This window comes from Acidipropionibacterium thoenii DSM 20276, assembly GCF_000423445.1.
GTDB lineage: Bacteria > Actinomycetota > Actinomycetes > Propionibacteriales > Propionibacteriaceae > Acidipropionibacterium > Acidipropionibacterium thoenii.
Genome location: NZ_KE384018.1, coordinates 1 through 115343, shown reverse-complemented (window position 1 = coordinate 115343; position 115343 = coordinate 1). Strand labels below are relative to the sequence as shown.

General features: G+C 68.9%; 99 protein-coding genes and 3 pseudogenes. 50 read left to right on the top strand and 52 right to left on the bottom strand.

Annotated elements, in window-relative coordinates:
- Window positions 1-174 precede the first annotated feature (174 nt).
- The 11 genes from hydA to G554_RS0109885 all read right to left on the bottom strand — a co-directional run bounded on the left by hydA (window position 175) and on the right by G554_RS0109885 (window position 15838).
- Window positions 175-1593 carry a dihydropyrimidinase gene (gene hydA, locus G554_RS0109940; RefSeq protein ID WP_027587769.1) on the bottom strand — a complete coding sequence of 473 codons (1419 nt, stop codon included), beginning with the start codon at window positions 1591-1593 and terminating at the stop codon, window positions 175-177.
- A 9-nt stretch (window positions 1594-1602) separates the two neighbouring features.
- Entirely contained in the window at window positions 1603-2451 is an 849-nt protein-coding gene (locus G554_RS0109935; RefSeq protein ID WP_027587768.1) for a nitrilase-related carbon-nitrogen hydrolase, read from the bottom strand.
- A gap of 93 nt (window positions 2452-2544) precedes the next feature.
- Window positions 2545-4161 carry an NCS1 family nucleobase:cation symporter-1 gene (locus G554_RS15790; RefSeq protein WP_071162185.1) on the bottom strand — a complete coding sequence of 539 codons (1617 nt, stop codon included), beginning with the start codon at window positions 4159-4161 and terminating at the stop codon, window positions 2545-2547.
- Between the two features lie 111 nt (window positions 4162-4272).
- A complete protein-coding gene (gene preA, locus G554_RS0109925; protein ID WP_027587767.1) occupies window positions 4273-5652 on the bottom strand; it encodes an NAD-dependent dihydropyrimidine dehydrogenase subunit PreA in 1380 nt (459 codons plus the stop codon).
- A gap of 1 nt (window position 5653) precedes the next feature.
- Window positions 5654-6979 (bottom strand): NAD(P)-dependent oxidoreductase, encoded by a 1326-nt coding sequence (locus tag G554_RS0109920; RefSeq protein WP_211220461.1) that lies wholly within the window; start codon window positions 6977-6979, stop codon window positions 5654-5656.
- A gap of 391 nt (window positions 6980-7370) precedes the next feature.
- Complete coding sequence (locus G554_RS0109910) at window positions 7371-8786, bottom strand: aspartate aminotransferase family protein (protein WP_027587765.1); 1416 nt, start codon at window positions 8784-8786, stop codon at window positions 7371-7373.
- A 224-nt stretch (window positions 8787-9010) separates the two neighbouring features.
- Complete coding sequence (locus tag G554_RS18435; RefSeq protein ID WP_084648460.1) at window positions 9011-10849, bottom strand: dipeptide ABC transporter ATP-binding protein; 1839 nt, start codon at window positions 10847-10849, stop codon at window positions 9011-9013.
- On the bottom strand, window positions 10846-11742 hold the full coding sequence (locus tag G554_RS0109900) for an ABC transporter permease (protein ID WP_027587763.1): 897 nt from the start codon (window positions 11740-11742) through the stop codon (window positions 10846-10848). The genes G554_RS18435 and G554_RS0109900 overlap by 4 nt, the downstream gene beginning before the upstream one ends.
- A complete protein-coding gene (locus G554_RS0109895; protein ID WP_027587762.1) occupies window positions 11739-12686 on the bottom strand; it encodes an ABC transporter permease in 948 nt (315 codons plus the stop codon). The genes G554_RS0109900 and G554_RS0109895 overlap by 4 nt, the downstream gene beginning before the upstream one ends.
- 87 nt (window positions 12687-12773) lie before the next feature.
- Window positions 12774-14306, bottom strand: a complete 1533-nt coding sequence (locus G554_RS0109890) for an ABC transporter substrate-binding protein (protein ID WP_051232857.1) — start codon at window positions 14304-14306, stop codon at window positions 12774-12776.
- 68 nt (window positions 14307-14374) lie between these two features.
- The gene (locus G554_RS0109885; RefSeq protein ID WP_051232855.1) at window positions 14375-15838 is read right to left on the bottom strand and encodes an amidase; all 1464 of its coding nucleotides are present in this window, start codon (window positions 15836-15838) and stop codon (window positions 14375-14377) included.
- A gap of 288 nt (window positions 15839-16126) precedes the next feature.
- Here G554_RS0109885 and G554_RS0109880 point away from each other — a divergent pair, with 288 nt between their 5' ends.
- From G554_RS0109880 to G554_RS18590, 4 genes and pseudogenes are all read left to right on the top strand, one after another.
- Window positions 16127-16915, top strand: a complete 789-nt coding sequence (locus G554_RS0109880) for an SDR family oxidoreductase (protein WP_051232853.1) — start codon at window positions 16127-16129, stop codon at window positions 16913-16915.
- A gap of 60 nt (window positions 16916-16975) precedes the next feature.
- Window positions 16976-17203 (top strand): annotated as a pseudogene (locus G554_RS18710) (GntR family transcriptional regulator); the annotation flags it as partial.
- A 388-nt stretch (window positions 17204-17591) separates the two neighbouring features.
- Window positions 17592-18356 (top strand): aminotransferase class I/II-fold pyridoxal phosphate-dependent enzyme, encoded by a 765-nt coding sequence (locus tag G554_RS18145; RefSeq protein ID WP_211220460.1) that lies wholly within the window; start codon window positions 17592-17594, stop codon window positions 18354-18356.
- A 167-nt stretch (window positions 18357-18523) separates the two neighbouring features.
- Window positions 18524-19836: pseudogene (locus G554_RS18590) on the top strand (MFS transporter).
- Between the two features lie 32 nt (window positions 19837-19868).
- On the opposite strand, the gene G554_RS0109865 reads toward G554_RS18590, so the two are convergent.
- The 4 genes from G554_RS0109865 to G554_RS0109850 all read right to left on the bottom strand — a co-directional run bounded on the left by G554_RS0109865 (window position 19869) and on the right by G554_RS0109850 (window position 24309).
- On the bottom strand, window positions 19869-20867 hold the full coding sequence (locus tag G554_RS0109865; RefSeq protein ID WP_027587758.1) for an asparaginase: 999 nt from the start codon (window positions 20865-20867) through the stop codon (window positions 19869-19871).
- Window positions 20868-20880: 13 nt separating this feature from the next.
- Complete coding sequence (locus G554_RS15775; protein WP_036925474.1) at window positions 20881-22347, bottom strand: amino acid permease; 1467 nt, start codon at window positions 22345-22347, stop codon at window positions 20881-20883.
- Between the two features lie 134 nt (window positions 22348-22481).
- The gene (purQ, locus tag G554_RS0109855) at window positions 22482-23159 is read right to left on the bottom strand and encodes a phosphoribosylformylglycinamidine synthase subunit PurQ (protein ID WP_027587757.1); all 678 of its coding nucleotides are present in this window, start codon (window positions 23157-23159) and stop codon (window positions 22482-22484) included.
- 1 nt (window position 23160) lies between these two features.
- Window positions 23161-24309, bottom strand: coding sequence for a phosphoribosylaminoimidazolesuccinocarboxamide synthase (locus G554_RS0109850; protein WP_027587756.1), 1149 nt, complete (start codon window positions 24307-24309; stop codon window positions 23161-23163).
- A 164-nt stretch (window positions 24310-24473) separates the two neighbouring features.
- On the opposite strand from G554_RS0109850, the gene ahpC reads away from it, so the two are divergent.
- The 3 genes from ahpC to G554_RS0109835 all read left to right on the top strand — a co-directional run bounded on the left by ahpC (window position 24474) and on the right by G554_RS0109835 (window position 27748).
- Window positions 24474-25037 (top strand): alkyl hydroperoxide reductase subunit C, encoded by a 564-nt coding sequence (ahpC, locus tag G554_RS0109845; protein ID WP_027587755.1) that lies wholly within the window; start codon window positions 24474-24476, stop codon window positions 25035-25037.
- Window positions 25038-25189: 152 nt separating this feature from the next.
- On the top strand, window positions 25190-26794 hold the full coding sequence (ahpF, locus tag G554_RS0109840; protein ID WP_027587754.1) for an alkyl hydroperoxide reductase subunit F: 1605 nt from the start codon (window positions 25190-25192) through the stop codon (window positions 26792-26794).
- A gap of 18 nt (window positions 26795-26812) precedes the next feature.
- Entirely contained in the window at window positions 26813-27748 is a 936-nt protein-coding gene (locus tag G554_RS0109835) for a hydrogen peroxide-inducible genes activator (RefSeq protein ID WP_027587753.1), read from the top strand.
- 74 nt (window positions 27749-27822) lie between these two features.
- Here G554_RS0109835 and purB read toward each other — a convergent pair whose 3' ends face one another.
- Window positions 27823-29256, bottom strand: a complete 1434-nt coding sequence (gene purB, locus G554_RS0109830; RefSeq protein ID WP_027587752.1) for an adenylosuccinate lyase — start codon at window positions 29254-29256, stop codon at window positions 27823-27825.
- A gap of 55 nt (window positions 29257-29311) precedes the next feature.
- Window positions 29312-30637: a phosphoribosylamine--glycine ligase gene (gene purD, locus G554_RS0109825; RefSeq protein ID WP_027587751.1), complete on the bottom strand. Its 1326-nt coding sequence runs from the start codon at window positions 30635-30637 to the stop codon at window positions 29312-29314.
- A gap of 105 nt (window positions 30638-30742) precedes the next feature.
- On the opposite strand from purD, the gene G554_RS15770 reads away from it, so the two are divergent.
- On the top strand, window positions 30743-31669 hold the full coding sequence (locus G554_RS15770) for a DMT family transporter (RefSeq protein ID WP_071162190.1): 927 nt from the start codon (window positions 30743-30745) through the stop codon (window positions 31667-31669).
- Between the two features lie 149 nt (window positions 31670-31818).
- Here the strand turns inward: G554_RS15770 and G554_RS0109815 are convergent, their stop codons facing one another.
- From G554_RS0109815 to G554_RS15760, 4 genes and pseudogenes are all read right to left on the bottom strand, one after another.
- Window positions 31819-33105, bottom strand: coding sequence for an adenylosuccinate synthase (locus tag G554_RS0109815; RefSeq protein WP_027587750.1), 1287 nt, complete (start codon window positions 33103-33105; stop codon window positions 31819-31821).
- Between the two features lie 132 nt (window positions 33106-33237).
- Window positions 33238-34113, bottom strand: a complete 876-nt coding sequence (locus G554_RS15765; protein ID WP_036925351.1) for a GNAT family N-acetyltransferase — start codon at window positions 34111-34113, stop codon at window positions 33238-33240.
- A gap of 72 nt (window positions 34114-34185) precedes the next feature.
- The gene (locus G554_RS0109805) at window positions 34186-34767 is read right to left on the bottom strand and encodes a DUF3151 family protein (RefSeq protein WP_245570023.1); all 582 of its coding nucleotides are present in this window, start codon (window positions 34765-34767) and stop codon (window positions 34186-34188) included.
- A 53-nt stretch (window positions 34768-34820) separates the two neighbouring features.
- A pseudogene (locus G554_RS15760) lies at window positions 34821-36024 on the bottom strand (MFS transporter).
- 211 nt (window positions 36025-36235) lie between these two features.
- Between G554_RS15760 and typA the strand changes: the two are divergent.
- The 4 genes from typA (at window position 36236) to G554_RS0109775 (ending at window position 41413) form a co-directional block, all read left to right on the top strand.
- Complete coding sequence (gene typA / locus G554_RS0109795; RefSeq protein ID WP_027587748.1) at window positions 36236-38098, top strand: translational GTPase TypA; 1863 nt, start codon at window positions 36236-36238, stop codon at window positions 38096-38098.
- 208 nt (window positions 38099-38306) lie between these two features.
- Window positions 38307-39407 carry a L,D-transpeptidase family protein gene (locus G554_RS18420; RefSeq protein WP_245570022.1) on the top strand — a complete coding sequence of 367 codons (1101 nt, stop codon included), beginning with the start codon at window positions 38307-38309 and terminating at the stop codon, window positions 39405-39407.
- Window positions 39408-40329: 922 nt separating this feature from the next.
- Window positions 40330-40683, top strand: a complete 354-nt coding sequence (locus G554_RS18705) for a L,D-transpeptidase (protein WP_027587747.1) — start codon at window positions 40330-40332, stop codon at window positions 40681-40683.
- 184 nt (window positions 40684-40867) lie between these two features.
- Entirely contained in the window at window positions 40868-41413 is a 546-nt protein-coding gene (locus G554_RS0109775; RefSeq protein WP_027587746.1) for an isochorismatase family protein, read from the top strand.
- A 10-nt stretch (window positions 41414-41423) separates the two neighbouring features.
- Here the strand turns inward: G554_RS0109775 and G554_RS0109770 are convergent, their stop codons facing one another.
- From G554_RS0109770 to G554_RS0109760, 3 genes are read right to left on the bottom strand one after another with little or no spacing between them, the layout of a single operon-like run.
- Entirely contained in the window at window positions 41424-42836 is a 1413-nt protein-coding gene (locus G554_RS0109770; RefSeq protein ID WP_036925349.1) for a sugar transferase, read from the bottom strand.
- A gap of 29 nt (window positions 42837-42865) precedes the next feature.
- Window positions 42866-43822, bottom strand: a complete 957-nt coding sequence (ygfZ, locus tag G554_RS0109765) for a CAF17-like 4Fe-4S cluster assembly/insertion protein YgfZ (protein WP_027587744.1) — start codon at window positions 43820-43822, stop codon at window positions 42866-42868.
- Window positions 43819-44316, bottom strand: coding sequence for a nitrobindin family protein (locus G554_RS0109760; protein WP_027587743.1), 498 nt, complete (start codon window positions 44314-44316; stop codon window positions 43819-43821). The genes ygfZ and G554_RS0109760 overlap by 4 nt, the downstream gene beginning before the upstream one ends.
- Before the next feature lie 457 nt (window positions 44317-44773).
- On the opposite strand from G554_RS0109760, the gene G554_RS17940 reads away from it, so the two are divergent.
- From G554_RS17940 to G554_RS0109735, 4 genes are all read left to right on the top strand, one after another.
- Window positions 44774-44929, top strand: a complete 156-nt coding sequence (locus G554_RS17940; protein ID WP_169337793.1) for a hypothetical protein — start codon at window positions 44774-44776, stop codon at window positions 44927-44929.
- A 49-nt stretch (window positions 44930-44978) separates the two neighbouring features.
- Window positions 44979-45416, top strand: a complete 438-nt coding sequence (gene dtd / locus G554_RS0109745) for a D-aminoacyl-tRNA deacylase (RefSeq protein WP_027587742.1) — start codon at window positions 44979-44981, stop codon at window positions 45414-45416.
- A gap of 99 nt (window positions 45417-45515) precedes the next feature.
- The gene (locus G554_RS0109740) at window positions 45516-46928 is read left to right on the top strand and encodes an MFS transporter (RefSeq protein ID WP_027587741.1); all 1413 of its coding nucleotides are present in this window, start codon (window positions 45516-45518) and stop codon (window positions 46926-46928) included.
- Window positions 46929-47013: 85 nt separating this feature from the next.
- On the top strand, window positions 47014-48069 hold the full coding sequence (locus tag G554_RS0109735; protein WP_027587740.1) for an LLM class flavin-dependent oxidoreductase: 1056 nt from the start codon (window positions 47014-47016) through the stop codon (window positions 48067-48069).
- A 14-nt stretch (window positions 48070-48083) separates the two neighbouring features.
- Here the strand turns inward: G554_RS0109735 and G554_RS0109730 are convergent, their stop codons facing one another.
- Complete coding sequence (locus tag G554_RS0109730; protein WP_154654256.1) at window positions 48084-48530, bottom strand: hypothetical protein; 447 nt, start codon at window positions 48528-48530, stop codon at window positions 48084-48086.
- 239 nt (window positions 48531-48769) lie between these two features.
- On the opposite strand from G554_RS0109730, the gene G554_RS0109725 reads away from it, so the two are divergent.
- The 7 genes from G554_RS0109725 (at window position 48770) to pstB (ending at window position 56852) form a co-directional block, all read left to right on the top strand.
- Window positions 48770-49423, top strand: coding sequence for a winged helix-turn-helix transcriptional regulator (locus tag G554_RS0109725; RefSeq protein ID WP_051232844.1), 654 nt, complete (start codon window positions 48770-48772; stop codon window positions 49421-49423).
- A gap of 148 nt (window positions 49424-49571) precedes the next feature.
- On the top strand, window positions 49572-51689 hold the full coding sequence (locus G554_RS15750) for an RNA degradosome polyphosphate kinase (RefSeq protein WP_036925347.1): 2118 nt from the start codon (window positions 49572-49574) through the stop codon (window positions 51687-51689).
- A complete protein-coding gene (locus G554_RS0109715) occupies window positions 51686-52597 on the top strand; it encodes an NUDIX hydrolase (RefSeq protein ID WP_027587737.1) in 912 nt (303 codons plus the stop codon). Before G554_RS15750 ends, G554_RS0109715 begins: the two co-directional genes overlap by 4 nt.
- Before the next feature lie 201 nt (window positions 52598-52798).
- Complete coding sequence (pstS, locus tag G554_RS0109710; protein ID WP_036925460.1) at window positions 52799-53965, top strand: phosphate ABC transporter substrate-binding protein PstS; 1167 nt, start codon at window positions 52799-52801, stop codon at window positions 53963-53965.
- 96 nt (window positions 53966-54061) lie between these two features.
- Window positions 54062-55126 carry a phosphate ABC transporter permease subunit PstC gene (gene pstC, locus G554_RS0109705; RefSeq protein WP_027587735.1) on the top strand — a complete coding sequence of 355 codons (1065 nt, stop codon included), beginning with the start codon at window positions 54062-54064 and terminating at the stop codon, window positions 55124-55126.
- The gene (gene pstA, locus G554_RS0109700; RefSeq protein WP_027587734.1) at window positions 55123-56028 is read left to right on the top strand and encodes a phosphate ABC transporter permease PstA; all 906 of its coding nucleotides are present in this window, start codon (window positions 55123-55125) and stop codon (window positions 56026-56028) included. The genes pstC and pstA overlap by 4 nt, the downstream gene beginning before the upstream one ends.
- Window positions 56029-56075: 47 nt before the next feature.
- Window positions 56076-56852, top strand: a complete 777-nt coding sequence (pstB, locus tag G554_RS0109695) for a phosphate ABC transporter ATP-binding protein PstB (RefSeq protein WP_027587733.1) — start codon at window positions 56076-56078, stop codon at window positions 56850-56852.
- A 219-nt stretch (window positions 56853-57071) separates the two neighbouring features.
- On the opposite strand, the gene G554_RS0109690 is transcribed toward pstB, so the two are convergent.
- Window positions 57072-57317, bottom strand: coding sequence for a type B 50S ribosomal protein L31 (locus G554_RS0109690; protein WP_027587732.1), 246 nt, complete (start codon window positions 57315-57317; stop codon window positions 57072-57074).
- A gap of 132 nt (window positions 57318-57449) precedes the next feature.
- Between G554_RS0109690 and rpmG the strand changes: the two genes are divergently transcribed.
- The 3 genes from rpmG to rpmF are packed head-to-tail and all read left to right on the top strand — an operon-like array spanning window position 57450 to window position 58100.
- Window positions 57450-57620 (top strand): 50S ribosomal protein L33, encoded by a 171-nt coding sequence (gene rpmG / locus G554_RS0109680; RefSeq protein WP_027587731.1) that lies wholly within the window; start codon window positions 57450-57452, stop codon window positions 57618-57620.
- On the top strand, window positions 57620-57925 hold the full coding sequence (gene rpsN, locus G554_RS0109675; protein WP_027587730.1) for a 30S ribosomal protein S14: 306 nt from the start codon (window positions 57620-57622) through the stop codon (window positions 57923-57925). The genes rpmG and rpsN overlap by 1 nt, the downstream gene beginning before the upstream one ends.
- Before the next feature lie 4 nt (window positions 57926-57929).
- On the top strand, window positions 57930-58100 hold the full coding sequence (rpmF, locus tag G554_RS0109670; protein WP_027587729.1) for a 50S ribosomal protein L32: 171 nt from the start codon (window positions 57930-57932) through the stop codon (window positions 58098-58100).
- 117 nt (window positions 58101-58217) lie between these two features.
- Here rpmF and G554_RS0109665 read toward each other — a convergent pair whose 3' ends face one another.
- Window positions 58218-59948 (bottom strand): ABC transporter ATP-binding protein, encoded by a 1731-nt coding sequence (locus tag G554_RS0109665; RefSeq protein ID WP_027587728.1) that lies wholly within the window; start codon window positions 59946-59948, stop codon window positions 58218-58220.
- Window positions 59945-61681, bottom strand: coding sequence for an ABC transporter ATP-binding protein/permease (locus tag G554_RS15745; RefSeq protein WP_051232842.1), 1737 nt, complete (start codon window positions 61679-61681; stop codon window positions 59945-59947). Before G554_RS15745 ends, G554_RS0109665 begins: the two co-directional genes overlap by 4 nt.
- 215 nt (window positions 61682-61896) lie before the next feature.
- On the opposite strand from G554_RS15745, the gene rpmB reads away from it, so the two are divergent.
- Together rpmB and G554_RS0109650 are read left to right on the top strand one after the other, a co-directional pair.
- Window positions 61897-62136: a 50S ribosomal protein L28 gene (gene rpmB, locus G554_RS0109655; protein WP_027587727.1), complete on the top strand. Its 240-nt coding sequence runs from the start codon at window positions 61897-61899 to the stop codon at window positions 62134-62136.
- Window positions 62137-62310: 174 nt separating this feature from the next.
- A complete protein-coding gene (locus G554_RS0109650) occupies window positions 62311-64455 on the top strand; it encodes a DUF5107 domain-containing protein (RefSeq protein WP_027587726.1) in 2145 nt (714 codons plus the stop codon).
- A 6-nt stretch (window positions 64456-64461) separates the two neighbouring features.
- Here G554_RS0109650 and G554_RS0109645 read toward each other — a convergent pair whose 3' ends face one another.
- From G554_RS0109645 to G554_RS0109630, 4 genes are all read right to left on the bottom strand, one after another.
- The gene (locus tag G554_RS0109645; RefSeq protein WP_245570021.1) at window positions 64462-65073 is read right to left on the bottom strand and encodes a response regulator; all 612 of its coding nucleotides are present in this window, start codon (window positions 65071-65073) and stop codon (window positions 64462-64464) included.
- Window positions 65074-65084: 11 nt separating this feature from the next.
- Window positions 65085-65858 carry a sensor histidine kinase gene (locus tag G554_RS17875; RefSeq protein WP_161626488.1) on the bottom strand — a complete coding sequence of 258 codons (774 nt, stop codon included), beginning with the start codon at window positions 65856-65858 and terminating at the stop codon, window positions 65085-65087.
- A 418-nt stretch (window positions 65859-66276) separates the two neighbouring features.
- Window positions 66277-67839, bottom strand: a complete 1563-nt coding sequence (locus G554_RS15740; protein WP_051232840.1) for an MFS transporter — start codon at window positions 67837-67839, stop codon at window positions 66277-66279.
- 209 nt (window positions 67840-68048) lie between these two features.
- On the bottom strand, window positions 68049-68240 hold the full coding sequence (locus G554_RS0109630) for a hypothetical protein (protein ID WP_027587723.1): 192 nt from the start codon (window positions 68238-68240) through the stop codon (window positions 68049-68051).
- A gap of 239 nt (window positions 68241-68479) precedes the next feature.
- Between G554_RS0109630 and G554_RS0109625 the strand changes: the two genes are divergently transcribed.
- Genes G554_RS0109625 through G554_RS0109605 form a run of 5 tightly spaced genes read left to right on the top strand, consistent with a single transcriptional unit; the run spans window position 68480 to window position 73539 of the window.
- Window positions 68480-69589: an iron-siderophore ABC transporter substrate-binding protein gene (locus G554_RS0109625; protein ID WP_154654254.1), complete on the top strand. Its 1110-nt coding sequence runs from the start codon at window positions 68480-68482 to the stop codon at window positions 69587-69589.
- A 5-nt stretch (window positions 69590-69594) separates the two neighbouring features.
- On the top strand, window positions 69595-70656 hold the full coding sequence (locus G554_RS15735; RefSeq protein WP_245570020.1) for a FecCD family ABC transporter permease: 1062 nt from the start codon (window positions 69595-69597) through the stop codon (window positions 70654-70656).
- Window positions 70656-71729 (top strand): FecCD family ABC transporter permease, encoded by a 1074-nt coding sequence (locus G554_RS15730; protein ID WP_051232838.1) that lies wholly within the window; start codon window positions 70656-70658, stop codon window positions 71727-71729. The genes G554_RS15735 and G554_RS15730 overlap by 1 nt, the downstream gene beginning before the upstream one ends.
- On the top strand, window positions 71726-72565 hold the full coding sequence (locus G554_RS0109610; protein ID WP_027587721.1) for an ABC transporter ATP-binding protein: 840 nt from the start codon (window positions 71726-71728) through the stop codon (window positions 72563-72565). Before G554_RS15730 ends, G554_RS0109610 begins: the two co-directional genes overlap by 4 nt.
- Window positions 72562-73539: a siderophore-interacting protein gene (locus G554_RS0109605; RefSeq protein WP_027587720.1), complete on the top strand. Its 978-nt coding sequence runs from the start codon at window positions 72562-72564 to the stop codon at window positions 73537-73539. Before G554_RS0109610 ends, G554_RS0109605 begins: the two co-directional genes overlap by 4 nt.
- A gap of 33 nt (window positions 73540-73572) precedes the next feature.
- Here G554_RS0109605 and G554_RS0109600 read toward each other — a convergent pair whose 3' ends face one another.
- Complete coding sequence (locus G554_RS0109600; RefSeq protein WP_027587719.1) at window positions 73573-74979, bottom strand: mycothione reductase; 1407 nt, start codon at window positions 74977-74979, stop codon at window positions 73573-73575.
- Between the two features lie 105 nt (window positions 74980-75084).
- On the opposite strand from G554_RS0109600, the gene G554_RS17715 reads away from it, so the two are divergent.
- The 4 genes from G554_RS17715 (at window position 75085) to G554_RS0109580 (ending at window position 81872) form a co-directional block, all read left to right on the top strand.
- Window positions 75085-75843: a DUF5134 domain-containing protein gene (locus G554_RS17715; protein WP_036925345.1), complete on the top strand. Its 759-nt coding sequence runs from the start codon at window positions 75085-75087 to the stop codon at window positions 75841-75843.
- 341 nt (window positions 75844-76184) lie between these two features.
- Window positions 76185-78200, top strand: a complete 2016-nt coding sequence (gene ilvD, locus G554_RS15720) for a dihydroxy-acid dehydratase (protein WP_084648454.1) — start codon at window positions 76185-76187, stop codon at window positions 78198-78200.
- A gap of 125 nt (window positions 78201-78325) precedes the next feature.
- Complete coding sequence (ilvA, locus tag G554_RS0109585; RefSeq protein ID WP_027587717.1) at window positions 78326-79843, top strand: threonine ammonia-lyase, biosynthetic; 1518 nt, start codon at window positions 78326-78328, stop codon at window positions 79841-79843.
- A gap of 43 nt (window positions 79844-79886) precedes the next feature.
- On the top strand, window positions 79887-81872 hold the full coding sequence (locus G554_RS0109580; RefSeq protein WP_027587716.1) for a cation:proton antiporter: 1986 nt from the start codon (window positions 79887-79889) through the stop codon (window positions 81870-81872).
- A 47-nt stretch (window positions 81873-81919) separates the two neighbouring features.
- On the opposite strand, the gene G554_RS0109575 is transcribed toward G554_RS0109580, so the two are convergent.
- A complete protein-coding gene (locus G554_RS0109575; RefSeq protein WP_036925344.1) occupies window positions 81920-83704 on the bottom strand; it encodes a glycerol-3-phosphate dehydrogenase/oxidase in 1785 nt (594 codons plus the stop codon).
- A gap of 198 nt (window positions 83705-83902) precedes the next feature.
- On the opposite strand from G554_RS0109575, the gene G554_RS0109570 reads away from it, so the two are divergent.
- Complete coding sequence (locus G554_RS0109570; protein ID WP_051232835.1) at window positions 83903-84709, top strand: SDR family NAD(P)-dependent oxidoreductase; 807 nt, start codon at window positions 83903-83905, stop codon at window positions 84707-84709.
- A gap of 16 nt (window positions 84710-84725) precedes the next feature.
- Here the strand turns inward: G554_RS0109570 and G554_RS16805 are convergent, their stop codons facing one another.
- From G554_RS16805 to G554_RS15700, 14 genes are all read right to left on the bottom strand, one after another.
- Window positions 84726-86246, bottom strand: a complete 1521-nt coding sequence (locus G554_RS16805) for a GerMN domain-containing protein (protein ID WP_027587713.1) — start codon at window positions 86244-86246, stop codon at window positions 84726-84728.
- Window positions 86247-86292: 46 nt separating this feature from the next.
- Window positions 86293-87300: a c-type cytochrome biogenesis protein CcsB gene (gene ccsB / locus G554_RS0109560; protein WP_027587712.1), complete on the bottom strand. Its 1008-nt coding sequence runs from the start codon at window positions 87298-87300 to the stop codon at window positions 86293-86295.
- A complete protein-coding gene (resB, locus tag G554_RS15710) occupies window positions 87297-88901 on the bottom strand; it encodes a cytochrome c biogenesis protein ResB (protein ID WP_071162188.1) in 1605 nt (534 codons plus the stop codon). Before resB ends, ccsB begins: the two co-directional genes overlap by 4 nt.
- Before the next feature lie 101 nt (window positions 88902-89002).
- Window positions 89003-89719 carry a cytochrome c biogenesis CcdA family protein gene (locus G554_RS0109550; protein ID WP_027587711.1) on the bottom strand — a complete coding sequence of 239 codons (717 nt, stop codon included), beginning with the start codon at window positions 89717-89719 and terminating at the stop codon, window positions 89003-89005.
- A gap of 74 nt (window positions 89720-89793) precedes the next feature.
- On the bottom strand, window positions 89794-90378 hold the full coding sequence (locus G554_RS0109545) for a TlpA family protein disulfide reductase (RefSeq protein ID WP_027587710.1): 585 nt from the start codon (window positions 90376-90378) through the stop codon (window positions 89794-89796).
- Window positions 90378-91097 carry a histidine phosphatase family protein gene (locus G554_RS15705; protein WP_051232831.1) on the bottom strand — a complete coding sequence of 240 codons (720 nt, stop codon included), beginning with the start codon at window positions 91095-91097 and terminating at the stop codon, window positions 90378-90380. The genes G554_RS0109545 and G554_RS15705 overlap by 1 nt, the downstream gene beginning before the upstream one ends.
- Before the next feature lie 94 nt (window positions 91098-91191).
- A complete protein-coding gene (locus G554_RS0109535; protein WP_051232830.1) occupies window positions 91192-92829 on the bottom strand; it encodes a bifunctional uroporphyrinogen-III C-methyltransferase/uroporphyrinogen-III synthase in 1638 nt (545 codons plus the stop codon).
- A gap of 282 nt (window positions 92830-93111) precedes the next feature.
- Window positions 93112-93477 (bottom strand): glutaredoxin family protein, encoded by a 366-nt coding sequence (locus tag G554_RS18530; protein WP_281167962.1) that lies wholly within the window; start codon window positions 93475-93477, stop codon window positions 93112-93114.
- 49 nt (window positions 93478-93526) lie between these two features.
- Entirely contained in the window at window positions 93527-93628 is a 102-nt protein-coding gene (locus G554_RS17330) for a 30S ribosomal protein bS22 (protein ID WP_002550589.1), read from the bottom strand.
- Window positions 93629-93843: 215 nt separating this feature from the next.
- The gene (gene proC, locus G554_RS0109520) at window positions 93844-94668 is read right to left on the bottom strand and encodes a pyrroline-5-carboxylate reductase (RefSeq protein WP_027587707.1); all 825 of its coding nucleotides are present in this window, start codon (window positions 94666-94668) and stop codon (window positions 93844-93846) included.
- The gene (locus G554_RS0109515) at window positions 94665-95717 is read right to left on the bottom strand and encodes an aspartate-semialdehyde dehydrogenase (RefSeq protein ID WP_027587706.1); all 1053 of its coding nucleotides are present in this window, start codon (window positions 95715-95717) and stop codon (window positions 94665-94667) included. The genes proC and G554_RS0109515 overlap by 4 nt, the downstream gene beginning before the upstream one ends.
- A gap of 48 nt (window positions 95718-95765) precedes the next feature.
- Window positions 95766-96509, bottom strand: a complete 744-nt coding sequence (locus G554_RS0109510; protein WP_027587705.1) for a CPBP family intramembrane glutamic endopeptidase — start codon at window positions 96507-96509, stop codon at window positions 95766-95768.
- A 41-nt stretch (window positions 96510-96550) separates the two neighbouring features.
- Window positions 96551-97492, bottom strand: a complete 942-nt coding sequence (locus G554_RS0109505; RefSeq protein ID WP_051232829.1) for a proline dehydrogenase family protein — start codon at window positions 97490-97492, stop codon at window positions 96551-96553.
- Between the two features lies 1 nt (window position 97493).
- The gene (locus tag G554_RS15700; protein WP_051232982.1) at window positions 97494-98333 is read right to left on the bottom strand and encodes a sugar phosphate isomerase/epimerase family protein; all 840 of its coding nucleotides are present in this window, start codon (window positions 98331-98333) and stop codon (window positions 97494-97496) included.
- Window positions 98334-98553: 220 nt separating this feature from the next.
- Between G554_RS15700 and G554_RS0109495 the strand changes: the two genes are divergently transcribed.
- The 5 genes from G554_RS0109495 (at window position 98554) to G554_RS0109475 (ending at window position 102898) form a co-directional block, all read left to right on the top strand.
- Window positions 98554-99192 carry a VOC family protein gene (locus tag G554_RS0109495; RefSeq protein ID WP_027587703.1) on the top strand — a complete coding sequence of 213 codons (639 nt, stop codon included), beginning with the start codon at window positions 98554-98556 and terminating at the stop codon, window positions 99190-99192.
- 87 nt (window positions 99193-99279) lie between these two features.
- The gene (gene radA, locus G554_RS0109490) at window positions 99280-100722 is read left to right on the top strand and encodes a DNA repair protein RadA (RefSeq protein WP_027587702.1); all 1443 of its coding nucleotides are present in this window, start codon (window positions 99280-99282) and stop codon (window positions 100720-100722) included.
- A 25-nt stretch (window positions 100723-100747) separates the two neighbouring features.
- Complete coding sequence (disA, locus tag G554_RS0109485; protein WP_084648452.1) at window positions 100748-101911, top strand: DNA integrity scanning diadenylate cyclase DisA; 1164 nt, start codon at window positions 100748-100750, stop codon at window positions 101909-101911.
- Between the two features lie 113 nt (window positions 101912-102024).
- Window positions 102025-102669 (top strand): hypothetical protein, encoded by a 645-nt coding sequence (locus G554_RS0109480; RefSeq protein ID WP_027587700.1) that lies wholly within the window; start codon window positions 102025-102027, stop codon window positions 102667-102669.
- Between the two features lies 1 nt (window position 102670).
- A complete protein-coding gene (locus G554_RS0109475) occupies window positions 102671-102898 on the top strand; it encodes a helix-turn-helix domain-containing protein (protein ID WP_027587699.1) in 228 nt (75 codons plus the stop codon).
- Window positions 102899-102933: 35 nt separating this feature from the next.
- Here the strand turns inward: G554_RS0109475 and G554_RS0109470 are convergent, their stop codons facing one another.
- The 3 genes from G554_RS0109470 to G554_RS15695 form a co-directional block, all read right to left on the bottom strand.
- The gene (locus G554_RS0109470) at window positions 102934-103635 is read right to left on the bottom strand and encodes a hypothetical protein (RefSeq protein WP_036925342.1); all 702 of its coding nucleotides are present in this window, start codon (window positions 103633-103635) and stop codon (window positions 102934-102936) included.
- A 69-nt stretch (window positions 103636-103704) separates the two neighbouring features.
- Window positions 103705-105714, bottom strand: a complete 2010-nt coding sequence (gene hemQ, locus G554_RS0109465; protein WP_027587697.1) for a hydrogen peroxide-dependent heme synthase — start codon at window positions 105712-105714, stop codon at window positions 103705-103707.
- A gap of 98 nt (window positions 105715-105812) precedes the next feature.
- The gene (locus tag G554_RS15695; protein ID WP_051232977.1) at window positions 105813-107207 is read right to left on the bottom strand and encodes a glutamyl-tRNA reductase; all 1395 of its coding nucleotides are present in this window, start codon (window positions 107205-107207) and stop codon (window positions 105813-105815) included.
- A gap of 85 nt (window positions 107208-107292) precedes the next feature.
- On the opposite strand from G554_RS15695, the gene hemE reads away from it, so the two are divergent.
- The 7 genes from hemE (at window position 107293) to G554_RS0109425 (ending at window position 115027) form a co-directional block, all read left to right on the top strand.
- Window positions 107293-108357 (top strand): uroporphyrinogen decarboxylase, encoded by a 1065-nt coding sequence (gene hemE, locus G554_RS0109455; protein WP_027587696.1) that lies wholly within the window; start codon window positions 107293-107295, stop codon window positions 108355-108357.
- Window positions 108358-108382: 25 nt separating this feature from the next.
- Window positions 108383-109798, top strand: a complete 1416-nt coding sequence (locus G554_RS0109450) for a protoporphyrinogen/coproporphyrinogen oxidase (protein ID WP_036925338.1) — start codon at window positions 108383-108385, stop codon at window positions 109796-109798.
- Between the two features lie 157 nt (window positions 109799-109955).
- Complete coding sequence (gene hemC / locus G554_RS0109445) at window positions 109956-110999, top strand: hydroxymethylbilane synthase (protein WP_051232822.1); 1044 nt, start codon at window positions 109956-109958, stop codon at window positions 110997-110999.
- Entirely contained in the window at window positions 110996-111757 is a 762-nt protein-coding gene (locus G554_RS0109440; RefSeq protein ID WP_027587693.1) for a uroporphyrinogen-III synthase, read from the top strand. The genes hemC and G554_RS0109440 overlap by 4 nt, the downstream gene beginning before the upstream one ends.
- Entirely contained in the window at window positions 111754-112764 is a 1011-nt protein-coding gene (gene hemB, locus G554_RS0109435; protein ID WP_084648451.1) for a porphobilinogen synthase, read from the top strand. The genes G554_RS0109440 and hemB overlap by 4 nt, the downstream gene beginning before the upstream one ends.
- Window positions 112765-112789: 25 nt before the next feature.
- Entirely contained in the window at window positions 112790-114106 is a 1317-nt protein-coding gene (gene hemL, locus G554_RS0109430) for a glutamate-1-semialdehyde 2,1-aminomutase (RefSeq protein ID WP_027587691.1), read from the top strand.
- Window positions 114107-114256: 150 nt separating this feature from the next.
- Entirely contained in the window at window positions 114257-115027 is a 771-nt protein-coding gene (locus tag G554_RS0109425; protein ID WP_036925426.1) for an HhH-GPD family protein, read from the top strand.
- 53 nt (window positions 115028-115080) lie between these two features.
- On the opposite strand, the gene G554_RS17710 is transcribed toward G554_RS0109425, so the two are convergent.
- The gene (locus tag G554_RS17710; RefSeq protein WP_211220457.1) at window positions 115081-115221 is read right to left on the bottom strand and encodes a hypothetical protein; all 141 of its coding nucleotides are present in this window, start codon (window positions 115219-115221) and stop codon (window positions 115081-115083) included.
- Window positions 115222-115343: the final 122 nt, after the last annotated feature.

Sequence of the window (115343 nt, the reverse complement as noted above, 5' to 3'; positions counted from 1 at the left end):
GGGCTGGGCTGGATCGTCGCCCTGCCCCGTTGCCCCGGTGCTGAGCCTACGGCTCCGCTGCACAGCTCACTCGGGAGGGGCTGGCGGGCACGGCGAGGGCCGGGGCTTCCACCCCGACCCTCGCCGCCACCACCTCCACCGGTCGACCGCGACGCCGCCGGTGCCACGGGCGACTCAGCCGATCATCTGGCTCGGCTTGCAGGCGACGAACTCGCCGTCTCCCTTGGTGCCGACGTAGCCGGTCTCGTCGACCACCACCTTGCCGCGGCTCAGCACGGTGTCCACGTGGCCGTCGATGTGCCAGCCCTCGAAGTTGGAGTAGTCGAGATTCATGTGGTGGGTGTCGTTGATCCCGATGGTCGTGGTGCCATTGGGGTCGTAGACCACCACATCGCCGTCGGCTCCGGGGGTGATGACCCCCTTCCTGCCGTAGAGCCCGAAGATCCGGGCCGGTCCTGTGCTGGTGATGTCGACGAACCTCTCCAGGCTGATCCTGCCGTTGACGGTGCCCTGGTACATCAGGTCCATCCGGTGCTCGACCAGACCCATCCCATTGGGGATCTTGCGGAAGTCGTTGGCTCCCATCTGCTTCTGCTTCATGCAGAAGGGGCAGTGGTCGGTGGCCACCACGGACAGCGCATCGGTCCGAAGGGCCATCCACAGATCCTCCTGATGGCCCTCCTCCTTCGAGCGCAGCGGCGGGCTGCAGACGTACTTGGCGCCCTCGAAGCCGGGAGCCCCGAGCTGCTCCTCCAGGGACTGATAGAGGTACTGCGGGCAGGATTCGCCGAACACCAGGTGGCCATCGGCACGGGCGGCCTGCACCTGACGCATCGCCTGCTTGGCGGTGACGTGCACGATGTAGACCGGGCTGTGGGCCACCCGGCTCAACATGATGGTGCGGTGAGTGGCCTCCTCCTCCATCTCCCAGGGCCGGGCGATGCCGTGGTAGTACGGCGAGGTCTTGCCCTCCTTGACCAGCTGCTCGGCGATGACGTCGATGACCGGGCCGTTCTCGGCGTGCATCATCGGCAGCAGGCCCTCCTCGGCGGCGACCTGCATGGCGCGGAAGATCTGGTCGTCGGTGCTGTAGAACACCCCCGGGTACGCGGTGAACATCTTGAAGCTGGTGACCCCCTCGGCCGCCAGCGACCTCAGGTCGATCAGCGATTGCTCGTTGATGTCCCCGAGGATCTGGTGAAAGGCGTAGTCGATCGCGCATTCACCGGCGGCCTTCTGGTGCCACTGCTCGATGGCGTCCTTGACCGACCCGCCCTTGTTCTGGACCGCGAAGTCGATGATGGTGGTGGTCCCGCCCCATGCCGCGGCCCGGGTGCCGGTCTCGAAGGTGTCGCTGGCGAAGGTGCCGCCGAAGGGCATCTCCATGTGGGTGTGGGCGTCGATCCCGCCGGGGATGACGTACTTCCCGGTGGCGTCGACGACCGTGTCGGCCCGCTCCGTCAGGTCGGCCGCGAGGCTGGTGTCGGCGGGATCGAGCACCGCGGCGATGGTCTGGCCGTCGATCAGGACGTCCTGCTTGCTGCGTCCGGTGGAGCTGACGACGGTTCCGCCCTTGATGAGTGTGATAGCCATGATGCCGCCTCAGCCCGCCACGATCGGGGAGTAGAGATCGGGACGACGGTCCCGGTAGAACTGCCAGTCACGGCGGGTGTCCTCGATCATGTCCAGGTCCAGGTCGCGCACCAGCATCTCCTCGGTGTCGGTGGAACCGACCTCACCGACATAGTTGCCGCGCGGGTCGGCCACGAAGGAGCTGCCGTAGAAGTCGACCGCCTCCTCGCCGAACTCGTCGGACTCCAAGCCGACCCGGTTGGGCACCAGCACGAAGTAGCCGTTGGCACCGGCGGCGGCGCACTGCTCCAGCTCCCACAGCCGGTTCGACAGGCCCGGGGCCGAGGCGTTCGGGTTGAAGACGATCTCCGCTCCGGCCAGTCCCAGGCATCTCCAGCTCTCCGGGAAGTGACGGTCGTAACAGATACAGACGCCGACCTTGCCGACGGCGGTGTTCCACACCTTGAAGCCGGTGTTGCCGGGGCGGAAGTAGAACTTCTCCCAGAAGGCGTTCACGTGCGGGATCTGGGACTTGCGGTACTTGCCGAGAATCGAACCGTCGGCGTCGATGACGACTGCGGTGTTGTAGTACACCCCGGTCATCTCCTCCTCGTAGATCGGAAGGATGATGACCATGTGGTACTTCCTGGCCAGTTCGCAGAAGGTGTCAGTGGTCGGGCCGGGGATCGACTCGGCGTAGTCGTAGTACTTCTTGTCCTGGACGATGCCGAAGTAGGGCCCGAAGAACAGTTCTTGGAAGCAGATCACCTGGACGCCCTCGGCGGCGGCCTTCTCGACGTAGGAGACATGCTTGTCGATCATCGACTGCTTGTCACCGGTCCAGGTGCACTGGGTGATCGCTGCTTTCACTACAGACATTGTTCGAGATTCCTTATCTGTTGCGGTACAAAACTCTCGGGGCAGGTCCTGGGGCGGCCGCTTCCCAGCGGCCGCCTGCCAGGGTGTGGACGATCAGGCCACGGTGTCGGGGACATTCCTCGGGCCGACCGGCTCGGGGACCGTCAGCCTGGACTCATCGAGCAGCGAGTCCTTCAGATGGGCCGGCGGGAAGATCTTGTTGAAGGCCACCTGCAGGACGATCGCGGCGATGATGCCGATCAGCCATCCGAAATCGGCCAGCGGCTTGAGGAAGGGGATCAGGCCGTCGACCGGGAAGGGGCCGCTCTTGACACCCTTGGCGTCGACCCCGGAGTAGGACCCTCCGATGGCCAGCAGCGCAGACACCACGAGGGTGACCACTCCGCGCCAGTTCCAGCCACCGGTGAACCAGTACGCGCCGTCCTTGCGGGAGGAGTACAGGTCGGGAACCACCAGGAACTTCTGGCGCACGATCCAGTAGTCGCCGATGAGGATGCCGGCGATCGGTCCGAGGATGCCGCCGTAGAAGCCCAACCAGGTGAAGATGTACATGTCCGGGTTGGCAATCAGGCGCCAGGGCTGGATGAGGACACCGATGATGATGGCCACGATGGCTCCGCGCTTGAAGGTGATGTACTTCGGAAGCGCATTGGCGAAGTCGTAGGCCGGGCTCACCAGGTTGGCAGCGATGTTGACCGACAGCGAGGCCACCAGAACGGTGAACAGCGCGACCAGGATGCCGATCGGGTTCTCGATCTTGGCGGTCAGCTCGATGGGATCCCAGATCGCGGTGCCCCAGACCCGCTCACCGGCGGCGGTGACCAGCACCGACAGCAGAGCGAACAGCGTCATGGTGGTGGGAAGGCCGAGCGCCTGGCCCTTGATCTGAGCCTTCTGGGAACCGCCGAAACGGGTGAAGTCCGAGATGTTGAGGCTCAGGGTGGCCCAGAACCCGATCATGCCCATCAGGGAGGGGAAGAAGACCTTCCAGAAGGCGGCACCGTGCAGGGTGCCGGGCTCGCTGAGGATGCTGCCGAAGCCGCCGGCCTTGACGGTGATCCAGATCAGCAGTGCCAGCGCGGCGGCGATGACGACCGGGGCGGCCCAGTTCTCGAACCTCCGCACCGCCTCCATCCCGTGCAGGATGATGAAGACCTCCAGGGCCAGGAAGACCGCGAAGGAGAACCACATCGTCCACGGGTGGCCGCCGACGGCCGCGGCGTTGACCCACCAGTTGCCGATCAGCTTGCCGGCCAGCAGGTAGATGCCGGAGCCGCCGATCCAGGTGTTGATGCCGAACCAGGCACAGGCGACCAGGGCCCTCAGGATGGCCGGAAGGTTGGCCCCGCGGACACCGAAGGAGGACCTCACGAAGACCGGGAAGGGGATGCCGTACTTGGTGCCGGCATGGCCATTGAGCAGGATCGGGATGAGCACGATGATGTTGGCGACCACGATGGTCAGCACCGACTGCTTCCAGTCCATCCCGATGGCCACCAGACCGGAGGCCAGCGTCCAGGAGGGGATGTTGTGGGCCATGCCGACCCACAGCGCGGTGAAGTTGTAGGTGCCCCAGGTTCGCTTCTCGATCGGGACCGGGTCGAGGTCGCGATTGGCGAGGGTGGAGTCGGCCAGGGTGCTGACGTCGTCGACGGAAACGCGTCCGTCCTCATGTATCAGCTGGCCGTAGCCTTGTCTTGTGACGCTCATGACTGAGCCTTTCTGGGAGGGTCTGGGGTCGCCTTCTGGGAATGAAGGCATTGATGCCGATGGAATCCGAATGTCAACAGCTGTCAATGTGATGGGAATGGCAAGGGAATGCTAGTGAATATGAATTCCCACCTCGTCCCGGTAGGCATCCATGGCCAGCCAGTTGTCGGTCACTTCCGGCCGCTCGGCGGTGATCTGCTGCCAGGTCACCGGAGCTCGGCCGGAGTCTCGGGTCTGCATCGTGATGCAGTCATCGACGGGGCAGACGTTGGCGCACAGCGCGCATCCGACACAATCGGCCTCCCGGACCTGCGGGAGGGGCCGACCCAGCCGGCTCGCGGCACCACTGACGGACTCGTCGATGCCGGCCCGCACCACCTCGCCATCGGGAGTCACCAGGTCGATGCACTGGTGAGCGGTGTCCTCGCAGGCCTCCCAGCACAGATTGCACGTGATGCACCTCGCCGGGTCGATGTGGGCCACCGCCTTGTAGGACAGATCCAGGTCGTTGTAGGTGCCCAGCCCCGCCAGGGCCCTGCCGCGGAAGTCCTCGATGGTGGCGAAGCCGTGCTCATCCATCCAGTTCGACAGTCCGGAGATCAGGTCACCGACGATCCGGAAGCCGTAGTGCATCGCCGCGGTGCAGACCTGCACCGAGGAGGCGCCCAGACAGAGGAACTCCGCGGCGTCCTGCCAGCTCTGCACTCCGCCGATGCCGCTGATCGGCCTGCCGAAGCCGGCGATCCTGGGATCGGTCATCAGCTCCGAGAGCATGTACAACGCGATCGGGCGCACCGCGGGGCCGGCATAGCCACCGTGACTGGCGCGACCGCCGACATCGGGCAGCACATGGACGGTGTCCAGGTCGACCGAGGCGATCGAGTTGATGGTGTTGATCAGGCTGAGCGCATCGGCACCGGCCTGCAGGGCCGCCAGCGCCGGCTCCTTGATGTCGGTGACATTGGGGGTGAGCTTGGAGATCACCGGAAGACTGGTGCACTCGCGCACCCAAGCGGTGTTCTGGCCGCACAGTTCGGGGACCTGGCCGACGGCCGCACCCATGCCCCGCTCAGACATCCCCTGGGGGCATCCGAAGTTGAGCTCGATCCCGTCGGCGCCGGTCTGCTCGATGGCGTCGACGATCTCACGCCAGGCCTTCGGGCTGGCGTCGACCATCGCCGAGACCCAGACCGCCCGGTCGGGCCACTCCTTCTTGACCTCGGCGATCTCCTTGAGACTGATGTCCAGGCTGCGGTCGGAGACCAGCTCGATGTTGTTGATCCCGACCAGCTGGCGGCCCTCGTGCCGCAGCGATCCGTAGCGGTTGGAGATGTTGAGCACCGGGGCGCCGATGGTCTTCCACACCACACCTCCCCAGCCGGCCTCGAAGGCCTTGTTGATCTGGTAGGCCGAGTTGGTGGGCGGTGCGGAGGCCAGCCAGAACGGGTTGGGCGCGCTGACCCCGCAGAAGGTCGATGTCAGATCAGCCATCTCAGGCTCCCTTCCGGCCGGTGACGCCCATCAGGGCCCGGTCAATGCAACGGGCGGCGAGTGTGCCGTCCTGGACGGCCATCACGGTGCTGGCCTGGCCCACCGAGCGCACCGCGTCGCCGGCGGCCCAGACACCTGGGATCGAGGTCGCGTAGTCGGCGTCGACGGCGATGAACCCGCGACTGGTGGCCATCTCGAGATCACCCATCGAGTCCTGGGGCCTGCCCTGACCATTGGCCTTGATCACGGCATCGCAGCCGATCACGAAGTCCGAGCCGGGCACCGTGGCGAAGGAGGCACGACCGGACAGGTCGGTCGGCCCCAGCGCGGTGCGCAGGCATCTCACACCGGTGACCACGCCCTGGTCGGCCACCACCCCGACCGGCTGGGAGAGGTAGCTGAAGGTGATCCCCTCGGCCAGCGCGAACTGGCGCTCGGCCGGGTAGCAGGGCGCCTGCTGCTCGCCGCGCCGGTAGACGATCACGGTCCGGGAGCCGAACCGCTGGGCGATGGTGGCCGCGTCGATGGCGGTGTTCCCGGCCCCGATCACCGCCACCCGGCCGAACCGGGGAAGGGAGTCGGGATCCAGCTTGGCGGTGGCGATGTAGTCCAGTCCGTCGAGGGCCAGTTCCTCATGGTCCAGCCCGAGCGGCGTGGTGGCGCCCAGCCCGGTGGCCAGCAGCACGGCGTCGAACTCGGCGCTGGCGTCGATCAGCTCCGCATGCGAGCTCAGCGGGTGACCGGTGAGGATCTCGACCCCGCTTCGGGCGACCTCGTCCACCTCGTGCTGGGCGATCTGCAAGGGTTCGCGGATCGGCAGGATGCCGTAGGTCGACAACCCGCCGGCCCGCTGGCGGGACTCCCAGATCACCACCCGATGTCCCTCCCGCCGCAGCTCGGCGGCAGCGCTCAGTCCCGCCGGGCCGGATCCGACGATGAGGACCTTTCTGCCGGTGTCGGGGCCCGGCTCGATGATCGGCAGACCGCTGGCGCTGAAGGTGTCGGTGGCGTACCTCTGCAGGCGTCCGATCTGGATCGGGTCCTCGGTGTCGTTGAGCACGCAGGCGCCCTCGCACAGCTCCTCGACCGGACAGACCCGAGCACAGCTGGCCCCCAGCACATTGGCATCCAGGATCGTCTGGGCCGCGCCCCGGTCGTCATGGTTGGAGATCCGCCGGATGAAAGTGGGGATCTCGATATGGGTGGGGCAGGCCTGCTGGCACGGGGCGGCATAGCAGTAGAGGCATCGCTGAGCCTCGATGACGGCCTGCGGGGTGGTCATGGCCGATCCGAGCTCCGGCAGCTCGGGAGGATTGCGGACAGTCACAGTGCACCCTCCGGGGCGACCGCATCATGGCGGTCACAGAGCCGTCCCGACATGCCGTCGTCGGCATCGGTGGGTGCGTCGCGCGGGCCTCTGAGAGAGATACTCAGGACGGCCCAGTCCTGATCAAGGCCTCGATTTTGGCGTTCGATCCGACTGCTCATCGTGGATGACATTCATGCCTTCTCTCATTGACAGCCCTGCTGCCACACATAACTCTCGCCGGTATTGAGATCCTCTGCTACACACTGTCGGAGTTGAATATTTCCGCTCGGTTACCAGACGTCCACGCCCTTGTGACAGATCGGCCGGAGGACCCACCGGAGACGGCGAGGGCCGGGGCCTGTGGAGCCCCGGCCCTCGCCGGTGGAGCGGTGGGATGGTGTGGGCGGTGCTACTTGGCGGCCTCCTCGGCGAGCGCCGTGCCGAGGATCTCGATCCCGCGAGAGGCCTCGTCGGCAGTGATGACGCAGGGCGGGACGACGTGGATCCGGTTGTCGTGGACCGGCAGGATGAGCCCCAGCTCCTGGCAGCGGGCCGAGATCGCGGCCAGCCGCGATCCGTCCAGCCGCTGCCTGGTGGACTTGTCGGCGACCAGTTCGACGGCCCAGAACACGCCGGTGCCGCGCACCTCCCCGACCAGCGGGTTGGAGGCCAGCGCGCCGAGCCCGGGCCCCAGGACCTTCTCACCGATCCGGTCGGCATTCTCGACGATCCCCTCGTCCTCCATCGCGGTGATGGTGGCGACGATCGCCGCCATCGCCAGCGGGTGACCGGAGTAGGTCAGGCCGCCGGGGAAGACCCGGTCGTCGAAGGAGTGAGCGATCCTCGAGCTGAGGATGATCCCGCCGGCCGGCACATATCCGGAGTTGACCCCCTTGGCGAAGGTGATGAGGTCGGGGACGACGTCCTGCTTCTGGAAGGCGAACCAGGAACCGGTGCGGCCGAAACCGGCCATCACCTCGTCGCAGATCATCACGATGCCGTACTTGTCGGCGATCCTGCGGACGCCGGCCAGATAGCCGGGCGGGGGAACCATGATGCCGGCGGTGCCGGGCACCGACTCCAGCAGGATTCCGGCAATCGTCTCGGGGCCCTCGGCGATCACGGTGTGCTCCAGGTGCTCCAGGGCTCGCTCGCACTCCTGCTCGGGGGTGGTGGCCCAGAACTCCGAGCGGTAGAGATAGGGGCCGAAGACGTGGACGTGCCCACGGGCGAACTCGTTGGGGATCCGCCGCCAGTCACCGGTGGCCACGATCGCCGCACCGGTGTTGCCGTGGTAGGAGCGGTACCGGGAGATGATCTTGTCGCGGCCGGTGTAGAGCCGGGCCAGCCGCATCGCGTTCTCATTGGCATCGGCTCCGGCATTGGTGAAGAAGACCTTCTCGAATCCCTCCGGGGCATGCTCCAGGATCTTGCCGGCGGCCTCGGCGCGCTGCTTGTTGGATGTCGAGGGGGCGATCATGGTGATCACCTCGGCCTGCTTGCGGATCGCGGCGATCACGCGGGGATGCTGGTAGCCGATGTTGACGTTGATGAGCTGGCTGGAGAAGTCGATCCAGCTGTTACCGGCGTAGTCCCACAGCCTGGCTCCCGAGCCGCCCGCCACCGAGAAGGAGGGCAGGTGGGCCTGGGCGCTCCAGGAGTGGAAGACCCGGGAGTGATCGGCCTCGATCACCGCGGCGTCCAGATCGGCACCGCTCAGGTCATGGCCGACCGCAGCCGCACCGCAGTCCTCCTCCCAGCCGACGATCCGCTCGGCCGGGGTCTCGTTGCTGATTTCGGTCTCGCTGCTCATCGTGGTGGACATCGATGCCTTCTTCCGGTTCTGTCCTGCGTGGGTCCGACTGACGCCGCGGCGCCGGGATGACCAGCACACCGGCATGGTCTGCGCTTCGCCGTTCTGGGAGGTGAGGGCCTGGTGCGGTCCCGCTCCCGACATTCATTACTGTCGGTTCTGAATATTTCTGCACCGTTACCGTCCACACACACCTGGGTGACGCCGTGGACCCGGCCGGGCGGCACCGGACCCGGTCAGGCCACCTGGAGGGTGGGCACCGCCCGGATCAGGGAGGCCGTGTAGGGGTGCTGCGGGGAGTCGTAGACCTCATCGGTGGGGCCGCACTCGATGATCCGGCCGGCCTTCATCACCGCCACCGTGTCGCAGACGTGGCGCACCACGTGCAGGTCATGGGAGACGAACAGCAGGGTGAGACCGTAGGCATCGACCAGGTCGGAGAGCAGGTTGAGGACCTGGGCCCGGACCGAGACATCCAGGGCCGAGACCGCCTCATCGGCCACCAGGATGCGCGGCGAGTTGACCAGCGCCCGGGCGATCGCGATCCGCTGTCGCTGACCCCCGGAGAACTCGTGGGGATAGCGGTCCACCGCGTCGGCGGGCAGGTCGACGTCCAGCAGGATCTTCTGGGCCCGTTCGCGGCGTTCCGACCGGGGCACCCCGATCAGCGACTCGGTGACGATGTCCTCGACGCGCATCCTCGGGTCGAGTGAACCCATCGGATCCTGGAAGACGATCTGCACCTCCTGACGCAGCCATCTCAGGTTGCGCTCGCGCTGGCCGACCACCTCCCGACCGCCGATCTGGACCGACCCGCTGCCGTCCCGCTCCAATCCGGTGAGCATCCGCAGCAGGGTGGACTTGCCGCACCCCGACTCCCCCACGATCCCGAAGTGCTGGCCCTCGCGCACGTCGAAGGAGACGCCGCGCAGCGCGGGGACCTTGGTCGGACCCTTGAGACCGCGTCCCGGCCGCAGATACGTCCTGGTGAGCTCGGTGACCTGCACCATGGCCGGCGCCAGTCCCGAGCTGGCCGGAGCCCGGTTGAACACGATGGTGCCCTGGTGGCCATCGGGAAGGCTCTCGTGAATCCTGAAAGGAGTCCGCTCGGGCCGGTCCGCCGGATCTCTCGGCGCGGCCTCGCCCTCGCTGCCTGGCTGCGGGTCGACCACCGGCCCGGCAGTGAGGTCGGCCAGTGTCACCAGCCGCCCGGTGCTCGGGTTGACCTCCAGACCGGAGGCCGCCAGCAGGGCCTTGGTGTAGGGGTGCTGCGGGTCGGAGAAGACCCGGTCTATCGGGCCCTGCTCAACCAGCTCGCCGTGGCGCATGATGAGCACCCGCTCACAGATCTCGGCGACGATCGCCAGGTCGTGGGTGATGAACAACAGGCTGGACCCCGCCTCACGCACCTGGCGACGCATCAGCTCCAGCACCTGGGCCTGGACGGTGACGTCCAGGGCGGTGGTCGGCTCGTCGGCGAACAGCAGGTCGGGGGTGTTGGCCATCGCCATCGCCAGCATCACCCGCTGGCGCTGGCCCCCCGACAGCTGATGGGGAAAGGCCTGGGCGGCACGACCCGGATCGGGGATCCCGACGCTGTCGAGCAGTTCGACGGCCCGTGCGGAGGAGGACTGATGGGACTGTCCGTGACCGTGGATGTCGATGACCTCGGCGACCTGACGGCCCACCCTCTGCAGCGGGTTGAGGGCGGTCATCGGCTCCTGGAAGACCATCGACATCCGCGATCCGCGCAGCGGCGCGAGGGCGGCCTCCGGCATCTCCAGGAGATTCTCCTCGATCCCGGCCAGCCGGATCGATCCGCCGGTCGACAGGTTGTCGGGCAGCAGCCCCATCGCCGACAGGCAGGTGATCGACTTGCCCGAGCCGGACTCCCCGATCAGCCCGACCCGCTCGCCGCCGTTGATGGTGAGGTTCAGCCCGTGCAGGATCTCGGTGTGGGCGGTGCCGACCCGCAGGTCGCGAACGGTCAGCACCGGCGTCGGCTGTGAGCCGCCCGGATCGATTCGAGTGTCCGGCTCGAGTGGGGCTCCTGAGGGATTGCCGCTGAGGGTCATCGCCGCTCCTTCATCCGGGGGTCGAGTTGGTCGCGCAGCCCGTCTCCGAGCAGGTTGAAGGCCAGCACCGTCCAGGCGATCGCGACACCTGGCCACAGGATCAGGGTGGGCCGGTTGTAGATGTAGGCCTGCGCCTCCTGAAGCATCCGGCCCCAGGACGGCGTCGGTGCCGGGGTGCCCAGCCCCAGGAAGGACAGCGCCGCCTCGCTGAGTACCGCCAGCGCGAAGGTGACAGTGGCCTGGACGATGACGATGCTGCGGATATTGGGGACGACGTGGTGGATCGCGGTGAACAGCGGGCCGCGCCCGGCGGCCCTGGCCGCCACCGCGTACTCCCGGCTCATCACCTGGATGGTGCCCGATCGGGTCACCCGGGCGAATCCAGGGGCGAAGCCGATCCCCAGGGCGAGCATCGCACTCCAGGTGCTGGCCCCGAAGACAGCTGCGAAGACAACGGCCAGCAGCAGCGGCGGGAAGGCCTGGACGATGTCGTTCCAGCGCATGCACCACTGGCCGGGACGGCCCGCCATGCCGGCCAGGATCCCCCACGGCACGCCGAGCAGCAGGGCGATGAGCACGGCCACCACACCGACCAGCAGCGGGATCCGGGATCCGACGATGAGCTGGCTGGTGACGTCCCTGCCCAGCCCGTCGGTGCCCAGCCAGTGGGCGGCCGAGCCGGCCTGGAGCCGATCGATCGGGTCGGTCGCGACCGGGCTCATCGGCGTCCAGAGGAAGGAGACGATGCAGATCAGCACCACCACGCCCACCATCACCGCACCGGTGATGAGCATCGCATTGAGCCTGCCGCCCCGGCGCGCCGGAGCGGTGGCCGCAGCCGCTGCCGGCGGCCGCGCGGTCGACGTCGGCTCGGAGGAGGTCGGGGCACTCATCGGGCACTCCTCAGACGTGGGTCGATGATGGTGTAGGCGAGGTCGACCAGCAGATTGATCAGCAGCACCATGAAGACGATGACCATCACGACCGCCTGCACCTCGGCCATGTCACGGTTGGCCACCGATTGCAGCAGCAGCGAGCCCAGCCCCGGGATGACGAAGACGGTCTCGATGACCACCGCACCGACCAGCAGTCCGGAGAACTCGACGCCGGTCACCGTCACCACCGGGATCAGGGCGTTGCGCAGACCGTGACGCCACAGCGCCCTGCCCGAGGTGAGGCCCTTGGCCCGTGCGGTCCGCATGAAGTCGTCGCGCTGGATGTCGAGCACCGCCGAACGGGTGTAGCGGCTGAGGATGGCACCGCGGACGATCCCCAGCGCCAGTGCCGGGAGTATCAGATGGGCCAGGAATCCACCGGGGCTGATCGCCGGGGCGACCCATCCGGAGGCCGGGGCCACCCCCCACCTCACCGCGAGGACCACCACCAGCAGCAGGGCCATCAGGAAGTTGGGGATGGAGATACCGATCTGGGAGAGGGCGGACAGCACCACCCCGTCGGCCCTGCCCTGACGCATCGCCGACATGGTGCCGAGTGGGATGGCGATGATGACGGCCACCAGCATGCCGGCCACCACCAGCAGCAGGGAGACCTGGAGGGCGTTCATCACCTCGGGGGTCACCGACTGGCGGGTGACGAATGAGGTGCCCAGATCACCGTGCAGCAGCCCACCGAGCCATAACAGGTATCTCAGCGGTACCGGCCGGTTGAGGCCGAGCCGCTGCTGCAGGGCGTCGACCTCGGCCTGGCTGGCGTCGGTGCCCAGCTGGGCGCGGGCCGGGTCGCCGGGCACCACGCTGAGCAGCAGGAACACCAGTATCGAGGCGACGAAGGCGGTCAGGATGAAGATCCCGATCCGCCTCAGCAGATTGACTGCCATCTGAACTCCTGTCGTTGGGGGCACGCATCAGGGCCACCGGCCGGTCCGGGGACGGGGTCGCGACCCCGTACCCGGACCGGGATCGGCTCAGCTGGCCGAGACCCCGGCGAGGTTGATGCCGACCCCCATGTAATTCTTCGAGAACCCGCTGACCCCCTTGCGGGTGATGACGATGTTCGGCGGGTTGTACAGCCAGTTGCCGGGCGCATCGGTGACGATCTGGGCGACCGCCTTCTTGGTGTCATCGACGAAGGCCGCATCGTCCTTGGCCGCAGCGGCGTCGGCGAAGAGCTTCTGGACAGCCGCGTTGTCGTAGGACCAGTAGTACTTCGGGTTCGCGTAATTGGTGACCGAGCGGGGCTCGACGTGGTTGGTCACCGTCAGGTCGAACTGGTGCTGGGTCAGCGTCTTGTCCAGCCAGACGGCCGGGAACTCCTGGGGCACCAGCTTGACGGTGAAGCCGATGGCGTTGAGCTGCTGCTGGGCGACCTGGGCGACGGCCTGGGCGTAGGGCCGCACCGGCACGGTGAAGTTGACGTTGAGATCGGTGACGCCGGACTCGGCGACCAGCTGCTTGGCCTTCGCGGCGTCGAAGGGATATTTGTCGGCGTAGTCGACGAAGTACGGATCGGTCGGCACCGCCGGTCCGCCGAGGACGGTGCCGTAGCCGCTGGCGGCGGCGGCCAGCACAGCCTTGCGGTCAACCCCGTACATCACGGCCTGGCGCAGCTTGGGATTGCTGAACAGCCCCTTCATGGTGTTCATCGACATCACCACGACACCCTGGGTGGTGCCCTTGGTGACCTCGAACCTGGAGTCGCTCTGGAAGGAGGCGACCTGGTCGAGCGCCTCGGCCTGGTAGAGGGCGTCCACCCCGCCCGAGCGCAGCGCATTGGCGGCGGCGGTGGCGTCGGCGAAGTAGTCGAACTCGGCGGTCCTCACCAGTGCCTTGGTACCCCAGTAGGAGTCGTTGCGGTCGAGGATCATCTTGGAGTTTCGGGCGTAGGAGCCGAAGGTGAAGGGCCCGGTGCCCACCGGCTTGGTCGACAGCGCCGAGATCGCTCCCTTGTCGAACATCGCACCGAGCGGGCCGGCCAACCAGAACAGGGCGGAGAAGTCGGCCTGCTTGAGGACGACCTTCGCCTCGCTGGCCGAGACGACGTCGACATGGTCGATGGCGGCCAGATTGCCGGGTGTGTTGGCCGTCCACTTGGGGATCCGTTCCAGGGAGAACTTCACGACCTCGGCGTCGAACGTGGTGCCGTTGTGGAAGGTGACCCCCTCCTGGAGGGTGAAGTCGTAGCTCAACCCGTCGTCACTGATCTTCCACGACTTGGCCAGCAGTGGCTTGATGGAACCGTCATCGGCCAGCTGGACCAGACCCTCGTAGACATTGCCGACCAGGGCCTGGATGATGGCGGCACCGGCGGTGGTGGTGAAGTCGAGGCTCTGGGGTATCGCCGCGAAGCCCACCTTCAGGGTCGCGGTGGAGGACCCGCCGGCCGAGCCGGAGGTCGAGCTGTTGGAGGTCGGAGCGCCGGCGCTGCAGGCCGACAGGGAGACTGCAGCTGCACCCAGACCGACCAGTCCGAGGAAATGTCTGCGAGATGTGAGTTGCATGGGGTGTTTCCTTTCCTGAGGGCTGTGCCCTGTCGGACGTACCGCTGATGGCCTTCGGCCGGTGGGACCTAGTCGGTGGGAGTGGAGGAGGAACCGGCGGCATCCTCCCAGATTCGTGGCCAGGGGCGTTGGGCGGCGGCCGGCCGGTTGGCCTCGTAGAAGGAGGCGGCCGACAGCGCCAGGACATCCTGGTAGCGGGCCGCAGCCACCTGCAGGCCGATCGGGCGCCCGTCGCGGGTGTATCCGCAGTTGACCGAGACGGCGGGCTGACCGGACATGTTGTAGACCACGCAGAATCCGATGTGGCTCATCGGGTCGTGGACGTCATTGGAAGGCATCGGCCACTCCGCCGGATAGGTCGGTCCTGGCGAGACCGGGGACAGGATGATGTCATAGGGGTGCGTCACCGCGATGGTACGACGGGCCATCCTGAGCTGCTCGTCGGCACTGTGGACGGCCTGCGGACCGTCGATCCCCGCCCCCGCCCGGCACCACTCGGAGATGAAGGGCAGCATCAGCTTGCGCCGTTCGGGATCCATCTTCCGGTAGTCGTTCCAGTGGCCGATCCGCCAGAACAGGTCGATGAGAGTGATCTCTCCCGGCTCCAGGTAGGGGGCGATCTCCTCGACGACGGCCCCGGCCGCCTCGAAGAGGCCGGCTGCCGCCGCGACGGCGTCTCTCACCTCGGGGTCGACCTCGGCGCCGTCGCCGACGTCCAGGACCAGACCGATCCGGGCTCCCCTGGGGTCGAAGGGGGCGGCGGTGGTCCACGGCAGATCCTGGGCCGGCAGGCTGTAGGGGTCCCGGTAGTCCGGACCGGTGCACGATGTCATCACCAGCGAGAAGTCGGCGACATGACGACCGAGTGGGCCGATGTGGCGGCCGAAGTAGGGCGGATCGACGGGGATCCTGCCAAAGGTCGGCTTGAAACCGGCACAACCGTTCCAGGAGGCCGGCAGCCGCACCGAGCCCCCGATGTCGCTGCCGAAGTTGAATGGGGCGTACCCGGCGGTCGCCGCGGCACCCCCTCCGGCGGTCGATCCTCCGGGGTTCCAGGCGGCATTCTGCGCATTGACCGCCATCGGGTGGAGGGTCGACAGCCCGGACGACAGCATCCCCAGCTCCGGCATCACGGTGCGCCCCAGGATCGGCACCCCGGCGGCCAGCAGCTTGTCGACCAGAGGCGAGTTCTGCTGGGCCGCAACCGGGTCGACGGCGGCCGAGCCCCACTGGTTCGGATCCCCGGTGACCTGCTGGTTCTCCTTGATGGTGGCCGGCACCCCATCGACCGGGGAGATCGGCGTCCCGTCACGGTACCGCCGCTCGGAGGCCCTCGCGGCTGCCAGCGCCCGGTCGGGATAGAGCCTCTCCATGGCGTGCAGGGTGGGGTCGGCATCCTCGATCAGGGCCAACCCGTCCTGGACCACCTCGACCGGGCTGAGCGACCCGTCGCGGTAGCCGGCCACCAGATCGACAGCACTCATCCCGCTCAGCTCGCCCGCCTGGGTACTCACCGTGCCAGTTCCACTCATCGGCTCCCCTACTCCCACTCTGCCGTCCTGGAGATGCCGGGGAGGACCAGATCCACCGGCATCCTTTTTCGTTACCCTCGTGGTTGAAAATTTCTGAAGGGTTTCCGTGCGAGCGCGTCCGCGTAACAGATCCGGCACTGTGTACCGCCCTTGACAGTCCATGGAAACATCGAGGAAATATTCAACACCGACAGTAATGAAGCGTGCGGGACCTCACTGATGTCGGCCCGGAGCCGGCTCCGGCCTGCCGCACGAGCCCGAGCAGATGGACCTGGAGAAGGAGTGCCGATGTCGGCAGAATCACTCACCGATGACGCCGTGCGGCGTCGCGTTCTGGTCACCGGAGGATCCTCCGGTATCGGAGCGGCCACCGTTCGCCGGCTGGCCGCCGACGGGTTCGCCGTGATCGCAGCGGCCCGCCGGACGGACCGGCTCGAGGAGCTCGCCTCCGAGACCGGGTGCGAGGCCTACCAGCTCGACGTCACCTCCGACGAGGAGGTCGCCGCCCTGGTCGAGCTCCTGGGCCGGACCGGCGGGCTGGACGCGGTGGTCAACAATGCCGGCGGGGCACTGGGCCTGGACAAGGTGGAGGACGCCGATCTGGAGGGCTGGCTGAGAATGTACCAGCTCAACGTGCTGGGCACCCTCAGGGTCACCAAGGCGGTGCTGCCGCTGCTGCGCGCGGCCGGACAGAAGGGCACCGGAGGAGACATTCTGGTGGTCACCTCCACCGCCGCCCACGCTCCCTACGAGGGTGGCGCCGGGTACACCGGGGTCAAGCACGCCGAGCGGATGCTCACCACCACTCTTCGCTGGGAGATCGTCGGGGAGCCGATCCGGGTGATCGAGATCTCACCGGGAAATGTCGAGACCGACTTCTCGATGGTGCGCTTCGACGGGGACGCCGAGCGGGCCGCGGCGGTCTACGCCGGCTACCAGCCGCTGCTGGCCGAGGACATCGCCGATGTCATCTCGTATGCGCTGACCCGCCCCCAGCATGTCAACCTCGACCTGGTCATCGTCCGCCCCCGCGACCAGGCCAGCAACACCAAGATCGCCAGGAGAGCCACGATCTGAACCCTGCGGGCGGGTCCGGGAGTCGCCCTCCGGACCCGCCCCCCGGCGATAGCATGCGGCATGGTTCAAATCTCGGTTGAACAGATCACGGGGGCCGCCGATGGCACGGCCCCCGCGCAGATCGCGGCCGGCGTCGCCCGGCTGGTCTACCAGGGCACCATCGGTGCCGGGGACCGGATGCCGGTCATCCAGAAGGTCGCCGAGAACCTCTCCGTCAGTGCCGGCACCGTGGCCTCCGCGTGGAAGATCCTGGCCGGTCTGGGACTGCTGGAATCACGCGGACGGGCCGGCACCGTCGTTCTGCCGCCTCCCAACAACTGGCTGCCGCCGCGCTATCGCGGGGAGTCCGACCCGGCCGCGGTGGTCTCCCTCAATCTGTCGGAGGGGACCCCCGATCCCAATCTACTGCCCGACATCAGCGAGGCTCTCCAGGCGGTCTCCAGAGACAACCCCACGCTCCATGTCGACTCCTACTTCAGCCCTCCACTGCTCCCGGAGCTGGAGCACCTGCTCACCGAGGACTGGCCCTACCGGCCGCAGCGGATCACCGTGGTCAATGGTGCGATGGACGCCTTGTTCCGCACCCTGGTGGTGACCACCCATTTCGGCGACAAGGTGGCGGTGGAGAGCCCGGGCTACCCCCCCCCTCTTCGACACCCTGGATGCCCTGGGCCTGGTGGCCGTCCCGCTGGACATGGACTCCTCGGGAGTCACCCCCGACTCCTTGCACAGTGCTCTGAGGAACCGGGTGCGCGCCGTCGTCATCCAACCCCGGGCCCAGAACCCCACCGGGGTCTCGATGCGGACCACCCGGATCCGCGCATTGGCCCAGACCATCAAGGAGGCGCCTGGCAGCAGCCACCCGGTGGTCATCGAGGACGACCACTCCGGGCCGATCACCCAGGCGAGATCGGTCAGCCTCGGCAGCTACCTGCCGGACGACGTCGTCTACATCCGCTCCTACTCGAAGACCCACGGGCCCGATCTGAGGGTCGCGGCGGTCTCCGGGCCGGCCCGGATCATCGACGCCGTGGTGGCCCGTCGGTTGCTGGGCCCGGGGTGGACCAGTCACCTCCTCCAGGTGCTGCTGGCCCATCTGCTCACCGACCCCGGTTCCCAGGCCCAGGTGGGCCGGGCCGCCGCCGAGTACCGGCGTCGCCGTATCGCGCTGGCCGCCAGCCTGTCGGAGCACGGCGTGAGGGTGCTGCCCGGCGACGGGCTGACCATGTGGATCCCGGTAGGTGACGAGGCGACCGCCGCCAACCAGCTGCTGGCCGCCGGGATCCGGGTCTCGGTGGGCAGCCAGTTCATGCTCGCCGAGCGGTCCGGTGGTGCCGGGCAGCCCGGGCCCGGCCATATCCGGGTGAGCCTGGGAGCGCTGCGCGGGGTCCACATCGACGACATCGCCGCGGTCCTGGCCGCCGGTGCCCTGGCCGAGTGATGCCAGCTGGCTGCGCGGTGCCGGCTCTGCGTGCCAGCCGGGTGCCGGCAGCGGCGCTGCACCCTCTTGCAGCCTCCCGGCAGCCGATCTGAACACCGGCTCGCCATCGCGGCCCCGCCGACCGGGCAGGATTAGGCTCGTCCCTCGTGTCCGCCCCCCGATCTGTGATGCCAGAAGCGTCGACTCGAAGTTGGATCGTTCTGGGAGCCGCCGCTCTCGCCTATATGTTCGCGGTGCTGCAGCGCAGCTCGCTGGGCGTGATGGGGCTGACCGCCTCCACCCACTTCCACGCCTCGGCCGGCATCGTGGCCACCTTCATGGTGCTGCAGCTGGCGGTCTACGCGGTGGCCCAGCTGCCGGCCGGGATGCTCCTCGACCGGGTGGGGCCCCGCCTGGTGATCACCCTGGGAGCGGTCCTGATGACGATCGGACAGCTGCTGATCGCCGTCTCGGACCAGATCCCGATGGCCATCCTGGCCCGCGTCCTGGTGGGTGCCGGGGATGCCTGCACCTTCGGTGCGGCCATCAGGCTCCTGCCGGTGTGGTTCCCACCGAGACAGGTGCCGATGCTGACCCAGATCACCGCGCTGCTGGGCCAGGTCGGACAGATCGGCTCGACCGTCGGGCTGGTCGCCCTGGTGGAGAACCGGGGATGGCGCACCACCTGCCTGGTGGCGGCCGGCATCGCCGCGGTGGGCATCGTCACCAGCGCGGTGCTGCTGCGCGACGCCCCGGCCGGGGCCACCGGTCAGCGTTCCACCATCCCGCTGCGGGAGATGCCGCAGGATCTCCTCGAGGTGATCAGGCATCCTGCCACCGGCGTCGCCTCTGGTGCCACTGGTCCACCAACTTCGCCGGGATCGTCTACTCGATGATGTGGGGGATGCCCTATCTCACCCGCGCCGAGGGCCGCTCGACGGCTGCCGCATCCACTCTGATGACCTGCTACGTGCTGGCCTCGGCGATGTCAGGACCGATCGCCGCCCGGCTCACCAGACAGAACCCGCTCAACCGCGCCAGCCTGGTGGTGCTCATGGTGAGCCTGTCGGTCGCGCCGTGGATCGCGGTGCTGCTGTGGCCGGGGCGGGCACCGCTGTGGCTGCTGATGGTGCTCTCGGTGTGCCTGGGACTGTCGATCCCCGGTGGATCGGTGGGGATCGACGTGCTGCGCACCGAGCACCAGCCGCACCGGCTGGGGGCCGCCACCGGAATCGCCATCATGGGCGGGTTCACCGCGGCTCTGATCCTCATCCAGGCGATCGGCGTGCTGCTGGACTGGCTGTGCCCCGGCGGGGCCTACACCTTGACGGGCTTCCGCTGGGCGATGAGCAGCCAGCTGGTCCTCTTCGCCGTCGGGATCGTCGGCATCCTGGACTGCCGACGTCGGCTGCGGCGCAGAATGACCGCCGAGGGCATCGAGCTGCCGCCCTGGCACGACGTCATCACCCGCCAGAGCGCCCGACTGGACCAGCAGGGCTGAGCCGCGGCCGGTGATCCGCGACCCATCCGGGCTCAGCTCCTGACGGTGAGCTCCCCGGCGATGCTGGTGCCCATCCAGCGGGCCACCTGCTCGGCGTCCAGGCCTTGGGAGAGCAGGAACACCAGCTTGGCGTAGACCGCCTCCAGGGTCATGTCCGCCGATCCGATCGCCCCTGCCCGGGCCAGCTGCCAGCCGGCCTCGTAGTGTCCCAGCAGCACATCGGCCTGGTGGCACTGGGAGGTGACCACCACCGGCACTCCGGCGGAGATGGTTCCGGCGATCACGTCGACCAGTCCGGGCTCGTCGCTCGGCGCGTTGCCCACCCCGAAGGCCCTCAGCACCACGGCCTCCGGACGGGGATCCAGCATCGCGGCCAGCCGGTCGGCGGTGATCCCCGGGGCGAGGTCCAGCACCGCGACGTCGCACCGGCGGTAGGCCTCAGGGCCCTCCCAGCCGCATCCGCGCGGACCGGGAGCGGTCCACTGCCAGGGGGCCCCGGTCCGCGCCAGCTCGGGAACGCTCGGGGAGCCGAAACCCTGGAAGGCCCACGATGAGGTCTTGGTGACCCGGGTGCCCCGCAGCAGCTTGTGGCCGAAGAAGATCGCCACCCCGAAGGACCGCCCGGCCATCGCTGCCCGTAGCGCCCCGGTGACATTGGGGGCGGCGTCGGTGCCCACCACTCCCAGCGGGTACTGGGCGCCGGTGAGCACCACCGGCTTGTCGAACCCGGTGAGTGCGTAGGACAGTGCCGCCGCGGCATAGGCCATCGTGTCGGTGCCGTGCAGGACGACGAAGGCGTCGGCGTCCTCGCGCCGCGCCCACAGCTCATCGACGATGTGCTGCCAGTCCTCGGGGGTCGCGTTGGCCGAGTCGATGAGGTGCTCGAAGGTCACCAGCTCGACCCCCCGATCGAGCTCGGTGCCGCTCAGGAGCCGGCGCAGCCAGCCCTCCAGATCAGCCCCGGGGGCCAGCCCCTGCGGGGTGTCGACCATCCCCAGGGTGCCACCGGTGTACAGGATCTCCACCCTCATCCGACTCTCCTCCTCATTCCTGCTTCTGGGGCTCCTGGCCGGCCTGGTCGGTCGCGTCGGAGTCCAGGATGTTGTCGAGCAGGTCCCCCTTGATGCGATTGCGCACTGCGAACCAGCCGATCACCAGGAGTGCGACGACGCCCAGGAACATGTAGATCGTGGGGCGACCCACCTTCGGGTCGAACCACATCGACACGATCACCACCAGCAGGAAGACGATGGCCACGATATTGGTGACCGGGGCCCCGCGCAGCCGGAAGTCGGGGCGCTCGACGTCTCCCCGCCTGGCCCGGCGGACGAAGATCACGTGGGAGGCCAGGATCGAGATCCAGGTGCCCGCGATGCCGATACCGGCCAGGTTCATCACGATGTCGAAGGCGCCGCTGGGGTAGACGTAGTTGATGAGGACGCCGATCAGTCCCAGCGAGGCGGTGATGACGATGCCCCCGGCCGGAACCTGGTGCCTGTTCAACCTGGCCGCCATCCTCGGGGCCTCCCCGGCCACAGCCATCGACCGCAGCGTGCGGCCGGTGGCGTAGAGACCGGCATTGAGGGAGGACAGCGCCGCGGTCAGCACCACCACCTGCATGATGTCGCCGGCATAGGGCACCCCGATCCGGGCGAAGAAGGTGACGAAGGGGGACTCATCGCCGGAGTACGCGGTCCATGGCAGCACCAGGGTCATCAGGACCACCGAGCCGACGTAGAACACGAAGATCCGCAGAATCATCGAGTTCACCGCCTTGGGCAGGATCTTGCGGGCCTCGGCGGCCTCGCCGGCGGCCACGCCGACCATCTCGGTGCCGCCGAAGGCGAAGATGACGCCCAGCGACAGGGTGAGCAGCGGGGCGACGCCCATCGGGAAGAACCCGCCGTGCTGGGTGAGGTTGGAGAGCCCGGCGTGGTCGTTACCGACCGCGTGACCGGTGATGATGGCCCAGATGGCCACCGCCATGAAGACCACGATGGCCGTCACCTTGATCGCGGCGAACCAGAACTCCGCCTCACCGAAGTACTTCACCGAGAACATGTTGAGGGTGAAGACCAGCACCAGGGCGATCATCGCCAGGAGCCACTGGGGCATAGGCTGGAAGAAGGTCCAGAAGTGCAGGTAGAGGGCGACGGCTGTGATGTCGGCCATCACCGAGGTCGCCCAGTCGAGGAAGAACAGCCAGCCGGTGATGTAGGCACCCTTCTCCCCCATGAACTCACGGGCGTAGGAGACGAAGGCTCCCGAGGAGGGCCGGTGGATGGACAGCTCGCCGAGCGCCCGGACCATGATGAAGGCGAACAACCCGCAGATCGCGTAGGCGATGGCCAGTGCCGGCCCGCCGTTCGCCAGCCGGCCGCCGGCACCCAGGAACAGCCCGGTACCGATCGAACCGCCGATCGCGATCATCCTGATGTGGCGGGTCTTGAGACCCTTCTGGTACCCCTCGTCGGCCTTGTCGACGACCCGGGTGTCCTCTTCCGAATTCACGGGGTAAGTATGGCCCCGCCGCACCGCTGCCCCGACCACCATTGGCCGCGGGCGCCGGCGTGTGCTGTCAGGGCGCCCTCACACCTTCCACATCATGAGACACGTCCCGGTGGGCGACAGACCGGCCCGACCTCTCAGACCTGGACGCTGAGGAATCGACGTACCGAGGAGAGGAATCCCAGACCGTCGGTGCTGCCGCCGGTCAACCCCTCGACAGCGTGTTCGGGGTGGGGCATCAGGCCGACGACATTTCCGGTCTCGTTGGTGACCCCGGCGATGTCGTGCTCGGATCCGTTGGGGTTGTGGAGGTAGCGGAAGACCACCTGGTTGTTGGCCTCGATGGCCGCCAGCGTCGCGGCATCGGCGACGTAGTTCCCCTCGCCGTGCTTGGCGGGGATCCGGATCGCCTGCCGGGGGGCGAAGTCGCAGGTCCACACCGTGTCGATGCTCTCGACGACCAGCTCCTGGACCGAGCACTTGAATCGCTGCTGCTCATTGCGCATCAGGGTGCCCGGCAGCAGCCGTGCCTCGCACAACACCTGGAAGCCGTTGCAGATCCCCAGCACCGGCAGGCCCTTGCCGGCCGCGGCCCGCACCGAGGTCATCACCGGCGACAGCGCCGCGATGGCACCGGCACGCAGGTAGTCGCCGTAGGAGAAGCCACCGGGAAGGATGACGGCGTCGACCCCCTTGAGGTCGGCCGAGGCGTGCCACAGCTGCACCGGCTCGCCGCCTCCCAGCCGGATCGCGCGGACGGCGTCCTGATCATCGAGGGTGCCCGGGAAGGTGACCACACCGATCCGTGGGGCCATCTCAGCGCTCCACGTGGATGTCATAGGACTCGATGACGGTATTGGCCAGCATCTCGTCGGCGATCTGCCTGATCTCCTCGAGCCGGTCCTCGACTCCCTCACCGGTGATCTCGAAACGCTTACCCTGCCGGACCGTCAGCCCCTCGTGAGACCGCCGTCCCAGGGCGCCGGTGATGGCCTTCCCCTGCGGGTCGAGGATCTCGGGCTTCGGCATGACGTCCACCACAACACGTGCCATGGGCGTGATCCTATCGGCATCGGTGGCCGCGGCGCCCAACGGGTCGTCGAGGCCGGTCATCGCGGTCCAGGCCTCCAGGTAGCGGTCCCGGGTGGCGGCCACGATCTCGGCCGGCAGTGCCGGGGGCTGCTGGTCGCCGTGCCGGTCCCAGCCGGACTCCTGGGTCAGCCAGTCACGGACGAACTGCTTGTCGTAGGAGGGATTGGCACCACCGGGGGCCCACTGGTCGGCGTCCCAGAATCGGGAGGAGTCGGGGGTGAGGACCTCATCGCCCAGCACGATGGTGCCGTCGGCGCGGGCCCCGAACTCGACCTTGGTGTCGGCCAGGATGATGCCGTGGTCACGGGCGATCTGCTCGGCACGGGAGTAGATCGCCAGGGACAGCCGCCGCAGCTCGCCAGCCACCTGGGGGCCGACGATGGTGACCAGGGTGTCGAAGTCGATGTTCTCGTCGTGCTCGCCGTACTCGGCCTTGGTGGCCGGGGTGAAGATCGGCTCGGGAAGCCGCGAGCCGTCCTGGAGACCCTCCGGAAGCGGGATGCCGCACACCTGGCCGTGGTCCTGGTACTCGGCCCATCCCGACCCGGTGAGATATCCGCGCACCACGCACTCCACGGGGAACATGGAGAGCTCCTCGACGACCATCGCCCGGCCCGCGACCGCCTCGGGGACATCGGTGGAGATGAGGTGGTTGGGGACGATGTCGCCCAACTGGTCGAACCACCACAGCGAGATACCGGTGAGCACCTTGCCCTTGTCGGGGATGTCGGGGGACAGGATGTGGTCGTAGGCGCTGATCCGATCGGTGGCGACCATCAGCAGCCGTCCTGGCTGATCGGGCAGCCGGTAGATGCGACGCACCTTGCCCTCGCTGAGCAGTGGAAGCCCGAGATCATCGGTGGAGCTGGCCATGCGGTCATTCTGTCACGGCCCACGCCACCGTTGTCCGAGGTGGACAGCGGCCTCGCCAAGCCAGGGGCCGGGGTCGCATCTCGATACGCGACCTCTATTGGTCCGACCATTCGTGATAGTCTGCGTCTATCAGTTGTCGAGAACACCAACCAAGAAGGTCACTGATGAGTCTGATCAACACCAAGATCCTCCCCTTCCAGGAGCACGCCTACCGGAACGGTGAGTTCATCGACGTCTCGGAGGCCGACGTGGCCGGCAAGTGGGCCATCTTCTTCTTCTACCCGGGCGACTTCACCTTCGTGTGCCCCACCGAGCTGGGCGATCTGGCCGACCACTACGACGAGCTGCAGAAGCTCGGCGTCGAGGTGTTCTCGGTCTCCACCGACTCGCACTTCGTCCACAAGGCCTGGCACACCGAGTCCGACACCGTGAGCAAGGTCCAGTACACGATGATCGGTGACCCGAGCCTGCAGCTCACCCGCAACTTCGACGTCGAGAGGGTGGGCGCCGGCCAAGCCGACCGGGCCACCTTCCTGGTCGACCCGCAGGGAGTCATCCAGTTCTACGAGCTGACCGCCGAGGGGATCGGCCGCAATGCCGAGGAGCTGGTCCGCAAGGTCAAGGCCGCCCAGTACATCGCCGCCCATCCCGGCGAGGTCTGCCCGGCCAAGTGGGAGGAGGGCGATGACACCCTCGCCCCGTCCATCGACCTCGTCGGCATGATCTGATCCACCCGCTCACCTGAGACACACCCCACGAGCCCCCGGCAGGGACCCGACCTGCCGGGGGCCGTGCTGTTTCCCAGGCAGCATCCCCCACCTCCCACGGCCGCCCCGGCGGCCGGCTCAGCCCCTCTCTTCCCACTCGAAGGAGAAATCCCATGCTGGAACCCGCACTCGTCCAACAGCTCAAGACCTACCTGGCGATGACCACCGAGGACGTCGTCCTGGTCCCCTCCCCCGCCAGCGATCCGGCCACCGACCCCGCCACCGCCAGGAAGTCCGCCCAGATGATGGAGCTCCTCGGCGAGATCGCCGCTGCCGGCCAGCGGGTCACCGTCGCCGACCCGGTGGCCGATGACCGCACCCCCTCCTTCGCCATCACCCGCCCCGGCACCGAGATCTCGGTGCGCTTCGCGGGCCTGCCGATGGGTCACGAGTTCAACTCCCTGGTGCTGGCCCTGCTGCAGGTCGGCGGGGTCCCGGTCAAGGCCGACGCCGCCCTGCTGGACGCCGTCCGCGGCCTGTCCGGCGACCACGAGTTCACCACCTACATGTCGCTGACCTGCCAGAACTGCCCCACCGTGGTCCAGGCCCTCAACGCCATGAGCATCACCAACCCCCGCATCAGGCACACCGCCGTGGAGGGCGGAGCGTTCGCCGACGAGGTCAAGGCCAAGGGCATCCAGTCGGTGCCCGCCATCTACCTGGACGGCAAGGAGTGGGGTTCGGGGCGGATGACGATGGCCGACATCCTCGCGAAGCTGGACTCCTCGGCCGCCGAGCAGGCCGCCGAGGACCTGTCCCAGCGCGATCCCTACGACGTCCTGGTGGTGGGCTCGGGCCCGGCCGGAGCTGCCGCCGCCGTCTACGCGGCTCGCAAGGGGATCCGCACCGCGATGGTCGGCGAGCGGATCGGTGGCCAGGTGCTCGACACCGAGTCCATCGAGAACCTCATCTCGGTGCCCCACACCACCGGCCCCCAGCTCGGTGCCGCGCTGGGCGCCCACGTCGCCGACTACCAGATCGATGCGATCGAGGGTCAGCATGCCGCCGAGCTCATCGAGGCCGGTGCCGACGGCCTGACCGGCGTCCGCTTCAATGGCGGCGAGCTGCGCGCCAAGGCCGTGGTGCTGGCCACCGGCGCCCGCTGGCGTCAGCTCGGGGTGCCCGGCGAGCAGGAGTACAAGACCAAGGGGGTCACCTACTGCCCGCACTGCGACGGACCGCTGTTCAAGGGTCAGGACGTCGCTGTGGTCGGCGGCGGCAACTCCGGCATCGAGGCGGCCATCGACCTGGCCGGTGTCACCCGGCATGTCACCGTCTTCGAGTTCATGGACTCCCTCAAGGCCGACGCCGTGCTGCTGGCGACCCTGGAGTCGCTGCCCAATGTCGATGTCATCACCTCGGCCCAGTCGACCCAGGTGATCGGTGACGGCTCGCACGTCACCGGCCTGGAGTACCGCGACCGCAACTCCGGGGAGCTGCGCACCGTGCCGGTGCGCGGGATCTTCGTCCAGATCGGTCTGCTGCCCAATACCGAGTGGCTGGAGGGGGCGGTCAACCTCACCAAGCGCGGGGAGATCGTCGTCAACACCCGCGGCGCCACCTCGGTGCCCGGCGTCTTCGCCGCCGGCGACTGCACCACCCAGCCCTACAAGCAGATCATCATCTCGATGGGATCGGGTGCCACCGCGGCACTGGGCGCCTTCGATCACATCATCCGTACCGCCGGGGCCGCCAGGACCCTGGCGAATGCCTCCTGAGCGCGGTTGACTGGAGTCATGAACCTGCGATGGGTGGAGTACCTGGTCGCGCTGGCCGATGAGCGTCATTTCGGTCGGGCCGCGGCCAGGTGCGGGGTCAGCCAGCCGACCCTCTCGGCGCAGCTGCGCCGTTTCGAGGAGGAGCTCGGCGGCCCCCTGGTGCTGCGCGGTCCGCGGATCGAGCTCACCGAGCTGGGGCGTCGGGTGATCGGCCCGGCGCGTCAGATGCTGTCCCTCGCCGAGGACATCAGCTGGGCCGGGCGCGACCAGGAGGGGCCGGTCACCGGGGAGGTACGGGTCGGGATCTTCCCGACCCTGGCCGCCTACCTGCTGCCCCACCTCATCGCCGGCCTGGAGCATGACGCACCAGGGGTGAGCCTGTCGGTGGTCGAGGAGAAGTCCGCCACCCTGCTGCGGCTGCTGGACGCCGGCGAGCTCGACATCGCCCTGCTGGCCTCGGCGGTACCCGCCGGGCTGAGCAGCGTGCCGGTGTTCCGCGAGGAGTTCCTGCTGGCCACCCCGGCTGATGACCCGCTGGGGCGTGCAGCCGGGCCGCTCGATCCGGCTGAGCTGCGCGGCACGGATCTGATCCTGATGTCGGAGGGCCACTGCCTGCGCGACCAGGTGCTCGAGGTGTGCGCGGACTCGGGTTCCGGTGTCCGCAAGGACATCCGGCCCGGGTCGGTGGCGACCCTCTCCCAGCTGGTGGCCGCGGGTTCGGGACGCACTCTGATGCCCCGGATGGCGGTGAGTCCGCCGATGGCCCCCGATCCCCGGATCGCGCTGCGCGAGTTCACCGAGCCCCGACCCCATCGCGACGTGGTGGTGTGCGGGCGGGCCCCGGTGCTGGAGCGGCGTGCCGTCAAAGCGCTGATCGGAGTGCTGCGAGATCTGCCCGGCGGCCTGGTCGAGCCCCTTGGGGCCGAGCCCTCCCTCGAAGCCGTCAGCCTGTGAGCCGACGAGTCCGCCTCACGAAGGACTGGATGTGACGGCCCCGTGAGGCAGAAGCCCTCATTCGGCTGAACGGGTCAGAGCACCTGACCCGGCAGGTAGCGGGCCGCCTCGGGATGGGTGGCCACGATCGTCTCCACCTGTCCCACCAGGGCGGCGACCTGGTCGCGGGCCGCCCCGGTCAGCTCGATCGGGGAGGTCACCAGATCGGCCAACTCGGAAGAACTCAGCGGGATCCGGTCGTCGGCGGCCAACCGGTCGAACAGGTCGTTGCGGGTGCTTCCGGTCTCGCGCATCTGAAGGGCCAGCGAGACGGCGTTCTCCTTGATCGCCTCGTGGGCGTCCTCGCGGCCCACCCCGGCGCGCACGCAGGCCATCAGCACCTTCGTGGTGGTGAGGAAGGGCAGATAGCGCTGGAGCTCGGCCTCGATGACGGCCGGGAAGGCCCCGAAGTCGGTGAGGATGGTGAGGAAGGTCTCGAACATCCCATCGGTGGCGTAGAAAGCATCGGGCAGCGCGACCCGGCGGACCACCGAACAGGAGACATCTCCCTCGTTCCACTGCACCCCGGCCAGCCCGGTGGCCATCGTGAGGTAGCCGCGCAGCACCACCAGGAAGCCGTTCACCCGCTCGCAGGAACGCGCATTCATCTTGTGGGGCATCGCCGAGGAGCCCACCTGACCCGGCTTGAAACCCTCGGTGACCAGCTCGTTACCGGCCATCAGCCGAATCGCGGTGGCCAGGTCGGAGGGCCCGCAGGCCACCTGCACCAGGGCCGAGATGACGTCGAAGTCCAGTGACCGGGGGTAGATCTGGCCGGTCGAGGTGAGCACGTGGTTGAACCCCAGGTGCTCGGCGATGGCCGACTCAAGGGTGGCGAGCTTGGCGGCGTCGCCCCCGAGCAGGTCGAGCATGTCCTGGGAGGTGCCCATCGGCCCTTTGATGCCGCGAGCCGGGTAGCGCTGGATGAGTTCCTCCACCCGCCGGTAGGCCACCAGCATTTCGTCGATGATGGTGGCGAACCGCTTGCCCAGGGTGGTGACCTGGGCGGCGACGTTGTGCGAGCGCCCGGCGATCGGCTGGTCGGAGTACTGCGCAGCCAGCCGGGCCAGCTGGGCCAGGGCGGCGACCATCCGGTCGCGGATCAGGTTCAGCGAGACCAGCACCTGGTGCTGCTCGATGTTCTCGGTGAGGTCCCGGCTGGTCATCCCCTTGTGGATGTGCTCGTGGCCGGCCAGCGCGTTGAACTCCTCGATCCGGGCCTTGACATCGTGTCGGGTGATCCGCTCGCGGGCGGCGATGGACTCCAGGTCGACCCGGTCGACCACCTTGCGGTAGTCATCGAGCACCTGCTCGGGATCGTCTCCGCCCAGTGGCACGCCCAGTGCGATCTGCTCGGCCAGCACCGCGATCCACAGCCGCCGTTCGGCCCTGATCTTGTTCTCCGGGGACCAGATCTCGCGCATCTGGGCCGAGGCGTAACGGTTGGCGAGGACATTGGGCACGCTCACGGGCGCTCTCCTGAGGGGTTGAGGGAAACTGGCGACGTCGTTCGGCGGGCCGGGTCTACTCGGACTGCGCCGGGTCGGACGGCGAGGGAGAGGTGGGCTCCGACATCGCGGTGAAGGCCTCCTCCTCGGCGGCGGTCAGGGCGATGTCATCGCGATGGAAGCCGCCTGGCAGCTCGATGCGCGACAGTCGGGTGTAGGCGGCCTGCCGGGCCCCGGTCAGCGTCTCGCCGTGGCCCAGAGCCACCAGCACCCGCCCGCCGGCCGAGACCAGCCGACCTTCGGGGTCCAGCGCGGTGCCGGCATGGATGACGTCGGGATCGGGGCCACCGTCTGGCGACTCGGCCCCGGTGATCGGTCGGCCGGTCTCCGGCGTCCCCGGATAACCCTCGGAGGCCAGCACCACCCCGACAGCGAAGCCGGTGCGGAACTCCAGGCCCTCACCGAACTGCGACAGGTCGCCACGGGCCGCGGCACGCATCACCTGGGCCAGCGGGGTGGTGAGAAGGGACAGCAGCGGCTCGGTCTCCGGGTCGCCGAAGCGGACGTTGAACTCGACGACCTTGGGGCCCTCCGCGGTCAGTGCCAGGCCCACGTAGAGCAGTCCCTGGAAGGGAGTGTCGCGCCTGTTCATCTCGGCCAGGGTGGGGGCGATGACCTCGCGGGAGACCTGCTCGACCAGATCGGTGGGGGCCCATGGCAGCGGGGTGTAGGCGCCCATCCCGCCGGTGTTGGGGCCGGTGCCGCCGTTGCCGACCCGCTTGAAGTCCTGGGCTGGCTGAAGGGGAAGGGCTCTGGTCCCGTCGCAGATCGCGAACAGGCTCACCTCGGAACCTTTGAGGTAGTCCTCGATGACCACCGGATGGCCGGCCTCCAGGCAGCGCCGGGCGTGCTCGACGGCGGCCTTGCGGTCGCTGGTGACGACCACTCCCTTGCCCGCTGCCAGCCCGTCGTCCTTGACGACGTGAGGTGCGCCGAACCGGGTGAGTGCGACCTCGACCTCGTCCAGGTCGACGCAGTTGACGGCATCGGCGGTGGGCACCCCGGCGGCTGCCATCACCTCCTTGGCGAAGGCCTTGGAGCCCTCCAACCGGGCCGCCTGCGCGCCCGGTCCGAAGCAGTCGATACCGGCGGCCCGCACCGCGTCGGCGACCCCTGCCACCAGTGGCGCCTCGGGCCCGACCACGACCAGGTCGGCCCCGACCTGCTGGGCCAGCGCGACCACCGCGTCAGGATCGGTGAGGGCGACCGGATGATTGGTGGCGAATGACGCCGTGCCGGGGTTGCCCGGGGCCACGTGCAGGTCGCGCACCTGCGGGTCTCTGGAAATGGCCAGGGCGATCGCGTGCTCGCGGCCACCCGAACCCAGGACGAGGACAGTCATCTCGGTCACGGGGACAACACTAGATGACGTGGGGAACAGCGGAGGTGGCAGTGGACCGGGTCGGGGCGGGCGGTGCTGCGGGGATAGCCTGCCGGGGTGAAGAGCATGGGCGGCCACGTCGCGGCCGTGGTGCTGGCCGGCATCCTGTGGGGCACCACCGGGACGATGGCCCACCACGCCCCGACGGGTTCCGATCAGATGCTCATCGGACTGTCCACCTTCGGCTTCGGCGGGCTGATCCTGCTGGCCACCCGGCCCAGGCGCACCCTGGCCCAGTTGGCCGACCGCCGCACCCTGGCGATCCTGGCGGTCGGAGCGGTCGGCGTGCTGGGCTACGCCAGCATGTACTACTGGTCACTGGATCTCATCGGGGTGGCGGTCGGTGACGCCCTGGCGCTGGCCTCCGGGCCGGTCTGGGCCGGGGTTCTGGAGATGGTGGTCGATCATCGCTTCCCCGGAGGGGCCTGGCTGCTCACCGTGATGGTGCCGGTGGCCGGGATCTGCCTGCTGGTGGCCTCCGGCGGGTCGGCTCCGGCCGGTCATCCGATCGCCGGTGCGGCGCTGGGGCTGGGAGCCGGGTTCGGCTGGGCGCTGTACTCATGGGCCGGCGCCCGGGTGATCTCCGACCCCAGCAGGCCGACCGCTGACTCGGGGACCGTGATGGCGGCGATGTTCACCCTGGCCTCGGTGGTCCTGGTGCCGTGGTTCATCCTGGCCGGCCCGGGGCCACTGCTGGAACCCCGCGGAATGGCGGTGCTGGGATACCTGGCGGTGGTCCCGATGGCGATCGGCTACCTGCTCTACGGCTACGGGCTCAGACGTGTCCGGGCGTCCAGATCGACCACCCTGGCTCTCACCGAGCCGATGACGGCGACCCTGCTGGCGACCTCGGTGCTGGGCGAGACCCTCACCGCTGCCGGCTGGATCGGTCTGGCCCTGGTGGGGCTGGGGATCGTACTCAGCGCCGTCGCCCAGAGCCGGACGGCAGGACCCGCCGAGGACACCGACCCGGTGGACCGGGTCGCCGCCTGATCGGCGCCGAGGCGATCGGTCGAGTGCGCAGATCACTCCGCAGACGGGGGTCTGTGCACTCCCCGCTGCACGAACCCCGGTCTGCGGAGTGATCTGCGCAGCCACAACCCGCGGACGAGCCCCGGGCCGGGACTTCTGCCCGGCCCGGCTCAGTCGATGAGGTCGTTGATCATCACCGACTGCTCCCGGCCGGCGCCCACCCCGATACCGGAGATCCGGCAGCCGATGAGCTCCTCCAGGCGCTTGACGTAGGCCTGACAGTTGGACGGCAGGTCATCGAAGCTGCGCACCCCGGTGATGTCCTCGGTCCAGCCCGGCAGGTACTCGTAGATCGGCGTGGCGTGGTGCAGCTGGGACTGGGTCATCGGCATCACGTCGAACCGCTCCCCGTCCACCTCGTAGGCCACGCAGACCGGGATCTTCTCCCAGCCGGTGAGCACGTCGAGCTTGGTGAGGAAGATGTCGGTCATCGCGTTGACGACCACGGCCTGCTCGACCACCAGGGCGTCGAACCAGCCGCAGCGACGCGGTCGCCCAGTGGTGACGCCGTACTCCCCGCCCTCGGTGCGCAGCCTCTCGCCGGTCTCATCGAGCAGCTCGGTGGGGAACGGACCCTCGCCCACCCGGGTGGTGTAGGCCTTCGCGATGCCGATCACCCGGTCGATCCGAGACGGCCCGACACCCGAACCGGTGCAGGCACCGGCAGCGATCGGGTTGGAGGAGGTGACATAGGGATAGGTGCCGAAGTCGACGTCCAGGTGGTGGGCCTGGGCCCCCTCGAAGAGCACCACCTTGTTCTCGTCCAGGGCCTTGTTGAGCAGCCTGGCGACGTCGACCACGTGGGGACGGATCCGCTCGGCGTGGGACAGCAGCATGTCGGAGACCTGCTCGGCGTCGATCTCGCGGCGGTTGTAGATCTTGACCAGTTGCTGATTCTTGCGCTCCAGGGCGGCCTCGACCTTCTGGCGCAGGATCGACTCGTCGAAGAGGTCCTGGATGCGGATGCCGATCCGGTTGATCTTGTCGGAGTAGGCCGGCCCGATGCCGCGACCGGTGGTGCCGATCCGCCGCTTGCCGAGGAACCTCTCGGTGACCTTGTCCATCACCTGGTGATAGGGGGTGATGATGTGGGCATTGGCGCTGATCAGCGGGTGCGGGATCCTCAGCCCGCGGGCCGCCAGCTCATCGAGCTCCTCGTGCAGCACCTCCAGATCGACCACCACCCCGTTGCCGATCACTGCGGTGGAGTTGGGGTTGAGGACGCCGGAGGGCAGCAGGTGCATGGTGAACTTGTCGCCGTTGACGACCACGGTGTGGCCGGCATTGTTGCCACCGGAGTAGCGAACGCAGTAGTCCACCCGCTCGGAGAGCTGGTCGGTGGCCTTGCCCTTGCCCTCGTCCCCCCACTGGGCTCCGACAATGACGATTCCAGGCATTCCTCACTCGCTTCCTCGACCGTCCCTGCTGGTGGACGTCGATCGCTGCTACCGCGACCGACGACCGGACAGCGGCACACCATCGGCATTGTAGGGGATCAGTCCCGCCCCGCCCTCGCAGTTCCAGCGGGCTCACAGCTCCAGCAGCAGCATCCGGGATCCCTCGAAGGGCAGCCGCTGGGCCAACGGCCCGAAGTGTGGGTCCTGCTCGCGGCCGTCGAAGGCCAGCTTGCGCACCCCGTTGTCACGGGCGTCTCGCACCACCTGGCAGACCGCCCGGGCCAGCGCATCATCTCCATCGGGCACCTCCGGGGCCAGCGTCTCGGCGCACACCGTCGGGGCCCCCGGGTCGTCGAAGACGAAGGCCGCCGCGCCCGGTTGACCGTCCACCAGGGCGATCGCGGTGCGGTCCAGGTCCAGTTCGCCGGCCTCGGCGCGCAGCGCCTCGCGGGCCTGGTCGGAGTCGTAGACCGGGGACCAGTCCTGGTGGGTCCATCGGTAGAACTGCATCCACAGATGCTCGGGTTCCCCTGGTGACAGGGACGAGGCCGGGATGACGTCGCGATGGCCGCCCAGGATCTCGATCGCCCTGCCGAACTGACGCCGGGGCAGTTCCATCGGCGGGCACCAGGCATAGGGCCTGGCGCCCAGACCTCGGAGAAATCCGGCCGAGTCGGAACCCTCCACCGCCCTGGCGGCCAGCGGACGGTCCGAGCGGGCCTTCAGTTGGGCGACCAGCCGGGTGGCTATCCGCCGTCCCTGGGACCGCGGGGCCACCTGGACGTCGAAGAATCGGCGGGTGCGATGCACCTGGGCCAGCCAGCTGGAGATGTATCCGACGATGTCGCCCCGCCAGGTCGCCACGATGATGATGGGGTCGGGGATGCCGGGCTCGGCGGCGGCGTCGTCAGGCGGTCCGCCGAGATCCTCCAGCGAGCCGGGTTCGCCGAAGTCGATCCTGGTGACGTCGGAGGGCTGGAAGTCCCGGAACTCCACATGGTCGGTCATGACTCCTCCTTGAGGTCTGCGCCGTTGACTCAACCCTGGATCACGCCGCCAAACGGCTCCACCGTGCCGGCCTCACTCATCATCCCCCGGGCCCTCCGCAGTGTCAGCCGGATCGGAGGGATCGGCTGGGACCAGGGTGGTGTGCAACTGCTGCCAGGCCGATTCACTGGCCCGGTGCAGGAACTGCTCGCAGCGGGTGGACTCGTCGGCCTGCCCGATCCGGTCGGCGGCCACCGAACGGGCCCAGACGCAGCGGAGGAAACCCTGGTTGGTGAGGTGCTCCCAGGCGATCCCGCCGCGGCCCTGCCAGCCGGCCGCACGCAGCGCGCTGATCCCAGCGTGGAAACCGGTCACCGCATAGGAGTAGCCGGCGATGTCGGCCTCCTCGGTGCCGGCCAGCAACGCCCCCTCGGCCAGCAGCGCCCAGCAGAGGCTGGACTCGGGGTGGTCGCGCACCACCGAGATGAAGTCGTTGCGGCCGTGGTCGGCCAGTTCGGCGATCGCCGGGTCGGCCGGCAGACGGGTCCCACCATCCTCGACCGCGGCGTCCCCCGGCTGTCCAACCTCGCCGACCTGGCCATCGGCCAGGGGCTCGTCAGCGTCCACCAGCTCATCGACAGCCCCCGGGCCCGACTGCATCTGATCATCTGCCATGGGACCAACCCTACGGCTCCCTCAGTCGGGCGGTCTGCCGGGACGGTCCTGGATCAGGGGGTGGGGACCACTCGGACCGCTGGTGAACGGCGTCTCATCGCCGCACGGTGGTCCAGCCACAGCAGCACCACGGTGATGAGCAGGCAGGGTGCCCCGACCCAGTACGGTCCGCCCACCCCCCCAGGCGGCGGCCAGCGAACCGGTCATCGTGGGGGCGATCGCGCCACCGACGAAGCGGACCCCCGAGTAGCTGGAGGAGACCACCTCCCCCGGCAGATCGGAGGCCGCCATCGCGATCTCGGTCATCAAGGTGTTGAGGACGCCGATCATCGCGCCACCGAGGATCACCCCGACGATCTGGACACGCAGGTCGAGGCTGGCAGCCAGCGCGGTCTCCACGACGGCCAGTCCGATGAGCACCCAGACCAGGGTGTGGCGGGTGCCATGACGCTGCGACAGGTGGGCCGCACCCCACACCGATCCGATCGCCAGGCACAGCCCCCAACCGAAGAACACCAGACCCAGATCCAAGGGGGTGAAGGCCCGCCCGGCCCTGGCCGAGGCCGCGTGCAGCGGGAAGGGGGCGTAGGCCAGCAGGGTGAAGTAGCCGTAGTTGTAGAACAGCGCCGCCACCATCAACAGTCGCAGCCGCGGATCCCCCAGCGCCTTGAACGGCGCCGACAGCGGGCTGGGAGTGCGGATCCCGCCCCTCTGGTGCGGCACCAGGACGGCGATCAGCACCAGACCGACTCCCATCAGCACCGCGGTCCCGGCGAACGGCCCGCGCCAGGAGATCCCGCCCAGTAGCCCTCCGACCAGCGGACCCAGCGCCATTCCGGCACCGAGCGCCCCCTCGTAGAGGCGGATGGCGCTGCGCGGGTCGGCAGCCGCCCCCAGCACGGTGGCCAGCGCGGTGGAGACGAACAGCGCATTGCCGATCCCCCAGCCGCCGCGAAAGCCGATCACCTGGTTGACCTCCTGGGACAACGCGCAGGCGGTGGCGAAGGCCACGACGATCGCCAGGCCGAGCAGCAGGGTGGTCCTGCGGCCGATCCGCGAGGAGACCCAGGAGGCGAAGAACATCACGATCGCCGAGACGATGAGATAGGTGCTGAACAGCAACTCGGTCTGACCCGGGGAGGCGTTCAGCGAGGCGGAGATCTCGGGAAGAATCGGGTCGACGAGCCCGATGCCCATGTAGGAGAAGGCGCAGGCCACCGTGACCGCCCAGACTGCTGGACTCACCTTGCTGCTCATTCCGAGCCCTCCTGCCCGGGGACAGCACCGGCAATGGATCCGGGTTCTGGGGAGACGTCAGGGGACATGACGGAGCACGAGGATACCCCCGCCCCACCGCATGCGGCAGCCGACGGTTTCTGACACCACGCCACAGCGACTACAATCGGTCAGGATGCCCTTCGGCATCCACCACATTCTTCTCCCCCCAGACCGATCCGGAGTTACCTGCATGCCCGTTCGCAAAGACCTGCGCAATATCGCCATCGTGGCCCACGTCGACCACGGGAAGACCACCCTCGTGGACGCGATGCTGTGGCAGTCCGGAGCCTTCCGGGAGGGCGCCGACGTCGCGAAGCGTGTGATGGACTCGATGGATCTGGAGCGCGAGAAGGGGATCACCATTCTCGCCAAGAACACCGCCGTCAAGCACACCATGAGCGACGGCGAGGTGATCACCCTCAACATCATCGACACCCCCGGTCACGCCGACTTCGGCGGCGAGGTGGAGCGTGGCCTGGAGATGGTCGACGGCGTCATCCTGTTGGTCGACGCCTCCGAGGGGCCACTGCCCCAGACCCGTTTCGTGCTGCGCAAGGCGCTCGCCAAGAAACTGCCGATCGTGCTGGTGATCAACAAGGTCGACCGCCCCGACGCCCGGATCTCCGAGGTCGTCGAGGAGACCTACGAACTCTTCATGGATCTGTCCGACGACGATGACGCCTCGCTGCTGGAGGTGCCGGTGGTCTACGCCTCCGCCAAGGCCGGCCGGGCCTCGATGACCCAGCCCGCCGACGGCGAGATGCCCGACTCCCCGGATCTGCAGCCGCTGTTCGACTGCATCCTGGAGAACATCCCGGCCCCCCACTACGAGGAGGGCGGGGTCCTGCAGGCCCACGTCACCAACCTCGACGCCTCCCCCTACCTGGGCCGTCTGGCGCTGTGCCGGATCGTCTCCGGTGAGCTCCACAAGGGCGAACCGGTCGCCCTGTGTCGGCGGGACGGCTCGATCGAGAACGTCAAGCTCACCGAGGTCCTCATCACCGAGGCCCTCGAGCGGGTCCCCACCCAGAGCGCCGGCCCCGGCGACATCGTCGCGGTGGCCGGTATCCCCGACATCACCATCGGCGAGACGATCACCGACCCCGAGAATCCCAAGCCGCTGCCGCTGATCCACGTCGACGAGCCGTCGATGTCGATGACCATCGGTATCAACACCTCCCCGCTGTCGGGCCGTTCGGGCACCAAGCTCACCGCCCGGCTGCTGAAGGCCCGACTGGACCAGGAGCTGATCGGCAACGTCTCGATCCAGGTCAAGGAGGCCGGACGTCCCGACATGTGGGAGGTCCAGGGCCGTGGCGAGCTGCAGCTGGCCGTGCTGGTCGAGATGATGCGCCGTGAGGGATTCGAGCTCACCATCGGCAAGCCCCAGGTCGTCACCCGGGAGATCGACGGCAAGCTCAACGAGCCCTTCGAGCGGGTCACCGTCGACGCCCCCGAGGAGTTCATGGGCACCGTCACCCAGATGATGGGGCTGCGCAAGGGCCAGATGATGCACATGGTCAACCACGGTTCCGGATGGGTCCGGATGGAGTTCGTGGTGCCGGCCCGCGGCCTGATCGGCTTCCGCACCGAGTTCCTCACCCAGACCCGCGGCCAGGGCATCATGAACCAGGTCTTCGAGAACTACCAGCCCTGGGTCGGTGAGCTGCGCACCCGGCTGTCGGGTTCGATGGTGGCCGACCGCGAGGGGGTCGTCACCTCCTTCGCACTGTTCAATCTCCAGGAGCGCGGCACGATGTTCGTCTCCCCCGGCGACGAGGTCTACGAGGGCATGGTGGTCGGGGAGAACTCCCGCCCCGACGACATGGACGTCAACCCCACCAAGGAGAAGCACCTCACCAATGTGCGCTCCTCCACCGGTGACGAGCTGGAGCGGCTCATCCCGGCCACCAAGATGTCGATGGAGCAGCAGCTGGAGTTCTGCCGCGCCGACGAGTGCCTCGAGGTGACCCCCGATGTGGTGCGGATCCGCAAGACCTCGCTGAACGCCCACGACCGCGCCAAGGCCCGGCTGCGTGCCAAGCACTCCTGATCCGTCCGACGCCGCAGCCGTCGGTTGCGGCGTCCGCCCCCTCGGGTGGAGCTGATCCGCTGGCGGCCCTCGGTATCAATTCGACAACGGTCGGCAGTTGCTGTTGGGAGTTGGCTGATCCATCGGTTAGCGTGGCCCGAGGTTCGCTGGGCGGATGCCCGCCGCCTTCTGTACGCCTGGGGGAGGCCACCTGATGAGGATGAGGTCGATGAAGAGAGCAAGTTTGCACACGGCTGCCGTGAGGATGGTCCTCACTGCGGCAATGGCAACCCTGGGAGTCCTGGTGGCCGGTTGTGCACCCGCTCATCCGGCCGGCTCCGGGACGCCGGTGCCGGTCCCCTCGAGCTCGGCGGCGGCCCCCTCGACCTCTTCTGCGGCACCCAGCCAGGCAGCCTCGGACCCCTCCACCCCTGCGGACTCGACCGCCACGGCGTCACCCAGCCAGTCCAGCACCCCGACGCCGACCCCCACCCCGACCCCGGAGCCCTTCGACGCGTACCGGGCCTATGCCACCGTGGCCCTGGACCTCCGGTCGGCCGCCAGCGCCGATGCCCAGGCCAGCAGCGAGCTGAAGCGCGGTGACAGGGTGCAGGTGACCGGCGACGACGTCAACGGGTACACCCCTGTCAGTCGCGACGGGGAGAAGTACTGGGTGACCACCGGATTCCTGTCGACCACCAAACCGGAGCCGCTGCCGACCGCCGTCAAGGCCCCGGTGACCACCATGTGGGCCACCACCGAGCTCAACGTCCGCACCACTCCGCTGCTCGGCGGCGGTGTGCTGGGGGTGCTGGCCAGCGGCGAGCAGGTCACCACGGCGGGATCGGTGGCCGGCAACTTCACCCTGGTCAAGTACCGCGGCCAGACCGGCTGGGTGGTCTCGAAGTACCTCACCGCCACCAAGCCGAAGCCCAAGACGGCCTCGACCGCCGGGGTCACCCTCGACAAGCGGTGCACCACCGGGCTGGTGATCTGCATCTCCAAGGCGGACCGACAGCTGCGTCTGGTCCAGGACGGGAAGATCGTTCTCAGCCTTGACGCCCGGTTCGGTTCGGAGGCCGGCCCGACTCGTGAGGGGACCTTCAAGATCGAGTGGCGCGACAAGGACTGGGTCTCCAAGATGTACGGCTCCAAGATGCCCTACGCGATGTTCTTCAGCGGTGGTGAGGCGATTCACTACTCCTCCGACTTCGCCGCTCGCGGCTATGCCGGCAACTCCCACGGATGCGTCAACATCCGGTCGATGAGCGGCCTGCAGTATCTGTGGGACCACGCCCCGGTCGGCACCACGGTGGTCGTCTACCGCTGAGCTGTCCCCTGTGCCGGGGACACCGCCGCATTCCGCCTCAGGGCTGGCAACGGCGGTTGCCCAAGGCGCCGGATGACTGGATGGCGGTCGGTTTCGTTCCTGAGCCTGCAGTGGGTTACCTTGTCCAGTGCTGGCGCCTCCTGTGTGGACCGTCTGCTGGCGGCGCTCCGATCCTGGAGAGCCAGGATCTCTGAAAGGCTGAGCGATGAGCTCGAAACGACTCCGGTGGTGTGCAGCCATCATCACCACTGCTGCCCTGGCGATGACCGGACCGCTGACTGCTCAGGCCGCGGGGCCGACTCCCACGCCGACACCGACTCCCGCCGTGTCGACCACCTCCCCGACACCGACGCCGGCACCCTCCGCCTCGACCACCTCCCCGACGCCGACGCCGACGCCGGCACCCTCCACCTCGACCACCACCAAGCCGACCCAGCCTGCCAAGCCGGTCTTCAAGACCAGCCTGCGCTACGCCACCACCGACGTCACCGTCCGCGGCGCAGCCAGCAAGACCTCGAAGAACCTGGGACTGCTCAAGCGCGGCCAGTACGTCGGCACCCGGGACTCCGGCAATGGCACCGCCACCAGAAGCGGCTGGACCGCAGTCAAGTTCAAGGGCAAGGCAGGCTGGATCGACGCCCGCTACCTGTCGACCACCAAGCCGAAGCCTGCTCCGGCACCGAAGCCGGTGTTCAAGAAGTACCTGGTGTACGCCACCACCACCGTGCCGGTCCGGCCCAAGCCGAGCCTGGCCTCACGAGGCTTTGCAAATATGAAGCGCGGCGACCGGGTTGCGGCCGTCGGCATCGCTCAGCGCGGCTTCACCCCGGTCAGCTACAAGGGACGCACCGCCTGGGTGCAGACCAGCTACCTGTCGCGTACCAAGCCGGTGGCCAATCCCCAGCGGCTCGACAACCGGTGCCTGAGCGGACTGGTGATCTGCATCTCCAAGAACAGCCACAAGCTCCGACTGGTGAGCAACGGCAAGATTCTCATCACTCTTGACGCGCGATTCGGCAGCGAGTTCAATCCCACCCGCGAGGGCACCTTCAAGGTCTACTACAAGGACCGCAACCACGTCTCCGGGCTGTACGGCTCGAAGATGCCCTTCTCGATGTTCTTCAGTGGCGGCCAGGCGGTGCACTACTCCTCCGACTTCCACAACCGGGGCTGGGCCGGCCACTCCCACGGTTGTGTCAACATCCGTGACTGGAACGGAATCACCTACCTGTGGAACCACTCCCCAGTGGGCACCAAGGTGGTCGTCTACCGCTGAGCCAGCACCACCGACCTCCATCGGACCAGAGGTCCTGGAAACAATCCCAGCAGTCCCGGGTGTCGAGAGCATTCCTCCCGATCCCGGGACTGTTGCCGTCCGGCCAGCGGGAGCGGCCCCCCTCCCCGCGAGCCGCCGCCGTGATCGTGGCCGCGGCGACACCGCTGCTGAATAGCATGCAATCATGACACAGCACAGCACCGCACTCCTCGTCATCGATCTGCAGAAGGATGTACTGCGCAACGCCCACGACGCCGATGGCGTCGTCTCCCGAGTCGTCGGACTGGTCGACCGCGCACATCGCGGGAACGTGCCCGTCATCTGGGTTCAGCACAATGACGAGGGGATGCCGCTCGGCAGCGACCAGTGGGCTCTTGACGACCGCCTGGTACCTGCCGACGATGATGCGCGCATCGACAAGACCTATGGAGACTCCTTCTCGAACCCGGAGCTCCCGGCGCTGCTGGAGAGACTCGGCGTGAGGCGGCTGGTGATGGCGGGCGCGCAGACCGACCAGTGCATTCGAAGCACCTGGCACAGCGCTCTGATGCGCGGCTATGACACAGTGCTGGTCTCCGACGCGCACACCACCGAGGACATCGAGTTCGACGGGGTCGAGCTGCCGGCGAGGGCCACCATCGCCCACACCAATATGTACGCCACATGGGGGAGCATCTACCCGGATGCCCGCGGCACCGCCATCCCGGCCGACCAGGTGGAGTTCGTCTGAGGGCCGCCGATCAGTGGAGCTCGAGGACGCCCTCGGGCAGCCGGACGGTGGTGTCGCGCTCCTCGGTCTCATCGACGCCGCGGGAGGAGACCTTGTCGAACAGGATCTTGATGGTCTGAATCATGATCTTGACGTCGAGGACGAGGGTGTACTCCTTGATGTAGATCAGGTCGAAGTTGAGCTTGCTGGCGAAGTCCGAGGCGTACTTTCCGTAGACTTGGGCGTATCCGCTCAGCCCGGCGCGGACATTGTGGCGCAGCCGGTAGTGAGCATTGGCGGCCTGGAACTGGTCGACGAAGAACGGCCTCTCGGGCCGCGGGCCCACCATCGACATGTCCCCGATCAGCACATTGAACAGCTGCGGCAGCTCGTCGATCCGCAGGCTTCGCAGGTACTTGCCGACCGGCGTCACCCGGGGGTCGTTCGAGGTGGCGAGCATCGGGCCCGAGGTCTTCTCGGCGGTGACCCCCATCGAGCGGAACTTGAGGATCTTGAACTCCCGCCCTCCCTTGGTGATCCGGGTCTGCCGGTAGAACACCGGGCCCGGCGAGGTCAGCTTCACCAGCACCGCGGTGACCAGCATCACCGGGGAGGCGAGGATGAGCCCGACCAGAGCCGTCAGGAAATCGAAACACCTCTTGATGAGGTCCAGCTCCGAGGGAATCTTGAACGGGCTGGCCGCGATGATCGACTCGTCCTCAATACTCATGATGGTCGGATTCACCAGCAACAAGTGCTCGAAACTCGTCGTCAGGAAGATCTCCTTCTCCTCACTGAGAAGAAGATCGTAGATGGCATTTCGCTCAGGATTGGGAATGAGATCAGAGACGTGCGCGGTGTCGAACTCGTCGAGATGCTCCCTGATCTGCTCCAAATAGTGGCCATCGACGACCTGGGTGAGACGATGACGCCGGCTGCGGTTGGACATGTAGTTCAGCACCGCACCGGAGATCTGCCCGGGAGGACCCAGCACCATCACCCGCTTCACACCGCGAATCCGCTGATAGCCTAGGAAGACCAGAGATCGCCACAGCACCAGAACCACGATGCTGACACCAAGATTGATGAGCAGCACCGAACGGGGAAAGGCGAACCACCGGCCGGCGAAGGTGAGCGCCATGATGAGGACGGTGATGAGCACCTGATCGACCACCGTGATGATCCAGACGTCCAGAACCGTCTTATTGTAGAGGACATAAACCCCCGACAACACATTGATCACAAGAAACCCGATGGCAGAGACCAACATCGCGGCCTTGGCGTCGTTGAGGTTTCGTGAGGGAATGAATCCCACCGAGGTGAAGAACCGCAGATAGAATGACAGAAACAGGCATCCCACGAACACCGCGACATCAATGACAGCGGTGAACAGCTTCTGGGTCTTGTTGAAGTCGACCTTCTGCGACACGAGTGTTCTCCTCATCGTCTTCCCCGGAACCCGGAGAGGTTCCCTCAGAGTATCGGCCTGACATGGAGGCCGACCTCAGGGTCCACCAGCAACTCCTGGCTGGCGGTGGTGGAGGCCACTGCCAGGATGGCGTCCACCGGCGTCGCCCGGCGCAGCAGGGCCAGCCCGATGGGACCGTCCTCGTGATGCATCGCCACTGAGCCCAGTACTCCGACCCGCCGGCCCTCCAGGGTCACCTCGGCGCCGGGATCGGGGAGCTCGCCGGTCGAGCCGTCCAACGACAGCAGGGTGAGACGCCGGGGCGGACGGCCCAGCGTGTGGACCCGGGCCACCGTCTCCTGGCCCCGGTAGCAGCCCTTCTCCAGATGGGTGCCATACAGACCGATCTCGTTGGGGATGGTGCGTTCGTCGGTGTCCAGACCGATCCGGGGAATCCCGGCGGCGATCCGCAGCGCCTCCCAGGCTCGCACCCCGACCTGCCCGGCGCCCAGACCTTCGGCGATCCCATCGGCGTCATCGGTTCCGACCAGCAGCTCGTGGCCGCCGGCCACCTCGGAGTCCAGGGCGACGGAGTCGTCGGGCACGGTTACCTCGCGACCCGTCCACAGCACCGTGCGGTCCGGACGCAGCGCGACCTCGACGCGCATCATGAACCTCATCGAGTCCAGCCAGTCGACCAGCTGCTGCCCCCTGCCCGGTTCGGTCCATGCCCAGAAGGTGCGGCCGTCATCGACGCCGTGCAGGACATGCTCGATGTGACCCGTCGGCGACAGCACCAGGCTCGTCACGGTGCGTCCTGGCGCCAGTCCCTCGATGAACTGGCTGGTGATCGAGTGCAGCCAGCCCAGCCGGTCGGGTCCGCTCACCGCCAGCACCTCGCGGTTGCCCAGCAGCAGCCAGCCCGAGCCGGACTCCATCTGCCGCTGCTCCAGGTTCGGGTTGACCAGATGGGAGACCAGACCGGCGTCGGGGCCCTCGGCCATCAGCACAGCCGACATCAGGACCTCGCCAGCCGGGCCCACATGTAGGGCTGGAGCGGTTGCTCGGTGGTGGCGCGGTCGAAGGTCCACAGCAGGTCTCCGTCGACCTGGCCGTAGAGCCGTTGACCTCCGGTGTAGCCCACCGTGGCGTTGCTGGTGGTCATCACGGCGTCTGTCACCAGCTCGATCCTGGCTCCATCGATCTTCCCGGTCCAGACCTCAGCCCAGCCCTCGGGAGCGGCCATCACGACGTCGATCGTCTTGTCGGCGGCCGGACGCCAGAACCCGGCCTCCATCCGCAGTGGTGCCTTCGGTGTGCCGTCGTCATTCTTGGTGAAGGTCTGGCACAGGTAGTGCAGGTAGTCCCCGCCGTTGTCGGCGAAGTCGATCTGGCAGCCGAACTCGAACTCGCCGTCGGCGGGGGTGACGCCGTGGCCCTCGCCCTCCCAGTGGCCGATCATCCAGGCCAGCGGGAACAGGGCATCGTTGAGGTCATCGGGAATCTGGAAGGGCATCGTGCCTCCTGGGTGCTTGGGATCTGTGGCCGCAGCTCGGGGAGAGCCCTGCTCGGTCGACGGGTGGTGTCCACGCCGAATGAGGAGCTCAGGGCCTGGGCTCCGGACCGCGCATCAGCTCCCGGGTGACCGGAATGAGCAGGCCGACGGCGGTCAACAGGCTGACCGCCACCAGCACGACGAGATCAAGAGTGGCCACAGAGGGATTCTATGTCCCTGCCACCCGGTGGGGTGGCAGCGACAGCCGGCCACCAGGAGCTGATGAGGTGGCGGCCGCTGGCGCCTCGCAGCCGCGGTGTCCCGCTCATACCGCGGTGCTCTCCCGGTGTTCTCATGAGATGCCATCGGGTGCCAGCTGCCGACTCCAGCAGCCTCACCGCAGTCCGCCGTAACATCTGCCGAGGGGGCACCGCCCACCAGGGCCTCGCCACCGCCAGAACCTTCCAGGGAGATCACCATGTGCCATCGCATCACCTGCCCCATCTGCGGCAAGCCCACCTGGGAGGGTTGCGGCGAGCACATCGAGTTCGCCCTCGACGGCGTCCCCCTGGCCGATCGCTGCCACTGCCAGGCCGCCAGCCAGCAGGAGCACGACGCCGGTCCCAGCAAGTGAGCAGGCCGGACCAGGTGACAGCACACGAGTCGATGAGGGGGAACCGCCGATGAGGGTGGTCATCCAGAGAGCCCTGGAGGGCTCGGTCAGCGTCGACGGGCAGGTCGTCGGCGCGCTGCCCTCCCCGGGGCTGGTGATTCTGGCCGGGATCACCCACGACGACACCGCTCAGATCGTCGAGAAGGTGGCTGCGAAGGTCTGGGGGCTGAGGATCCTCGCTGATGAGAGGTCGGCCTCCGACAGCCACGCTCCGCTGCTGGTGATCAGTCAGTTCACGCTGTACGCCGGGACCCGGAAAGGACGCCGCCCCACCTGGAACGCCGCAGCCCCCGGGCCGGTCTCCGAACCCCTGGTCGAGCACTTCGTCGAGCAGCTGCGCAGCCTGGGGGCCCACGTGGAGACCGGCGTCTTCGGAGCCGAGATGAGGGTCGCCCTGGTCAACGACGGGCCGATGACCATCATCATCGACTCCGACACCTGGCAGTAGCCGACCCCCGGCTGTCCACGGAGTCGTCGACCCCGGCCTGCATACTGTGGGTCGATCAGTCCGCTCCGGAATCCGCCGGCCCCTGCCGAGGAGGGCGCAGTGAAGAACTTCCATCACGTCCTGGTGAACACCCTGCTCGCGAACGTGACGACGAGTTTCCTGTGGTTCGCGCTCACCTTCTGGATCTACCTCGAGACACGCTCGGTGCTGGCCACCGGCATCGTCGGCGGCGGCTACATGGCGATGGTGGCGGTGTGCTCGATGGCCTTCGGAGTCATCGTGGACCACAACCGCAAGAAGAAGGTCATGGTGATCGCGCAGATCACCACCCTGTGCAGCTACCTGCTGGCCGCAGGCATCTGGCTCGCGCTGCCCGATGACGCATTCCTGCACATCTCCTCCCCCGCATTCTGGGCATTCATCGGCATCATCCTGGCCGGCAGCGTGGTGGAGAACATGCGCAACATCGCGCTGTCCACCACGGTGACCCTGCTGGTTCCCGACGACCGGCGGGACAAGGCCAATGGTCTGGTCGGCATGGTGCAGGGGATCGCATTCATGGTGACCTCGGTCTTCTCCGGGCTGTCCATCGGGTACCTGGGGATGAGCTACACCCTGCTGATCGCCTTGCTGGCGACCGGAATCGCCTTCGTCCACCTGGTGACCATCGAGATCCCCGAGGACACCATCGTGACCGCCGCCCCGGCCGATCCCCCCGCCGGGGCAGCACCGCAGGAGCCCGCTCGCACGCCCGACCCGGCCGCGAGCCCGGAGCCCGCCTTGAGCCTGCGGCAGCGCATCGACCTGTCCGGCTCGATCGCGGCGATCCGCTCAGTGCCCGGACTGATCGCGCTGCTGCTGTTCAGCTGCTTCAACAACCTGGTGGGCGGGGTCTACATGGCACTGATGGATCCCTACGGGCTGGAACTGATGAGCGCTCAGGCCTGGGGCCTGGTGCTGGGTGTCACCAGCGTCGGGTTCATCGTGGGCGGAGGGATCATCGCCAGGACCGGACTGGGCCACAATCCGGTGCGAACCCTGCTGATGGTCAACATCGGGGTGGCGCTGGTCGGCGCCTGCTTCGCCATCCGGGAGTCATGGCTGCTGTTCGCGGTGGGCATCTTCATCTACATGTGCATGATGCCGGCCGCCGAGGCTGCCGAGCAGACCATCCTGCAGCGGGTGGTGCCGTTCGAGAGGCAGGGTCGGGTCTTCGGGTTCGCCCAGAGCCTGGAGACCGCCGCCGCCCCGGTCTCCGCCTTCCTGGTGGCTCCGATCGCCGAGTTCGCGGTCATCCCGTGGATGCGCGACGGATCCGGACAACGCCTCCTCGGATGGCTGCTCGGCAGCGGGGACACCCGAGGGATCGCGCTCATGTTCCTGCTCGCAGGGCTGGTCATGCTGGTCGCCGTGGCACTGGCGTTCACCACCCCGCAGTACCGGAACCTGTCGGCCCACTATGCCGGCACACGGCAGTCGATCCCGGTCGCGGAGGGCCCACTGGGAGAATGAGCAGCAGGTGGTTCACCGGGGACCGGCGCGGGTCCCCCGCTGAGGAGCGCAGGAATAATTGACACATCAACCACCTTGAGGAGCCATGAAGAGTTTCGGATTCCTCTCCTTCGGCCACTACGGCCGTGGCTCAGGGCCCTATGATCCCGACGGCCGTCGGGCTCTCCACGAGGCGATCGAGATCGCCCAGGGAGCCGATCGGCTCGGTGTCAACGGGGCCTACTTCCGGGTGCATCACTACGCCCGGCAGGCGTCCTCCCCGATGCCCCTGCTGTCGGCCATCGCAGCGACCACCGAGCGGATCGAGGTCGGCACCGGCGTCATCGACATGCGCTACGAGAACCCTCTGTACCTGGCCGAGGAGGCCGGCGCACTGGATCTCATCGCCGACAACCGGATCGCTCTGGGCATCAGCCGGGGATCGCCGGAGCCGGCCCTGCGCGGCTGGGAGGCCTTCGGATACCGGGAGTCGGCGGACCCGCGCGGCGCCGACATCGCCCGCACGAAGTTCGACCGGTTCCTGCGCGCGGTACGCGGCGAACGGATGGCGGACGCCGATCCGAGCCAGTTCGGACCCGGTCAGAAGCTGCGCGTCGAGCCCTTCTCACCCGGTCTGGATGAGCGGATCTGGTGGGGTTCGGGAACCTCCGAGACCGCCGAGTGGGCGGCGGGTCTCGGGGTGAACCTGATGAGTTCGACCTTGCTCACCGAGGCCAACGGGGAGGCTTTCGCCACCATCCAGGCCCGTCAGATCGAGGCCTACCGCCAGGCCTGGAGGAGGGCCGGACACACCCGGACACCACGGGTCTCGGTGAGCCGGTCGATCTTTCCGGTGCTGAGCGAGGAGGACCTGTGGTTCGCCGCTCCGATGGGAGATCAGCAGCAGGATCAGATCGGCATGATCGACGGTTACGTCTCGACCTTCGGCAAGACCTATGCCGGAGAACCCGACAAGCTGATCGAGGGACTGCGGGCCGATGAGGCCGTGATGGCCGCCGACACCCTGATGCTCACCATCCCCTCCCAGCTGGGACCGGAGATCAACCTGCGACTGCTGGAGAACTTCGCCACCCACGTCGCTCCGGCGCTGGGCTGGCAGCCCAACACCGAGGGGCCCGCCGTCGGGTACCCGATCGACTGAGGGCCAGGGCCCGGTCAGCCCTCACTCTGCGGGCCGGCACCACCGGTCGTAGCCATCCGGGTGGCTGCGACCGGGGAGGCCGGCTCGTCCTGGCTGGTGTGACCTCGCACCGTGATCCCCAGCGCCAGGCCGATGACCAGGCAGATGACAGCTGCCAGCAGCAACCAGGACCAGCGGATCCGATGCCTCTCGAAGCCGCGTCGCAACGGAGCGGTATGGCCGACCACGACCGCCGGGCCCTCCCCATCGACGTCTCCCAGGCTCAACCGTCCAGTAGTGCCCGGGTCGGTGGTGATCTCCGATGGCTCCTCGGGGAGGCCGGACGAGATCTGCCGCTCGGCCGCCTCCTCGGGGCCGACAGTGCCGCCCCCGGGAGCGGTGTGGGGTGCGGCGATACGACCCGCGTCGGCGGCGCGATCGCCCTGCGCGGGCCTGAACCAGTCGTCTGGAAGGTTCGACACCACCTGCGCAATGCTACGTGCACTGTGTTCACTCAGGTGAAAAATGCGCCACCGGGCTCCCATCTGGGGCAGAATGCTCACCAGAGCCGATCGCGGGTCCACAAGCGGTTCCGTTCAGGAACAGTTCGGTGAAGCTGAGGCCACCCGGTCGGGACTGGCCGATTCAGTGTCACAACGGCTTGATCGCTCCATGCTGAGCCGCGAACCTCCCCCGGGCGGGAGGGGCCGCGGGAAGGAGAATGCACATCGTGTCGAGACTGGCTCTTGTGGGTCCGGCTGACGAGCCGTTGCCCGAGGCGCTCGAGCTGTTGCCCCACACCACGATCCGCTACGACGACATCGAGGACTGTCTGGACCACCTGGACACCACCGACATCGTCCTGGTGGACTGCCGCACCGAGCCGGCCCGCGCCCGCGAGACCTGCCTGCAGCTGTCCTCCCGGGAGTCCGCGGTACCGGTGATGCTGCTCGCCTCGGCCAAGACCCTCTCAGTGGTGACCCGTGACTGGGGGGCCGATGACTTCCTCACCGACACCGCCACCTCCCTGGAGGCCGACGCCCGGCTGAGATTCGTCACCTCGGGACACGAGACCAAGGAGTTGGTGGCCGGCCCCTTCACCGTCGACGAGGACGCCTACACCGCATCGGTCGGTGGAGTGGGACTGGACCTCACCTACACCGAGTTCGAACTGCTCAAGTTCCTGGTCGGCCATCCGGGCCGGGTGCTCACCCGCGATGTGCTGCTCTCGGAGGTCTGGGGTTACGACTACTACGGCGGCACCCGCACCGTCGACGTGCACATCCGGCGGCTGCGCGCCAAGATCGGCCCCGAGTTCGAGGGCCACATCCAGACCGTTCGCTCGGTGGGCTACCGATTCCAGGCTCAGCGCTGAGACAACCTGCGCACCAGTGGGTGAACAGTTCCCCACAACTGAGGCCAACCCCCGGGCGGGACCGCCGGATCCGGTAGATTGACCTGCGTCGCGCCGCATCGACGGCGTCCCCGCCACAAGCGTCCCGGGGTCCACAAGGAGTAGCCAGATGCCCAACCAGTCCGTCCAATCCACCGCGGCCCAGAAGGCCGAAGCTGACGCCCTTCCGGCGGATCGGTACTCAGACCGGGAGCTGTCCTGGCTGGCCTTCAACAACCGGGTGCTCGACCTGGCGCGCGACGCCGAGCGGATCCCCCTGCTGGAGAGGGCGAAATTCCTGGCGATCTTCTCCAGCAATCTCGACGAGTTCTACATGGTCCGGGTGGCCGGCCTGAAACGCCGCATCGACGCCGGAGTCGCGGTGCCCACCGTCACCGGGCAGATGCCCCGCGACCTGCACGAGAGAATCCTGGACCGCACCCATCAACTGGTCGGCCTGCAGGCCGAGGTCTTCGCCGACGACGTGCGCCCGGCGCTGGCCGCCGAGGGGATCCACATCCTCACCTGGGGGGAGCTGGACGACGAGGAGAAGGACCGGATGCGGACGCTGTTCTCCGAGCGGGTCTTCCCGGTACTCACCCCGCTGGCAGTCGATCCCTCCCACCCCTTTCCCTACATCCGCGGGCTGTCGATCAACCTGGGTGTGATGCTGCACAACCTGGTCACCGGCACCAACCAGTTCGCCCGGGTGAAGGTGCCCTCGGTGCTGCCGCGGTTCATCGACCTCGGCCACGGCCGCTTCCTTCCGTTGGAGGAGGTCATCAGCCGACACCTCGACCAGCTCTTCACCGGGATGCACGTCATCCAGCACACCACCTTCCGGGTGACCCGCAATGAGGACGTCGAGGTCGAGGAGGACGACGCCGAGAACCTGCTGTTCGCCCTGGAGAAGGAGCTGCTGCGCCGCGAGGTGGGCCGCCCACCGGTCCGCCTGGAGGTGCAGGACGACATCCAGGAGGACATGCTCGAGTTGCTCACCCGTGAGCTCGGGGTCTCCGAGCGGGAGGTCTTCCGACTGCCCGCCCCACTCGACCTCACCGGGCTGTTCTCCTTGGGCGACGTCGATCGCGACGATCTGAAGTACCCCAACTTCCTGCCCATCACCCACCCCCATCTGGCGGAGGTGGAGACCGCCCGCCCGGCGAACATCCTGGCCGCCATCCGGCGTCGCGACGTGCTGGTGCACCATCCCTACGACTCCTTCACCACCAGCGTCCAGCGGTTCATCGAGCAGGCCGCCGCCGATCCCAAGGTGCTGGCCATCAAACAGACCCTCTACCGCACCTCCGGGGACTCCCCGATCGTCGACGCCCTGGTGGAGGCCGCCCAGGCCGGCAAACAGGTGCTGGCGGTGGTCGAGATCAAGGCCCGCTTCGACGAGCAGGCCAATATCGGCTGGGCCCGGGTCCTGGAGAAGGCCGGGGTGCATGTCGTCTACGGGATGGTGGGCCTCAAGACCCACTGCAAGCTGTCCCTGGCGATCCGCGACGAGGGCGACAGTCTGCGCCGCTACGCCCACATCGGCACCGGGAACTACAACCCGAAGACGGCCCGGCAGTACGAGGACCTGGGCCTGCTGACCTGCAATCCGATCATCACCGATGATGTCGCCCGGCTGTTCAACCACCTGTCCGGGATGACCGCCGAGAAGCGCTACCGGCGTCTGCTGGTCGCCCCGGAGGGGATTCGCAGCGGCATCATCGACGCCATCGAGCGGGAGATCGCCGCCAAGCGGGCCGGCCGGCAGGCCGGGATCAAGATCAAGGTGAACTCGATCGTCGACGAGGCCACCATCGACGCCCTCTACCGGGCCTCCTGCGCCGGGGTACCGGTGGACCTGTGGGTGCGCGGCATCTGCAGCATCCGACCGGGGATCCCCGGGCTGAGCGAGAACATCCGGGTACGTTCCATCCTGGGCCGGTTCCTGGAGCACTCCCGGATCTACTGGTTCGCCAATGACGGCAACCCGAGTGTGGCGATCGGCTCGGCGGACCTGATGCACCGCAACCTCGACCGGCGCGTCGAGGTGCTCGTGCGATTGTCGAACAAGGACCACATCACCGAGATCGAGAATCTCTTCGCGCTGGCCTTCGACGAGGGCACCATCTCGTGGAAGCTGCACGACAAGGAGTGGACCAAGGTCTCCCGGGCCGCCGATGGCACCATCCTCACCGACCTCCAGGAACAGCTCATCGCCGACACCCGGACCCGGGGACGACGCCGATGAGCCGGCGCAAGGGCCCGGTGCTGGCGGCCGGCGCCGTGGTGCTGCGACGGGGACCCGACGGCCTCACCCAGGTGCTGGTGGTGCACCGTCCGCGCTACGACGACCTCAGCCTGCCCAAGGGCCACCAGGAGGCCGGCGAGCTCTCCCCGGTCACGGCGGTCCGCGAGGTCCGCGAGGAGACCGGGGTGAGGATCCGGCTGTGCTCCAGCCTCCAGCCGATCGAGTACGACGTACCCAAGCAGGGCGCCAAGCTGGTCCAGTGGTGGTTGGGCACGGTGATCTCCCAACAGCCCCACGAGCCCGACGAGGAGGTGGACACCGCGATGTGGCTGAGCCTGGCCGAGGCACGCCAGAAGCTCTCCTACTCCACCGATGTGCAGGTCCTCAAGGAGGCCGCCAAGATCCCTCCGACCAGCACGATCATCCTGGTGCGCCACGCCAAGGCGGTCAGCCGCAAGGACTGGGCCCACGGCAAGACCAAGAACCGACCCGATCTGGAGCGTCCGCTGGACCGGCGGGGCCACCAGCAGGCGAAGTCGCTGGTGGCCATGCTGGAGGCCTACGGCGTCACCCGGCTGGCCAGCTCCTCGGCGACCCGCTGCGTGCAGACCCTGACCCCCTACTCGCAGACCGCCGGGATCGAGATCGTCACTCACGAGGAGTTCACCGAGGAGACCTTCAAGTCCCACCACAAGCCCGCCAAGCAGGCGATGAGGCAACTGGTCGCCGAGCAGCTGGCCGAACCGGACCAGCCGTTGGCGATCTGCGGCCACCGGCCGGTGCTGCCCGTGATGGGCGATGTGGTGAGGGCCGGCAATCATCCGATGGCCACCGCCGAGTGCCTGGTCGTCCATCTGGACGCCAGGGGACGCCAGATCCGCCAGGAGTGGCACCGGCCGTCGGTGTGAGCTCGGGCCCACCATCAGCTGTTCATCCGGCGTTCACCGAGCGAGGGCCGTCAGGACATCTCGGGCCTTTAGCGTGTGCCGCGTACGAGGAACTGAGGAGCGTCCCGGTCACGGCTGAGTGGCCGCCCGGAAGCCCTTCGGGCCCCGTGATCCAGATCCCCAGCACTCAAGGAAATTCTTGTGAAGACCACGCGTCTCGCCATGATCACAGCCACTGCTCTGCTCGGCAGCGTCGCACTGGCCGCCTGCGGTTCGCAGGAGTCGAGCAGCGGCGCAAGCCCCTCGGCCACCGAGACCAGCTCCTCGTCGACCGCCGCGGCCTCCAGCTCCGACGCCTCGACCGCCGACTCCAGCTCGGCCCCCGCTGCCGACGTCAAGTACACCCCCACCTGCCCCGGCGGCTCCATCAATGGTGCGGGCTCCTCCGCCCAGGCGAATGCCATCACCCAGGTGATCAACAACTACAAGACCGCCTGCAAGGGCAAGGGCCAGATCAACTACTCGATCAGCGGCTCCGGAGCCGGCGTCTCCGCCTTCATCGGCAAGCAGATCGACTGGGCCGGGTCCGACTCCGCGCTGTCGGCGGACAAGGGCGAGGTCGACAAGGCCAAGGCCCGCTGCTCGGCCAATGACGCATGGCACCTGCCGCTGGCCGCCGGCCCGATCGCGGTGGTCTTCAACGTGGACGGTGTCACCGACCTGAACCTCAGCTCCGAGACCCTGGCAGGGATCTTCTCCGGCGCCATCACCAAGTGGGACGACGAGGCCATCAAGCAGGAGAACCCGAACGCCAACCTGCCCTCGGCCAATATCTCGGTGTTCTACCGTTCCGACGAGTCGGGCACCACCGACAACTTCACCAACTACCTCAACAAGGCCGCCGGTGATGTCTGGACCGAGGAGCACTCCAAGCAGTGGAAGGGCACCGGCAAGGGAGCTGACAAGTCCGCCGGCGTCTCCCAGGCGGTCAAGTCCACCAAGGACTCGATCTCCTACGTCGAGTGGAGCTACGCCAGCAAGAACAACCTGTCGATGGCCGCCATCGACAATGGCAACGGTCCGGTGAAGCTCACCGGCGAGTCCGCCGGCAAGGCCGTCTCGGCCGCCAAGGTGGTCGGCTCCGGCAACAACCTGCAGCTCGACCTGCAGTACAAGGACACCCCCGCCGGGGTCTACCCTGCAGTCCTGGTCACCTACCAGATCGTCTGCTCCAAGGGCTTGGACGCTCAGAAGACCGCGCTGATCAAGGACTTCATGTCCTTCTACGCCTCCTCCGAGCAGCAGAACGACATCCAGAAGCTGGGCTACGCCCCGCTGCCTGGTGACGTCGCCAGCAAGGTGCTCACCGCGGCCCAGGCCATCTCCTGACCTGCGACCTCCCCCACACCATGGTGGAACCGTGCCCGGCTCTGGGCCGCCGGGCACGGTTTCACCATGTCGGACCCTGCTTGAGGAAGGACACACATGGCCGAACCGAACCCTGGCACTGACTCCCAGGCCGTCTCGGCGCCTGCCGATGCGCCGGACCCGACTGGCGGTGCCACCGGCCCCTCGAAGCCGCGACCCTCGGTCAGGACCAAGACCCCGTCGAGGACCGGTGACCGAGTCTTCTCGGGACTGTCGGCCACCGTCGCCGTCCTGATGGCCGTGCTGGTCGTGGTGATCTTCGCCTTCCTGGTGAAGTCCGCGATTCCTGCACTGTCCGCCAACCAGGCGAACTTCTTCACCACCCGCACCTGGTCCACCGATGGCGACCCGATCAAGTTCGGTATCGCCGCGCTGTTCTGGACCACCGCGATCTCCTCGGTGATCGCACTGCTGATCGCCGTCCCGCTGGCCATCGGCATCGCCTTGTTCATCACCCAGATGGCACCCAGGAGGCTGGCCGGACCGGTGGCCTTCGTGGTCGATCTGCTGGCCGCCGTGCCCTCCATCATCTTCGGTCTGTGGGGCTCCATCGTGCTGGCCCAGGCCGGTTTCCTGGAGTGGATCCGCTCGGCGCTGATCGCAGTGCTGGGCTGGATCCCGATCTTCTCCGAGACCCCGAGCTGGACCGATCCGAGTGGCACCGTCTTCCTGGCCTCGATCGTGCTGGCCATCATGATCCTGCCGATCATCACGGCGACCAGCCGCGATGTGATGGCTCAGACCCCGCGCGACCAGATCGAGGCCAGCCTGGCGCTGGGAGCCACCCGCTGGGAGGTCATCAAGATGGCGGTCCTGCCCCACGCCCGCTCGGGCATCATCTCCGGATCGATGCTCGGCCTGGGACGGGCCCTGGGTGAGACTCTGGCGGTCACCCTGATTCTCCAGCAGGTGAGCCAGATGCAGCTGCGCCGGGTGTTCGATCCGTCGATCTTCACCGGCGGCGACACCTTCGCCTCGAAGATCGCCCGGGACTTCCCCGAGGCTCTCAACGACCCGCAGTCGCTGGGCGCTCTGGTCGCCTCCGGCCTGGCCCTGTTCGTCATCACCTTCTTCGTCAACGGGGCGGCACGAATGATCGCCGAGAGAGGAGTGAAGCGATGAGCTCGACATCGGACAACGGCTCGGTCATCACCAGCCTGGAACTCACCAAACCCTCCGGCCCGCGACTGGCCCGAAACGGCTGCGTCTCGGTCTTCATGGTCTTCGCCACCGTGCTGGCGGTCGCCCCACTGGTGTGGGTGCTGTGGTCGGCGATCAGCAAGGGCATCGGCTCGATGCTGCGCGCCTCCTGGTGGACCAATGCGATGGACTCCGCCGACCAGGCCAAGTGGGGTGCACTGCACGCCATCGTCGGCACGATCCAGATCGGCCTCATCACCGCGGTGATCTCGGTGCCGATCGCACTGCTGACAGCCATCTACCTGGTCGAGTACGCCCGCGGCACCAAGATGGCGCGGGTCGTGAGCTTCGCGGTCGACGTGCTGACCGGAGTCCCCTCGATCGTTGCGGCACTGTTCATCTTCGCACTCGTGGTGACCACCTTCGGCGGCCACCAGTCCGCCTGGGCGGCGTCCCTGGCCCTGGTGATCCTGATGGTTCCGACAGTGCTCAGATCCACCGAGGAGATGCTCAAACTGGTACCGGACTCGCTGCGCGAGGCCTCCTTCGCACTGGGCATCACCAAATGGCGGACGATCGTCTCAGTGGTGCTGCCGACCTCGATCTCCGGCATCGCCACCGGCATCATGCTCGGGCTGGCCCGGGTGATGGGCGAGACCGCCCCGCTGATCCTGTTGCTCCAGTTCAACCAGTACTTCACGGTGAACCCGAACACCCCGACCTTCGCGACCCTGCCGACGATCATCTCGAATGCCTACACCCAGGGCTCGGCCGACACCCCGACGGTCTGGGGTGCCGCGCTGACCCTCATCGTCCTGGTGATGGGCCTCAATATCATCGCCAAGTCGATATCCCGCCGCTACCTCCGCAGGATGGGCAAGTGACCACCCCGGCTCAGCTGCGACGACGATCAGAACGGAAGTGACTCACAATGGCAAAACGGATTGAGGTCAAGGATCTCAACATCTTCTACGGAGACTTCCATGCCGTGGAAGGGGTGGAGCTCACCGTTGAACCGCGCACCGTGACGGCCTTCATCGGCCCCTCGGGATGCGGCAAATCCACGGTGCTGCGCACCCTCAACAGGATGCACGAGGTGATCCCGGGGGCCTACTGCACCGGCCAGGTGCTGCTCGACGGCACCGATCTGTACGGCAAGGGAATCGATCCGGTGGCCGTGCGCCACACCGTCGGGATGGTCTTCCAGCGGGCCAATCCGTTCCCCGCGATGTCGATCCGCGACAACGTGGTGGCCGGGCTGAGGCTGACCGGGGCCAAGAACAAGAAGGCCCTCGACGAGGTCGCCGAGCACGCCCTGCGTGGGGCCAACCTGTGGGGTGAGGTCAAGGACCGGTTGGACCGCTCCGGAGCCTCGCTGTCGGGCGGCCAGCAGCAGCGGCTGTGCATCGCCCGGGCGATCGCGGTGCAACCCGAGGTGCTGCTGATGGACGAGCCCTGCTCGGCCCTGGACCCGATCTCCACCCTGGCGATCGAGGATCTCATCAACGAGCTGAAGGAGGAGTTCACCGTCGTCATCGTCACCCACAACATGCAGCAGGCGGCGCGAGTCTCCGACCGGACGGCATTCTTCAACCTCAAGGCCCAGGGAGAGCCCGGTCACCTCGTCGAGATCGACTCGACCGAGAAGATCTTCTCCAATCCCTCACAGAAGGCGACCGAGGACTACATCTCGGGCCGCTTCGGGTGATCCTCATCCAACTGAGATCGGCCACCACGGCGCCGACGTCTGGATAATCCAGACGGCAGCCCTGTGGTGGCCGATTCCGTTCGGGTCCGAGACGGCCTCCAGATGAGTTCGGCCACGTGGCGGGCGATCTCTGGATTATCCAGAGCTCGCCCGTCATGTGGCCGTTTTCAGCAGTGTCCCGACGCGCCACTCCTAGCGGCGGCACTCCGAACTGACAGGTCAGTGTCGTCCGTAGCGGCGGTTGAACTTCTCCACCCGGCCGGCGGTGTCGATGACCTTCGCCCTGCCGGTGTAGAAGGGGTGGCTGGCCGAGGAGATGTCGACGTCGACGACCGGGTAGCTGTGGCCGTCCTCCCACTCGATCGTCTTCTCGCTGGTGACGGTCGAGCGGGTGAGGAAGCTCATCCCTGCCGAGATGTCGCGGAAGACCACCGGCCGGTACTGGGGATGGATGCCGTCCTTCATGATGTGCTGCCTCCTGGGCCCCCTACGGGGCGGGTTTGTTCCGTGGACGATCGTGATGCATTATATGCGAATGATTCTCATGTGCAATCTAACCGGAGGCGCCACCACGGCGCCCGGACTGGAGAGGCCCTGATGGCCAAGAAGAGCAAGGATCTGCGACCCATCATCAAGATGCGGTCGACCGCGGGAACCGGCTACACCTACGTCACCCGGAAGAACCGCAGGAACACCCCCGACCGACTCGTGCTGCGCAAGTTCGACCCGGTCGTCGGGCATCACGTCGAGTTCAAGGAGGCCCGCTGATGGCCAAGAAGTCCAAGATCGCCAAGCAGCACAAACGGGAGGTCCTGGTGGCGCGGCACGCCGAGCTGCGGGCTCAGCTGCGTGCCGCCCGCAAGGACGAGAGCCTGACCATGGCGCAGCGGATGGAGGCCTCCCGTCGGCTGGCGAGGCTGCCCCGCGACTCCAGCCCGGTCCGACTGCGCAATCGCGACGCCATCGACGGGCGTCCCCGCGGCTTCGTCGGCAAGGCCGGGATCAGCCGTGTGCGGTTCCGTGAGATGGCCCACAACGGCGAACTGCCCGGCATCACGAAATCGAGTTGGTGAGATCATGGCCGTCCCCAAGCGCAAGATGTCTCGCGCCAACACCCGCCACCGCCGCTCGCAGTGGAAGGCGCAGCCGGCCCAGCTGGTGCCGATCGTCGTCGACGGGCGCCGGATCCAGGTCCCGCGCCATCTGGTGAGGGCCTATCAGTCCGGGCTCATCAGCCCCGACGACTGAGCTGCTGCCGAGCAGCCGGTCGTCCCATCCCGATCTCCCGCCCTGAGGTGATCCTGGCAGTGTGCCGCCCAGGATCCTCAGGGCGGGTCAGTACTGGGGCCCGGTGTCCGGGGGCTGTCAGCCCCGGGCCTCCAGCCTGGTGAAAGGTCCGCCTGCCTGCCTCAACTGGGACGCGAGGCCCGCCTCCACCACCTGTCCGGCATCCAGCACGACGACCGGGCTGTCGTCGGGGACCAGATCGGCCCGATGGGTGATCTCCACCACCGTCATGCCGGCCCGCCAGTCGGCGATCCCCTCGCGAACCCGGTCCGCGGTGACGCCGTCCAGCTGGCTGAGCGCCTCGTCGAGCACCAGCACTGCCGGTTCGGCCACCAGAGCACGCGCGATCGCGATCCGCTGCAACTGGCCGCCGGAGACGCCCGCACCCCGGCCTGTCACCGGGGTGTCGAGCCCGGCGGGCAGCCCTGCCGCCCAGTCGTCCAGACAGACCGCCGCCAGCGCCCGTTCCAGCAGCCCGGTGGCGGCCTGCGGAGCCTCCAGCCGAAGGTTGTCAGCCAGGCCTCCCGAGAACAGCACCGGGTGCTGAGGGACCATCGCGATCTGCGAGCGCAGCTCGTCCAGGCGCATCGCCGAGACATCGACGCCGCCCAGCCGGACGCTCCCGGACTCGACATCCCATCCGCGCAGCAGGAGCCCGGCGAGAGTGGACTTGCCCGAGCCTGACACCCCGACCACCCTGGTCCAGGAGCCCGGTGACACCTGGAAGCTGACCTCCTCGAGGGTCTCACGACCGGTCCCGGGATAGCGGAAGCCCACCCGGTCGAAGGCGATCCCGGGCTCACCGGCGCAGTCGACCGGTTCCGGCGGATCGACGACCAGTGGCTCCGCCTCGATCACCTCTCGCACCCGAGCCGCCGCCGCGAAGGAGTCGTCGAGCCCCTGGACGAAGTCATCGACACCGCGGGTGGGGGTCCACATCCCGATGCCGACGGCCAGGGCACTCAGAGTCAGGCCCAGGCCGGCACCGCAGACCGGCGCCACCGCCATCACAGCGATGAGCCCGCCGGCCTGCACCGCAGATATCGCCCCGGTCCGCAGGCCGGCGAGGGCCCCCTGCCTGCTGCGGATCGCGACCAGTTGACGATCGGCCTCGTCGAGGGCCGCGAGTCGTCCCTGTCCGGCGTTGAAGGCCAGGATCTCCCGGACCCCGTTCAGGTCATCGCCCAGCTGTTCGGCCAACCTCCCCCGGCCCTGGGCGACCCGCCTGGCGGCCCGCCAGCCGACCGACCCGGCGACCATCGGTATCGCCAGGACGACCAGCACCGGCACCGCCAGGGTGAGGGCCAGCGGCACGGAGCGCCCAGCCAGCCAGCACAGGGCGGCGAGCGGCACCAGGACCGCCGAGAGGGCCGGCGGCAGGGTGTGGGCGAAGAACACCTCGATCCGGTCGATGTCGCGGGTGGCCCGTTCGGTGAGCTCGGCCCCGGCCCGCCCGGTGGTCGCGGCGGGGGCCTGGGGGACGAGCCGGGAGAAGAACAGTTCGCGCAACCGCTGGAGGCAGCCGAAGGCCACCCAGTGGCCGCAGTACTGCTCGAGGTAGCGCAGTGCCGCCTTGAGCAGGGCCACCCCGACCATCGTCGCCACCAGCACCCCGAGGTGAGGGCGCAGCTGCCCGGCGGCGGCAGCGATCGCATCGGCAGCGATCACCAGCAGTGCGACCCCCGCCAGCTGGGAGCCGATCCTGGCCAGTGCCGAGATTCCCAGGACAGGCACCAGACGCCGGGTCCGAGCCACCAGCCATCGGGCCAGCGCCAGCCGCGAGTCCGAGTTCATCGGTGACCGGTTCATCGTGCCTCCTGAGGCAGTGGAGCCAGCCTGATGAGACGGTCGGCCGCCATGATGGCCCCGGGACGGTGAGCGATCAGCAGCACGGTCCGGCCCTGGGCCAGCCGCCTCAGTGCCGCCAGAATGTCGGCCTCGGCGCCCAGATCGACCTCGGAGGTCGGCTCGTCGAGAATGAGGATCTCGGCATCGCGCAGCACCGCGCGGGCAATGGCCAGACGCTGGGCCTGACCTCCGGACATCGTGCTGCCACGCTCGCCCACCGGGGTCTGCAGGCCGCGGGGCATGGCGCGCACCTCGCCGTCCAGCCCGGCGGTCCCCAGGGCCCTCCACAACTCGGACTCGGAGGCATCGGGGGCGGCCATCCGCAGATTGTCGGCGATGCTGCCGAGGAACAGGAAGGGCCGCTGCTCCACCACCGCCAGCTGGGAGCGGATCAGCTGGGCAGAGCAGCTGGCGGTGTCCAGACCGGCGACCAGCACCCGTCCGGAGGTCGGCATCAGAAAACCTTGGATGAGCGCGCTGACAGTGGACTTGCCGACTCCGCTGGGGCCGACCAGAGCCACCGTCTCGCCCTGCTCCACCCGCAGGTTGAGCCCCGAGAGCACCGGTCGGTCAGCCGACCAGGAGGCCGAGACGTCCTCCAGCAGGATGGCCGCCTGGTGACCCTGCTGCAGCTCACCGGAGCGCTGAGGGCGGGTCTGCGCTCCGGCCGGTGGTCGGCCGGCACTGAGATGGCGTCCCAGGTTGCGCTGGTTCGCGCGCCCCGTGATGCCGATGTAGAAGAACTGCCCGACCACGTCCACCGGCCCGATCACCAGCACGGTCATCAGCAGCACGGCGACCCCCCGACCCACCGGCAGCGCACCGGAGGCCACTCGGTCGGCGGCCAGCACGCCCCCCGCCACCACCACCGTGAGGGAGAAGGCGGCGTCGACCACCAGGATGAGCAGCTGGTTCACGGCGAGCAGGTGCATCAGGGAACGGCGGTGCTGCTCGCCGCGCTCGGCGAGCCGATCGGCCGTCCGCTTCGCAGCCCGGGCGTAGACCAAGGTGTCGAGGCCGCGCAGCGCCTCCAGGAACGCCGAGGTGAGTCGGGCCTGCGAACGGTGGTAGGCGGCTCCGACGGGGCGGACCAGTCGCTGGAACCCGCCGATCGCCAACGGCACCAGCACGATGAGGACCGCGAGACGCCAGGCGATCCCGGCATCGGTGGTCACCGCCATGACGGCCAGCACCAGCAGCGGAGTGGTCAGCGCCCCGGTCATCGGGCCGAGGAATCCGGCCCGGTAGTGGGCGGTGCGCTCCACCGAGTTGGTGGCCATCGACAACAGCTCGCCGGTACCCCCTCGGGTGCCGGTCGGACCCAGCTGCAGCACCCGCGACATCACCGCCTGTCGCAACCGCCGTTCGGTCGACGAGGCGCCCCACTGGGACAGCCACTGCCCCACGCCCACCGCCAGCCCGCAGATCACCGCCAGGCCGATCAGTAGGACTGGACGACCCCTCGGCACAGGACGGCCGCCGACCATCCGGTCGACCCCGTCACCCAGCAGAACCAGCAGCAGCGCGGTGGCCAGCGCCGCGACCCAGCTCAGCACGACCGAGCAGATCAGGAGCCAGCGCGGGGTGGCACGTCGAACGACCTCGGGCGGCCTGGCCCGGCCCGCCGGACCGGCGCCGGGATGACCTCCCGGATGGCCGGCGGCCTGGGAGGCCGGCGTTCTCGAGGAGCTCATCGGGTGCTGCGCGGTTCGAGCATGGTCCCCATTCTCACTCCTCCTGCCGGGCCACCGGCAATCCAAGGGCCTGTCCGAGGCCGATGGCTCACCGTGCCGGCCACGGGAGGGGGCAGGCGGGTACGCCTTTCCCGTACGAGCTCGACTTGCCCGAGGAACCGCACAGGCGCAGTATATGAGAACAGTTTTCATTAAGTCATCACCAGGAGGTTCAGATGTCTCGACGCTGCCAGGTCCGGGGCACCCGCCCCGGTTTCGGGAACTCGGTGTCTCACTCCCAGCGCCACACCCGCCGCCGCTGGGAGCCCAATCTTCAGACCAAGCGGTACTGGGTCCCCTCACTCGGCCGCCGCGTGACACTGCGCCTCAGCGCCAGGGGCATGAAGATCATCGACCGGCGCGGGATCGACACCGTCGTCGCCGAGATGCTCGCCCGCGGTGAGCGGATCAGATGACCCGGCCCGCTGGGTCGCACCCTCAGCGGCCACCCGACTACGCTCGACAGCGCGCCGATCGGATGGCAGCCGACGACTCGTGGAGCCACGGAGCCCGATGAGGGTCCGCCCCGCGGGGACCGAGCGAGCCGGCAGGCCCCGCACCCGAGTTGCCGACTGCCGGAGGAGCAAGCCATGGACATTCGCCAGGGAGTGCTCAGCATTCCGGCGGCCAGCACGATCGGGGAGAATCCGCTTCCGGCACTGCGCGATCAGCGCGAGGATCTCCCGGTCCTCAGCAACGGCAGCCTGTCGGCCGCCGAGCAGGAGCGGATGGGCGAGCATGACGCCCGTCGTGTGCTGCCCTATCGCATTCAGGATCGCTACAGCCGCCACCGGCAGCAGACAGATCTCAGATCGATAGAACTCGACAACGGACTGCTCCGGGCGGTCTTCCTGCCAGAACTCGGCGGACGGCTGTACTCGCTCACCGATCTGGCCACGGGACAGGATCTGCTGTTCTCCAATCCGGTCCTCCAGCCCGCCAACCTCGCCATCCGCGACGCCTGGTTCTCCGGTGGTATCGAGTGGAATCTCGGTCACTACGGCCACAGCGTGACGACCTGCGAGCCCTTGTTCTGCGGCGTCGGGCAGGCCGTCGACGGCGATTTCATGCGCATCTGGGAGTACGAACGGATGCACGGCCTGTTCTGGCAGGTCGACTTCCGACTTCCCGAGGGTCGCAGGCTGCTGGAGGCTCATGTCCGAGTGGTCAATCCCCACGACGCCGACGTCCCCTTCTACTGGTGGACGAACACCGCCGTCCCCCAGGATGCCGGCACCCGGGTGTTCAGCGGCACCGACGAGGTGATCTGCGCCGACTCGGCGGCCCGGATCGCCTGGACCAGAGAGCATCGACTGCCGCTGAGTGCGCAGTCGCTGGCGAAGGCCCCGCACTACTTCGGTCACAGCCGACTGCCCTGGTTCACCGAGAACGGCCGCACCTTCGACGCCAGCTATCCCGGAAACTTCGACTTCTCCAGCGAGTACTTCTTCCAGACCCCCGCCGCCGATCCCGCTCCCTGGGAGGCGGCCTGGCAGCCGGACGGCCGACTCTTCGTGGAACGCTCCACCCGGCCACTGAGGTACCGGAAGATGTTCTGCTGGGGGGAGCACCCGGGTGGACGGTGGTGGCGGGACTATCTCAGCGAACCCGGCCGGGGCGACTATCTGGAGCTGCAGGCCGGGCTGGCGCCCACCCAGTTGCACGGGTACACCCTGTCGGCGGGCCAGCAGCTGGAGTTCACCCAGGTGTTCGGCGGCAGCTCACTGGATGCCGACCGGGCGAATGCGGACTGGGCGCAGGCCCGTGCCGATGTGCGCGACGCCGTCGACCAGGTGGTCGCGACCGCCGAGCTGGCGGCCGCGGACATCGCAGCCCGCCGCCGTGCCCGGATGCCCGTGGCGAGGATCCTGCACCGCGGTTCGGGCTGGGGCGCGTTGGAGGCGACTCGACACCCGGAACAGGTGCCGGAGGGGCTGAGCTACCCGGCCGACAGCCTCGGCGCCGAGCAGGCCGGCTGGCTGAGGCTGCTCGAGACAGGCCGGCTGCCGAGCGAGACCTCCTCCTTCATGGTGGACCCCAGCTGGCGTCCGTTGCTGGAGGCCAGCCTCGCCAGCTACCAGACGGCGGGCTCACCCGGCGACCCTGAACCCGGCACCGGGAACCAGCCCGGCCTGGCCACCACTCTCGATCACCTGGGCCTGCTGGAGTGGGAGAACCTCGAGCCGACCAGAGCCGTCGCCCGGTGGCAGCGTGCTGGCGAGCTCGGAAGCTGCCGAGCACTGCGCAACCTGGCGATGGTCGCCCAGGCCCGCGGTGACCTCGTGACGGCGGTCGACCTGATGTCACGGGCGTGCGACGGTGTCGGCCCCCACGCCGATCAGGCGTGGTTCGAGGAGTTGCTGAACCTGCTCGTCGGTGCAGGACTCCACGAGCGGGCCTGGCAGGCCTTCCAGGGGCTTCCCGGGTCGACCCGCAACAGTGAACGCATCCTGCTGGCAGTGGCGAGGGCCGCCATCGAACTCGGCCACGACGACTTCGTCGCCGCCCTCCTCGACCGGGACTGGGCCGGACTGCGTGAGGGCGACACCACCGTCATCGACCTGTGGTACCGCCGCGAGACGATCCGGCTGGCTGCCGAACGCGGCGTCCCGCTGACCGATGAGCTGCTGGACGAGGTGAGGGCCACGCTCGATCCCCCGGCGAGGATCGACAACCGGATGATGCCTGTCATGCCGCCGGCGACCGGCGCGGCGGAACCCTCCCGGGGCCGCTGAGCGCGGTCAGTCGATCAGTCCGAGCTTGATGGCCTTGGCGACTGCGGCGCTGCGGTCGTTGACGGTGAGTTTGTCGTAGTCGCGACTGAGATAGGTCTTGACCGTGGCCTCGCTCACGTGCATGGCGTTTCCGATCGCGGCATTGGTCATTCCCTGCGCCACATGGGCGAGCACGGTGCGTTCCTGTTCCGAGAGGGCCGGGGTGGTCACACTCGTGTGGTGGAGACGAGACATCAACGCCCGTTGCGCAGAGCGGGCCAGGACGGTGTCGCCCCGGTGTGCGGCTCTGATCGCGTCGGCGAGCTCGTCCGGGGTGATGTCCTTGAGCAGGTACCCCACGGCCCCTGCCTCGACTGCCGGGATGATGTCCTCATCGGCTTCGTAGGTGGTCACCACTATGACGCGGGTCGTCGTCGTCCTGACGATCTGTCGGATGGCCTCCACGCCGTCGCCACCGGGCATCCTGAGGTCCATCAGGGCGATGTCGGGGCGCTCGCGGGCGACCAGACCCACACCCTCGGGGCCGCTGGCGGCGTCCCCGGTCACCGTGATGTCGGGGACCGGGCGGAGCATCCCTCGGATGCCCTCACGGACCAACGGATGATCGTCGATCAGCACCACCGTGATCATCAGGACCGCTCTCTGGGGATCCGGGCACGCACGACCGTGCCCTCTCCCGCCGCCGAGGTGATCTGCACAGTTCCACCCAGGTCCGACACGCGGGACTTCATGCCGGCAATCCCGAAGCCGGACGACACGCCCTCCGTGGAGAACCCGTGGCCGTCGTCGGAGACCCTCAGGTGGAGGTCCTCAGCAGCATAGGCCAAGGCCACCTGGAGGTGTGAGGCATGCGCGTGCCTGCGGATGTTCGCCAGGGATTCCTGGACCACCCGCAGGGTGACCACGTCCACCGAGGGATCTGCCCAGGGATCCCCTGTGATGTCGAGCGTTGCGTCGATCCCGGTCTCCTGGGTGATCTCCTGCGCGAGCCGCTGGATCGCCGTGGTCAGCGGGGTGTGCATGAGGCGTGCCGGCGACAGCGCGTGGATGATCCGGCGGGACTCCTCGAGATTGTCCTGCGCCGTCGAGACGATCATGTCGAGGTGCCGCCCAGCGGCGGCGCGATCGTCGACGAGCTCACCGCGAATGGCGTGGCCCAGGACGATGATCGAGGCGAAGCCCTGGGCCAAGGTGTCGTGCATGTCGCGGGCGATGCGTGCGCGTTCCTCCTCGGCAGCACGGGCGGCCGCCAGGGCGCTGACCTCCTCCTCGCGCCGGCGCAGCTCCTGGATCAGGCGCAGACGTTCGGCGCTCTCCACGGCGACGGTGTGCATCCTGCTGCCGAGGAACAGGGAGAAGGTCACCACGAACACGGCCGTGCCGACCTGATCGGTGAGGTCCACGGCACCATCCAGGGTGATCCGGACCAGGGTCTGTCCTGCGCTGAGGAGGACCACGCCTGCTGCCGCGACCCGAGAACTCAGCAGCATGAACAGCTGTGGTGTCAGGTACGTCAGACTGATCTGTGCCCATGGGTCCAGGCCAGCAGCCAGCCAGTAGGTGACGATCGCAACGCTTGCGTACATCCCGGCCAGTCGTCGGGTGAGGCCGCGTGTCCTCGTGGCGAACGTGACGATCCAGTAGAAAGCCTGTCCCACCAGCAGCAGACCGATCGCACCGAACGTCGGCCGAGGATCGCTTCCTGCGTTGCCGAGGAGGACCAGTACGGCTCCGAGCGTTGCGAGCGCGAAGAACAGGTACCAGGTGCGCGAGCCGGACCGCACGTCCTGGCCCGGGAGTGACGGCATCACAGCCCCGACCCTAGCTGGCCGACACCCCCAGGACGTCCCGCACCTTCTCGCGATCGGTGTAGAGCAGGCTGACGACGGCCACGGCGGCCATCGCGATCGCAGATCCCGCGAAGGCGTGGGAGACCGCCTCGGCATAGCCCTGCTGCACGGCCTGGATGTACTGCGCCTGGACAGCGGCAGGCAGCGAGGACGAGCTTGACGAGCTGCTCGCGCCGCCGATCTGAGCGACGGCATCGGCTGCGGCGCTCGCAGGAGCCCCCAGCGCCGTGAACGACGCGGTGAGCCTGGTCGTCAGCGACTGAGTGACGACGGTCGACAGGACGGCCAGTCCCAGGGCCCCGCCGAGGTTGCGCATGGTCTGGGAGATCGCCGTGACCTCTCCGTAGGAGGCGCCGATCGCGCGATTGACGGCGTCGGTGGAGGCAGAGCTCAGCATGAAGCCGATTCCGGCCCCTGCCAGCATGATGGGGAGGGTCTGGGAGTTCATGAAGTCCGCGGGGTTGTCCGGGATGGTGATCACGGCCTTCGACAGCCAGAAGAACCCGAGGAACCCGATGACACCGCCGAACAGGAGGACGGTCCGGCCGCCGAGCTGGTCGAAGCGTCTCGCCCCGATCTGAGATGCCACCACGAATCCGATGAAGAGCTTCAGGAACAGCAGTCCGGTGTTCAACGCGCTGAGCTGGAGAGACACCTGCCCATAGACGCTGAGGAAGAAGAATGTCGAGACGAACGCGATCGACGCGAGGAGCAGAGCTGTGTTGGCGATAGTGAAGCTGCGATCGCGGAACACTGCGAGCCGGACGAGCGGATGCTCGGTGCGCAGCTCCACGATGCAGAACACGATCAGCAGCGCGGCACCGGTGATCAGTGACGCGATGATCCACGGATCCGTCCATCCCCAGGATCCTGCTTGCTGGAGGCCGAAGACGATCACGCCGAAGGCAGCGGCGACGATCGCGGCCCCAGGCAGGTCGATGGGCTCACTGCGCGGCTCTGACCGTGGTGCAGCCAGCCGCACCAGGACGAGACCGACGATGGCCAGGGGCACGTTCACCCAGAACACGGAACGCCAGGTCCACACACTGAGGTAGCCGCCGGCGATGGGCCCCAGAGCCGTCATGGCGCCGGTGATCGCGAAGAAGCGCGCCATCGCGCCTGCTCGACCTGCTCTGGGGAACGTCTGGACGACCAGACCGATCGCGGCAGGGTACATCAGTGCGCCGGCCACGCCCTGCAGAGCTCGCGCGCCGATCAGCCACACCCCGGCGTAGTCGCCCTCGGGTGCGAGGCCACACAGCAGAGAGGTGCTCCCGAAGGCCGCGATCCCGATCAGCGCCATCCGACGATGTCCTAGGACGTCGGACAGCCGCCCGCCGAGAAGGAAGAACGCGGCGGTGGCGATCAGGTAGACATTGACGGCCCACTGCATCGGGCCGTGGGTGATTCCGAGATCCTTCTGGATCGTCGGCCCGGTCAGCGCCACGATGGTCTGATCTATCGATGTCATCGACACGGCGACGATCAGTCCCACCATCATGGCGGTTCGGTGGGTGGTGTTCTGTTCCGGCACGATCGGGCTCCCTGTCCCACAACTCGGTTGTCTCGAGTCTGCGGGACCTGGAGCGACGCCGCGACCCCCGACCGGGGACGGCCCTGTCCTCCACCTGGTGGACACCGGTCGGGTGCTGTTGCGCATTCAGCTGTCAGGCTGGCCTGGCCGAGGGATCGGTTTCCAGCGGGGATCGCCCTCCACGCCTGGTCGCGGCAGGACGACACCGGTCAGCGGTCGGGCGACTCCTCCTCGTCACGGTCGGAGCGCTCGCGCCGACCTCCCGTGTAGTCACGGGGCGGGCCCTGGGTCACGTGCTGGGTGTCCTCGGCCGGCGGGACGCCTTCCTCGGTTCCGGGGATGTCGTCCGCCCCTTCATTCGGGGTCATCCTCGAGGTCTCGGAGATCTGGCCTTCACTCATGTGTCCTCCCTTGATGGCATGGCGACTGTGACACCTCCCTTGCTACCCGTGGCCTCGGTCGCCGGCCCACACCCCCAGGGGTGTGATGGGCCGGGATCGCGTGATGGAGGGCTCGGCACGGCAGGGGAACCGCACCTGCGTGCATCTCGGCTTGTCAACGGTTGCTGAACAATTTTCATAAGGTTAGGCTTCCCTAATAGTTCAGGTGGGCAGGTCCCACCCCGTTCCAGAGGAGTCCCGTGAAGCCCGTGCACCCCCATTCCGCCTTCGCCACGCCGTTGTCCCGGCGACGAATGTTCTCGGCAGCCGCCGGCGGGGCCGCCCTGCTGGCGTTGTCCGCCTGCGGAGGCAACGACTCCAGCTCGGCGGGCGCCTCCCCCTCCACACCGTCGACTCCCTCCGGCTCGGCATCCGGGGCGACCGACCGCTTCCCGGTCACCATCAAGCACGCCTGGGGCACCACCACGATCCCGAAGGCACCCTCCCGGATCGCCACCACCGGCTGGAGCGGCGAGGACGCCGTCCTGGCCCTGGGCGTGCTGCCGGTGGGCATGCCGAAGGCCAACTACGGTCAGGTGGACAAGAACGGCATGCTCGCCTGGACCGCGAAGGCCGTCGCCCAGCTGGGCGGCACAGGCGACAAGATGCCCAAGGTCTACGACGAGACCGACTCGATCGACACCGAGGCGATCGCCGACACCGAGCCCGACGTCATCCTTGGCATCTCCTCGGGAGTCACCAAGGAGCAGTACGCGACCCTCTCGGAGATCGCCCCGACCATCCCCTACACCTCCAAGATCGCCTGGGGGGCGACCTGGCGCGACGTGATGCGCGTCACCGCCAAGGCGATGGGCCGCAGCTCCGACGGAGAGAAGGTCATCACCGACTGCGAGAGGACGATGGCCCAGGCCGTCGCGGCTCACAAGGGCCTCAAGGGCCGCTCCGCAGCGATGATGTGGTTCGACCCCAAGAAGCTGTCCACCCTCACCCTCTACACCACCGGCGACGCCCGGCCGGCCTATCTCAATGACCTCGGCCTCACGACCCCCGCCTCGGTGGCCCAGCAGTCCAAGGGGGCGGCCTTCTACAAGGAGATCTCGGCCGAGAACGGCGACCTCTTCTCCGATGTCGACATCATCGTCTGCTACGGCGACTCGAAGACTCTGGTGCCTCTTCTCCAGAAGGACCCGCTGCTGTCCAAGATCCCCGCCATCAAGCGCGGCTCGGTCGCGGTGATCCAGGACAACTCCGAACTCGCCTCGGCAGCCTCCCCCTCGGTGCTGTCGATCCCGAGCCAGGTCGGGCCCTACACCGCGGCCCTGGCCGCAGCCGCCCAGAAGGTGGGCTGACGCCGGTGACCAGTGCAGCGGTGCGGCCCCGGCTGGGGTCGGCCGCCCCGCCGGGGGCCGTCTCGGCGACCCGACGGCGGACCCGCCGGTGGGGACTCGGTGTGGCACTGCTCGCCCTGATCGGGGCCTGCGCGGCATCGGTGGCGGTCGGTTCGAGGTCCGTCCCGTTGGGGCAGGTGTGGACCGCGCTCACCGACCCCTCGGTGCACACCTTCGCCGCCGAGGCGGTCCGCACGCGGGTGCCGCGCACCCTCCTGGGGGTGCTGGTCGGCGCCGCGCTGGCGGTCTCGGGTGCCCTCATGCAGGGCATCACCCGAAATCCGCTCGCCGATCCCGGCATCCTGGGGATCAACGCCGGAGCAGCCGTCATGATCGTCATCGGGATGGCCTACATCGGTCTGAACTCCCCGGGACAGTACATCTGGCTGTCGGTGCTGGGAGCCTCCCTCACCGCGGCGGCGGTCTGGACGATCGGGTCGGGAGGGCGAGGCCGTCCCACCCCGCTGCGGCTGGCGCTGGCCGGCGCCGTGATGGCGGCGGTCCTCACCGGCATCACCCAGGCCGTGCTGCTGCCGCGCGCCCAGCTGCTGCAGACCTTCCGCTCCTGGCAGGCCGGCGGTATCGATGGTGCCCGGTTCGACCAGATCCTCCAGGTGCTGCCCTTCCTGGCACTGGGAGCAGTGACGGCCGCATTCTCGGGCCGCGCTCTCAACACCCTGGCGCTGGGTGACGAGATGGCAGCCGGGCTGGGGGTCCGGGTCGGGCGGGTCCGGCTGCTCATCGCCATCTCCGCGGTGCTGTTGGCCGCCGCCTCCACCGCGCTGGCAGGTCCGATCGGTTTCGTCGGCCTCATCGTCCCGCACGCCGTTCGCGCCGTGGTGGGCGCCGACAACCGCTGGGTGCTCACCTGGTGCGTGCTGGTCGGGCCTGTGCTGCTGCTCATCGCAGACGTCGTGGGGCGCGTCATCAGCCGGCCGACCGACGTGCAGGTCGGCATCGTGACGGCCATCATCGGCGCCCCCGTCTTCATCGCCCTGGTGCGCAGCCGCAGGATGGGCGAACTGTGATGACGACCCTCATGCCGTTCAGCTCGACGCCGGCACCCCTCGCTGAGCCCTCCACCGCCGATCGGGTCCGGGCCCGGCGCCGTCATCGCCAGCGCCGTTGGGTGCTGGTGGTGCTGCTGCTCGTGGCGGTGGTCATCGCGCTGTTCATGGTCAACCTGTGCGTCGGGGAGCGCAGTTACTCCCCGGCCGAGGCCATCCGGGTGATCCTCGGCCAGAAGGTGCCGGGGGCCGGATTCACCATCGGGCGCCTCCGCCTGCCGCGGGCCAGCACCGCGGTCCTGGCCGGGGCGGCCTTCGGGGTGGTGGGGGCCTGTTTCCAGATCCTGCTGCGCAACACCCTGGCCAGCCCGGACATCATCGGCATCACGGCCGGTGCGAACACCGCCGCGGTGGCCGGCATCATCCTGCTCGGCGCCTCCGGACTGGCGCTGACCGCGATGGCGGTGTCCGGCGGACTGCTCACCGCACTGCTCATCGCCGTGCTGGCCTGGCGGCGTGGCGGCGCCACCTCCCGGCTCATCCTGATCGGCATCGCTGCCAGTTCGATGTTCGACGCCGCCACCATGTGGATCATGATCGGCGGCAACCAGTACGACATCCAGGCGGCCAGTCGCTGGCTCACCGGCAGCCTCAACGGCGCCCGTTTCGCCGATCTGGGGCCGCTGCTGGTGGTGATGGCGCTCGGGATGCCGGTCATCGCCACAGCGGGGCGGGCGCTGGACGCCATGAGGCTCGGCGAGGACACCGCCGCCGGACTGGGCGTGCGCGTCCAGGCCACCCGGATCGTGGTGATGCTGGTCGGCGTCCTGATGCTGGCCACCGCGACCGCGACCACCGGGCCGATCGCCTTCGTCTCGCTGCTGTGCGGACCGATCGCCGCGAATCTGGTCGGCCCGGGCCGGTCCTACCTGCTGCCGGCAGCCCTGGTCGGATCGGCCATGGTGCTCGGTTCGGACTTCATCGCGGCCCACTTGCTGGCACACACCTACCCGGTGGGCGTGGTCACCGGAATCGTGGGCGGGGCCTACCTCATCGTTCTCATCACCAGACTCACAAGGAGCCAGCCGGCATGACCGATCACACCTTCTCCGCCGACGGGGTGGCCGTCGGATACGGCGACCGCACCGTCATCGACTCCCTCGACCTGGCGGTGCCCGATCACCGGATCGGCGCCATCATCGGCCCCAACGGGTGCGGGAAGTCCACCCTGCTGCGCGCCCTCTCCCGGCTGCTGAGACCTTCGGCCGGCTCGGTGCTGCTCGACGGACGGGCGATCCATGAGATGCCGACCCGTCAGGTGGCCACCGTGCTGGGCCTGCTGCCGCAGTCCCCCAGCTGCCCGGAGGGGATCGTCGTGGAGGATCTGGTCTCCCGCGGCCGGGCCCCGCACCGCGGAACCTTCGCCCGCTGGAAGGCCGCCGATGACGAGGCGATCGCCTCGGCGATGGAGCAGACCGGCATCGCCGAGTTGGCGACCAGACCCGTCGACGAGTTGTCGGGCGGGCAGCGCCAGCGGGTCTGGATCGCGATGGCACTGGCCCAGCAGACCGATCTGCTGCTCCTCGACGAGCCCACCACCTACCTGGATCTCGCCTACCAGATCGACGTGCTGGAACTGCTGGCCGAGCTCAACAGGAGCCGCGGGACCACCATCGTGATGGTGCTCCATGACATCAACCTGGCAGCCCGCTACTGCGACTGGCTGGTGGCGATGCGTGACGGGGCGGTGATGGCCCAGGGAGCACCGGCCGAGGTGGTCACCGAGCAGAACCTCCGCGAGGTCTTCAGCCTGGACACCCGGGTGCTCCCCGACCCGGTGAACGGGGCCCCGATCGTGGTGCCGATCGGGCGGGCGACCCCCTCCCATGCCGACGGTCCGCAGCGAGGCCGTGGGGAGCGGGCGGCATGAGCGGGCCGACCACCGACCCGACCGATCCCCGTCCGGTCAGCGCCACCGGCTCCCGGCCCTACCGGGTCACGGTGGCCACCCGGACCGACCTCAGCGCTCACTTCGTCCGACTGGTGCTGCGCGGTGAGGATCTGGACATCTTCGGCACCGGCGGTCTGGATCAGCGGATCAAGCTGGTCTTCCCCAACCCCGACGGTTCATGGCTGGACCTCGGCCTCGACGACCCCCGGGCGCTGGCGGCCGGCGACTGGTACCAGCGCTGGCTGGATGCGCCACCGGATTCCCGCAACCCGTTCCGGACCTACACGGTGCGCCGGATCGATCCCCGGCGCCGGGAGTTGACCGTCGACCTCGCCGTGCACGGGGCCGCCGGACCCGGGTCCCGCTTCGGCCAGGGAGCACGGCCCGGTGACGAGCTCATCGTCGTCGGCCCCGACGGCCGGTCGCCCGACTCCCGGCTCGGCATCGACTTCCACCCGGGTCCGGCGCGCCACCTGCTGCTGGCCGGCGACGAGACGGCGGCCCCGGCGGTCTGCTCGATCCTGGAGAGCCTGACCGCCGACGGGCCGGGTCGATGGCAGGTGCAGGCCTTCCTGGAGGTCCCCGACGCCGAGGACTTCCTGCCGGTCGAGATCGCCGACGGGATCGAGCTCAGCTGGCTGGCCCGCACCGAGGTGCTGGGAGAGGCGCTGATCGCTGCGGTGAGACGGTTCTGCCAGGAGCACCCGGAGGTCGTGGGTGCTGGCAGGCCCCGGTCGACAACAGCGCCCCTGGAGGACGTTGATGTCGACTGGGAGTTGCTGTGGGAGGCCCCCGAGAGCGTCCCGGGAGGCGAGTTCTACGCCTGGATCGCCGGCGAGGCCGCGGTCGTCAGGACGCTGCGCCGGCTGCTGGTCGGCGAGCTCGGCGTGGACCGCGCCCGGGTCGCCTTCATGGGCTACTGGCGGGCCGGCAGGGCCGAGGGGCTGACCTGAGCCGGTGCTGGAGGTGAGCGACGGGGCCCCGACTCAGGACCGGTCCATCTCCTCGGCCAGGCCCAGCAGGGCGTTCTCCACCACCTCCGGCAGGGCCGGGTGGATCCAGTACTGGCCGCGGGCGATGTCGTCGACCTTCTGATTGACGCTCATCGCGGAGATCGCGATCTGGATCAGGGTGGAGGCCTGCGGCCCGATGATGTGGGCACCCAGCAGGGTGCGGGTGTCCGGGTCGCCGAGCAGCTTGACGAAGTGGGCGTCGTCCTCCATCGCCCAGCCGTAGGCCACGTCGGCATACCTCTGGGTGAAGGAGACATACCGGGTCTCGGACTGGCGCAGCTCCTGTTCGGTGGCACCGACGGAGGCGATCTGCGGGGAGGAGAACACCGCGTGGGGCACGAAGCGGTGGTCGGTGGCCACCAGCGAGTCGGGATTCAGCAGATTGTGCCGAACGGTGCGGGCCTCGGCATTGGCGACGTGCTTGAGCAGGCCCGGGTAGCAGATGTCGCCGAGCGCCCAGACTCCCGGTGCACTGGTGCGCTGGTACTCGTCGACGACGACGAACCCGTCATCGTCGACCGCCACCCCGCCGGCCGCCGGGTCGAGCCGGTCGGAGTTGGGGATCCGGCCGGTGGCGTTGAGGACGATGTCGGCGGGATACATGTAGTCCACCCCGTAGGAGTCCACGGTGACGACGGTGAGGTGCCCACCGGCGTCCTCCTCGATCCCGACGGTGTCCTCCGACATCCGCAGGGACACCCGCCAGGCCAGCTGCTCGGTGAACCGGCGGGAGATGTCGACATCCTCGCGGCGCAGCATCCTGCCCGAGCGGTTGACGATGGTGACCTTGGAGCCCAGGGCGGAGAAGATGTGAGCGAACTCGGCGGCGATGAACCCGCCGCCCAGGATCACCAGCCGCTCGGGCAGCTCCTCGAGCCGCATGATGGTGTTCGAGGTGTGGATCCTGTCGCTCCAGCGCGGGTCGTCGATGCCGAACAGCTCGGGAACCCTCGGCCGCGACCCGGCCGCCAGCACGATCTGATCGGCGCTGATCTCCCGATCGCCGACCACCAGGGTGTGCGGGCCGACGAAGCGGGCCTCCTGGGTGAGGACCGTGATGTTGTCCAACCCCTGCCGGAACTTCAGACCGGAGGCCGAGATCGGATCGATCCGGTGGAAGATCCGGTCGCGGATGGCCGGGAAGTCCGCACCGGCCATCTCCAGGTCCACGTTGACCCGGGCGGCGTCCCCGCCGCTGGTGGCGAAGTCGGCCGGGATGACGTACATCTTCGAGGGGATGCAGCCGTAATTGAGGCAAGTGCCGCCAAAAGTGCCCGAGTCGATGAGGGCCACCTTCTTGTCGGCGTACTCGGGACCCAGAATGGTATTGCCCGAACCCGACCCGATGATGGCGATGTCGAAGGAGTCCCCATTGGTCATGGCCCCCAGTCTTCCATCCGGACCCTGCCAGAACCCATCGGAGGGGCCCGATTGAACCACTGCGGGGCTGCCGATATGGTCCAGAGCAGGCCGTAAAGGAGCGCCATGTTCACCCTCACCACCACCCCGGTGACCTTCATAGGCCTCACCGTGCTGTTCATCTGGTGCATTCTCTGGTCGGCTCGTGACCTGTTGGCCGCTGTCGGTGTCGATCTGCCGGCCAGCTGGGCCCCCGCCGAGCCACTCGCCCACCGCACCCCGATCGCCATCTCGCAGTCCTTCCACCTGGTGATGTCGATCGTGATGCTCGTGATGGTTCCGAGGGCCTGGTGGACCGCCCTGCCGGAGGCACTCAGAGGTCCGACACTCATCGCCGTGATGGCTGCCGGCGCCATCTGGATGGCGGCGATGGCGATCTGGAAGATCTCCTGGCTGGCAGTGGGGCACACCGCGATGTTCGCGGCGATGGTCTGGCATCTGGCCTCGATGGCCAGCCATACCGCGATGTCGATGACCGGGGCCGCTGCAGCCCGACCGAGCGGCGGCCACTCCGGAATGGCAGGGATGGGTCACCCGGCGTCCCCGGCAGCAACCACCGGACCCTCGGGACTCACCCTCGTCACCGGTGTCGGCCTGCCGCTGATGGCCTGCCTGCTGGTCCTCGGCATCTCGGGACTGGTGCGCGTAATCACCGGGCGCCCTCCCCATCCGGGCCAACCGGCCTGCTGCCACACCACACCCACCACCGCAGGGTCGGCCCGGCTGAGCGGGCTGTTCGACGCCGCGATGGGTCTGGGGATGGCGTGGATGAGCGCCGGACTGATGTCACCCCTGATTCCGGTGCTGGGCCACCTTCATCCGTGAAGGACGCGGTGGCCGACCGGGCTCCCGGGGCTGCCCCGTCCACATCCTGAAAGTCAGATCCCGACCCGCGACCACGGCTGGTAGTCTCCAGACCATGCATTCCGGTCGAGTTCTTATTCGTCGGCGCGCGGCCTGAAGCCCACCGCCCTCGCAGACGAGACCGCGCGCCCTCCCTCCTGACGGACGGAGGGCGTTCCTGTATCTGCGCACCTGTATCTGTTCTCATCCACCCACATCCCAGACATCCTGACGACGGCCCCGACGACAGTCCCGTACGGCCCCGCCGACACCTGTTCCGCTCGACCGGCGGCTGACGCACCACCGGTCAACTAGGAGACGACATGCCCACCCTGCGATCTGCAACCAGCACCTCCGGCCGCGCGATGGCCGGCGCCCGCGCCCTGTGGCGCGCCACCGGGATGGGGGCCGGCGACTTCGGCAAGCCGATCATCGCCATCGCCAACTCCTTCACCCAGTTCGTGCCCGGCCACGTCGGCCTGCGTGACGTGGGCAAGATCGTCGCCGAGCAGATCCAGGCCGCCGGCGGGGTCGCCAAGGAGTTCAACACCATCGCCGTCGACGACGGCATCGCGATGGGCCACGACGGGATGCTCTACTCGCTGCCCAGCCGCGAGCTGATCGCCGACTCGGTGGAGTACATGTGCAACGCCCACTGCGCCGACGCCCTGGTGTGCATCTCCAACTGCGACAAGATCACCCCCGGCATGCTGATGGCCAGCCTTCGCCTCAACATCCCGACCATCTTCGTCTCGGGCGGGCCGATGGAGGCCGGAAAGGTGACGCTGTCCGACGGCGTCAGCAAGCTTGATCTCATCGACGCCATGGTGGCCGCCGGGGACCAGAGCACCTCCGACGCCGACCTGGAGCTGATGGAGGCCAATGCCTGCCCGACCTGCGGGTCCTGCTCGGGGATGTTCACCGCCAACTCGATGAACTGCCTCACCGAGGCCCTCGGCCTGTCCCTGCCGGGAAACGGCTCGCTGCTGGCCACCCACGCCGACCGCAAGGCCCTGTTCGAGCAGGCCGGCCGCCAGATCGTGGCGATCGCCAAGCGCTGGTACGACCAGGACGACGCTTCGGTGCTGCCCCGCTCGATCGCCACCAAGGCCGCCTTCTCCAATGCCATGAGCCTGGACATCGCGATGGGCGGCTCCACCAACACCGTGCTGCACCTGCTGGCCGCAGCCCAGGAGGGCCTGGTCGACTTCACGATGTCCGACATCGACGCGCTGTCGCGCAGGGTCCCGCATCTGTGCAAGGTGGCTCCCTCCACCAACGTCTTCCACGTCGAGGACGTCCATCGCGCCGGCGGGGTGCTGGGCATCGTCTCCGAGCTGAACCGCGGCGGGCTGATCGACACCACCACCTCCACCGTGTGGTCCCCCGACGGCAATCCCGCCACGATGGGCGATGAGCTGGCCCACTTCGACCTGCGGGGCAATCCTGATGAGGCTGTGCGAAGGCTGTACTCGGCGGCCCCGGGAGGGGTCCGCACCACCCGGATGTTCTCCCAGGCCTCGCGCTGGGAGAGCCTGGACACCGACCGGACCAACGGCTGCATCCGCGACATCGACCATGCCTACTCGGCCGACGGCGGGCTGGCGGTGCTCTACGGCAACATCGCCGTCAACGGTTCGATCGTGAAAACCGCCGGGGTGGACGCCTCGATCCTCACCTTCACAGGACCCGCGGTGGTCTACGAGGCTCAGGAGGACGCCGTCAACGGCATCCTCGGCAAGCAGGTCAAGGCCGGCGACGTCGTGGTGATCCGCCACGAGGGCCCCAAGGGCGGACCGGGCATGCAGGAGATGCTGTACCCCACCAGCTACCTCAAGTCGATGCACCTGGGCAAGGAGTGCGCCCTGCTCACCGACGGCCGGTTCTCCGGAGGCACCTCCGGGCTGTCGATCGGTCACGTCTCCCCCGAGGCGGCCTCCGGTGGCCTCATCGGGTTGGTGCACTCCGGGGACACCATCTCGATCGACATCCCCAACCGCAGCATCCGGCTCGATGTCTCCGATGCCGAGTTGGCCCGCCGCCGGGCCGAGGAGGAGGCACGCGGGGCGGCCGCCTGGACCCCGCACGTGGCCCGCACCCGCGCCGTCTCCACCGCTCTGAAGGCCTACGGGCTGCTGGCCTCCTCGGCCGACCGCGGCGGGGTGCGCGACCTGTCCCAGGTGACGCCGGTACCGCTGGCCGCCGGTGCCCCGGCAGAGCCGACTGCAGCCCCCCAGGACGCACCCCTGGGCACGACTTCCGCCAGCACCGCCGCCGCAGCCTCGACTCCGGGCGCCGAGGACTCCGTGGCCCACGCGTTCTCCGCCACCCAGGCCTGACGATGACGGCCGAGCCCTCCACGCCAACCAGGCGTGAGCCCATCAGTCCCGCACAGGCCAGTCCCGCACAGGCCAGTCCCGCACCATCCAGCCGGCCACCGGTCAGCCCGGAGTCGGCGACGCCGATGAGCGCCCAGGACTACCTGCGCGCGGTGCTGCGGGCCCCGGTCTACGAGGTCGCCGTCCAGACCCCGCTGGAACCGATGGAGCGGCTGTCGGACCGACTCGACAACACCGTGCTGGCCAAGCGGGAGGACCGCCAGCCGGTGCACTCCTTCAAGATCCGCGGCGCCTACAACAAGATGCGCTCGCTGACCCAGGCGCAGAAAGACGCCGGTGTGGTCACCGCCTCGGCCGGCAACCACGCCCAGGGGGTCGCGCTGTCGGGAGCCCGACTCGGGATCCGCGCCGTCATCGTGATGCCGACCAGCACCCCGTCGATCAAGGTGGACGCCGTCCGCCAGCTCGGCGGGGAGGTGGTGCTGTCGGGCACCGCCTTCGACCAGGCCAAGGACCACGCCATCGCGATGGCCTCCGAGCAGGGGCTGACCTACGTGGCCCCCTTCGACGACCCCTTGGTGATCGCCGGCCAGGGGACCATCGGACTGGAGCTGCTCCAGGACGATGCCCGGCTGGACCGGATCTTCGTGCCCGTCGGCGGCGGCGGGCTGGCCGCCGGCATCGCGGTGCTCGTCAAGCAGCTGATGCCGGAGGTCCAGGTGATCGGCGTCGAACCCGAGGAGTCGGCCTGCCTGGCCGCGGCCCTGCGGGCCGGCCGGCCGGTCTGTCTGGACCACGTCTCACTGTTCGCCGAGGGTGTCGCGGTGGCCCGGATCGGCGATGAGACCTTCCGGGTGCTGAGCGAGTGCATCGACGACGTCGTGACCGTCGGCTCCGATGAGATCAGCGCCGCCGTCAAGGATCTGTTCGACGACAACCGGGCGGTCGCCGAGCCGGCCGGGGCGGTGTCCCTTGCCGGGTTGAAGAAGTACGTCCGGAGCCACCGGCTGCACGGCGAGCGGTTGGCGCACATCCTGTCGGGGGCCAATCTCAACTTCGATTCGCTGCGTTACATCGCTGAACGGGCCCAGCTCGGCGAGCAGCGCGAGGGACTGTTCGCCGTCGAGATCCCCGAGCGACCCGGGTCCTTCCTGCACTTCTGCCGGATTCTCGGCGGCCGGATGGTCACCGAGTTCAACTACCGGTATGCCGATCCGGCGCGGGCCACCGTCTTCGTCGGGGTCTCCCTGCACACCGCGGCGGAGCGCGCTGAGATCGTCGCCGCGCTGCAGGAGGGCGGCTACCGGGTGGCCGACCTGTCCGACGACGAGAACGCCAAGACCCATCTGCGCTACATGATCGGGGGCAGACCACCGCAGGATCTGGCGGAGCGGCTGGCCAGCTTCGAGTTTCCCGAGGCGCCCGGCGCCCTGGTGCATTTCCTGACCACCCTGGACAGCCGCTGGAACATCTCACTGTTCCACTACCGCAGCTTCGGGATGGACACCGGACGGGTGCTCGCCGGGTTCGCCGGGGCCCGCGATGATCCGGGCTTCGTCAGCCATCTGGATGCCGTCGGCTACCCGTGGCGCGATGCCTCGGACTCCCCGGCCTACCGGTTCTTCCTGGCAGATCCGTTGTGACGGTGTCACGAAGCTGTCATCCGGCAGGTGCCAGGATGGCCCTGTGACTATCGTCGTCGTCATCATCATCGCCGCGATGTTCGTCATCGCGATCTCACAGACGGTGGCCGAGAAGAGCGGCATCGCCTCCCCCATCGTCCTGCTGCTGCTGGGCGGGATCGTCGCCCTGGTACCCGGCATGCCGGAGATCGAGGTGGAGCCGGAGCTGGTGCTGATGATCATCCTGCCGCCGCTGCTGTTCTCCTCGGCGGTACGGATGCCGGTCTCCGACTTCCGCCGCAATCTGCTGCCGATCAGCGTGCTGGCCTTTCTGCTGGTCGCCATCTCGGCCGCGGTGATCGGCTTCGTCGTCAATCGGATGGCACCGGGGATCGGCGTCGCCGCCTGCGTGGCACTGGGAGCGATCGTCAGCCCCACCGACGCGGTGGCCACCTCGATCGTCAAGGAGGCCGGCGTCTCGCGGCGAGTGGTGACGGTGCTGGAGGGCGAGGGACTCATCAACGACGCCTCGGCACTGGTGATCCTGTCCAGCGCGATCGGGGCGATGGCCAGCCAGGTGAGCGCCGGCCGGGTGATCGTCGACTTCCTGCTGGCGGTGCTCGTGGCCATCGTGGTCGGATGGCTGATCGGCCATCTGATGATCTGGCTGCGCTCCAGGACCTACCAGCCGACAGCCGACACGATGCTGTCGGTGGCGACTCCCTTCCTGGCCTTCCTGCCCGCCGAGCACCTGCACGGCTCGGGCCTGGTCGCGGCGGTGGCGGCCGGTCTGGTGGCCAGCCACCACAGCCCCCGGGTGCTCACCCCGACCCAGCGGATGTCCAGTCGCAACACCTGGAACTCCATCCTGCTGGTGCTGGAGTCGGCGGTCTTCCTGATGATGGGCCTGGAGCTCACCGCGATCGTCAAGGACATGCAGTCCGAGTCATTCGGCTGGCAGTTGGCCGCCGGGGTCGCCGCGGCCGCCCTGGTCCTGACCCTGGTGCTGCGGGCGGCGATCATGACTCCGCTGCTGCGCCTGCTGTCGCGACGTTCCAGACGCCACTCCCGGCGCCGCCCGCGACTGGAGTCGGTCACCGATCGGGTGGACGCCGCCCAGGACCCCGAGGACGGCTCGATGGAGTTCCGCGGGGTCACCCTGGGAGCCGATCGGGTGGCACGGATCCGCACCCGGCTGCGCCGCCGGATCTCCGATCTGGACTACTACATCGACCACCCGCTGGGGCCCCGCGAGGGTGCGGTGATGATCTGGGCGGGGATGCGCGGGGCCATCACCCTGGCCGCCGCCCAGACCCTGCCGCTGGACACCCCGCACCGTTCCTTCCTGGTCTTCGTCGCCTTCCTGGTGGCAGCCGGGTCGCTGCTGCTGCAGGGCAGCACGCTGGGACTTGCGGTGTCACTGCTCAAACCGGCCGCCGCCGAGGGGCTCGATCCCCACGAGCAGCACGAGATCCGCGTCCTGCTGCGCCAGGCGGCCCGCGAGGTCCCGGTGCCCCCGGTGATGCGTCAGCTGCTGGCCGGTGCCGACCGGCGGACGGCCGCAGGTCAGCAGGGCCAGGCCGATCAGCTCGCCGATTCCGACCAGCAGGCCGGTGCCGATCAGCAGGCGGAACCGGCGCACGAGGATGTCGAGGCCGACGAGAACCGGGTCCAGGCGGCCGCGGTGGCGCTGGCCTGGCGTCAGTTCGCAGCCATGCGCGACCAGCCGCTCGACCGGGATGCCGAACGCCAGCAGCCCGCGGGACCGGAACGTCCGTCCCGAGGCTCTGGCACTGAGGGCTCCGGGTCCCCGGACCACGACACCGCCGGTGCCGGCGACCAGCAGAAGGCGGTGACCTCCTGGCAGCACCGCCGCCGAGCCGCCGAGATCTCCCGCAACTACGCGCTCAAACTCATCACCACCCAGCGCGATGCCCTGCTGGACGCCAGCGACGACGGCCTGTTCAGCCCCGAGGCCGTCAGCGCGGCCCTGGACACCCTGGACGCCGATCAGCTGTCCCTGGAGGCGCGCAGCGTCTACCTGGACTGAGGCCGCGGAACGGCCCCAGTCCAGGAGCAGGTCAGTCCAGGAGCAGGTCAGCCCTGGACCTCGGGGGCGACGTCGATGAACGGCGTCGCCTCCCCCACCTCGTTGCGGATCTGCTGGGCCTCGACCTCGCCGGTGATGCCGGCCGCCTTCTCCTCGGCGGCGCAGCGCTCCCGCCAGGCCGCGATCTCGGCGGCCCGCTGCTGGTCATCCCAGCCCAGCATCTCCCCGGCGAGCTCGGCGACCTCCTCGGCGGCCCCTTGACCGCGATCACGGTGCTCGTAGTGCATCCGGGTCCGCCGGGCCAGCAGATCCTCCAGGTGCAGGGCCCCCTCGTGGCTGATGCCGAAGGCGATCTCGGCACGCAGGTACTCCGGGGCGCCGGTCAGCTCGCCGGCCAGATCCGGCCTGTCGCCGATCGCCCGCAGGATCTCGGAGATCTCGCAGCCGTAGCGGTCCAGCAGATCCTCGACATGGTCGACGCTCAGCCCCGAGTGCTCGGCGATCGCCTCACGGCGGCTCCACAGTGCGTGGTAGCCGTCGGCCCCCTGCAACGGGGTCTGGGCGGTGACCGAGGGGTGGGCCGCAACATCCTGCCCCAACTTCTCCAGGGCGAAGTCGACGGCGTCCTCGGCCATCTTGCGGTAGGAGGTGAGCTTGCCACCGGCGATCACCACCAGGCCGGGTGCGGCCTCGGTGACGGTGTGCTCCCGCGACACCTTCGTCGAGGTCGACTCGTCACCATCCAGGGTGCCCGGCTGCAGCAACGGACGCAGCCCGGCATAGCTGCCGATGACGTCGTCGACGGTCAGCGGGTCGGCCAGCACCGCGTTGGCGTGGTCGAGGATGTACTGGATGTCGCTGCGGTCGGCCACCGGCTCGCGGCGATCCAGGTGGTAGGCGGTGTCGGTGGTGCCGATCACCCAGTAGCGCTTCCACGGAATAATGAACAGCACCGACTTCTCGGTGCGCAGGAAGATCCCCACCTCCGACGTGATCCGGTCCTTGGGCACCACGATGTGGATCCCCTTGGAGGCCAGCACCTTGAGTCCGCCGGAGCCGCCGGACAGCGACTGGGACTTCTCGGTCCACACCCCGGTGGCGTTGATCACGGTACGGGCCGACACGTGCAGCTGCTGACCGGTCTCCAGGTCGCGCAGATCGGCGCCGTCGACCCGCCCGGTGGGGTCCTTGGACAGCCCGACCAGCTGGCTGCGACTGGCCGCCAGGGCACCGTAGCGCACCGCGGTGCGCACCAGATCGACGACCAGCCGGGCGTCGTCGACCCGGGCGTCGTAGTAGACGATGGAACCGGTCAGGGCGTCGCGGCGCAGCGCCGGGGCCAGCTTCAGGGAACCCCGACGGGTGTGGTGACGCTGGATCGGCACCGAACCACGGTGGGCCCACTGGGCCATCGCGTCATACATCCCGACGCCCACCGCCGAGTAGGCACGCTCGATGACCGGCGTCTTCAGGGGCCACAGGAAGGGCTGGGCCCTGACCAGGTGGGGGGCGGTGGTGGTGAGCAGCAGACCGCGCTCGCGCAGTGACTCGGCCACCAGTGGGAAGTCCAGCTGGTAGAGGTACCGCAGCCCGCCGTGGACCAGTTTGGAGGATCGCGAGGAGGTCCCCGAGGCCCAGTCCTGGGCCTCGACGATCCCCACCCTCAGGCCCCGGGTGGCGGCGTCCAGGGCGATTCCCGCGCCGGTCACCCCACCGCCGATCACCAGGACGTCCAGTGGGCCCGCGTCCCCCTGGTGCGGATCGGTCGCGGCCATCGCGGCCAGGTGGTCAGCGCGGGTCTGCTCCGACAGGATGGCGTCCGAGTTGCTCATAGTTCTTCTTCCCTGAAGTCGTGGTCTCCGGGGCCGGGACAGGTCAGCTGATCCGGCCGGACAGGATGCATTTAGACAATGTCCATCTTGCTTATTTCCCGATACTGCCCACCCAGCCATCACCACGCCAGGCCTGCGAACCGACGTGCACCCCGTGCTGCGAGCCCTGGGCATTCGTGACCGCCCTAAGATCTGGACATGACAGCTCACCAGCAGCCGACTGACCGGATCCCGACCCCAGACGAGCGCCCATGGGCCCTGGTGACCGGGGCCACCGGCGGGCTGGGGCATGCCTTCGCCGACTATCTGGCGGCCCGCGACGTCAATCTGGTGCTGACCGGCAGGCGCTCCGAGGTGCTGGCGGAGCTGGCGGATCGGATTCGGGTCGGCCATGGCGTCCAGGTCGTCACCGAGACGGTCGACCTGTCGAAGCCCCAGGCCACTTCCGGGTTGCTGGCCGATCTGTCGGCCCGCGGGATCGAGATCGAGACCCTCGTCAACAATGCCGGCTTCGGCACCCTGGGCACGGTTGCCGAGATCTCCCCTGACCGGCTGGCCAGCGAGGTCGCGGTGGACTGCCAGGCGCTGGTCCAGCTCTGCTCGGCGCTGCTTCCCGCAATGGTGGCCCGCCACCAGGGCACCATCATCAATGTCTCCTCCACCGCGGCCTTCCAGCCGGTCCCCGGGTTCGCCGGCTATGCCGCCGCGAAGGCGTTCGTGCTGTCCTTCAGCCGGGCCCTGTGGCAGGAGACCAGGGGCTCGGGGGTACGGGTCACCGCGATATGCCCGGGGCCGACCAGTACCGGCTTCTTCCGCGCCGCCGGTGACGACGGCTTCCCAGGTCGGCGGCGTCGTCCCGACCAGGTGGTCCGCACTGCATTCACCGCCCTGAGCCGCAACCGTCCCCAGGCCGTCGACGGGCTGTTCAACAAGGCTCAGGCAGCCGCTGTCAGGTTGCTGCCAGCGCGGATCGCGACCGCCGCGGCCGGACGGCTCATCAGCTGAACGGCGCCGAACCCCGCTACTTGACGGTGATGGTCTTGATGGCCTTCTGCCGGCCGATGGTGAGGATCACCTGGTACTCCCCGGCGGTCTCGGGCACCGGCACCTCCTGCTGCCAGGCGGTCCACGGGCTGTGCTGGCTGCCGGTGGCGACCGTACCCTTGTCCACCACCTTGCGCTGGGAGACGCTGTAGAGCTGCCAGCTCGGTGGCGACAGGCCTGACCTCACCAGCCCGGAGATGGTCAGCAGCCCGCCGCTCGCGGTGGCTCCGGCCAGCGGGCTGTCGACCCACATCGGCCCGAGGACGCTCGCTCCGCCGCGCTTGAAATCGGACTGCGGCTTGCCGATCAGGGGCAGGTTCGGTGACCCGTCGACGAGGATCCGCACCCACCTGTTCTCCCCGTTGTCCACCGCGGCAGTGGCGGCATAGACCAGCTGCTGGATCGCCGTCTCCTCCTGATGCTGGGAGTGGAAGCCGGCGAACGCCGACTGGGACAGATCCAGTGTGATCCGGTCGCCGTCCAGGCTGGCGGCGTTGACCTGCCCACCGGACCAGCTGGAGGTGTACTCGGGGTCCAGGGGAGCCACGCTGAGCACTGCGGTCACTGCAGTATTGAGCCGGTCCCCGACATTCGGCAGGTTGCGGATCTCCCGGTAGAGCAATCCGTCGGAGCGTCCCAGATAGAACACCTCGACACCATCCTGGGTGGAGATCGCGGTCGAGCCGGAGGGCTCGGGCGCCTGGCCGCCGGCGGTGACCGCCCCACTGGAGGACGGATCGGCCTGATCATCGGGCATCGTCCACAGCCACGACAAGCCGTAGCCGGCTGCCAGCGCTGCCACCAGCACCAGGACGACGAAGAGACGCTGACCCCAGTGCGAACGGCGCTGCCGGGCCGAGCGGGCCAGGTCGAGCACCTCCGCCCGGAAGTCGCCCGGCTGGAGCCGGTCCCCGGCCTGTTTCAGCTGCTCCTCGAGAGCCTCCTCCAGCTCATCACCGTCGGACCGGTCGCAGATCCGGCACAACTCGGCCAGGGCCCTGTCGCGCCGCCGGCGCACCACCTTGCGGGTGGCTCCCAGGGCATCGGCGGTCTCCGCCAGCCGGGTCCCGGCGTACAACTTGATGACCAGGACGTCACGCAGCCGGTGAGGCAGGCCGGCAAGAGCCCGCAGCAGTTCAGGAGCGCCGCCTGGGTCGTCGGGTCGGGCTGTTCCATGGCGGGGTGCCCGGTCGCCGCTGATGCCGGCGGCCTTACCCTGCTGTGAGCGGTCGCGGATGGCGGTGTCATCGAGGTGGACGCCGCGCGCCGCGGTGGTGACATTGGCGCGCAGCGTGCTCACCACGTGGTCCCAGGAGTGGAAGGTCGGATCGTCGCGGTACATCACGACCAGTTCGTCGCGGACCAGCAGTTCGGCGCCGGCCAGATCAGGGCGAGCGGGCGAGATCAGCAGGGCAGCCAGGCGCACCATCGGCACCCACTGCTCCTGATAGAGGGCCGGCAGCCAGAACTGCCGGTCGTCGAACCGCTCGTCGCTCACTCAGTCTCCTGTCCGCTCGCGTCCGGGATCGCAGACCCCGGCACCCTCAGATCCCCGCATAGGAGTGCAGCCCGGAGATGAACAGGTTGACGCCGACGAAGTTGAACCAGAAGGCGGCGATCCCGATGATCGCGACGATCGCGGCCCGGGTGCCACGCCATCCCGCGGTGGCCCGCGCGTGCAGATATCCGGCGTAGATCACCCAGGTGACCAGGGACCAGGTCTCCTTGGGGTCCCAGCCCCAGAACCGGCCCCAGGCGTACTCGGCCCAGATCGACCCGGCAGCGATCGTGAAGGTCCAGATCGGGAAGCCGAAGGCATGGGCCCGGTAGGCCAGGTTGTCGATCGACCGGCAGTCGGGTACCCGGGCCAGGAAACCTCTGATCGGCGTCCCGGTGCGTTCGGCCCGGTGCTCGGCACGGGACTTGACGAGGAAGAGTATCGAAGCGATCGCCCCGACATTGAGCGCGGCGGCGGCCAGGCAGGCGGCGACGATGTGGACCACGAACCACACCGAGTGCAGGGCCGGCACCAGCGGGGCGATCCCGACATAGAGCACGGTGGCGGCCAGGCCGTCGCCGATCGCCATCAGAGCGGTGACGCCGATCCCCAGCCAGCGCACGTTCTGGCGGGTCATCAGCACCAGGTAGGCGATCACCACGAACAGCAGGGCGGTGGTGACGAACTCGTACATATTGCCCCAGGGGGCCCGGTGGGCGGCCAGCCCCCGGCACACCACGCCGACCAGCTGGCAGATGGCCCCGATCACGGTGAGGTTGAGCCCCATCCGCCCCCAGGTCTCCGCCCTGGTCACCGCGACATCACCGGCGTCCCGGGAGACCTCGGGTCCGCCGTCCGCCGGCTCCTGGCCGGCCGACCCGGCACCGACCCGTGCGGCGCCGACCAGAACAGCCTGGGCCGGTACGGTGCCGACCGAGGCACCGTCGTCGACCCCGCGCAGCGCGGCCCACTCCGCCACATGGGCCAGGAAGGCCAGGATGAAGACCACCGCGGCCGTCACGATGCCCAGTGCCGACAGACTCGCCAATGTCATGAGTCCTCCTCGCCAGTAAACCCGGTCACAGTATCCCCGCCCGCAAGCCCGGGTGCACCATCCTCGTCATCGTGCCCCGAGTTCCTGGGCAGCTGACCGCAGGCCGCCGCCAGCAGATCAGCGACATCCTCATCCAGCCCGGCGCGTGCATCGGCGCGGTCCAGTCCGCCGACCTGGACCCTGATGGCGTCATCCCGCTGGCCGCCCCCGGGACCGGCGGCCGTGGTGATCCGCAACCACATCCGGCGCGGCCGGGTGAACAGGCTGACGCACAGCCCGGCCACTGCGATGAGGATGGAACCGAACAGCAGTGGCAGCCCGGGCGAGTGCGAGACCTGGATCTTGGTCCAGCGCTGGTAGCCGGTGAACTCGATCGATCCCTGCCCCCCGGGCAGCTTGTAGCCCTGACCGGGTTTCAGCGCGAAGCTGACCTTCTGGCCCTTCTCGGAGACCTGGGTCAGGCCGGTGGTGTCGAGCACGTAGAGGTTCTGCGGGGTGCCGGTCTCGGCGATCGGCTTGCCGTACCAGGCGTTGAGGAAGAGCTGCGGGTTGTAGGCGTCGGGGAAGACCGAGACCGGCCCGGTGGCCCCGATCTGGGTGGTGGGCAGGAAGAATCCCTGGAAGGCCAGTCGGTCGGGGCGGGCGTCGGGGACCTTGATGACGCCGGTCGAGGAGAAGTTGCCGTCCTGGGGGACGAAGGCCACCGGGCCCTGGAAGGCGACCCGGCCGTTGCCGTCGGTGACCTTGACCACCGGGGCGTAGCCGTGGCCGAGCAGGTGGACCTTGGTGGTGCCCAGGCTGAGCGGGTGGTTGACCTGCAGATTGTGCTCGCTGGCGCTGCCGTCGCGGGTCACCGTGACATCGGCGCTGAACTCGCGGGCCGCCCCGCGCTGCACCGGGCCGGTCTCGAATTTGACGGTGAACTTCTTGAGGACGAGGGAGAACGGTGTCAGGGAGTCGGTGTCGACCAGCGCACCGGCGTGGAAGTCGTCGAACTGGGTGATGTTGTTGGAGAACCCCTGGCCCTCTACCACCACCGCCGAGCCCTTGTATCCCCACAGGGTGTTCCACCCGATGGCGATCAGCACCACGACCAGGAAGACGTGGAAGACCAGGTTCCCGGTCTCCCGGTACAGGCCCCGTTCGGCCCGCACCGAGCCGTCCGGGTCCAGAGCCGTCCGGTAGTGCCGGGACCTCAGCCAGGCCCGGGCGCGGGCGGTGACCTCCTCGCGTTCGCCCTGGTCGGCGACCACCAGCGCCTCGCCGTGCTCGGGCAGCCGGTCCAGCCGGGCCGGGGTGCGCGGGGGTTGACGCCGCAGGGCCCGGATGTGGGCGGTGATCCGCGGGATGATGCAGCCGATCAGGCTGATGAACAGCAGCAGGTAGATCGCCGAGAAGACCGTCGAGGTGTAGACGTGGTAGAGCCCCAGCGGCCGGTAGATCCGGTCCAGGGTGGGGTGCGCCTTGGCGAAGTCGGAGACCTTGACCGCCCCGGAGGCGGTCTGGGGGATCAGTGATCCGGGGATCGCGGCCGCCGCCAGCAGGAACAGCAGCACCAGGGCGGTGCGCATGCTGGTGAGCTGGCCCCACAGCCATCTCATCGTGGCGCGAAATCCCAGCACCGGGGTCCGGCGCTTGCGGGGGTTGTCCGGCGTCGCGGCCCCGGCGGCGTCTGGGGATGTGGTGATGTCGTGCTCGGCCATCAGATGATCGCCCCGAATCGTGCCGCCCAGGAGCGCAGCAGGGCCATCAGCCAGGCCCACCAGCCCGTCACCAGGGCGAGACCGACAGCCATCATCACGACTCCGCCGGCGATCTGGACCCCGCGCTGGTGGCGTCCGACCCAGCCGGTGGCCCGCCCCGCCCAGCCGAGTGCGGCACCGGCGGCGATGAACGGGATGCCCAGCCCCAGCGCGTAGCAGATCGCCAGCAGGGCCCCGCGCCGGGCCGATCCCTGCTGGAAGGACATCCCGTAGACGACGCTCAGCGCCGGACCGATGCACGGCGTCCATCCCAGCCCGAAGACGATTCCCAGCACCGGGGCGGCGGCCAGCCCGGCCCTCGGCAGCCGGTGTATCCGCAGTTCCCGGCGACCCACCGGGATGAGCCCGGCAAACATCCCTCCGAGCAGCATGGTGAGCCCTCCGACGACGATCTCGATGGCCCGCTGATGCATCAGCAGGGTGCGGCCCAGCCCGCCGATCACGGTGCCGGTGGCCACGAAGACCAGACTGAATCCCAGCACGAAGAGCGCCGATCCGGTGACGGTTCTCAGCCTGCTGGTTCGAGGCCTGGAGACCGACTCGGTGGCGCTCTGGCCGGCGGCATAGGACAGGTAGCCGGGCACCAGTGGCAGCACGCAGGGTGAGAAGAAGGACACCAGGCCGGCCAGCAGGGCCACCGGGATGGCCCCGAGCATCGACCCCTGCAGACTCTCGGCGGCCCAGGACCCCAGGTCCAGGGGCACCATCAGCGGCCCGGCCAGCATCCGGGTCACGATGCCTCCCCCGAGATCTGGGTGACGGCCTGGACCAGGCTGATGGTGGTGACCTCGCCGAGGAAGCGGGCGGCTATCCGGCCCTGGCGGTCGATGATGACCGTGGAGGGAATCGCCTTGGGGGGCAGGCTGGTGAAGTTCAGCAGCAGTTGTCCGTCGGGGTCGTAGAAGCTCGGCCAGCCGACCCCGAAGGTCCGCACGAAGGCCTGCGCCGGGACCCTGTCCAGATCGCGGGTGTTGATCCCGTAGAAGGCCGCGATCGACGAGCTGCGGGAGGCCGCCGCCACCAGGGCGGGCGCCTCGTGACGGCAGGGGGCGCACCAGGATCCCCAGACGTTGATGACGATCACCTTCCCGGCGGAGTCCGCGGTGCTGAGCGGCTTGCCGTCCAGGGAGGTCCCGGTCAGCGTGGGGGCGGCCTTCCGGTCGGCCGCCGGAACCTTGGTGTAGGACCCGTCGCCGGTGGCGAATCCGTTGTCACCGGAGGCCGACGGCGAGTCGGAGCAGCCGGCCAGCAGGGCACCGGAGATCGGGGCGACCAGCAGCAGCCCGGCGGCGCCCAGCAGGGTTCGCCGGTCCATCAGCGGCCGGACCCGCCCTGGCCAGGATGGTCGCCGGGGTCTGCTGCGCCGGCGGCCGGTGATCCCCCTGCGGAGATGTTGGCCCGTCTGGCACTCCTGGGAACCAGGTCGGCCGAGGGTTCGGCGTAGTCGATCCGCACGATCCGGCCGTCCAGCACCCCGAAACTGGTCACCGATCCCAGGGTGCAGACCCGCGAGCGCGGGTCGTGGGCCAGCCGACGCCCGGCGGCCGACAGATGGGCGATCCAGATCGGCAGCTGATGGGAGACGATGAGCGCCTGACCACCCTCGCCGACCTCGCGCGCGGCGGCCAGGATGGCGCCGTGCATCCGCGCCGCGATGGCCTTGTAGGGCTCCCCCCAGCTGGGCCGCAGCGGGTTGCGCAGGTACTTCCAGTTGCGCGGGTCGCGCAGTGCCTTGTTGCCGTGGCCGAAGACCTGGCCCTCGAAGTAGCTGGCAGCCTCGATGACGGCCGGTTCCAGGCGCACCTGGAGGTCGGGGTGCAGGGCGGCGGTGGGGGCGATGGTCTCCTGGGCACGCTCCAGGGGGGAGCTGATGAGGGCGCCCAGCGGGATGTCGGCGAAGTACTCGGCGGCCCGGGCCGCCATCCGGCGTCCCACCGGTGACAGGTGGTAGTCGGGAAGTTGCCCGTAGAGGACGCCGGCGGGGTTGTCGACCTCACCGTGGCGCAGCAGGTGCACGGTCGTCGTGCGACTCATCTGGGCTCCATTCCTGGGGTTGTGGCCTGGCGTCCGGTCGATGCCAGAAGGTGGCGCAGCCCCCAATCTACGGCCCCCGTCCAGCTCGCGGTCGTCAGTGGCCGGGCTGGCGTCCCCGACGCTTGCGCTGGGAGGGCCGGATCACCGGACGCCCCTTGGCGATCAACTCGTCGCGGCGGATCGCGGCGAAATCGGCCAGGGCGTCCGCCAGGGCGGTGGCGGTCGGCTCGGGGGCGACCACGTCGACGTCCAGACCGTGCTCCTGGCAGGTCTCCGCGGTGTGCGGGCCGATGGCGGCCACCACGGTGTGCTTGTGCGGTTTGCCGGCGATCCCGACCAGGTTGCGCACGGTGGTCGAGGAGGTGAAGACGACGGCGTCGAACTTGCCGGTCTTGATGGCGTCGCGGGTCTCTGCCGGCGGTGGGGCGGCCCGCACGGTGCGGTAGCCGATGACGTCCTCGACCTCCCAGCCAAGTGCCGACAGTTCGGCAGACAGCGACTCGGTGGCGATGTCGGCTCGCGGCACGAAGACCCGGTTGATGGGGTCCAGGGCGTCATCGAATGCCGGGAAGATCGCTGCCAGGGCGGCCGTCGACTGCTCTCCCGGTGGTGTCAGGTCGGGGCGCACCCCCCATTCCGCCAGGGCTTTGACGGTGGACTCGAAGATCGCGGCGATCCTCAGCCCGGAGTAGGCCCGGGAGTCCAGCCCGATGGTCTCGAGCTTCTCGCGGACCGCCCGCACCGCATTGGCCGAGGTGAAGACGACCCACTCGTAACGGCCCTCGACCATCCCGCGGATGGCCTTGTCCATCTGCTGGGGGGTCCGCGGCGGCTCCATGCTGATGGTGGGGACGTCCAGACATCGGGCGCCGTAGTCCTGAAGACGGGAGGGCAGCATCGCCGAGTGGTCCCGGGTGCGAGGGATGAGCACCGACCAGCCGAACAGGGGCTTGGACTCGTACCAGTCCAGCCGGGCCCGGTTGGCGTCGGAGAGGACCCGCCCGATGACGACATGGACCTGTTCGGTCGGGTCGACCTTGGCGACCGAGGCCGGCAGACCGCCCAGGGTGGTGGTCACCGAGACCTGATTGGTGGTGCCGCCATGGCGGGTCAGGACGGCCGGTTCGGACTCCGGGCGACCCGACTCGACGGCGTGGGCCACCACCTCACGGATCGAGTCGACGGTGCTGGAGACCACGATGAGCCCGGCGGCGGCCCACGGATACCCCTCCGAGCTGAGGTCGCGGGAGGCCGACTCGGCTCCGATCAGCTGGACGTCATGGCCGTGCAGGGAGACCCCGGCGTACTCGGGGACGGCGGTCAGCGGGGAGACGCCGGGGATGACATCGACGTCGAAGTCGGCGACTGCCAGGGCGCTGCACTCGGCGCCGATGTCGCCGTCCAGGAAAGGGTCCCCCCGGACCAGCCGGACGACGTCCAGGCCCTGGCTGACGGCGTCCAGCAGTGAGCTGATGATGTCCTGGGTGCTGGCCGACTCGATGATCTCGACGTCGGCCGCCAGGGTGATCTCGGGGGCGGCCAGGATCGCCCTCATCTGGGGGGAGTCGATGACGATCCTGGAGGCTCTCGTGATGGCCGTCACTGCCGCCAGGGTGAGCAGACCCGGATCGCCAGGTCCGGTGCCGACGAACTGCACCCTCGCCTGCGCGGTAGCGCTGGGCGGGAGGCCACTGCCCTGCGCGTCCGCAGCGCCCAATGGCGTCTGAGTCATCCTGAGTTCCCTTCGTGGGAGCCCGGCGCCCGATGTGTGCCCGGCTCCGGGTGAAGTGATTCCGGCGGGGTCACCGTCAGGACGCCGACCGGGTGCCGATACACTTGTTCTCCCGCACTGCTGCCCCACTTTTCTCTCAGTCCGGACCCCTCTGCGTCAAGTCGAGGAACATTTTCGCGACCCCGGTGGCAGCGTTCTGAACTCCCCGTGGTACATGGCGGGAGCACCGTCACCGACGGGCGGGCTGCGCGGTGACCGCAGATCGATCCGGGGAGCCGGGCATCAGGGGATCACCCTCACCCGGGTCGGGCCCTCGGTCAGCGCGGCCAACAGAGTGTCGCGGTCGAGATACCAGTAGCCGATCAGCACCCCGTCGACGAAGGTGACCGGGACGTGATCTCCCCATCGGGACCTCAGTGCCGGGTCGGAGTCGACATCGACCTCGACGGCTCCGTCGGGGATCAGTTCGGGGTGGGCTGCCGCGACGGCAGCCACCAGCTCGGTGACCGCCGCGCACAGGTGGCACCCGGATCGCCCGAGAAGGACAACATGCCCCTCGACCGGAGGAACCGCTGAGCCCTGCTGGACTGACGTGATCTGCGGGTCGGGGGGACGGGGGGTGCTTCGAGACGACGCCGGCCGCGCCACGGACTCCCGGCGATGATGCCGGGGATCTCCGGTCACGGCCGCCGGGGCGTCACTTGCCGGCGCGACGACGCTGGATGCGCGTCTTCTTCAGCAGCTTGCGGTGCTTCTTCTTCGCCATCCGCTTGCGACGCTTCTTGATAACGGAACCCACAGTGGACCTCTTCTCGTTTCGGTCTCGACCATTCGGTCCGGACCGGATTGCATGGACCCCGAGGGGGTCCGCACGGTGATTGCCAGATGTCCGCCGGGTGCTGTCGGCCCGCCGATCCGACAGCAGGCACGTCAACGCATCCGGTGGCGCAGACAAATGGTCATTCTAGTCGGTGGCCATGAACTGAGCAAAGACAGCTCCCGCTGAGCGTCGGCTCAGTGCGGACCCTCACCCAGCTGGGCGGCCTTGAGGCAGCAGGCCTCGATGGCCCTGGCGAAGGCCGTGCGGACCCGATGGCTCTCCAACTGGTCCAGGGCGGCCGCGGTGGAACCCCCCGGTGAGGTGACGGCATTGCGCAGCGCCGCCGGGTGCTCGCCGGTGCGGGCCATCAGGGATGCCGATCCGGCCATCGTCGCAATGGTCAGCTCACTGGCCTGGGCCCTGGGAATACCCAGCGCGACGCCGGCGTCGATCATCGCCTCTGCCACCAGGAAGATGTAGGCCGGCCCCGATCCGGAGATCGCGGTGGCGGCGTCATGCAGTGTCTCGGGCAGTTCGACGACGGTTCCGAGCGGGGCGAGCAGCTCCCTGACCTGCTCAGCCGCCGCCTGGGCGCCGGCAGCCGCGGAGACGATGAAGGTGCCCTGTCCCACCTTGACCGGGGTGTTCGGCATCACCCGGACCACCGGGAGTCCCTCGGGCGCTCCGGCGCCGGCCAGGGCTCCCGACAGCGAGGTCGTGCTCACCCCGGCGGCGATCGAGATGATCACGGTGCCAGGTTCCAGCGCATCGGCGACCTCGGCCAGCACCGCGCCGGCCATCGCCGGCTTGACCCCCAGCAGCACGATCCGGGCACCCTGCACCGCCGAACGATTGTCGGAGCTGGCAGTGACCCCCAGGGTGCTGCGAATCCTCTCGAGGCTCGCTGAGCTGCGCGCGGTGGCGATGATGGAGGAGCTGTCGGTCCCTGCTGCCAGCAGCCCGGAGACGATGGCCCCGGCCATCGTCCCGCAGCCCAGCACGGCGATCCGCCGGCTCATCGGGTGACCCCGGCCGGAGCCTTGGCGGCCTCGCCGGCCACCAGCTCGGCGAGCTGGATGGCATTGAGAGCCGCTCCCTTGCGAAGGTTGTCGGCGGTGCAGAAGAACACCAGACCATGGCCCTCAGGAGCCGATTGGTCGGCACGGATCCGGCCCACCAGGCAGGGATCGGTACCGGCGGCGTCGCGGGGTGTGGGGACCTCCGAGAGCAGGACCCCGGGAGCATCGGCCAGCAGCGAGGTGGCGGTCGAGGGGCTGAGCGGCTCGGCGAACTCGGCATGGACCACCAGGCCGTGGCCGGAGAAGACGGGGATCCGCACGCAGGTGCCGGCCACCAGCAGGTCGGGGATGTGCAGGATCTTGCGCGACTCGTTGCGCAGCTTCTGCTCCTCGTCGGTCTCCCCGGATCCGTCGGCGACCAGGTTCCCGGCCAGCGGGACGGCGTTGAAGGCGATCGGGGCGACATAGGGGCCCGGATCCGCACCCGGATCCAGCAGACCCCCGAGGGCCAGCGCGGCGGGATCGGCGATGGCCCGGCTCTGCTGGTCCAGGGCGCGTACCCCGGCGAGCCCCGATCCTGACACCGCCTGATAGGTGGCCACGACGAGGCGGGTCAGTCCGGCGGCGTCATGCAGCGGCTTGAGGATCGGCATCGCGGCCATCGTGGTGCAGTTCGGGTTGGCGATGATCCCCTTGGGCCGATGGGCGATGTCGCCAGGATTGACCTCGGCGACCACCAGTGGGACCTGGGGGTCCTTGCGCCAGGCCGAGGAGTTGTCGACCACCACCGCACCGGCCGCGGCCACCCGGGGGGCGAACTCACGGGAGGTCCCGCCCCCTGCGGAGAACAGCGCGATGTCGATCCCGGAGAAGTCGGCGGTGGCGGTGTCCTCGACGGTGATCGGGGATCCCTGGAAGTCCAGCACCTTTCCGGCCGACCGCGACGAGGAGAAGAACCTCACATCGTCGAGGGGGAAGTGACGCTGTGCCAGCAGGGTCCGCATGACCCCACCGACCTGCCCGGTTGCTCCGAAGACTCCGACTCGCATGGGGGAGATTCTATGTCCCCGCACCGGCCGGCCGAGATGGTGACCAGCTCACAACCAGGAGACGTGCGGGGCCAGCAGTGTGTAGCCGACGAAGGAGACGACGTCAAGGATGGTGTGAGCGATCACCAGGGGCAGCACCCTGCGGGTGCGGGTGAAGATCCACCCGAAGATCACACCCATCACGATATTTCCGGCGAACCCGCCCCAGCCCTGGTAGAGGTGATAGGTGCCGCGGATCAGGGCACTGACCAGCACCGCGGTGAGGGTCCGCCATCCGGCCTGGGCCCACCGGGTGAGCAGGTAGCCCACCATCACGACCTCCTCCAGGACGGCGTTCATCACCGCCGAGAGGATCAACACCGGGATGACCCACCAGGCGCTCTGCAGATTGGCGGCGGCCACCGTGGTGTTGAGCCCCACGGCCCTGGCCCCCAGGTACCACCCCAGGCCCGGGATCCCGATCAGCGCGGCGATCACCACCCCCGCCCCGGCGTCATGGCCCCAGCCGGGGCCGACCAGGCCCAGTCGGCGTCGGACCCCTGAACCGGGCGGGTCGATGTGCGCCAGCAGATACAGCGCCAGTCCCGCCGGCACCACCGCGAAGCCGATCCCGGAGAGCTGGTAGAGCAGGTCGAGCCAGGGCCGCCCCGGGGTCACCGAGGTGTTGAGGGCCGAGGACTGCTGGGACAACGGGACCCCGCGAGTCATCCTCTCGATCATCCTCAGGATCGAGTACCAGGCCGACTGGCCCAGGCACAGCGCCAGCACCAGCACCGTCTCGGCGACCAGCATCCGCCGGGTGCGCGACGCCGGGCCGGTGCCGTCCGGCTGGTTCACCGGCGGACCACCAGGGAGCGCGAGAAGAGCAGCAGATTCGCCGGCCGCTCGATGATCCTCCGGGTGCAGTAGGAGTACCAGTCGGATCCCCAGGGCAGGTACACCCGCACCTTGTGGCCGATGTCGGCCAGCCGCCGCTGCTCAAAGGGGCGGATTCCCTGCAGCATCTGGAACTCGACATTGTGGGGACCCCGGTTGAGGTCGGCGATCAATCGCTCGGCAATCGCGATGAAGACCGGATCATGGGTGGCGATCAGGGCGGTCGCCGGGCCCTGCAGCAGGGTCCGCAGGCAGGCCGCCATCCGCAGGTCCACATCGTGGGGGGAGACCACCATCTCCTCACGGGGGCCGGTGTAGTCGCCCTTGCACAGCCGGATCCGGCGGCCGGCGGCCGACAGCTCTCGGATCTGGTCCAGGGAGTCGTGGCGGGCGGCCTGGACCACCACCCCGGTGTCGGGGAAATCGGCCAGCAGTGAGCGGACCGCGTCGAGCACCTGGTCGTGGGTCTCGGGGCGCTCATCGGCGACGGTCACCAGCACCCCGGCGTTGCGGGCCTCCCGGCAGATCCGCTGGGCATTGGCCAGGGCCACCTGAGGGCCGTCCTCGGCCAGCCCGATACCCAGGGTCGACAGCGCGATCGACACCTCGGCGTGGGGTGCCAGCTCCGGATCGGCTCCCAGCGCCGCCGTGGTCTCCAGCAGCTGCACGGTGGCCTGCTCCGCCATCTGCGGCGTCTCGGCCTCTCGAGCCAGCGGGTGGAGGGACACCTCCAACCCCTTGTCGACCGCGTCGGTGGCGGTCGCCACCGCTTGGTCGAGGGTCCTGCCGGCGACATAGGAGGCAGCGATCTCGCGGGCCGGCGGCAGTTTGGCCACCGCCGCCGCGATGCGGTCACTGGTCGCCGCATGGACGGCGAGGTCACGAGCCCGGAACCTCATCTCAACCGCGCTCGGTCCACGCGGTGGACCCGGAGTAGCTGGGCAGTCGTGACGCCATCCCCTCGGCGACCGCCCGGCGGGTCTGGTCCAGGACTCTTCCGAGCGCGTCCTGGCGATCGGCCCGGCTGGTGAACCGATGGGTGTTGACCTCGATGACGACGTCCCCGTCGAAACCACGGCCGACGGCGTCGCGCACCACCTCCCAGGCACGCTGGGTGCCCTCGCCGGGAAGCAGGTGCTCGTCCTTGAAGGAGCCGGAGCCGTCGGTCAGGTGCAGGTGGGCCAGCCTCGGACCCCAGCTGCGGACCAGGTCGAGGGACTGCTTGTGGGCGGTGGAGGCGTGCGAGAGGTCCAGGGTGAGGTGGTCGTAGGAGCGCATCGTGGGGTCCCAGTCGGGGGCGTAGGCCAGGAACTTCCCGGCCGGGGTGCGCCACGGGTACATGTTCTCCACCGCGTAGATGACACCGGCCTCCTTGTTCTCGGGGGCCGCGTTGAGCTCGGCGATACCGGCCTCGAAGCGGGTGGCGTAGTCGCGCTGCCAGCGGAACGGCGGGTGCACCACGATGAGATGGGCGCCGAACCGCCGGGCCGCCTCGCCGCTGGTGGCGAGTTTCCCCCAGGGGTCGGTGCCCCAGACATTGGGGGTGACGATGAGACAGGGGGCGTGCACCGAGGTGACGGGCATCCGGTGGTAGTCCGACAGCGCGACGACCTGGTCGATGTCGGCGGAGACGGAGTCCATCCCCACCATCAGTTCGACGCCGTCATAGCCGAGCTGGGAGGCGCACTCGAAGGTGCTGGCGGTGGCCTCGGGGTACATCGAGCTGGTGGACAGGGTCACTCTGGGGCTGGTCGCGTCGGGCCGCCTGGCACTGGGACGGTCGGCACCGGCGGCGTCCCGCAGACGACTCCCGGGGTCGTTGCGTCGCGGTTCCTCATCCTCGGTTGGCACCCTACAAACTTAGTTCATCGCCCAACCTGAGGGTCGCGGCGCCAGCGGCCGGGCGCGGTACCAGGGCCCCAGTTTCCAGATAGTGAGCCGACCAGTGGACAATGGCCCCATGCATGTCGACCATCTCACTTTCGTTGCAGGACCTGAGGGCCTCAAGGTTGAGGCCGCCCGTCTGGGTACGAAACTCGGGGTTCAACTCAAGGACGGCGGGTTCCACCCGCGGTTCGGCACGCGCAACCACATCCTTCCGCTCACCGGCCAGCACTACATCGAGGTGGTCGAGGTGCTCGACCACCCGGCCGCTGACAAGGCCATCTACGGCCAGGCGGTGCGCGCCCGGTCGAAGCTGGGCGGGGGCTGGATGGGATGGTCGGTTGCCGTTGACGAACTCGCTCCTTACGAGAAGCGGCTCAACCGGGAATCGGTCCCCGGCTCGCGGCACTTCCCCGACGGACGACTCCTGGAGTGGCACCAGATCGGGATCAAGGGCCTGATCGCCGACCCCCAGCTGCCCTACTTCATCCACTGGGAGTCCCCCGACAACCTGGAGCCGATCCAGCTCGAGGGAGTCATCCGGCTGGACACCGTGGAGATCTCCGGATCACGTGACCGGGTCGAGGACTGGCTCGGCGAGCCGATTCCCGACCAGATCGAGGGGATCAACTTCGAGTTCACCAGCCCGAACGGCCATCCCGGGATCAATGCCGTGATCCTGGACACCCCCGAGAAGGGCTTCGTCAGGATCTGAGCCCGGGCCCGCAGCCACTGCGGCCCCGACGACCCTCTCTGAGGACCCTCAGTGAAACTGTCAGTGCCGACTGGCAGGCTGGGACTCATGGCGAAGAAGAGCTCCGACGGCTGGGTGTGCACCGAGTGCGGCTGGACCACGTCCAAGTGGGTGGGCCGCTGCGGGGAGTGCCAGGCCTGGGGTTCGGTGGTCGAGAAGGGCGCACCGAAGCTCACCGACGTCCCCTCGCACGTCCCCTCGGCCCGAGCGGTCCGGATCGGCGAGGTCTCCGAGCAGGCCGCCGACCGGCACCTCACCGGGATCGGGGAGCTGGACCGGGTGCTGGGCGGCGGACTGGTTCCCGGCGTGGTGATCCTGCTGGCCGGGGAGCCCGGGGTCGGCAAGTCCACCCTGCTGCTGGACGTCGCCGCCAAGTGGGCCAAGGCCGGTCGGCGCACGCTGTACGTCACCGGCGAGGAGTCGGCCGCCCAGGTGCGGCTGAGGGCAGGCCGGACCGACGCCCTGGCCGATCAGCTCTACCTGGCCGCGGAGACCGATCTGGGCACCGTGCTGGGCCATATCGAACAGACCGATCCGTCTCTGATGGTGCTCGACTCGGTGCAGACCATCGGCACCACCGCCGCCGACGGCTCCCCCGGCGGCGTCTCCCAGGTCCGCGAGGTCACCGGCGCCCTGGTACGGGTCGCCAAGCAGCGCGGGATGGCGGTGGTCATCGTCGGCCACGTCACCAAGGACGGATCGATCGCCGGGCCACGCACCATGGAGCATCTGGTCGACGTCGTGCTGGCCTTCGAGGGTGACCGGCACTCCGGCTTCCGGATGGTGCGGGCCACCAAGAACCGTTACGGGCCGGCCGATGAGGTGGGCTGTTTCGAGATGACCGACGCCGGGATCTCCGAGGTGACCGACCCCTCGGGGCTGTTCACCTCCGACAATGCCGACCCGCAGCCGGGCACCTGCGTCACCGTGACGATGGAGGGTCGCCGTCCGCTGCTGGCGGAGGTGCAGGCGCTGGTGGCCCCCTCCGCCACCGAGAAGTACCCGCGCCGGACCACCCACGGGGTGGAGAACGGCCGGGTGGCGATGATCCTGGCGGTCCTGGAGCGCAAGGCCGGGCTGCCGCTGAGCAGCCGCGACGTCTACGTCTCGACGGTCGGCGGGGCCAGGGTCACCGACCCGTCGGCCGATCTGGCGATCGCGGTGGCGGTCGCCTCAGGAGCGATCGACCGCAACTTCCCGACCCGGGTGGTCGCCCTGGGCGAGGTGGGCCTGGCAGGGGACCTCCGCCGGGTGCCGGGCCTGGAGAGGCGGGTCGGGGAGGCCGCCCGGCTGGGCTTCGACCTGGCGATCGTGCCGCGCAACTCCAGGGAGGCGCACTCCAAGGTGCCGACCATGCATGGCCTGCACGTGGTGGAGGTGGCCACCGTGGCGGAGGCTCTGGGAGTGCTGAACCTGGGCCGGCGCCGGAGCGCCGGTGGCCCGCGGGCAACCGAGGAGGCCGGTGCGTCAGCGGGAGGGCGACGGGCGTGAGCGTGAGAGGTTCTAGAGTCGAGACATGACTGACGAGGCAGCTGTGACCGGGGGCGCGCGGCCCGGAGGAGACCGGTTCGACGATGGCCCCTTCGAGGGGCTCCAGGCAGGCCAGGACGAACCCGCCGACGACCGTCCCGAGCAGGTGCGCCATCTGATGGCTCTGCTGGCCCCGGGAACCCCGATCCGCGACGGTCTGGAGAGGATTCTGCACGGCCGCAACGGCGCCCTCATCGTGCTCGGTGACACCCCTGAGGTCCGCAAGGTGGCCACCGGTGGTTTCGCCATCGACGTGCAGCTCACCCCCCAGGCACTGCGCGAGCTGTCGAAGATGGACGGCGGACTCATCCTGTCCAGCGACCACGAACGGATCCTGGCGGCGGCGGTGCACTTCGTCCCCGATGGCTCACTGCCCACCATGGAGACCGGCACCCGGCACCGCAGCGCCGACCGGGTCTCCCGGCAGACCGGCGTCCCGGTGGTGGTGGCGTCGGCGTCGATGAGCACCCTGGCGGTCTTCCTGGACGGCAACCGGTACCGGATCGAGGAGCCTGAGACCCTGCTGACCCGGGCGAACCAGGCCCTCAACACGCTGGCCAGCTACCGGGGACGGCTGGTCGACACCGCCGCCCGGCTCACCGTTCTGGAGGTTCACGACGTCGCCACCGTCGAGGACGTCGCGGCGGTGGCCCAGCGGGTCGAGATGACCAGGCGGATCGACGCCGAGGTGCGTGGCTACGTCTCGGCGCTGGGAGTGGAGGGACGGCTGGTCGGGCTGCAGCGCGACGAGCTGTACGCCGGGGTCGATGAGCAGACCCGGCTGCTGGTCGAGGACTACCGGCCCGAGGAGGTCGAACCCTGGAACTTCAGCCTGGCCGGGCTGCGCCAGTTGTCCTGGGACGATCTGGGCAGTCCCGGCCTGGTCGCCCAGACCATCGGCCTCGACCCGAAGCGCTACCCCGCCACCATGGTGCTTCACCCTCGTGGGCACCGTCAGCTGTCAACCATCGGTGACCTGCCGCCGCGGCTCGCCCAGACGATCGTCGATCACTACGGCTCCCTGCCGGCCCTCTATGCCAGCGGCACCAATGAGCTCAGCGAGCTGCCGGGGATCGGACTGGCCCGGGCGCGCAGCATCCGGGCCGCCCTGGAGCGGATATTCGAGGGGAACGCCCCCGGACTGCGCTGAGGACCGGCCGCCCCCGGCCTGCACTGAGGACACTGCCGGAAGTCAACTCGACCGCGCTCTATACTGAAAAGCGATATATCGATCATCGATATTGCGGCCACCGAGGAGGCATCATGGCCCAACCCGCCGATCGCGCCGGCAAGGTCGTGTCCAGGAGCGTGCTGATCGTCGTCATTGTCATCTCGAGTCTCGGCATCATGGCCACCCTGCTGTACGGAGCAATGACCCAGGACTCGCTCAGGTACAGCTCCACATGCATGGACGTCCGGATCGCCGGCAGCCTGCCGCCACTCCCCCGACCCGAGTTCGAGGGAGCGGATGCTCAGTACTCATTCGTCGAGCTGTGTGCGGCTCACGGAACCAGCCGGGCCGGCTCGCTCCAGATGGCGGCCTCCCTCATCCCCTTCCTCGTCGGCGGCCTCACCTGCCTGGTCCTCCTGCTGCTCGCCGTCCAGATGCTGCGGGGCAGACCCTTCGGACTGGGGGTGGCCATCTCGATGTTCGCAGTCGCCGCGGTGGCCATCGCCGCCGGTGTCGCTCGTCCAGGCATTCAGGCCCGCGCCGAGGAGCTCCTGGTGGCGTCTGCCGAACTGCCCACCGCCTGGGGGAATGGCCACCCGGCATGGCTGCTGCCGGACTCGCCGGACTGGGCCTCCTCGGACTGGCCGCTCATCATGATCGGTCTGCTGATCGCACTGGGCGGCTGGCTGGTGCTGCGGGCCCGGCAGCTGCGTCTGGATCTGGAAGGGACCATCTGAGATGCCGGGACGGATCCGGCCCGGCACGGTCCACTGCCGCGTCGACGAGCTTCTGGCCGAGCGCGGCATGACTCTCACCGACCTGGCCAGGCGCGTCGACCTCAGCTACGCGAACCTCTCGGTGCTCAAGAACAATCGCGGGCGCGCCATCAGGTTCAGCACGCTGGCGTCGATCTGCACCGCCCTCGACTGCGAGGTGGGCGAGCTGCTCGTGGTGCACCAGGACTGAGGACCGGGAGGCCCGGCCTGGGGCTCCCGGCGGTCTCAGGCGGTGAGGTGCATCACGAACTTGCGGGTCGCCCCGCCCTTGACGGTGGTGGTGGCGACATAGGTTCCGGTGCCCAACTCCTCGCTGGCCGGTGTGCAGGACCCGGAGGTCGAGCGCTGGGTGGGCCATTTCACGGTGAAATGCCACTGCTTGCCGGCCGCGATCGGGTGGGATCCGCTGGGCCCCCAAGCCGCACAGTCGGCGGTCGACCAGATCCGGTCGGACCCGGAGGTGATGGTCACCTCCACCGGAAGGGTCTTGAGATCCCACAGACAGCCGGCCTTGCCCTGGTTGGTGACAGTGACGGTCAGCGGCACGCTCGAACCGCGCCTGACCGCACTCGACGGCGCTGCGATCGCCGAACGCAGCTGCGACAGCTGACAGCCGGCCAGGGTCGGGGTCGGCGTGGGGCTTGCACTGCCGGAGGTCGATCCGGCCGGGATGGCCGCCGAGCTGGAGTCGACCGGGCTCGGGGTGGGCGTGGAGGTGTCCCACACGGTGTCGGTCCACGACGGGTTGATGGAGGTGACGCTCGGTGTGGCCTGCACCGCAGAGCTGTCGGAACGGCCTCCCAGGCCCCGGCCCACCAGCCAGATCAGCAGCACCAGGACCAGCACCGAGACGCCCACCAGCCCGGCGCGGCGTCTCCAGTAGACCCCCTCGGACTCCGGTCCCATCGGGTGCTGTACTCCACGCATGTCAATCTCCCCGCGTCAGTCGGATGACCCCACCGGCCGGCCCCGGCCGACCGGTCCCGGTTCCTGGTCTCACTCGCTGAGCTGGCGGGCCGCCCAGGTGTCGGGGTCGACCCGCTCGCCGGTGTAGAACGGCGTGTCGATGTCGACGTGACGCCGTGCCTCGACGTAGCGCATGTCCTTCATGACGTCGACCAACCGGGCCAGATCGTCACCTTCCAGGGTGAGGATCCACTCGTAGTCGCCCAGCGCGAAGGCCGCCAGTGTGGAGGCCTTGACGTCGGGGCTGGCGGCCCCGGCCATGCCGTGCTCGCGCAGCATCGCCGAGCGGTCCTTGGGGTCCAGGAGGTACCAGTCCTTGGTACGCACGAAGGGGTAGAAGCAGGCCCAGCGGCGCGGCGCCACACCGGCGAAGCAGGACGGCAGATGGGACTTGTTGAACTCGGCGGGGCGGTGCACCGCCAGGTTCGACCAGACCGGCGTCAGGTGACGTCCCAGGCCGGTGGCCACGAACCGGTGATAGCTGTCCTGGAGGACGGCGGCGTCATCGCTGGTCCACCAGACCAGCAGGTCGGCGTCGGCGCGCAGCCCCGACAGGTCGTACCAGCCGCGGGTGTCGGCGCCGGCCTGGTCCACCCAGGCCACCGACCCGTCGACCAGTTCGGCGCGAGCCGTGGGATCGGCCGGCAGTGGGGTGGTGACCTTGAACACCGAGTACATCCCCCACAGGCTGGCCTTGTTGACCAGCGCCGGGTCGACGGGGTGGTCGCGGGAGTCGGTGGGAGTGGTGTAGGTGCCATCGGCGGCTGGGCTGTGTGACGTGGTGTCCACTGAAGTGGTCTCCTCGGGTGCCGGCTGGTTGCTGCTGACGTCGTCGGCGGGCGGTTCGGTTGCGGGCGGTTCGGCGGCCGGGGAGTCGGTGGCGGGGGACTCCGCAGTGGGCTGATCGGCCACGGCCCGTGCTGTCACCTGCGCCCTCTGGGGGGTGACGTCGGCCGGCTCGGAGGGTTGCTGCGGCTCGCCGTGACGGGCGCGGGACTCAGAGGCCTGCTCCCGATGACCGTGGTCTTCGTGGCCCCCCTCTTCGTCCACCAGGGTTCTGCCACCGCGCAGGTACTCCCCGTCGTCGGAGCGCTGCTGCTCGCAGGGGCACAGCCAGTTCGGCGGCAGGTCGCCGTAGCCGCGCACCGCCTGGGCCTGCCGGACCATCAGATCGGCCAGCCCGGCGATGAAAACCGGATCGGTGCCGGCCGTGGCGGCCCGCGAGACCGCGAGCCCCAGCTCCTCGGCGGTCTCGGCCGCCTCGTGGTCCAGGTCGTTGGCGACCTCCATGTGGTCGGAGATGAATCCGACCGGGGCCAGCACCACCGAGCGCACGCCCTGTCCGGGCAGCGTGGCGAGGTAGTCGTTGACGTCGGGTTCCAGCCATGGGTCGGTGGGACGGCCCGAACGCGAGCAGTAGACCAGCTCCCACTGGGGCATCGCCCCGAACCGCTGGCGCACGATCTCGGCGACCCGGTTGCACAGCTGCTGGTGCTGCGAGACGTAGTCGGTGCCGGGTTGCCCGGAGCCGGATGCCGCCAGCATCGACATCGGGATGGAGTGGGTGACGAAGGCCACCCGGGTGGCGTCCAGCGGGGTCGGCGGGATCTGGGAGAAGGCTGCCATCAGCGCCTGGGCGTTGGCGATCGCATACCCCTCGACCGGGTAGAAGGGTGGCACCTTGTCGATCACCAGGTCCGACAGGCCGAGATCCGCAATCGCCCGATCGGCGTCCTGGCGGTACTGGCGGCAGCCCGAGTAGGAGTCGAATGCGGCGGTCGGGAGCATCAGGATGCGCCGGGCGCCACGGTCGTGCAGGGTCGCGACCACCTCGGTGAACCAGGGGGCGCTGTTGCGGTCCCCCAGCACCACCGGCAGCTGCGAGCCGTGCGAGCGCAATGCCGAGGTCAGCGACTCCACCAGGGCGTCGTTGGCGGCATTGATGGGGCTGACGCCGTCGAACCGGTAGTAGTGCTCGGCGACATCGGCCAGTCGGGAGTCGGGGATCCGGCCGTTGGAGACCCGCCGCAGGAAGGGCATCACCTCATCGCGGCCCCGAGGGCCGCCAAAGGAGGCCACCAGTACCGCGTCGTAGGGATTCAGCGGGTCGCTGCCGGCGTGGTCGGGGGTGTACTGGCTCATCGACGCTCCTCGCTGTGTGCCAGGTCAGTGGTGGCCGGATCGGCTGGTCGCGGGCTCGCCGGGGCCAGGTCGTCGACGCTCAACCCGGTGACCGGGCAGGTCAGCGCGCCGGTGGTGGCCAGGCCGCTGAGATCGAGAATATGGTCGTCGACCTCGACATCGATGCCCAGCACATCCGACAACGAGTTGAGCCACCTGTCCCCCAGACCGTGCTCGGAGGCGATCCGGGCCCTGGCCGAGGGGATGTGGGCCATCGAGGCGGCCAGTCGCCGCAGCGCCTGGGCGGCCTGGTCCACCGGCACCGATCCGCCGGCCGGGAGCCGGTCGATCTCGGCCTGGACGAGGCTGGACAGCGAGTCCCTGAGGGCGACGACGGCAGGTGCCAGACGGCGTCTCTCCAGGTCCATCGCCAGGTTCTGAACCCCTTGGGCGACGATCCTCTCGGCGGCTGCCCGGTCGGCCGAGACCTCGGCCGGGACGGCCTCGCGGATGGTCGCCAGGTCGATGACGCGGATTCCGGGGACCGGGGTCTCGACATCGCCGGAGAGGGCGAGATCGAGCACGACGAGGTCTCCGGCCCGATCCTGCCGCCGCTGGTCCCGGCTGCCTCGGTCCCGCACCGCCTGCTCGGCCAGAGCCCTGGTCAACGCCGGGACGCCATGGCCCCGACAGGTGACGACCAGATCGGCCTCGGCCAGCGCCCGGGCCAGCCCGCCGTCGTCGACGGCCACGATCTGACAGTCCTCACCGGAGTGGCTGCCCGCGAACCCCTCGGCCCGCCCCGAGCAGGAATGAACCAGGATGTGGGAGACGCCACGGCCGGCCAGCTGGGCGCAGCTGGCCCCGGCATAGGAGCCGGTGCCCATCAGCAGCACGGTGGCGCCGGCGAGATCGACGAGGTCGCTCACCAGGTCCAGTCCGACGGCCACCACGGTGCGGCCGCTGCTGGCCAGCGCGGTTCCGGTGGCGACCTTGCGGGAGGTCTTGAGGGACTCCTCGACCAGATGGCCGATGAGCGGGGTGACGGTGTTCTGGGTGCGGGCGAAGCTCAGCGCCCGTTTGAGCTGGCCGGCGATCTCGCGCTCCCCGGTGACCATCGACTCCAGACCGGCGGCGATCCGGAAGAGCCGCCAGACGGCGTCATCCCCCTCCACCGCGGAGGCGGCAGCCAGGTCGCGGGCGCCGGACTCGGCCAGCAGCTCCCGCAGCAATTGCCCGGGATGGGCCACCCCGGGGGCCGTCTCGGCGAGCACCATGACCCGGTTGCAGGTCGACAGCACCATCGCGCCACGCACCTGAGGGAGGTCGGTCAGGGTGAGACCGAGCCCGTCCAGCTGACCGGCGGCGTTCGAAACGGCACCGAGACTCTGCTCGGCGTAATCCACGGAGATGATGCACAGACCCACGGCGACCCATTCAAGCACGACCGACTGTCAGACGCCGACGCAGGTGCGACCATGCGGCAGAATCGAGACGATGACTGAGCACAGCACCCAGACCGAAGCGACTCCCCCGATCCTGGCGGCCCTGACCGGCCACCGCACCGCCCATCCACCGGTGTGGTTCATGCGCCAGGCCGGCCGCTCCCTGCCGGAGTACCGCGCCGCGCGGGCCGACACCACGATGCTGGAGTCCTGCCTGGATCCCGAGCTGGCCGCCGAGATCACCTGCCAGCCGGTGCGACGTCACGGCGTGGACGCCGCGGTGCTCTACTCCGACATCATGGTGCCGCTGGTACTGGCCGAGGTCGGGGTGCGGATCGAGCCGGGCGTCGGCCCGGTGCTCGACGAACCGGTGCGCACCGCCGCCGAGGTCGATGCCCTCACCTCCCGGGCACCCGGCGACACGGCTGCCATCACGCGGGCCGCCCGGCTGGTGGTCGCCGAACTCGGCGACGCCACCCCGCTGCTGGGATTCGCCGGGGCCCCCTTCACGATCGCCGCCTACCTGGTGGAGGGCGGGCCCTCCCGCGACCACCTGGCGGCACGGGCGATGATGCACGCCGACCCGGACTCCTGGGCCCGGCTGATGGCCTGGGTCGCCGACCTGGACGCCGCCTTCCTGGCAGCCCAGGTGTCGGGCGGGGCCGGCGCCGTGCAGCTCTTCGACTCATGGGCCGGATCCTTGTCGGCGCGGGACTACACACGGTTCGTCGCCCCGCACTCGGTGCGGGCGCTGGCCGGTCTGGACCGGTCGACGCCGGTGATTCACTTCGGGGTCAACGCCAACCACCTGGCGGTGGCCTTCGCGCAGGTGGCCTCGGCAGCCTCCGACCATCCGGTGCTCGGTGTCGACCACCGGGTCCCGCTCGACCAGGTGCACCAGACATTGAGCGCGGCAGGAGCAGCCATGCCGCTGCAGGGAAATATCAACCCGGCGATGCTGTTCGCCGGCCAGCAGGCCCTCCACGGCGAGGCCCGGGAGGTGGTGGAGGCCGGTCGGGCGGCGCCCGGCCACGTGGTCAACCTGGGCCACGGCGTCCCCGCCACCACTGAACCGGATACCCTGACGAGGTTGGTCGAGTTCGTTCACTCGCTCTAGGAAATCGCTTATCGGAGAGGCATTGATGGACAGGGTTGACGCCGTCGTCATCGGTGGCGGGATGGCCGGACTGGTGGCCGCCTGGCAGTTCAGCAGGGCAGGGCTGAAGCCGGTGCTGCTGGAGTCCCGCGGATACACCGGAGGGCTGGTCGCCGGATCGACGATCGCCGGCGTCCGATATGACATCGGCGCCGAGGGCTGGGCGGTGCGGGTCCCCGACACCGAGAAGCTGGCCGGCGAGCTCGGCCTAACCGTCGAGTACCCGCGGTCGGCGCCCAGCTGGGTGTGGTTCGACGACGGCCCCTTCGCGATGCCGGTGCGCGCGATTCTCGGTATCCCCGCCGACCTCTGGGCACCCGATGTGGTCGCCGCGCTGGGACCTGAGGTGCTCTCCCGGGCCGCGCAGCTGGATGCCGCGCCGCTGCCCGAGCAGTTGCCGAGCGATCTGGGCTCCCTGGTGGAGCTGCGGATGGGGGCCGAGGTGCTGCGGCGTCTGGTGGCGCCGATCGCCGGCGGTATCCATGCCGCCGATCCGCACCTGCTGGCCACCGAGGTGGTCTCCCCCGGCCTCACCGCTGCGGTACGCAGCACCGGCGGCCTGGCCGCTGCGGTCTCGCTCATCAAGGGCGATGGTCCGGTGACCTCGCCGGTGGCCTCGGTGGCCGGCGGGATGTACCTGATGGCCCAGACCCTCACCGATCAGATCGAGCAGGCCGGTGGCCGGATCCTCACCCGTACCGGGGCCAGCTCGCTGGCACATCCGGCCGGCAGCGGGCGGGGTGACGACTGGGTCGTTCGCGCCGCGGCCACCCATCGCGCCGCCGATCCCTCGCTGCCCCCTGAGCCTGACGGGCAGCCGGTCGAGTTCAGCACCCCACGGGTCGTGGTGGCCTGCTCGGCGGTGACCGCTCGGCCGCTGCTGTCCCAGGTCATCGACACCAGCGGGCCGGAGCTGGTCGCCGGAGCCCCGATCGCCCACGTCAACCTGGCCCTCCAGGCACCTGAGCTGGACTCCGGGCCCAGGGGCAACGGGATGCTGGTGGCGGCCGGATCGCGCGGTGTGGCGGCCAAGGCGCTCACCCATCTGTCGGCCAAGTGGCCCAGCCTGACGGCCTCGTGCCCCGACGGGCTCCACCTGCTGCGGGTCAGCTACGGCCGTTCGGGCCAGGCGGCCCAGGATCTGTCGGTGGACCAGGCGCTGTCGGATGCCAGCGCCCTGACCGGGGTGCCGCTGAGCGCCGACCAGCTGGTGGCCTCCCAGATCATCCACTGGACCGGTGCGCTGGCCCCCACCACCCCGGCCACCCGAGCCTGGGTGCAGGGGCTGCACGCCCAGGTCGCAGAGCAGCCGGGTCTGGGGCTGACCGGCGCCTGGACATCCGGTTCGGGAATCGCCGCCCTGGTCCCCCATGCCCGCCAGACCGCCGCGAGGCTGGTGTGAGCTGCGCAGATCACTCCGCAGACGGCCCTTCCTGCAGCTGGAGATGCATCACTCCCCGTCTGGGGAGTGATCTGCGCACCCGACCGGGCCACTGTCCCAGCCGGTGGCCCCAGCCGGCCCGGTCCTGGAGCATCGGGGCCGTGAGAGGATGGCGGATATGAGTCGACGACCCGGGAGAGCGCCCGCAGCCCAGCACCCGCGCACCTCGGTTCGGCTGGCGACCCGCGCCAGCCGACTGGCCACCACCCAGTCCGAGATGGTCGCCCACGCGCTGGACCGCCACGGGCTGGATGTCGAACTGGTCCACGTCACCACCCATGGCGACGTGGTGGACACCCCGCTGTCGAAGATGGGCGGGATCGGCGTCTTCGCCTCCGCGATCCGCACCGACCTGCTGTCGGGAGCCTGCGATCTGGCGGTGCACTCCTTCAAGGACCTTCCCACCGGCCAGCCGCTCGGACTGGCGATCGGGGCCATCCCGGCCCGCGAGGACCCCCACGACGCGCTGGTGGCCCGCGACGAGCTGACCCTGTCGGAGCTGGCCGAGGGAGCCCGGGTCGGGACCGGCTCGCCTCGCCGGGCGGCCCAGCTGCGCGCCGCCAGGCCAGATCTCGAGGTGGTCGACATCCGCGGCAATGTGGACACCCGGGTCGGCCGGGTCAAGGGTTTCGGCGGACGCCAGGATCTGGATGCCGTCGTCGTCGCGGCTGCCGGACTCGGCCGACTGGGACGGGGCAAGGACATCTGCCAGATCCTGGACTTCGACGTCATGCTGCCCGCCCCCGCCCAGGGCGCGCTGGCGGTGGAGTGCCGGGCAGCCGACGCCCGGCACGGCGACCTGGCCCGGGCGCTGATGGCCATTGACGACCTGGCGGCCCGGCTGGCCGCCACCGCCGAGCGTGCGGTACTGGCCGGACTCGACGCGGGCTGTGCGGCCCCGGTCGGGGCACTGGCCCGGGTCGAGTCCGGCGTGCTGGACCTGCGAGCGGCCGTCATCTCCGTCGACGGCACCCGGTCGGTGCGCTGCCAGGCGGGGCTGGAACTTCCCGTCAACCTGCTGGATGCGGCACCCACCACACCTGAGGCCGTGGCCACCCTGGCAGGTGCCGCCCACACCCTCGGCCTCCAGGTCGCGGCCGATCTGCTGGACCAGGGAGCCGGCGGGGTCGCCGACCTGCACGCCTCGAAGGCCATCCGATGAGCTCAGTGGTCACCCCGGACTCCGCCGGCATCATCCGCCCGCCGGTGCTGTTGCCCCGCGACTCCGCCGGCGACGCCATCGGCCATGCCCTCAAAGGAGCCGGCTTCGGCGTCATCCACCAGGCCGTCACCCGCACCGTGCCACTGCCCGGCGCCCTGGAGGCCGTCTCGCGATGGCTGGCCGGTGCCGGCACCGAGGACTGGCTGGTGCTCACCAGCAAGCGGGCCGTCCACCAGCTGGCCGCCGACGGGCTGCTCACCGACCTGGCAGTCAAGGTCGCCGCGGTCGGCCGGGCCACCGCACGAGCACTGGCCGACAACGGCGTCGAGGTCTGCCTGATCCCCCAGACCCAGTCGGGAGCCGGGCTGGTGGAGGCCTGGGACTGCCCGCACAGCCGCGTCCTGCTGCCCGTCTCGGCCCTGGCTGCCGGCACCGTCGCCGAGGGACTGACCGCCAAGGGCTGCCAGGTGGAGCGGGTCGATCTCTACACCACCGAGCCGCTGGAGACCCTGCCGACGGTGATCGCCCAGGCCTGGCCGGCCTTCGGCGCAGTGGTGATCACCTCCTCCTCGATCGCCCGGGCTCTGGACGGCCTGCTGACCCGAGCCGGGTTGGCCTGGAAACCCCGCCAGCACCCGATCGCCATCGGCGACGCCACCGCCGCCACCCTCGAACAGCTCGGACATCCCGCCTCGGCGGTCGCCTCCGAGCCGACTCCCGAGGGCATCCTCGCCGCAGTAGAAAGTGTCCTGTCATGACGTCCTTCCCAGATCGCAAGCTCAACCCCGCCCTGGTCCCGGTGGACCGGCCACGGCGTCTGCGCACCACTCCGGCGATGCGCCGGATGGTGACCGAGACCCGGGTCCATCCCGCCCAGTTGATGCTTCCCGCGTTCGTCGCCGAGGGGATCGACGAGGCCCGCGAGATCTCCACCCTGCCCGGGCAGTTCCAGCACACCACCGAGTCCATCAGGACGCTGGCGGAGCAGGCGGTCAGGGCCGGCATCGGCGGCATCGACCTGTTCGGGGTCCCGACCCGCAAGGACGAGATCGGATCGCAGGCCTGGAACCCCGAGGGGATCCTCAACCGGAGCATCGCCGCGGTGCGAGACGCCGTCGGCGACGACCTGGTGATCTGCGCCGACACCTGTCTCGACGAGTTCACCGACCACGGCCACTGTGGGGCGCTGACCCCCGATGGCAGGGTCGACAATGACGCCACCTTGCCGCTGTACGCCGAGATGGCGGTCTCCCAGGCCCGCGCAGGCGCCCACCTGGTCTCCCCCTCGGGGATGATGGACGGCCAGATCGCGGTGATCCGCGACGCGCTGGACGCCGAGGGGTTCACCGACGTCTCGATCCTGGCCTACTCCGCCAAGTACGCCTCGGCCTTCTTCGGACCCTTCCGCGGGGCGGTGAACTCCTCCCTCAAGGGCGACCGCAAGACCTACCAGCAGGATCCGGCCAACCGCCGTGAGGGGATGCGCGAGACCCTGCTGGATCTGGCCGAGGGTGCCGACATGGTGATGGTCAAGCCGGCCTCCCACTACCTGGACGTGCTGTCCGACGTGGCCGAGATCTCCCCGGTTCCGGTGGCCGCCTACCAGGTCTCCGGGGAGTACGCGATGCTGGAGGCCGCCGCCGCCAACGGCTGGATCGACCGCCAGCGGTGCATCACCGAGTCGCTCACCTCGATCGCCCGGGCCGGGGCCGATGTCATCCTCAGCTATTTCGCCATCGAGGCCGCCGACTGGTTCCGGTACTGATCCCCCCATCTGCGAAAGGACTGCTGTGAGCAGCAACGCTGAACTCTTCGACGAGGCCCGCTCGGTGATACCGGGAGGGGTCGACTCTCCGGTACGGGCCTACGGCAACGTCGGCGGGGTGCCGCGGTTCATCGAACGCGCCGCGGGCCCCTGGCTGTGGGACGCCGAGGGCACCCGCTACCTGGATCTGGTCTGCACCTGGGGTCCGGCCCTGCTGGGCCACAGTCGCCGCGAGGTCGTCGAGGCCGTCCAGGACGCCGCCGCCCGCGGGCTGTCCTTCGGGGCCCCCACCGCCACCGAGACACTGCTGGCCGAGGAGGTGCGCGCCCGGGTGCCGTTGGCGGAGAAGATCCGCTTCGTGTCCACCGGCACCGAGGCCACCATGACGGCGATCCGGCTGGCCCGGGGAGCCACCGGGCGAGACATCATCATCAAATTCGCCGGTAACTACCACGGCCACTCCGACGGCCTGCTGGCCGAGGCGGGATCGGGGGTGGCCACCGCCGGCCTGCCGGGCTCGGCCGGCGTGCCGGCCGGCATCACGGCGTCCACCCTGGTGCTGCCCTACAACGACGAGGCCGCCCTGGAGGCCGCCTTCGCGGCCCGCGGGGACCAGATCGCCGGGGTGATCGTGGAGGCCGCCGCGGCGAACATGGGAGTGGTGGCTCCCCGGCCCGGGTTCAATGCGGCCATCCGGCGGATCACCGCCGAGCACCGCGCGCTGATGATCCTCGACGAGGTGCTCACCGGCTTCCGGTGCGGGCCCTCGGGATTCTGGGGGTTCCAGCAGCAGCGCGGGGAGGGCTACCAGCCTGACCTGTTCACCTTCGGCAAGGTGGTCGGCGGGGGGATGCCGCTGGCGGCTCTGGGCGGGCGCGCCGAGGTGATGGACCTGCTGTCCCCGACCGGGCCGGTGTACCAGGCCGGCACCCTGTCGGGAAATCCGCTGGCCACCATTGCCGGCCTGCGGACCCTGCAGCTGGCCACCGACGAGGTGTACCGACGCCTCGATGACCGCTCCGAGGCCTGGCGCCAGGTGCTGGCCGAGCAGTTGGAGCGGGCGGGGGTGCCGTTCGTCATCAACAACGCCTCGAACCTGTTCAGCGTCTTCCTGGGCTCGGCACCGGCCCGCGACGGAGTGGCCGACTACCAGCAGGCCAAGGCCCAGGACTCCGGGGCCTACACCGCCTTCTTCCACGCCATGCTGGATGCCGGGGTGAATCTTCCGCCGAGCTGCTTCGAGGCCTGGTTCCTCTCCGATGCGCACGATGAGGAGGCTCTCGAGGTCTTCTCCTCGGCGCTGCCGAGTGCCTGTCGGGCGGCCGCGAAGGTCATCGGCTGAGTGTCCGAGGTTCCTGCATCGGCCGGGCAGGCCCGGCTCGGACCGCTGACCGATGTCGAGCGGTCCGAGCTGCGGGGAACCTGCTCGGACTGGTACGCCGAGCACGGCCGGGATCTGCCCTGGCGCCGTGAGGGGACGACGCCGTGGGGGGTGCTGGTCAGTGAGGTGATGAGCCAGCAGACACCGATGGCCCGGGTGGTGGCCCCGTGGACTCAGTGGATGGAACGATGGCCCACCCCCGATGATCTGGCCGAGGAGGAGCCCGGTGCCGCGGTGGCCGCATGGGGGCGGCTGGGATATCCGCGGCGGGCGCTTCGACTGCACGCCTGTGCGGTGGCGATCGCCCGCCAGTACGGCGGCGTGGTGCCCTCGAGGTACGAGGACCTCATCGGGCTTCCGGGGATCGGGGACTACACGGCTGCTGCCGTGGTGTCGTTCGCGTTCGGGGGCCGGGCCGCGGTGCTGGACACCAATGTGCGCAGGGTGCTGGCGCGGGTGGAGAGGGGAGTGGCCAACTGCGCCTCGGCGACCACCCGGGCCGACCGCGAGCTGGCAGCCCGATGGCTTCCCGACGGTGACGCCGATGCGGCCCGCTGGGCGGTGGCGTCGATGGAGCTGGGCGCTCTGATCTGCACCGCCAGGACGCCGTCGTGCCAGCTCTGCCCGGTGGCAGCGCACTGCCGCTGGGTGGTCGCCGGCAAGCCACTGGACGGCGCTCCGGTCAGGCGCGGGCAGCCCTGGAAGGGCACCGACCGGCAGTGCCGCGGGGTCATTCTGGACCTGGTGCGCAACAGCGCCGCCGGCGTGGAGATCGAGGTGGCGCTGGCGGCCTGGCCCAGCCGCCACCAGGCCGAGAAGTGTCTCGGTTCACTGCTCGACGACGGCCTGGTCCACCAGAAGGGCTCGACTCTGAGGCTGTGAGCTGGTGGGGGATCCGAAGACCTCACCTCCGCCACCGAGATCCCACTGCAGCGTCACACCCGCCGCTCCTGAACAACGGCAAGTGCTTCGATCTCCACCAGCACACCTGGCCTGGCGAAGCAGTGCACTGTCAGCACGGTCACCGCAGTGGCATTCTCGCCCCACACCTCAAGAGCGGCGGCATACCGGCTCATCCGAATCCAGGGTGTAGTCGGGGTCTGAACCCGCCGGTCTCGAGCAGGGATCTGGCGATGTAGTTGGTCAGGTTGCGGAACCCCAGCGCCGAGCCGCGCAGGTGCTCGAGCCTGCCGTTGAT

Excerpts from the sequence above, each read along its gene's own strand:
- hydA (WP_027587769.1), bottom strand. The coding sequence starts at position 1,593 with ATGGCTATCACACTCATCAAGGGCGGAACCGTCGTCAGCTCCACCGGA.
- G554_RS0109935 (WP_027587768.1), bottom strand. The coding sequence starts at position 2,451 with ATGTCTGTAGTGAAAGCAGCGATCACCCAGTGCACCTGGACCGGTGAC.
- G554_RS15790 (WP_071162185.1), bottom strand. The coding sequence starts at position 4,161 with ATGAGCGTCACAAGACAAGGCTACGGCCAGCTGATACATGAGGACGGA.
- preA (WP_027587767.1), bottom strand. The coding sequence starts at position 5,652 with ATGGCTGATCTGACATCGACCTTCTGCGGGGTCAGCGCGCCCAACCCG.
- G554_RS0109910 (WP_027587765.1), bottom strand. The coding sequence starts at position 8,786 with ATGTCCACCACGATGAGCAGCGAGACCGAAATCAGCAACGAGACCCCG.
- G554_RS18435 (WP_084648460.1), bottom strand. The coding sequence starts at position 10,849 with ATGACCCTCAGCGGCAATCCCTCAGGAGCCCCACTCGAGCCGGACACT.
- G554_RS0109900 (WP_027587763.1), bottom strand. The coding sequence starts at position 11,742 with ATGAGTGCCCCGACCTCCTCCGAGCCGACGTCGACCGCGCGGCCGCCG.
- G554_RS0109895 (WP_027587762.1), bottom strand. The coding sequence starts at position 12,686 with ATGGCAGTCAATCTGCTGAGGCGGATCGGGATCTTCATCCTGACCGCC.
- G554_RS0109890 (WP_051232857.1), bottom strand. The coding sequence starts at position 14,306 with ATGCAACTCACATCTCGCAGACATTTCCTCGGACTGGTCGGTCTGGGT.
- G554_RS0109885 (WP_051232855.1), bottom strand. The coding sequence starts at position 15,838 with ATGAGTGGAACTGGCACGGTGAGTACCCAGGCGGGCGAGCTGAGCGGG.
- G554_RS0109880 (WP_051232853.1), top strand. The coding sequence starts at position 16,127 with ATGTCGGCAGAATCACTCACCGATGACGCCGTGCGGCGTCGCGTTCTG.
- G554_RS0109865 (WP_027587758.1), bottom strand. The coding sequence starts at position 20,867 with ATGAGGGTGGAGATCCTGTACACCGGTGGCACCCTGGGGATGGTCGAC.
- purQ (WP_027587757.1), bottom strand. The coding sequence starts at position 23,159 with ATGGCCCCACGGATCGGTGTGGTCACCTTCCCGGGCACCCTCGATGAT.
- G554_RS0109850 (WP_027587756.1), bottom strand. The coding sequence starts at position 24,309 with ATGGCCAGCTCCACCGATGATCTCGGGCTTCCACTGCTCAGCGAGGGC.
- ahpC (WP_027587755.1), top strand. The coding sequence starts at position 24,474 with ATGAGTCTGATCAACACCAAGATCCTCCCCTTCCAGGAGCACGCCTAC.
- ahpF (WP_027587754.1), top strand. The coding sequence starts at position 25,190 with ATGCTGGAACCCGCACTCGTCCAACAGCTCAAGACCTACCTGGCGATG.
- G554_RS0109835 (WP_027587753.1), top strand. The coding sequence starts at position 26,813 with ATGAACCTGCGATGGGTGGAGTACCTGGTCGCGCTGGCCGATGAGCGT.
- purD (WP_027587751.1), bottom strand. The coding sequence starts at position 30,637 with ATGACTGTCCTCGTCCTGGGTTCGGGTGGCCGCGAGCACGCGATCGCC.
- G554_RS15770 (WP_071162190.1), top strand. The coding sequence starts at position 30,743 with ATGGGCGGCCACGTCGCGGCCGTGGTGCTGGCCGGCATCCTGTGGGGC.
- G554_RS0109815 (WP_027587750.1), bottom strand. The coding sequence starts at position 33,105 with ATGCCTGGAATCGTCATTGTCGGAGCCCAGTGGGGGGACGAGGGCAAG.
- G554_RS15765 (WP_036925351.1), bottom strand. The coding sequence starts at position 34,113 with ATGACCGACCATGTGGAGTTCCGGGACTTCCAGCCCTCCGACGTCACC.
- G554_RS0109805 (WP_245570023.1), bottom strand. The coding sequence starts at position 34,767 with ATGGCAGATGATCAGATGCAGTCGGGCCCGGGGGCTGTCGATGAGCTG.
- typA (WP_027587748.1), top strand. The coding sequence starts at position 36,236 with ATGCCCGTTCGCAAAGACCTGCGCAATATCGCCATCGTGGCCCACGTC.
- G554_RS18420 (WP_245570022.1), top strand. The coding sequence starts at position 38,307 with ATGAAGAGAGCAAGTTTGCACACGGCTGCCGTGAGGATGGTCCTCACT.
- G554_RS0109775 (WP_027587746.1), top strand. The coding sequence starts at position 40,868 with ATGACACAGCACAGCACCGCACTCCTCGTCATCGATCTGCAGAAGGAT.
- G554_RS0109770 (WP_036925349.1), bottom strand. The coding sequence starts at position 42,836 with ATGAGGAGAACACTCGTGTCGCAGAAGGTCGACTTCAACAAGACCCAG.
- G554_RS0109760 (WP_027587743.1), bottom strand. The coding sequence starts at position 44,316 with ATGCCCTTCCAGATTCCCGATGACCTCAACGATGCCCTGTTCCCGCTG.
- G554_RS17940 (WP_169337793.1), top strand. The coding sequence starts at position 44,774 with ATGTGCCATCGCATCACCTGCCCCATCTGCGGCAAGCCCACCTGGGAG.
- dtd (WP_027587742.1), top strand. The coding sequence starts at position 44,979 with ATGAGGGTGGTCATCCAGAGAGCCCTGGAGGGCTCGGTCAGCGTCGAC.
- G554_RS0109735 (WP_027587740.1), top strand. The coding sequence starts at position 47,014 with ATGAAGAGTTTCGGATTCCTCTCCTTCGGCCACTACGGCCGTGGCTCA.
- G554_RS0109725 (WP_051232844.1), top strand. The coding sequence starts at position 48,770 with ATGCACATCGTGTCGAGACTGGCTCTTGTGGGTCCGGCTGACGAGCCG.
- G554_RS15750 (WP_036925347.1), top strand. The coding sequence starts at position 49,572 with ATGCCCAACCAGTCCGTCCAATCCACCGCGGCCCAGAAGGCCGAAGCT.
- G554_RS0109715 (WP_027587737.1), top strand. The coding sequence starts at position 51,686 with ATGAGCCGGCGCAAGGGCCCGGTGCTGGCGGCCGGCGCCGTGGTGCTG.
- pstS (WP_036925460.1), top strand. The coding sequence starts at position 52,799 with ATGATCACAGCCACTGCTCTGCTCGGCAGCGTCGCACTGGCCGCCTGC.
- pstC (WP_027587735.1), top strand. The coding sequence starts at position 54,062 with ATGGCCGAACCGAACCCTGGCACTGACTCCCAGGCCGTCTCGGCGCCT.
- pstA (WP_027587734.1), top strand. The coding sequence starts at position 55,123 with ATGAGCTCGACATCGGACAACGGCTCGGTCATCACCAGCCTGGAACTC.
- pstB (WP_027587733.1), top strand. The coding sequence starts at position 56,076 with ATGGCAAAACGGATTGAGGTCAAGGATCTCAACATCTTCTACGGAGAC.
- G554_RS0109690 (WP_027587732.1), bottom strand. The coding sequence starts at position 57,317 with ATGAAGGACGGCATCCATCCCCAGTACCGGCCGGTGGTCTTCCGCGAC.
- rpmG (WP_027587731.1), top strand. The coding sequence starts at position 57,450 with ATGGCCAAGAAGAGCAAGGATCTGCGACCCATCATCAAGATGCGGTCG.
- rpsN (WP_027587730.1), top strand. The coding sequence starts at position 57,620 with ATGGCCAAGAAGTCCAAGATCGCCAAGCAGCACAAACGGGAGGTCCTG.
- rpmF (WP_027587729.1), top strand. The coding sequence starts at position 57,930 with ATGGCCGTCCCCAAGCGCAAGATGTCTCGCGCCAACACCCGCCACCGC.
- G554_RS0109665 (WP_027587728.1), bottom strand. The coding sequence starts at position 59,948 with ATGAACCGGTCACCGATGAACTCGGACTCGCGGCTGGCGCTGGCCCGA.
- G554_RS15745 (WP_051232842.1), bottom strand. The coding sequence starts at position 61,681 with ATGAGCTCCTCGAGAACGCCGGCCTCCCAGGCCGCCGGCCATCCGGGA.
- rpmB (WP_027587727.1), top strand. The coding sequence starts at position 61,897 with ATGTCTCGACGCTGCCAGGTCCGGGGCACCCGCCCCGGTTTCGGGAAC.
- G554_RS0109650 (WP_027587726.1), top strand. The coding sequence starts at position 62,311 with ATGGACATTCGCCAGGGAGTGCTCAGCATTCCGGCGGCCAGCACGATC.
- G554_RS0109630 (WP_027587723.1), bottom strand. The coding sequence starts at position 68,240 with ATGAGTGAAGGCCAGATCTCCGAGACCTCGAGGATGACCCCGAATGAA.
- G554_RS15730 (WP_051232838.1), top strand. The coding sequence starts at position 70,656 with ATGACGACCCTCATGCCGTTCAGCTCGACGCCGGCACCCCTCGCTGAG.
- G554_RS0109610 (WP_027587721.1), top strand. The coding sequence starts at position 71,726 with ATGACCGATCACACCTTCTCCGCCGACGGGGTGGCCGTCGGATACGGC.
- G554_RS0109605 (WP_027587720.1), top strand. The coding sequence starts at position 72,562 with ATGAGCGGGCCGACCACCGACCCGACCGATCCCCGTCCGGTCAGCGCC.
- G554_RS0109600 (WP_027587719.1), bottom strand. The coding sequence starts at position 74,979 with ATGACCAATGGGGACTCCTTCGACATCGCCATCATCGGGTCGGGTTCG.
- G554_RS17715 (WP_036925345.1), top strand. The coding sequence starts at position 75,085 with ATGTTCACCCTCACCACCACCCCGGTGACCTTCATAGGCCTCACCGTG.
- ilvD (WP_084648454.1), top strand. The coding sequence starts at position 76,185 with ATGCCCACCCTGCGATCTGCAACCAGCACCTCCGGCCGCGCGATGGCC.
- ilvA (WP_027587717.1), top strand. The coding sequence starts at position 78,326 with ATGAGCGCCCAGGACTACCTGCGCGCGGTGCTGCGGGCCCCGGTCTAC.
- G554_RS0109575 (WP_036925344.1), bottom strand. The coding sequence starts at position 83,704 with ATGAGCAACTCGGACGCCATCCTGTCGGAGCAGACCCGCGCTGACCAC.
- G554_RS0109570 (WP_051232835.1), top strand. The coding sequence starts at position 83,903 with ATGACAGCTCACCAGCAGCCGACTGACCGGATCCCGACCCCAGACGAG.
- ccsB (WP_027587712.1), bottom strand. The coding sequence starts at position 87,300 with ATGACATTGGCGAGTCTGTCGGCACTGGGCATCGTGACGGCCGCGGTG.
- resB (WP_071162188.1), bottom strand. The coding sequence starts at position 88,901 with ATGAGATGGCTGTGGGGCCAGCTCACCAGCATGCGCACCGCCCTGGTG.
- G554_RS0109550 (WP_027587711.1), bottom strand. The coding sequence starts at position 89,719 with ATGCTCGGGGCCATCCCGGTGGCCCTGCTGGCCGGCCTGGTGTCCTTC.
- G554_RS0109545 (WP_027587710.1), bottom strand. The coding sequence starts at position 90,378 with ATGGACCGGCGAACCCTGCTGGGCGCCGCCGGGCTGCTGCTGGTCGCC.
- G554_RS15705 (WP_051232831.1), bottom strand. The coding sequence starts at position 91,097 with ATGAGTCGCACGACGACCGTGCACCTGCTGCGCCACGGTGAGGTCGAC.
- G554_RS0109535 (WP_051232830.1), bottom strand. The coding sequence starts at position 92,829 with ATGACTCAGACGCCATTGGGCGCTGCGGACGCGCAGGGCAGTGGCCTC.
- proC (WP_027587707.1), bottom strand. The coding sequence starts at position 94,668 with ATGAGCCGGCGGATCGCCGTGCTGGGCTGCGGGACGATGGCCGGGGCC.
- G554_RS0109515 (WP_027587706.1), bottom strand. The coding sequence starts at position 95,717 with ATGCGAGTCGGAGTCTTCGGAGCAACCGGGCAGGTCGGTGGGGTCATG.
- G554_RS0109510 (WP_027587705.1), bottom strand. The coding sequence starts at position 96,509 with ATGCTGGTCGCCGAGACGGTGCTGGTGCTGGCGCTGTGCCTGGGCCAG.
- G554_RS0109505 (WP_051232829.1), bottom strand. The coding sequence starts at position 97,492 with ATGAGGTTCCGGGCTCGTGACCTCGCCGTCCATGCGGCGACCAGTGAC.
- G554_RS0109495 (WP_027587703.1), top strand. The coding sequence starts at position 98,554 with ATGCATGTCGACCATCTCACTTTCGTTGCAGGACCTGAGGGCCTCAAG.
- radA (WP_027587702.1), top strand. The coding sequence starts at position 99,280 with ATGGCGAAGAAGAGCTCCGACGGCTGGGTGTGCACCGAGTGCGGCTGG.
- disA (WP_084648452.1), top strand. The coding sequence starts at position 100,748 with ATGACTGACGAGGCAGCTGTGACCGGGGGCGCGCGGCCCGGAGGAGAC.
- G554_RS0109480 (WP_027587700.1), top strand. The coding sequence starts at position 102,025 with ATGGCCCAACCCGCCGATCGCGCCGGCAAGGTCGTGTCCAGGAGCGTG.
- G554_RS0109475 (WP_027587699.1), top strand. The coding sequence starts at position 102,671 with ATGCCGGGACGGATCCGGCCCGGCACGGTCCACTGCCGCGTCGACGAG.
- G554_RS0109470 (WP_036925342.1), bottom strand. The coding sequence starts at position 103,635 with ATGCGTGGAGTACAGCACCCGATGGGACCGGAGTCCGAGGGGGTCTAC.
- hemQ (WP_027587697.1), bottom strand. The coding sequence starts at position 105,714 with ATGCCCTTCCTGCGGCGGGTCTCCAACGGCCGGATCCCCGACTCCCGA.
- hemE (WP_027587696.1), top strand. The coding sequence starts at position 107,293 with ATGACTGAGCACAGCACCCAGACCGAAGCGACTCCCCCGATCCTGGCG.
- G554_RS0109450 (WP_036925338.1), top strand. The coding sequence starts at position 108,383 with ATGGACAGGGTTGACGCCGTCGTCATCGGTGGCGGGATGGCCGGACTG.
- hemC (WP_051232822.1), top strand. The coding sequence starts at position 109,956 with ATGAGTCGACGACCCGGGAGAGCGCCCGCAGCCCAGCACCCGCGCACC.
- G554_RS0109440 (WP_027587693.1), top strand. The coding sequence starts at position 110,996 with ATGAGCTCAGTGGTCACCCCGGACTCCGCCGGCATCATCCGCCCGCCG.
- hemB (WP_084648451.1), top strand. The coding sequence starts at position 111,754 with ATGACGTCCTTCCCAGATCGCAAGCTCAACCCCGCCCTGGTCCCGGTG.
- G554_RS17710 (WP_211220457.1), bottom strand. The coding sequence starts at position 115,221 with ATGAGCCGGTATGCCGCCGCTCTTGAGGTGTGGGGCGAGAATGCCACT.